This is a genomic window from Chryseobacterium phosphatilyticum (assembly GCF_002899825.2).
Classification (GTDB): Bacteria; Bacteroidota; Bacteroidia; order Flavobacteriales; family Weeksellaceae; genus Chryseobacterium; species Chryseobacterium phosphatilyticum.
This window is the reverse complement of record NZ_PPED02000003.1, coordinates 612,290-727,632: the sequence shown is the minus strand read 5'-3', so window position 1 is coordinate 727,632 and position 115,343 is coordinate 612,290. Positions and strand designations below refer to the sequence as shown.

General features: G+C 36.3%; 108 protein-coding genes and 1 pseudogene (2 of these 109 running past the window's edge). 45 read left to right on the top strand and 64 right to left on the bottom strand.

Annotated features, from left to right (window positions below; all coding sequences use genetic code 11):
- Positions 1–262 carry the start of a DNA polymerase III subunit delta gene (gene holA / locus C1631_RS15205; protein WP_109713151.1) on the bottom strand. 776 nt of this gene lie to the left of the window's left edge, so 262 of the gene's 1,038 nt are visible here — the first part of the coding sequence; its start codon is at positions 260–262; its stop codon lies off the left edge, out of view.
- Between the two features lie 7 nt (positions 263–269).
- Between holA and C1631_RS15200 the strand changes: the two genes are divergently transcribed.
- The 4 genes from C1631_RS15200 (at position 270) to C1631_RS15185 (ending at position 3,726) form a co-directional block, all read left to right on the top strand.
- Positions 270–701: a type I restriction enzyme HsdR N-terminal domain-containing protein gene (locus C1631_RS15200; protein WP_109713149.1), complete on the top strand. Its 432-nt coding sequence runs from the start codon at positions 270–272 to the stop codon at positions 699–701.
- A 35-nt stretch (positions 702–736) separates the two neighbouring features.
- Complete coding sequence (locus tag C1631_RS15195) at positions 737–1,348, top strand: HAD family hydrolase (protein WP_109713147.1); 612 nt, start codon at positions 737–739, stop codon at positions 1,346–1,348.
- Between the two features lie 160 nt (positions 1,349–1,508).
- On the top strand, positions 1,509–2,252 hold the full coding sequence (locus tag C1631_RS15190) for a dienelactone hydrolase family protein (RefSeq protein ID WP_109713145.1): 744 nt from the start codon (positions 1,509–1,511) through the stop codon (positions 2,250–2,252).
- 133 nt (positions 2,253–2,385) lie between these two features.
- The gene (locus tag C1631_RS15185) at positions 2,386–3,726 is read left to right on the top strand and encodes an alpha-L-fucosidase (protein ID WP_103249647.1); all 1,341 of its coding nucleotides are present in this window, start codon (positions 2,386–2,388) and stop codon (positions 3,724–3,726) included.
- Between the two features lie 38 nt (positions 3,727–3,764).
- On the opposite strand, the gene C1631_RS15180 is transcribed toward C1631_RS15185, so the two are convergent.
- The 8 genes from C1631_RS15180 to C1631_RS15145 all read right to left on the bottom strand — a co-directional run bounded on the left by C1631_RS15180 (position 3,765) and on the right by C1631_RS15145 (position 9,060).
- A complete protein-coding gene (locus C1631_RS15180; RefSeq protein ID WP_103249648.1) occupies positions 3,765–4,124 on the bottom strand; it encodes a cupin domain-containing protein in 360 nt (119 codons plus the stop codon).
- Positions 4,121–4,648, bottom strand: a complete 528-nt coding sequence (locus tag C1631_RS15175; RefSeq protein ID WP_103249649.1) for a GNAT family N-acetyltransferase — start codon at positions 4,646–4,648, stop codon at positions 4,121–4,123. Before C1631_RS15175 ends, C1631_RS15180 begins: the two co-directional genes overlap by 4 nt.
- A 3-nt stretch (positions 4,649–4,651) precedes the next feature.
- Entirely contained in the window at positions 4,652–5,254 is a 603-nt protein-coding gene (locus C1631_RS15170; protein ID WP_109713143.1) for a DUF2911 domain-containing protein, read from the bottom strand.
- A gap of 175 nt (positions 5,255–5,429) precedes the next feature.
- Complete coding sequence (locus C1631_RS24535; RefSeq protein ID WP_109713141.1) at positions 5,430–6,473, bottom strand: bifunctional transcriptional activator/DNA repair enzyme AdaA; 1,044 nt, start codon at positions 6,471–6,473, stop codon at positions 5,430–5,432.
- A 2-nt stretch (positions 6,474–6,475) separates the two neighbouring features.
- Positions 6,476–7,240, bottom strand: coding sequence for an isocitrate lyase/PEP mutase family protein (locus C1631_RS15160; RefSeq protein WP_109713139.1), 765 nt, complete (start codon positions 7,238–7,240; stop codon positions 6,476–6,478).
- Positions 7,241–7,385: 145 nt separating this feature from the next.
- Positions 7,386–7,898: a methylated-DNA--[protein]-cysteine S-methyltransferase gene (locus C1631_RS15155; protein WP_109713137.1), complete on the bottom strand. Its 513-nt coding sequence runs from the start codon at positions 7,896–7,898 to the stop codon at positions 7,386–7,388.
- Positions 7,899–7,939: 41 nt separating this feature from the next.
- Positions 7,940–8,488, bottom strand: coding sequence for a DinB family protein (locus C1631_RS15150; protein ID WP_103248343.1), 549 nt, complete (start codon positions 8,486–8,488; stop codon positions 7,940–7,942).
- 53 nt (positions 8,489–8,541) lie between these two features.
- Entirely contained in the window at positions 8,542–9,060 is a 519-nt protein-coding gene (locus tag C1631_RS15145) for a Crp/Fnr family transcriptional regulator (protein WP_103248344.1), read from the bottom strand.
- 69 nt (positions 9,061–9,129) lie between these two features.
- Here C1631_RS15145 and C1631_RS15140 point away from each other — a divergent pair, with 69 nt between their 5' ends.
- Positions 9,130–9,984, top strand: a complete 855-nt coding sequence (locus C1631_RS15140; protein ID WP_109713135.1) for a hypothetical protein — start codon at positions 9,130–9,132, stop codon at positions 9,982–9,984.
- Between the two features lie 14 nt (positions 9,985–9,998).
- Positions 9,999–11,021: a hypothetical protein gene (locus tag C1631_RS15135; protein WP_109713133.1), complete on the top strand. Its 1,023-nt coding sequence runs from the start codon at positions 9,999–10,001 to the stop codon at positions 11,019–11,021.
- A 242-nt stretch (positions 11,022–11,263) separates the two neighbouring features.
- On the opposite strand, the gene C1631_RS15130 is transcribed toward C1631_RS15135, so the two are convergent.
- The 3 genes from C1631_RS15130 to C1631_RS15120 form a co-directional block, all read right to left on the bottom strand.
- Complete coding sequence (locus C1631_RS15130; RefSeq protein WP_109713131.1) at positions 11,264–12,319, bottom strand: alpha/beta hydrolase; 1,056 nt, start codon at positions 12,317–12,319, stop codon at positions 11,264–11,266.
- Complete coding sequence (locus C1631_RS15125) at positions 12,303–13,577, bottom strand: PepSY-associated TM helix domain-containing protein (protein ID WP_109713129.1); 1,275 nt, start codon at positions 13,575–13,577, stop codon at positions 12,303–12,305. Before C1631_RS15125 ends, C1631_RS15130 begins: the two co-directional genes overlap by 17 nt.
- A 182-nt stretch (positions 13,578–13,759) precedes the next feature.
- The gene (locus tag C1631_RS15120) at positions 13,760–15,946 is read right to left on the bottom strand and encodes a TonB-dependent siderophore receptor (RefSeq protein WP_109713127.1); all 2,187 of its coding nucleotides are present in this window, start codon (positions 15,944–15,946) and stop codon (positions 13,760–13,762) included.
- A 324-nt stretch (positions 15,947–16,270) separates the two neighbouring features.
- Between C1631_RS15120 and C1631_RS24110 the strand changes: the two genes are divergently transcribed.
- The gene (locus C1631_RS24110; protein WP_165828309.1) at positions 16,271–16,411 is read left to right on the top strand and encodes a nuclear transport factor 2-like protein; all 141 of its coding nucleotides are present in this window, start codon (positions 16,271–16,273) and stop codon (positions 16,409–16,411) included.
- Positions 16,412–16,726: 315 nt separating this feature from the next.
- On the opposite strand, the gene C1631_RS15115 is transcribed toward C1631_RS24110, so the two are convergent.
- A complete protein-coding gene (locus tag C1631_RS15115; RefSeq protein ID WP_109713125.1) occupies positions 16,727–17,227 on the bottom strand; it encodes a hypothetical protein in 501 nt (166 codons plus the stop codon).
- 410 nt (positions 17,228–17,637) lie between these two features.
- Between C1631_RS15115 and C1631_RS15110 the strand changes: the two genes are divergently transcribed.
- The 3 genes from C1631_RS15110 (at position 17,638) to C1631_RS15100 (ending at position 20,274) form a co-directional block, all read left to right on the top strand.
- Positions 17,638–18,432 (top strand): alpha/beta hydrolase, encoded by a 795-nt coding sequence (locus tag C1631_RS15110; protein WP_109713123.1) that lies wholly within the window; start codon positions 17,638–17,640, stop codon positions 18,430–18,432.
- An 8-nt stretch (positions 18,433–18,440) separates the two neighbouring features.
- Positions 18,441–19,010, top strand: coding sequence for a hypothetical protein (locus C1631_RS15105; RefSeq protein WP_109713121.1), 570 nt, complete (start codon positions 18,441–18,443; stop codon positions 19,008–19,010).
- Positions 19,011–19,119: 109 nt separating this feature from the next.
- The gene (locus C1631_RS15100) at positions 19,120–20,274 is read left to right on the top strand and encodes an AraC family transcriptional regulator (protein WP_103249805.1); all 1,155 of its coding nucleotides are present in this window, start codon (positions 19,120–19,122) and stop codon (positions 20,272–20,274) included.
- A gap of 25 nt (positions 20,275–20,299) precedes the next feature.
- Here C1631_RS15100 and C1631_RS15095 read toward each other — a convergent pair whose 3' ends face one another.
- From C1631_RS15095 to C1631_RS15060, 8 genes are all read right to left on the bottom strand, one after another.
- Complete coding sequence (locus tag C1631_RS15095; RefSeq protein ID WP_109713119.1) at positions 20,300–20,725, bottom strand: DUF1801 domain-containing protein; 426 nt, start codon at positions 20,723–20,725, stop codon at positions 20,300–20,302.
- Between the two features lie 23 nt (positions 20,726–20,748).
- Complete coding sequence (locus tag C1631_RS15090; protein WP_109713117.1) at positions 20,749–21,579, bottom strand: carboxylesterase family protein; 831 nt, start codon at positions 21,577–21,579, stop codon at positions 20,749–20,751.
- A 57-nt stretch (positions 21,580–21,636) separates the two neighbouring features.
- Positions 21,637–22,473 (bottom strand): hypothetical protein, encoded by an 837-nt coding sequence (locus C1631_RS15085; RefSeq protein WP_109713115.1) that lies wholly within the window; start codon positions 22,471–22,473, stop codon positions 21,637–21,639.
- 423 nt (positions 22,474–22,896) lie between these two features.
- Positions 22,897–23,340: a hypothetical protein gene (locus tag C1631_RS15080; protein ID WP_109713113.1), complete on the bottom strand. Its 444-nt coding sequence runs from the start codon at positions 23,338–23,340 to the stop codon at positions 22,897–22,899.
- A 114-nt stretch (positions 23,341–23,454) separates the two neighbouring features.
- On the bottom strand, positions 23,455–26,637 hold the full coding sequence (gene carB, locus C1631_RS15075) for a carbamoyl-phosphate synthase large subunit (RefSeq protein WP_109713111.1): 3,183 nt from the start codon (positions 26,635–26,637) through the stop codon (positions 23,455–23,457).
- A 59-nt stretch (positions 26,638–26,696) separates the two neighbouring features.
- Complete coding sequence (locus C1631_RS15070; protein ID WP_109713109.1) at positions 26,697–27,050, bottom strand: four helix bundle protein; 354 nt, start codon at positions 27,048–27,050, stop codon at positions 26,697–26,699.
- Positions 27,051–27,091: 41 nt separating this feature from the next.
- Positions 27,092–28,165, bottom strand: a complete 1,074-nt coding sequence (locus C1631_RS15065; protein WP_109713107.1) for a carbamoyl phosphate synthase small subunit — start codon at positions 28,163–28,165, stop codon at positions 27,092–27,094.
- 144 nt (positions 28,166–28,309) lie between these two features.
- Positions 28,310–29,200: an aspartate carbamoyltransferase catalytic subunit gene (locus C1631_RS15060; RefSeq protein ID WP_103248618.1), complete on the bottom strand. Its 891-nt coding sequence runs from the start codon at positions 29,198–29,200 to the stop codon at positions 28,310–28,312.
- A 242-nt stretch (positions 29,201–29,442) separates the two neighbouring features.
- Between C1631_RS15060 and C1631_RS15055 the strand changes: the two genes are divergently transcribed.
- Positions 29,443–29,904, top strand: coding sequence for an Lrp/AsnC family transcriptional regulator (locus tag C1631_RS15055; protein ID WP_109713105.1), 462 nt, complete (start codon positions 29,443–29,445; stop codon positions 29,902–29,904).
- 430 nt (positions 29,905–30,334) lie between these two features.
- On the opposite strand, the gene argH is transcribed toward C1631_RS15055, so the two are convergent.
- From argH to C1631_RS15015, 8 genes are all read right to left on the bottom strand, one after another.
- Entirely contained in the window at positions 30,335–31,639 is a 1,305-nt protein-coding gene (gene argH / locus C1631_RS15050; protein WP_109713339.1) for an argininosuccinate lyase, read from the bottom strand.
- Between the two features lie 239 nt (positions 31,640–31,878).
- Positions 31,879–32,961: a M20 family metallo-hydrolase gene (locus tag C1631_RS15045; RefSeq protein WP_061084298.1), complete on the bottom strand. Its 1,083-nt coding sequence runs from the start codon at positions 32,959–32,961 to the stop codon at positions 31,879–31,881.
- On the bottom strand, positions 32,936–33,730 hold the full coding sequence (gene argB / locus C1631_RS15040; protein WP_103249013.1) for an acetylglutamate kinase: 795 nt from the start codon (positions 33,728–33,730) through the stop codon (positions 32,936–32,938). The genes C1631_RS15045 and argB overlap by 26 nt, the downstream gene beginning before the upstream one ends.
- A 68-nt stretch (positions 33,731–33,798) precedes the next feature.
- Positions 33,799–34,749 (bottom strand): N-acetylornithine carbamoyltransferase, encoded by a 951-nt coding sequence (locus C1631_RS15035; protein WP_109713103.1) that lies wholly within the window; start codon positions 34,747–34,749, stop codon positions 33,799–33,801.
- 201 nt (positions 34,750–34,950) lie between these two features.
- Positions 34,951–36,090, bottom strand: a complete 1,140-nt coding sequence (locus C1631_RS15030; RefSeq protein WP_109713101.1) for an aspartate aminotransferase family protein — start codon at positions 36,088–36,090, stop codon at positions 34,951–34,953.
- 121 nt (positions 36,091–36,211) lie between these two features.
- Positions 36,212–37,177: an N-acetyl-gamma-glutamyl-phosphate reductase gene (gene argC / locus C1631_RS15025; RefSeq protein WP_109713099.1), complete on the bottom strand. Its 966-nt coding sequence runs from the start codon at positions 37,175–37,177 to the stop codon at positions 36,212–36,214.
- A gap of 53 nt (positions 37,178–37,230) precedes the next feature.
- Positions 37,231–38,427, bottom strand: a complete 1,197-nt coding sequence (locus tag C1631_RS15020; RefSeq protein WP_109713097.1) for an argininosuccinate synthase — start codon at positions 38,425–38,427, stop codon at positions 37,231–37,233.
- Positions 38,399–38,998, bottom strand: coding sequence for a GNAT family N-acetyltransferase (locus tag C1631_RS15015; protein WP_228441250.1), 600 nt, complete (start codon positions 38,996–38,998; stop codon positions 38,399–38,401). Before C1631_RS15015 ends, C1631_RS15020 begins: the two co-directional genes overlap by 29 nt.
- A gap of 160 nt (positions 38,999–39,158) precedes the next feature.
- Here C1631_RS15015 and C1631_RS15010 point away from each other — a divergent pair, with 160 nt between their 5' ends.
- From C1631_RS15010 to nhaA, 12 genes and pseudogenes are all read left to right on the top strand, one after another.
- A complete protein-coding gene (locus C1631_RS15010) occupies positions 39,159–39,575 on the top strand; it encodes an IS1/IS1595 family N-terminal zinc-binding domain-containing protein (RefSeq protein WP_109713095.1) in 417 nt (138 codons plus the stop codon).
- A 261-nt stretch (positions 39,576–39,836) separates the two neighbouring features.
- On the top strand, positions 39,837–41,216 hold the full coding sequence (locus C1631_RS15005) for a porin (protein ID WP_109713093.1): 1,380 nt from the start codon (positions 39,837–39,839) through the stop codon (positions 41,214–41,216).
- 194 nt (positions 41,217–41,410) lie between these two features.
- Positions 41,411–42,991, top strand: coding sequence for an MFS transporter (locus tag C1631_RS15000; RefSeq protein ID WP_103249201.1), 1,581 nt, complete (start codon positions 41,411–41,413; stop codon positions 42,989–42,991).
- Between the two features lie 43 nt (positions 42,992–43,034).
- Positions 43,035–43,262, top strand: coding sequence for a DUF6814 family protein (locus tag C1631_RS14995; protein WP_027372730.1), 228 nt, complete (start codon positions 43,035–43,037; stop codon positions 43,260–43,262).
- A gap of 76 nt (positions 43,263–43,338) precedes the next feature.
- Complete coding sequence (locus tag C1631_RS14990; protein WP_103249202.1) at positions 43,339–43,533, top strand: hypothetical protein; 195 nt, start codon at positions 43,339–43,341, stop codon at positions 43,531–43,533.
- Entirely contained in the window at positions 43,526–46,228 is a 2,703-nt protein-coding gene (locus C1631_RS14985) for an ATP-binding protein (RefSeq protein WP_165828315.1), read from the top strand. The genes C1631_RS14990 and C1631_RS14985 overlap by 8 nt, the downstream gene beginning before the upstream one ends.
- A gap of 9 nt (positions 46,229–46,237) precedes the next feature.
- Positions 46,238–46,597: a response regulator transcription factor gene (locus C1631_RS14980; protein ID WP_109713088.1), complete on the top strand. Its 360-nt coding sequence runs from the start codon at positions 46,238–46,240 to the stop codon at positions 46,595–46,597.
- A 114-nt stretch (positions 46,598–46,711) separates the two neighbouring features.
- Positions 46,712–48,610: an AMP-binding protein gene (locus C1631_RS14975; RefSeq protein WP_109713337.1), complete on the top strand. Its 1,899-nt coding sequence runs from the start codon at positions 46,712–46,714 to the stop codon at positions 48,608–48,610.
- Positions 48,611–48,653: 43 nt separating this feature from the next.
- Positions 48,654–50,567, top strand: a pseudogene (gene acs / locus C1631_RS14970) (acetate--CoA ligase); the annotation flags it as partial.
- A gap of 344 nt (positions 50,568–50,911) precedes the next feature.
- Entirely contained in the window at positions 50,912–51,277 is a 366-nt protein-coding gene (locus C1631_RS14965) for a hypothetical protein (RefSeq protein WP_103249433.1), read from the top strand.
- 113 nt (positions 51,278–51,390) lie between these two features.
- Positions 51,391–53,601, top strand: a complete 2,211-nt coding sequence (locus tag C1631_RS14960) for a RelA/SpoT family protein (protein WP_109713084.1) — start codon at positions 51,391–51,393, stop codon at positions 53,599–53,601.
- A gap of 2 nt (positions 53,602–53,603) precedes the next feature.
- The gene (gene nhaA / locus C1631_RS14955; protein ID WP_103249869.1) at positions 53,604–54,782 is read left to right on the top strand and encodes a Na+/H+ antiporter NhaA; all 1,179 of its coding nucleotides are present in this window, start codon (positions 53,604–53,606) and stop codon (positions 54,780–54,782) included.
- Here nhaA and C1631_RS14950 read toward each other — a convergent pair.
- Together C1631_RS14950 and C1631_RS14945 are read right to left on the bottom strand one after the other, a co-directional pair.
- Positions 54,779–55,792: a YihY/virulence factor BrkB family protein gene (locus C1631_RS14950; RefSeq protein ID WP_109713082.1), complete on the bottom strand. Its 1,014-nt coding sequence runs from the start codon at positions 55,790–55,792 to the stop codon at positions 54,779–54,781. The two genes, nhaA and C1631_RS14950, sit on opposite strands and share 4 nt — an antisense overlap.
- Positions 55,793–56,049: 257 nt before the next feature.
- On the bottom strand, positions 56,050–56,499 hold the full coding sequence (locus C1631_RS14945; protein ID WP_109713080.1) for a DUF1569 domain-containing protein: 450 nt from the start codon (positions 56,497–56,499) through the stop codon (positions 56,050–56,052).
- A 121-nt stretch (positions 56,500–56,620) separates the two neighbouring features.
- Here C1631_RS14945 and C1631_RS14940 point away from each other — a divergent pair, with 121 nt between their 5' ends.
- Together C1631_RS14940 and C1631_RS14935 are read left to right on the top strand one after the other, a co-directional pair.
- Positions 56,621–57,607 (top strand): GlxA family transcriptional regulator, encoded by a 987-nt coding sequence (locus C1631_RS14940; protein WP_109713078.1) that lies wholly within the window; start codon positions 56,621–56,623, stop codon positions 57,605–57,607.
- A gap of 119 nt (positions 57,608–57,726) precedes the next feature.
- Entirely contained in the window at positions 57,727–58,200 is a 474-nt protein-coding gene (locus tag C1631_RS14935; protein WP_103249507.1) for a 23S rRNA (pseudouridine(1915)-N(3))-methyltransferase RlmH, read from the top strand.
- Between the two features lie 76 nt (positions 58,201–58,276).
- On the opposite strand, the gene C1631_RS14930 is transcribed toward C1631_RS14935, so the two are convergent.
- From C1631_RS14930 to C1631_RS14915, 4 genes are all read right to left on the bottom strand, one after another.
- Entirely contained in the window at positions 58,277–58,738 is a 462-nt protein-coding gene (locus C1631_RS14930; RefSeq protein WP_103249506.1) for a tRNA (cytidine(34)-2'-O)-methyltransferase, read from the bottom strand.
- Between the two features lie 121 nt (positions 58,739–58,859).
- On the bottom strand, positions 58,860–59,672 hold the full coding sequence (locus tag C1631_RS14925) for a tetratricopeptide repeat protein (protein ID WP_109713076.1): 813 nt from the start codon (positions 59,670–59,672) through the stop codon (positions 58,860–58,862).
- Positions 59,669–60,235, bottom strand: coding sequence for a phosphatase PAP2 family protein (locus C1631_RS14920; RefSeq protein ID WP_103249504.1), 567 nt, complete (start codon positions 60,233–60,235; stop codon positions 59,669–59,671). The genes C1631_RS14925 and C1631_RS14920 overlap by 4 nt, the downstream gene beginning before the upstream one ends.
- A gap of 3 nt (positions 60,236–60,238) precedes the next feature.
- Positions 60,239–60,574, bottom strand: a complete 336-nt coding sequence (locus tag C1631_RS14915; protein ID WP_109713074.1) for a Sec-independent protein translocase subunit TatA/TatB — start codon at positions 60,572–60,574, stop codon at positions 60,239–60,241.
- A gap of 324 nt (positions 60,575–60,898) precedes the next feature.
- On the opposite strand from C1631_RS14915, the gene C1631_RS14910 reads away from it, so the two are divergent.
- Positions 60,899–61,849, top strand: a complete 951-nt coding sequence (locus C1631_RS14910; RefSeq protein WP_109713071.1) for a hypothetical protein — start codon at positions 60,899–60,901, stop codon at positions 61,847–61,849.
- Positions 61,850–61,937: 88 nt separating this feature from the next.
- Here the strand turns inward: C1631_RS14910 and C1631_RS14905 are convergent, their stop codons facing one another.
- From C1631_RS14905 to secD, 8 genes are all read right to left on the bottom strand, one after another.
- On the bottom strand, positions 61,938–62,738 hold the full coding sequence (locus tag C1631_RS14905) for an arylamine N-acetyltransferase family protein (protein WP_103249841.1): 801 nt from the start codon (positions 62,736–62,738) through the stop codon (positions 61,938–61,940).
- An 18-nt stretch (positions 62,739–62,756) separates the two neighbouring features.
- On the bottom strand, positions 62,757–63,218 hold the full coding sequence (locus C1631_RS14900) for a DoxX family protein (protein WP_109713069.1): 462 nt from the start codon (positions 63,216–63,218) through the stop codon (positions 62,757–62,759).
- 25 nt (positions 63,219–63,243) lie between these two features.
- Positions 63,244–63,891, bottom strand: coding sequence for a hypothetical protein (locus tag C1631_RS14895; protein ID WP_228441247.1), 648 nt, complete (start codon positions 63,889–63,891; stop codon positions 63,244–63,246).
- Between the two features lie 84 nt (positions 63,892–63,975).
- The gene (locus C1631_RS14890; protein WP_109713067.1) at positions 63,976–64,875 is read right to left on the bottom strand and encodes a helix-turn-helix domain-containing protein; all 900 of its coding nucleotides are present in this window, start codon (positions 64,873–64,875) and stop codon (positions 63,976–63,978) included.
- A 121-nt stretch (positions 64,876–64,996) separates the two neighbouring features.
- Entirely contained in the window at positions 64,997–66,229 is a 1,233-nt protein-coding gene (locus tag C1631_RS14885) for a TCR/Tet family MFS transporter (protein WP_109713065.1), read from the bottom strand.
- Between the two features lie 227 nt (positions 66,230–66,456).
- Positions 66,457–67,731, bottom strand: coding sequence for a DUF8696 domain-containing protein (locus C1631_RS14880; protein WP_123966697.1), 1,275 nt, complete (start codon positions 67,729–67,731; stop codon positions 66,457–66,459).
- Between the two features lie 87 nt (positions 67,732–67,818).
- Entirely contained in the window at positions 67,819–68,391 is a 573-nt protein-coding gene (locus tag C1631_RS14875; protein ID WP_109713061.1) for a phage tail-like protein, read from the bottom strand.
- Between the two features lie 360 nt (positions 68,392–68,751).
- Positions 68,752–71,646 carry a protein translocase subunit SecD gene (gene secD, locus C1631_RS14870; RefSeq protein ID WP_103249175.1) on the bottom strand — a complete coding sequence of 965 codons (2,895 nt, stop codon included), beginning with the start codon at positions 71,644–71,646 and terminating at the stop codon, positions 68,752–68,754.
- 216 nt (positions 71,647–71,862) lie between these two features.
- Between secD and C1631_RS14865 the strand changes: the two genes are divergently transcribed.
- Entirely contained in the window at positions 71,863–73,227 is a 1,365-nt protein-coding gene (locus C1631_RS14865; RefSeq protein WP_109713059.1) for a PQQ-dependent sugar dehydrogenase, read from the top strand.
- A gap of 65 nt (positions 73,228–73,292) precedes the next feature.
- On the opposite strand, the gene hemN is transcribed toward C1631_RS14865, so the two are convergent.
- The 3 genes from hemN to C1631_RS14850 form a co-directional block, all read right to left on the bottom strand.
- The gene (hemN, locus tag C1631_RS14860) at positions 73,293–74,651 is read right to left on the bottom strand and encodes an oxygen-independent coproporphyrinogen III oxidase (protein ID WP_109713057.1); all 1,359 of its coding nucleotides are present in this window, start codon (positions 74,649–74,651) and stop codon (positions 73,293–73,295) included.
- A gap of 178 nt (positions 74,652–74,829) precedes the next feature.
- On the bottom strand, positions 74,830–75,843 hold the full coding sequence (locus tag C1631_RS14855) for a WD40/YVTN/BNR-like repeat-containing protein (protein ID WP_109713055.1): 1,014 nt from the start codon (positions 75,841–75,843) through the stop codon (positions 74,830–74,832).
- A gap of 42 nt (positions 75,844–75,885) precedes the next feature.
- Positions 75,886–77,403 (bottom strand): amino acid permease, encoded by a 1,518-nt coding sequence (locus C1631_RS14850; RefSeq protein WP_109713053.1) that lies wholly within the window; start codon positions 77,401–77,403, stop codon positions 75,886–75,888.
- A 166-nt stretch (positions 77,404–77,569) separates the two neighbouring features.
- Between C1631_RS14850 and pnuC the strand changes: the two genes are divergently transcribed.
- From pnuC to C1631_RS14825, 5 genes are all read left to right on the top strand, one after another.
- Positions 77,570–78,232 carry a nicotinamide riboside transporter PnuC gene (pnuC, locus tag C1631_RS14845; protein ID WP_103248702.1) on the top strand — a complete coding sequence of 221 codons (663 nt, stop codon included), beginning with the start codon at positions 77,570–77,572 and terminating at the stop codon, positions 78,230–78,232.
- A gap of 4 nt (positions 78,233–78,236) precedes the next feature.
- Positions 78,237–78,938: a hypothetical protein gene (locus tag C1631_RS14840; RefSeq protein ID WP_109713051.1), complete on the top strand. Its 702-nt coding sequence runs from the start codon at positions 78,237–78,239 to the stop codon at positions 78,936–78,938.
- 93 nt (positions 78,939–79,031) lie between these two features.
- Positions 79,032–79,799, top strand: coding sequence for a diaminopimelate epimerase (gene dapF, locus C1631_RS14835; RefSeq protein WP_109713049.1), 768 nt, complete (start codon positions 79,032–79,034; stop codon positions 79,797–79,799).
- A 30-nt stretch (positions 79,800–79,829) separates the two neighbouring features.
- Positions 79,830–80,855 carry an endolytic transglycosylase MltG gene (gene mltG, locus C1631_RS14830; protein WP_109713047.1) on the top strand — a complete coding sequence of 342 codons (1,026 nt, stop codon included), beginning with the start codon at positions 79,830–79,832 and terminating at the stop codon, positions 80,853–80,855.
- Between the two features lie 128 nt (positions 80,856–80,983).
- Positions 80,984–83,593, top strand: a complete 2,610-nt coding sequence (locus C1631_RS14825; RefSeq protein WP_109713045.1) for a TonB-dependent receptor domain-containing protein — start codon at positions 80,984–80,986, stop codon at positions 83,591–83,593.
- 48 nt (positions 83,594–83,641) lie between these two features.
- On the opposite strand, the gene C1631_RS14820 is transcribed toward C1631_RS14825, so the two are convergent.
- The 5 genes from C1631_RS14820 to C1631_RS14800 are packed head-to-tail and all read right to left on the bottom strand — an operon-like array spanning position 83,642 to position 87,503.
- The gene (locus tag C1631_RS14820) at positions 83,642–84,109 is read right to left on the bottom strand and encodes an adenylyltransferase/cytidyltransferase family protein (protein WP_109713043.1); all 468 of its coding nucleotides are present in this window, start codon (positions 84,107–84,109) and stop codon (positions 83,642–83,644) included.
- A 12-nt stretch (positions 84,110–84,121) separates the two neighbouring features.
- A complete protein-coding gene (locus C1631_RS14815; protein WP_109713041.1) occupies positions 84,122–84,886 on the bottom strand; it encodes a methyltransferase domain-containing protein in 765 nt (254 codons plus the stop codon).
- Between the two features lie 10 nt (positions 84,887–84,896).
- Entirely contained in the window at positions 84,897–85,916 is a 1,020-nt protein-coding gene (gene galE / locus C1631_RS14810) for a UDP-glucose 4-epimerase GalE (RefSeq protein WP_109713039.1), read from the bottom strand.
- A gap of 6 nt (positions 85,917–85,922) precedes the next feature.
- Entirely contained in the window at positions 85,923–86,375 is a 453-nt protein-coding gene (locus tag C1631_RS14805; protein ID WP_123966695.1) for a hypothetical protein, read from the bottom strand.
- Between the two features lie 3 nt (positions 86,376–86,378).
- Positions 86,379–87,503 carry a DegT/DnrJ/EryC1/StrS family aminotransferase gene (locus tag C1631_RS14800; RefSeq protein ID WP_109713037.1) on the bottom strand — a complete coding sequence of 375 codons (1,125 nt, stop codon included), beginning with the start codon at positions 87,501–87,503 and terminating at the stop codon, positions 86,379–86,381.
- Positions 87,504–87,591: 88 nt separating this feature from the next.
- Between C1631_RS14800 and C1631_RS14795 the strand changes: the two genes are divergently transcribed.
- Positions 87,592–89,196: a S8/S53 family peptidase gene (locus tag C1631_RS14795; RefSeq protein ID WP_109713035.1), complete on the top strand. Its 1,605-nt coding sequence runs from the start codon at positions 87,592–87,594 to the stop codon at positions 89,194–89,196.
- A 147-nt stretch (positions 89,197–89,343) separates the two neighbouring features.
- On the opposite strand, the gene C1631_RS14790 is transcribed toward C1631_RS14795, so the two are convergent.
- Entirely contained in the window at positions 89,344–91,878 is a 2,535-nt protein-coding gene (locus C1631_RS14790; RefSeq protein ID WP_109713033.1) for a phosphoenolpyruvate carboxylase, read from the bottom strand.
- A gap of 181 nt (positions 91,879–92,059) precedes the next feature.
- On the opposite strand from C1631_RS14790, the gene C1631_RS14785 reads away from it, so the two are divergent.
- Genes C1631_RS14785 through C1631_RS14765 form a run of 5 tightly spaced genes read left to right on the top strand, consistent with a single transcriptional unit; the run spans position 92,060 to position 95,074 of the window.
- Complete coding sequence (locus tag C1631_RS14785; protein ID WP_109713031.1) at positions 92,060–92,626, top strand: Crp/Fnr family transcriptional regulator; 567 nt, start codon at positions 92,060–92,062, stop codon at positions 92,624–92,626.
- Between the two features lie 56 nt (positions 92,627–92,682).
- On the top strand, positions 92,683–93,261 hold the full coding sequence (gene def / locus C1631_RS14780) for a peptide deformylase (protein ID WP_109713029.1): 579 nt from the start codon (positions 92,683–92,685) through the stop codon (positions 93,259–93,261).
- A gap of 56 nt (positions 93,262–93,317) precedes the next feature.
- The gene (locus C1631_RS14775) at positions 93,318–93,623 is read left to right on the top strand and encodes a hypothetical protein (RefSeq protein ID WP_109713027.1); all 306 of its coding nucleotides are present in this window, start codon (positions 93,318–93,320) and stop codon (positions 93,621–93,623) included.
- Complete coding sequence (locus tag C1631_RS14770; RefSeq protein WP_103249653.1) at positions 93,620–94,465, top strand: hypothetical protein; 846 nt, start codon at positions 93,620–93,622, stop codon at positions 94,463–94,465. Before C1631_RS14775 ends, C1631_RS14770 begins: the two co-directional genes overlap by 4 nt.
- Positions 94,466–94,468: 3 nt before the next feature.
- Positions 94,469–95,074, top strand: coding sequence for a hypothetical protein (locus C1631_RS14765; protein WP_109713025.1), 606 nt, complete (start codon positions 94,469–94,471; stop codon positions 95,072–95,074).
- Between the two features lie 157 nt (positions 95,075–95,231).
- Here the strand turns inward: C1631_RS14765 and lpdA are convergent, their stop codons facing one another.
- Complete coding sequence (gene lpdA, locus C1631_RS14760) at positions 95,232–96,632, bottom strand: dihydrolipoyl dehydrogenase (RefSeq protein ID WP_109713023.1); 1,401 nt, start codon at positions 96,630–96,632, stop codon at positions 95,232–95,234.
- Between the two features lie 99 nt (positions 96,633–96,731).
- Between lpdA and C1631_RS14755 the strand changes: the two genes are divergently transcribed.
- The 4 genes from C1631_RS14755 (at position 96,732) to C1631_RS14740 (ending at position 99,879) form a co-directional block, all read left to right on the top strand.
- Positions 96,732–97,136 carry a winged helix-turn-helix transcriptional regulator gene (locus C1631_RS14755; protein WP_103249717.1) on the top strand — a complete coding sequence of 135 codons (405 nt, stop codon included), beginning with the start codon at positions 96,732–96,734 and terminating at the stop codon, positions 97,134–97,136.
- 139 nt (positions 97,137–97,275) lie between these two features.
- Positions 97,276–98,439, top strand: a complete 1,164-nt coding sequence (locus C1631_RS14750) for an iron-containing alcohol dehydrogenase (protein WP_109713021.1) — start codon at positions 97,276–97,278, stop codon at positions 98,437–98,439.
- 256 nt (positions 98,440–98,695) lie between these two features.
- Entirely contained in the window at positions 98,696–99,157 is a 462-nt protein-coding gene (locus C1631_RS14745) for a lipocalin-like domain-containing protein (RefSeq protein WP_103250233.1), read from the top strand.
- Positions 99,158–99,222: 65 nt separating this feature from the next.
- Positions 99,223–99,879, top strand: a complete 657-nt coding sequence (locus C1631_RS14740) for a GDSL-type esterase/lipase family protein (protein WP_109713019.1) — start codon at positions 99,223–99,225, stop codon at positions 99,877–99,879.
- Positions 99,880–99,946: 67 nt separating this feature from the next.
- Here the strand turns inward: C1631_RS14740 and C1631_RS14735 are convergent, their stop codons facing one another.
- The 4 genes from C1631_RS14735 to C1631_RS14720 all read right to left on the bottom strand — a co-directional run bounded on the left by C1631_RS14735 (position 99,947) and on the right by C1631_RS14720 (position 104,648).
- A complete protein-coding gene (locus C1631_RS14735) occupies positions 99,947–100,792 on the bottom strand; it encodes a DUF5829 family protein (RefSeq protein WP_103250237.1) in 846 nt (281 codons plus the stop codon).
- A gap of 90 nt (positions 100,793–100,882) precedes the next feature.
- Complete coding sequence (locus C1631_RS14730; RefSeq protein WP_109713017.1) at positions 100,883–102,235, bottom strand: DEAD/DEAH box helicase; 1,353 nt, start codon at positions 102,233–102,235, stop codon at positions 100,883–100,885.
- Between the two features lie 152 nt (positions 102,236–102,387).
- Positions 102,388–102,897 carry a hypothetical protein gene (locus tag C1631_RS14725; RefSeq protein ID WP_109713015.1) on the bottom strand — a complete coding sequence of 170 codons (510 nt, stop codon included), beginning with the start codon at positions 102,895–102,897 and terminating at the stop codon, positions 102,388–102,390.
- A gap of 101 nt (positions 102,898–102,998) precedes the next feature.
- Complete coding sequence (locus C1631_RS14720; RefSeq protein WP_109713013.1) at positions 102,999–104,648, bottom strand: ABC1 kinase family protein; 1,650 nt, start codon at positions 104,646–104,648, stop codon at positions 102,999–103,001.
- A 267-nt stretch (positions 104,649–104,915) separates the two neighbouring features.
- Here C1631_RS14720 and C1631_RS24105 point away from each other — a divergent pair, with 267 nt between their 5' ends.
- Both C1631_RS24105 and C1631_RS14715 read left to right on the top strand, forming a co-directional pair.
- A complete protein-coding gene (locus C1631_RS24105; RefSeq protein WP_165828308.1) occupies positions 104,916–105,077 on the top strand; it encodes a hypothetical protein in 162 nt (53 codons plus the stop codon).
- A gap of 182 nt (positions 105,078–105,259) precedes the next feature.
- Positions 105,260–105,913 (top strand): DUF4890 domain-containing protein, encoded by a 654-nt coding sequence (locus tag C1631_RS14715; protein ID WP_109713011.1) that lies wholly within the window; start codon positions 105,260–105,262, stop codon positions 105,911–105,913.
- A gap of 162 nt (positions 105,914–106,075) precedes the next feature.
- On the opposite strand, the gene C1631_RS14710 is transcribed toward C1631_RS14715, so the two are convergent.
- Complete coding sequence (locus tag C1631_RS14710; RefSeq protein WP_109713008.1) at positions 106,076–107,578, bottom strand: bifunctional GNAT family N-acetyltransferase/carbon-nitrogen hydrolase family protein; 1,503 nt, start codon at positions 107,576–107,578, stop codon at positions 106,076–106,078.
- Between the two features lie 400 nt (positions 107,579–107,978).
- Here C1631_RS14710 and C1631_RS14705 point away from each other — a divergent pair, with 400 nt between their 5' ends.
- Entirely contained in the window at positions 107,979–108,281 is a 303-nt protein-coding gene (locus C1631_RS14705; RefSeq protein WP_103250028.1) for a hypothetical protein, read from the top strand.
- Between the two features lie 57 nt (positions 108,282–108,338).
- On the opposite strand, the gene guaA is transcribed toward C1631_RS14705, so the two are convergent.
- The 6 genes from guaA to C1631_RS14670 all read right to left on the bottom strand — a co-directional run.
- A complete protein-coding gene (guaA, locus tag C1631_RS14700) occupies positions 108,339–109,868 on the bottom strand; it encodes a glutamine-hydrolyzing GMP synthase (RefSeq protein ID WP_109713006.1) in 1,530 nt (509 codons plus the stop codon).
- Between the two features lie 161 nt (positions 109,869–110,029).
- Complete coding sequence (gene purD / locus C1631_RS14695; RefSeq protein WP_109713004.1) at positions 110,030–111,268, bottom strand: phosphoribosylamine--glycine ligase; 1,239 nt, start codon at positions 111,266–111,268, stop codon at positions 110,030–110,032.
- Positions 111,269–111,356: 88 nt separating this feature from the next.
- Positions 111,357–112,874: a bifunctional phosphoribosylaminoimidazolecarboxamide formyltransferase/IMP cyclohydrolase gene (gene purH, locus C1631_RS14690; RefSeq protein ID WP_109713002.1), complete on the bottom strand. Its 1,518-nt coding sequence runs from the start codon at positions 112,872–112,874 to the stop codon at positions 111,357–111,359.
- Between the two features lie 167 nt (positions 112,875–113,041).
- On the bottom strand, positions 113,042–113,608 hold the full coding sequence (gene purN, locus C1631_RS14685) for a phosphoribosylglycinamide formyltransferase (RefSeq protein ID WP_109713000.1): 567 nt from the start codon (positions 113,606–113,608) through the stop codon (positions 113,042–113,044).
- Between the two features lie 61 nt (positions 113,609–113,669).
- Positions 113,670–114,662 (bottom strand): phosphoribosylformylglycinamidine cyclo-ligase, encoded by a 993-nt coding sequence (purM, locus tag C1631_RS14680; RefSeq protein ID WP_109712998.1) that lies wholly within the window; start codon positions 114,660–114,662, stop codon positions 113,670–113,672.
- 272 nt (positions 114,663–114,934) lie between these two features.
- On the bottom strand, positions 114,935–115,343 hold the 3' portion of the coding sequence (locus C1631_RS14670; protein WP_109712994.1) for an NADPH-dependent FMN reductase. 143 nt of this gene lie beyond the right edge of the window; only the last 409 of its 552 coding nucleotides appear in the window; its start codon lies beyond the right edge, outside the window; its stop codon occupies positions 114,935–114,937.

The following is a 115,343-nucleotide window of genomic DNA, read 5'->3' as shown; positions in this document are numbered from 1 at the left end:
GATCCTGAGCCTCTTTCACAATAATTACCTGCTTATCACCCATCATTGGAAACTGTCTTGCCAGAGAAAGAACTTCCTGGTATGAAGTGTCTTTTCCATAGGTAACTGTTTGGTTGAAGGCTTTTTCATCTTCTTCCAAAAAGTTATGTTCAAGAGCTTTTACAGCGAGATCAATAAAGTAAGGTTCTTCTCCGTGAAAAAAATAAATAGGTAAAACTTCTTTATTTTTAATATTTTTGAGGATTAAATCTAATTCTTTCATCTTATTAATGGAACTTCCAAAACTGAATTTTCAGGAAACTTTTGATTTTAAATTCAAGAAAGACAAAGATAAGTTTTTTATTTATGATTTGGTTCGTAAAACTTATCTTCTGCTCACTCCTGAGGAATGGGTCAGACAACACTGGGTACATTATTATCTCACAGTAAAATCCTATTCTACATCGGCTCTGATCACTGAAAAAAAGATCGTTTTAAACGGATTAACAAAGAGAATTGATCTGTTGATTACAGAAAAAACTGAACCGGTTATCCTGATTGAATGCAAGGCGCCTCACATCAAATTAACGGAAAAAACATTTGAACAAACGGCCAGATACAACTCAATTATCGGAGCTAAGGAAATTATTCTTACTAATGGTCTGCAGCATATCAATGCTTACTATGAAAATGAGCAGTATGTGTTCTATAAACCTACGTAAAAAATCAAAATACACCAATTAACAATAATATGAACATGAATATAAAAAATATAATTTTCGATTTCGGAGGCGTACTCATGGACTGGAATCCGAGATATTTTTTCAAAGATTACTTCAATGATGATGAAAAAATGGAATATTTCCTGGAAAACATTGCTCAGGATGAATGGAACATTGAGCAGGACAAGGGTCGTCCTTTGGCAGAAGGGACCGAAATTCAGGTAAAGAAATTTCCGGAATGGGAAAAAGAAATAAGAGCCTTTTATGATAACTGGACGATCATGCTAAAAAGTGATATTCCTCAAAATGTTGAAGTCCTCAGGAAGCTTAAAAATACAGATTATCATTTATTTGGATTAACCAACTGGTCTGCAGAGACCTTTCCTTATGCATTGGAAAACTATGATTTCTTCCAGCTTTTTGATGGTAAAATTGTGGTTTCCGGGACTGAAAAGCTTATTAAACCTGATCCGAAAATCTGGCATCTGCTCTTAGAGAGATACAACATCAGGGCTGAAGAATCTATCTTCATTGATGACAATCAAAAGAATATAGAAATGGCTCAGTCATTAGGATTTAACACGATCCATGTTTTGCCCGATACGGATTTGAAACAGAAACTGGAAAGTTTTGGTGTAAAAATTTAAATCATTCTTTTACAAAATATTAAAATCCTCAATTCAGTTAATTTTTATTAATTTAGTTGAGGATTTTTCTTTCTCATTAAGAAAATATGACAATGAAAATACCTCATATTTCCAGGTGAAATCCCTATGTCCAATTTTTGCAACCACAAAATAACAAAATATGATACGCTCCATTTTATTAACCACCGTTCTTATGGCTTCAGGAACTCTATTCAGTCAAAAACTTAAACCCGTTTCTTATCAGGACGGTGCACAAAAACTTAATGGTCTGATCACCTCCAACGCAGGAAAAAAACTTCCCGGGGTTTTAATTCTCCCAGCCTGGAAAGGGATTGACGAAGAAGCGAAAACGGCAGCTATTGAGCTTGAAAAACAGGGATATATTGCCTTTATAGCTGATATTTATGGCGATGGAAAAATCCCGGCAGATAATGATACTGCGGCTAAAATTTCAGGGTATTACAAGCAAAATTATCAGGAATATCAGAAAAGAATCTCCCTGGCATTGGAGCAGCTAAAGAAAAACGGAGCTATTTCTGATAAGACAGCTGTTATCGGGTATTGCTTTGGAGGTACAGGAGCATTGGAATCAGCCAGAGGAGGCCTTCCGGTTGCAGGAGTGGTTTCCATACACGGAAGTCTGGCTAAAGATCAGATGAGAAAAAACGAACAGCTGACCGCTAAGATTTTAGTAGAAAATCCGGCTGATGACAAGGGTGTTTCACAGCAGGATTATGACAACCTGATTAAAGAAATGAATGAGGGCAATGCCGACTGGCAAATCATAACGTATGCCCATTCAAAACATACTTTTACCGACCCAAAATCTCCGGATTATAACGAAGTAATGGCAAAAAGAGCCTGGAATCATACTTTATTGTTCTTAAAAGAAATTCTTAAATAATTTTTCAACAGATATCTACCTGTACCTGCTTCTGCATAAGAGAAGCAGAGGATATTTGTATTTCTTTAATACTATCGTAAAATTTCAAGACACTAATAATCTGTTATTTATCGTTTGTAATATAAAAACCAATATGAAAAAATCATTATGTCTTCTGCTGCTATTTTTAGCATATTCTTCTTTTATTTTTGCACAATCCGCCAATTATACTCCAAGTCCACAAAACTTGCAAACGCGTGAATGGTTTACCAATGCCAAGTTTGGAATGTTTATTCATTGGGGAATATTCAGCATTCCCGGAAGTGGCGAATGGGTAATGAATAACAGAAATATCACGGTAAATAATTATTCAAGGCTGGAAAAGTTCTTCAATCCCATTGACTTTAATGCTCACGATTGGGTAAGTCTTGCCAAGGCTTCCGGAATGAAGTACATTACTCTAATCACGCGTCATCACGACGGGTTTAGCCTATGGGACACTCAATATTCCGATTTTAACATCATGAATACGCCTTACAAAAAGGACATCGTCAAAATGATCGCTGATGAATGCCACAAACAGGGAATTCAATTGTTTTTGTATTATTCATTACTCGATTGGCGAAGAAATGATTACTCATATTGGACAGGAAGAACCGGGCAAGGAACAGGCCGTACTGAACGGGGGAACTGGAATGATTATATCCAGTTTATGAAAAACCAACTGACGGAACTTCTTACCAACTACGGAAAAATTGACGGAATCTGGTTCGATGGATATTGGGATCAAATGGATGAAGAAAATAAAGACAGAAAGGACAATGAGGTACGGATAGACTGGCATACCCGTGAACTCTATGACCTGATTCATAAATTACAACCCCAATGCATGGTAGGAAACAATCACCATATGGCTCCCCTGCCTGGTGAGGATTTTCAAATGTTTGAGCAGGATGTTCCGGGTGAAAATACCTCGGGTCTGAGTTTTCAGAAAATATCAGAGCTGCCTTTGGAAACCTGTGCTACGCTTAACAACAGCTGGGGATTTAATTTAACGGATTCTGCATATAAAACACCTGCACAAATGGTAAAACTTCTTGTAGCCTCGGCCGGTAATGGTGGCAACCTGCTACTCAACATCGGCCCTATGCCTAATGGTGAAATACAACCTGAATTTATCAATCAGCTCAACTGGATCGGAAAATGGTTAAAGGTATATGGAGAAAGTGTATATGGAACAAAAGGAGGCTATCTGAAACCTCAGAAATGGGGTGCACTTACCGAATCCGGAAATAAGGTATATGTTCATGTATTGCAAAAAGATGCTGGTAACATACGACTTGAAAAAGCCCCATATAAAAAAGTAAAAAAAGCGTATTTGTTAAAGAATAACGCTTCGGTAAAAGCCGTTTTGAAAAATGGAACGATAGAAATTCCTGAACAAGCAGTCACTCCCGAAGATCCTGATCAGGTTATTGTCCTGGAAGTTGCTTAGAGATAAAAAAAGGGCAGATTGCCCTTTTTTATTTATATCTACTCTTCTCTATTCACCAGTTCCATGGAAAATGCAGGAAGACAAATGGCAAGATATTCACAAGGTTCAGAAAACGGATTACTGTAACGGATTCTGGCCCCTTTTTCAATTAATATACTCTGTCCTTTTTCCAGTATCACAATTTCTCCTTCTATTTCAAACTGCTTTTTCCCTGAAATAATATACGTAAACTCATCAAATTCGGGAGTCTGATGGGGCTCGCTCCAATCCGGAGGGGCCACCATATGAGCAATAGATACATTGGAGTTTCCTGTAGAGTTTCCCCAATGCTCCTCAATAAGCTTTCCATCTGTGGTGGGAACTACAAATGGAGATTTCTGAATTTTATATTTTTTCATGCCCAATCTTCTTTCTGGATTTCATAGACAAAATTCGTTCTTGTAGGCTCTGCAAAATAAGCCACCTCTTCTTCAGCGATTTTCTGACCCCCTAGTCTTTCTAATGCTGTTTGTGAGCGGAAATTTTCTTTTCCGATATGAAAATGAACTTTATTTACATATTGGAAAATGTAATCCAGCATCAATTTTTTGACTTGTGGATTGATCCCTTTTCCCCAGGACTTTGTACCATAAAAAGTATACCCTACAAAAATATGACTGTCATTTTCATCAAAATTATAGTAACGGCTGCTTCCCAGCACATCTCCGGTAGCTTTATCAATAATTTTAAAAGCTCCCTTACTTTCCATCGCTCCTTGAAAAAAGTTCTCAAAGACTTCTCTTTTATATCGGTCTTTATTGGGATGCTGCTCCCAGACTTTCGGATCTGATGCTACTTCATATAAAGATTCAAAATCCCCTTGCTGTAAGGGGATTAATTGAAATTGATCATTCTCTAAAATAGGTTGAATAGAAAAATTCATTGTTTAACTTTTTTTCGTAGAGTCTGATTCTATTTTCTTGATTTCTTTCAATTTATCAGAAATCTTAATTACTGTATCCAGTTTATTTGGCTTTAACGGAACCTCTGCTTGTGCCATATCCCATTTAATCACTAAGTTTCCTGAATTTTCGTCTGTAGGGTTCAGTGTAATTTCAAACCATTCCTGCTTGTCAGCTAATTTGCTTACAGGTACAGTAACATCTACGACATCCTGTTTAGGATCATACGTATACGCTCCCCACTGTTGGAAATCTTTATTCAAGATAACTTTCCATTCTTTTTCTGTAGGAACAATGAATAATCCATACGTTCCTGCCTGAACTGTCTTTCCTCCAAAATTAACGGCCTGGCCAAATGTAATTTTTGTAGAAGAGTTGGCTCCCGCTCTCCAAACCTGTCCGTAAGGAACAAGATCACCAAAGATCTTACGTCCTTTCACTCCAGGTCTACCATAGTCGATAGAGATTTTAGACATAGAAAACTGCTGTTCAACCTTCTGACGCGGACTTGCTGCAGGTACTGAATAGTCCTGTGCAAAGCTGAATGCTGAAACTGATATGCAAATTGCTGCTAATAAATTTTTCACGTGTAAATTTTTGCTTAAAATTACAAAAATCAAAATAAAATAGCTTTCTCCCGGTTCAATAATTTTTCATTTTCAGATTGAGCGTATATCAGATTCCAGTAGTTTTTGTTTATTAATCAATCAGCGTAAATTTATTGAAGGACAAAAGCAGGCATAAAATCTTGCTGAAAGGGTTTTAAAACAAGATGGCCTTTTCCAGCTCCAGTAATTTTTGCTTTCTCCAGATTCCGCCTCCGTAACCAGTTAACTGTCCATCACTTCCAATAACGCGGTGACACGGTATCAAAATAGATATTTTATTACATCCATTAGCATTAGCCACTGCCCTTACTGCTTTGGGGTTTCCGAGAATATCAGACTGTTCCTGATAGCTTCTTGTTGTACCATAAGGTATTTCCTTTAAATTATCCCAGACCTGTTTCTGAAACGCAGTTCCCACCGGAGAAAGAGGAACTGTAAACTGAGTTCTTTTTCCTTCAAAATATTCGTAAAGTTGTGTTTCCAACGTAATAAAATGGGGATTCTCTCCTTGTATGATATTGGCATTAGACTGTTTTGAAATATCTTTTAATTCTGTAGGAAGTGCTTTTCTGTCTGAAAATTCCAGCAGACAAATACCATTCTCATCAGCACAGGCAATCATGGTTCCAAGCGTTGTCTCTATTCTTTTAAGATCGATAATTTTTTCCATCGTATTATTTTTTGGTGATACCCCGAAAATGTTTTTAAAACTTTCGTTGAAACCGCTGAGACTTTCATATCCCAAATCAAAAGCTACCTCTGTTACCTTTTCTCCCTGTTGCAATTTTTTAAATGCTGTATTCAGTTTAAACATCCTCTGAAAAGCATGAAAGGTAATCCCGTGATGCTTCAGAAACCATCTCCGGATAGTGGCAGGTTCCAGTCCTCTTTTTACCAGATCATAATCTTTAAGTTTCAATGACGGATCTCTGGAAATTTCCTGCAGTAAATCATTAATATATGTGGGAGTAATGTCAGGATTTTCCAGAGGTTTGCATACTTTACAGGGACGATACCCCTTCAGTAAGGCATCTTTTGTATTGGAAAAAAACTCTACATTCTGAAATTTGGGTTTACGGGCTGTGCACGTCGGCCGACAGAATATTCCTGTGGTTTTTACTCCCATCCAGAAAATCCCTTCAAATGAAGAATCTTTATTAAAAGAGGCTTCATACATTATTTTTTCTGTAAGTTCCATGACTAAGTAAATAGGACAGCAAAGCTATGATTATCTGTTATATTTTTAATTGTGTCTTCCAGCTCTCTGTAAATATGTCTGTTTAGAAAGCCTCCGGAAGTAATTCTTTTTACACCTAGTCGCTGAAGGGTTTTAAAATCCGGAAGATCAGGAAGCCCCATTACATTGACAGGAAGAGATGTTGCGCTCACTGCTGTTTTGATATCATCTTCAGCAGTTATTCCCGGAATAAAAATACCGTCAACCTGAAGTTCTTCAAACAATCTGATTCTTTGTAAGGTTTCCTCCAGTGCATTTTCCATTCTCAATAAAAAAGGATCTGTTCTTATATTCATAAAAATTTCGCTCCTCCTTTCTTTCAGTTTTGAGAGAATATCTTTTAGTCTTTCAAAGAAAATCTCTTGATCCAAGAGCATTCTTACTCCCTCTTTCACGTAGGAATCTTCCAGATTAACTCCCACCACTCCTATGTCCATAAGTCCTATGATATTGGATACAATCCTCTCATTCGTATCGCCATAGCCGGATTCCAGATCAACAGAAAGAGGTATGGAAACGGACATTTTGATTCTTTTAATGATATAAAAGTATTCTTCAAAAGCCATCTGTTCTCCGTCGTCATATCCCAAACTCAGAGCCACTGCTGAACTTGAAGTAGCCAATGCTTTATATCCAAGCTTTTCATAAGCTTTTGCACTTTGAACATTCCATACATTACCTAACAATAAGGGATCTTCACTATGATGTAAATTTTTAAAAGGGATCATTATTTTTTTATTCAAATGTAGGGATACTGCAAAGTCACATACAACCGAAAAATAAACAACCATTTTTTAATTGAAAGTCAACCATGAAAAATAGAAAATGAACAGAATTCTTGTGCTGATCTTGAAAACTATCAGAATCTGTATATTAAAACAGAATTGCTTTTTCCAGTTCCAGTAGCTTTTGTTTTCTCCATATCCCTCCGGCGTACCCGATCAATTCGCCATTGGAGCCTATCACGCGATGACATGGGATCAAAATAGCAATTTTATTAATACCATTGGCTGTTCCCACAGCCCGGATTGCTTTGGGGTTTCCTAAAAACTCAGATTGTTGTTTATAGGTTCTTATTTCTCCCATAGGAATCTCCCGGAGGAGTTGCCATACTTTTTCCTGAAATTCGGTTCCGGTAGTATATAAGGGAACCTCAAAGCGGGTTCGCTTTCCCTCGAAATACTCGCTCAGTTCATGTTCTAATAGTTTAAAATGAGGATGATCTTTTTCTACAATTTCAGCATTCAAGGATTTTGACAAGGATTTAAACTGCTTATCAATATTTTTTCTGTCCGTAAATTCAAGCAGACAAATGCCCTGTTCTACAGCACACGCCACCATATCTCCCAATGGAGTTTTTATGATTTTTTGATGTATGATTTCCATTCATTTAAAAGTAATAATTTTCTGAAAATCATTCTTAATTTTTAAGTTGTTTTTAAAACTCTTTTGGCTTGTGCAATATGTCTTGCATTATGAAAGATCACAAAACGGAAAGTATCTCCTAACTTCAGTTTGATCCATCTGGAAATACTTACCCCTGTTTTTACCTTTTCGAGATCAACATTCCTTGCTGTCCATAACAATTCAAGCAATTCTTCTTGTTGTTTCACGAATTTCTCAATAACCTTTTTATCCAATTGGGTGTGAACAGGATTCATTTCTTTAATGGTTTTCATGCTATTCAGCTTTTCTTTTGGCTGTATCATCTTAACAAAATAGTTACCAAGAAATCCGGGTCTAAAAGTAAGTTGAGGATCTTTTCCAGTTGCAGAGATATGGCGGTTGATTTCTGGAATATAAAAATCACCATATCGATTAAGGTGCTCCAGGCATTCCAGAGTACTCCAGCTGTCAGCAGACATTCTATTGTTTAATTCTTTCTCCGGTCTTATCAATAATGTTTCAGCAAAATGCAAGTGCTGTTGGGTCATCTCGATGAGCTCATCTAATAATTGTGAAGTTGAAATTGTCATTATCTTTTTTATGCAAATATCTATATCCCTTTCTTGTTAAATCTTGATTGAGCTCAAGATTTTTTAAGTCTGGATAAAGTCTCGGCTGACATCCTGAGATAATTGGCAATATACTTATTCGGAATTTCCTGGAACAGCTGCGGACTCCTTTTCAACACCCTTTGGAAACGTTCCCGGGGTGAATTGATCAGTAAATCTTTCTCTCTTTCCAATTGCTGTAAAACCAGATCTTCAAGAACTTTAATCCAAAAATTCATATTTTCCTGATCCGATCTGATAAATTCATAAAAATCGTTTTTCGAAGCAATCTGCACCGTTGTTTTTTTTATCGCCTGAATGAAAAGGTCAGAAGGCTTTCCCGATAGGAAAGAATCCAGTGAAACAACAATATTCCCCTTATATCCGAAACGGATAATTCTCTCTTCCTTTTCATCGTTCATAAAAATGATGACACTTCCCTTCTCGATATAATAAATCTGATGGTCTGTGCTTCCTGAAATTTTCAGAAATTCATTTCTTTTGAATTCTCTTTTTTCCCAGTGAATTCCACCTTGAAGTATTTTTTCAACCATTTTGCCTTATTATTTGGAGTTTCAAAGATAATGGGTAATTTTAAGGTTTTAAAACACTAATCACCCATAATGCTCAAAAAAACAAGTTTTTTACTCTTGCTTTCTCTCGGCTTTCTTACAGTAAGAGCTCAGCAAACGATCCCTTTCCGGATCACAAAGGACAATACAATCATTCTGAAAACACGGGTCAACAAAAAAGATTCATTAGATCTGATGTTTCAGATTGCCATGAAAGATGCTGCTATTTCTCCTGAACGCAAGCGGAAAGCTGATCATATTGTTTTCAATAAAGATGAAACCAGTGATGACAATACGGTTGAAACCGGAGCTTTATCTCTGCAAAACATCCGCTTTACAGACAATCAGTTGGCGGGAAGAGAAGCAGATGGAAAGATTGGAACGGTACTTTTCGAAAAAAAAGCTTTTAAAATTGATTATGACAACAATCAATTTGTGATTTATGATCAACTACCGGATTTAAAAGGATATCAACCGGTTACTGTTTTATATGATCAGGATGCTTTTTATATTGCAGCCGATAATGTGATTGACGGCAAAAAACAACAGGAAGCTTATTTTGTATTACAATCAGGATATTCGGGAGGGATATTGTACAGCAATGATTTTTCAGAAGAAAAAGAGCTGGACAAAAAACTCAAAATTACCGGAGAAAAAACATTAAAAAATTCTGCAGGAAAAAGCCTGGTTACCAAGCAAGGTATCCTTCCGTTTTTTAAACTTGAAAGTTTTGTATTTAAAAATGTACCTGTAGGATTCTTCTCCGGAGAACTTAAGACACAAAATGTAAGTTATTTTGGTACTGATATGCTGCGAAGATTCGTCTGGATCTTTGATGCAGACAGAAAAACCGCTTATATTAAGCCCAGCAAATATTTTTCAGAACCTTATTACAAAATCAATTAAAAAGGATATTATTTATGAAGAAGAAAATTACAATCGCTTTATCCCTTATATTTTTCCAACTGGCAGTGATCAGCTGTAAAAAAGAAGAAAAAAAGCCCATTGAAACAGTTATTAATACTCCTAATGATTCTGTAAAAACAATAAAAGCAGCGGAAGAAAAAATAGATTATAAAGATTTTACGATCTATAATGTCACTGTAATTTCCTCAGGACAGAAAGATATCTTTTCAGATGTCTTTATTTCTGTCTCAGATATCTACAAGGATCCGATGCCTATACAAGAAGAGGTCTTTAAAAACCAGAAAAATGTTTCTCCTGATGAAGTACGGTATATTGAACTTGATTCCAAGCACAGAAGAAAAATGCTGGACGGTCTCCACCTCACGGAGAGTGATTCACTGTATGTTTACAACTATCAATTTAACAAACTTCAGAAGATCCCGCTAAATAAACTAAAAGCAGTCGCTTATTTAGACTTCTATTCTATGGAAAGCGAGGAAGCGGATCCTGGCTCATACATGGTAGGGTTCCAGGTTAAAGCTCATCAGCCTCAGGGTATTAATAGCCAATATGAGAATGCTGTCGCTTATTTTGGAAATAAAAACCCTTTTGTGGAAGGCAAAATGCAAGCTATTGAATGGAAAAAAACAGGTGCTGATATTTCAAAAAAATACTTTACTCATTCAAAACTGAAACCGGGGAATACATTCCAGGCTCAATATGAAAATCTCAATTATTATCTGCAGGATTATGTGGAGAATGAAGCTGTAACAGAGCGAAAACTGGTTGTCATCAATGAAAAAAATGAAAAGATATTTGAAAAAACAATTAGCAATGCGGGTATGGATGCTGAATTGGCTCCGCTTAACGGAATAGATACTGATGCAGCCAATACGATTCAATGGACGGGTTATCTTTTCAAAGGAAAACCACCTGTGTTTTTTGGGTTTATTGCTCCCTACGCCGGTTGTCCTTCTATTAGTTTTATAGATAAGACTGAGAAGGATTTCATCATTAATTGCGATAACAGACATTAGTGTAAAAAAGTAAATAGGAATGAGATGGCGGAAAAGTCTTGCAAATAGACCAGCTATATTCGTCATACAATAACATCAATTGGAACGGGCTAAATCCCGTTCTTTATTTTATCAATCATCTGCTGGCTTTAGCCAAAACTTATTGCTAAGCATCTCCAAAAAAACAAAACCACAAACTGTATATAGCTCATGGTTTTGATTAAAATCTAATTATTTACATTTAAACTCTGACGTTGTCTGATCTATTTCATTGTAGGATATAATTTATTTTTAAGATTGATAAAATAGGTTTCAGATTCTTTAAAATCATTACTTTTCATAAACTTAATGATGGTATTCAGATAGGCTTCTGAAGGGGTAAATTCTGCTCCTGTTTTTTCTGAAAGTCTTTTATAATCCTCTTCGAGCAATTCCGGATTTTTGGCAAACTGTTTAATATTGGTTCTGAAGCCATTAAATATAAACTTTAACGCCTCATAATTTCCGGGATATGAAACTGTTCCGTGAGTTTCTCCTTTAAAAAAGCCGTGTTTATAGTTTAATGAACCATTTTTCTCAACAATTTCTTTAAATTCTTCGATTGCCTGTGTCATATCGGAATTCCAGTTTTTTTGCTGTTCTTCATTATCTGCCTGAGAAACGTAAAGAGATTTCCCTGCAGGAAATTTTTTATTCTTTTCAAGATAATCTTTCGTTTTAGTAATCATGATTTTATGATCCCACCACAAACTTGGGTCATTGGCTACATAAGCATTAAAATAATCGGGATGTGTAAGGAGGGTATTTACGGCAAACAGGCCTCCAAAAGAATGTCCTACCAAAACAGAATATTCCTGAGTTCTGTAATTTTTCCGGATAAACGGTTTCAATTCATCCTGAAGAAATTTCACAAAGTTTTCGCTTTCTCCACTATCAGCAAAAAGAGTAACCGCAGGGTTTACGGGACTTTTCTTTTGAGATTTTGTAGGAGTGAGATCTCTTGTTCTCTCAGTATTTTTTATGCCTACAACAATACATTCAGGAATATCTGCATAGGGAGTTCTGGCAATAAAATCAGTCAGTCCTGTATAATATTCAAAATTGATTTCTCCGTCAAGCAGATAGATAACAGGATAATTTGCTGGATTAATGGTGGCGTCATGATACGTTTTCGGAAGATGAACCCAGACTTCTCTGTTTTCATTTAAAACTTTAGAGAATAGGTTCTGCTTTTCTCCTATTGTCAGCTTTTCCTGGGCTTTACCCAATGTAAAAACCAGAAATACAGGCAGATATAAAAACTTAAGCCATTTGTTCATGTTGCGTATCTTTTCTATGTTGATGAATATTCTTAATTTCTTTTGTCTTTTTGGGTGATTTATTTCTTCTTCCCCACCAGATCAGGAAACCGGTAACCGGAAGACTGGTACAGATAACTCCAATGACGAAGGTGAAGATTTTTCCGAACATTCCACCCCAATACCCTACATGCAAGTCAAAATTCATGTGTTCTATCACTTCGTGCATCAGGACTTCTTTCGGGTATTTGATTTCATCTCCGGTATATTTATTTACTTCCCTGCTTTTTCCTTTTGTAATGCTTTTCAATCCGATAAACTTAGCAGCAACAACATTATAAACTGTAGATGAATCATTTCTCGGAATACTCATTCTAATCTGTTTTGCGTCGGGGATTTCTTTGAAATTTCTGTCTATAAACTCAGTAAATGACAAGGCTTTTTTATCAGGATCAAATTCAGGTTCGTATTTTTCAGCAATTGTATGGGCATCAGCAACTCCTCCAAAAGCCTGTTGGGTAAGATCGGTTAAAACCTTATAGGCCATAATCAATCCGGTAATGGTAATGAATACTGCCGGCAACAATGAATAAAATCCAAAAACATTATGAAAATCATAGTTCTTTCTCCTCCATTTTGTACCTGATTTTATTTTAAAGGCAGTCGTTCTCGTTGTTTTGTTCCATTTTTTGGGCCACCACAGAATAAGTCCCCCGATTAATTGTATAAAAAAGATGATAGATGCTACTCCTACCACAGTTTTTCCAAATTTTCCGGCTAGGAGCTGAGCGTGAATATGAGCTATTACATAGAAAAATTCGTAGCTTTTTGTAGAACCTATCACTTTTCCTGTATAAGGATCAAGGTAATGATAGGCAAATGTTCCTCTGGGACCACGCCCCTTCCCTTTTGGCTTAGCCTCTTTTTCTTTATTTTTATCTTTTGGAGGTTTGGTAGCAGAAGCGATCCTAAAACTTCTGTCAGCTTCTTTATAAGTATCAAAATAAAACGCTCTTCTATCCGGAACCTGCTTCTGGAACTGAATCAATAATTCTTCAGGACTCATTTTCTTTGTGTTGACGGGAGCCTGAACGTATTTGGCACTTCCGCCACACCAATCTATAATTTCGTCACAAAAGACAAAGACTGTTCCTGATAGGGTAACAGTCAGTACAATAATTCCGGAAACAAGCCCGAGCCAGAGATGCAGCCATCCTGTAATCCTCTTGGTCAGGGACTTTCCTTGTTTTTTCTTTGGGTTAGTTTTTTTGTTCTCCATATCTCAAGTATATTATAATGGTTGGAAAACACAAAGACGCAAAGGTTTTTCCAGCATATTTGTTTTTAAGGTGTGAGAAAATCAAATATTTTCAGCAAGAACATATCAAGTTCTTCTATCACAGTCTTAAAAAGAGCGTCTTTGCAGTCTTCCAACGGGCTATAATCTCATTTGTTTTTCAATTAAAATTTAAAGGCAAAATTGGCAAGGATCTCTCTTGGTTTCTGTGGCTGGCCATAGAAGTTCCAGTACATCTGATTCAAAGCATTATTCATTTTCAGACCAATTCTGTACTTCTTTTTATCATAGAAAACAGTAGCTCCTACTGTTGTGTAAGAAGGGGCAAGAAAATGATTAGTGATATTAATATATGTTTTGTCAACAAAATTAAATCCTGCTCCAAATCCTAACCCTTCATAGGCTCCATCCATGATTTTATAACTGGTCCAGAAATTAGCAACATGTTTGGGAGACCACGCACTTCTTTTTCCCGCATCTTTACTTCTGTCATCAAATTTATTATCATTGAAACCGTATCCGGCAACGATATTCCAACCTTTAACCGGATTGGCGACAAGGTCTACCTCAAATCCCTGGTTTTTAATATTTCCATCCTGAATATAAAGCCCCGTGATTCCTGAAGGATCCGCCATCAGTCGATTTTTAATCTTCATATTGTAATAACTTATGGTGGTCAGTAACTTCTTACCTAATAAGTCTAATTTAAAACCTGCTTCAAACTGATTTCCCTGCTCCGGTTTATATTCAATATAAGTATTTCTACTGGTGTCTCTTGGATCTACTGTTGGAGCCACATTTTTAAATCCATTGACATAATTGGCAAAGAATGAAATCTCGTTTTTAATGATCTCATATACTAATCCAAACTTAGGGGCAAATTGAGTCTGTGTATACTTTCCCTTTCCTTCTACCCCGTTTGAAATAATATTATCATTTTTATAGTTATCCATTCTCAAACTTGCCATCACCAATAGATTATCAGTAATATTAAGGACATCAGATGCATATACACTGAATGTGGTTACTTTATTGATATCATACATTGTTCCGCTTCTTGGAAGTCTTTTCACAACATCTCTTGAGATGGAACTCCATGGAGCGCTTTCATCCAACATAACGATGTCATTGCCTTTAGGTGTCCCATAGTCGTCGGTAAATACACCGTTTAACGGATATGGGGCAAAAACTGATGAATTGCTTCCCACCTTAAACATGGGATACTGATTTTTACTGGTCTGCTGGAAATAATCTATTCCTACAACCAAACGGTTTCTCAGTTTCCCAATTTTAAAATCTCCGATAAAGTTCTGTTGAATATTATCAGTGGTTATTTTATAACTATCAAAAGGGCGGATGCTCCTGCTCACAGAATTATTATTCAAATAGTTCAAAACTAAAAAGATAGATTCATTTTCATTTGCTTCCCCTCTTTGATAAGAAGTTCTGGATGTCCATTGATCATTGAATTTATGAGTTAGTTCAGCCATGGTTACAAAATTGGTCCTTTTTGACCCTATGTCATTGCTGGTAAAAGACCTGTCGTGAGCTCCGGCAAGATCTTTCATTGAGTGAAGGGTTAATTTTTCAGATTGCCTTACATAAGCATTCAGTGTCTTTTCCGGAGCATGAAATTCAGTGTCTAACGTTACTGTCGTTTTATCACTTACTTTATATAAAATGCTTCCTGAGAAAAAGACTCCTTTATTGTATCCTGCATCCTGAAAAGAATCCTGGGAATAAGCAGCTACATTAAATCTGGCAAGTGCTGTTTTTTCCTTGTTCAGAGGAGTATTCACATCAGCTGTAATTCTGTTCATTCCCCAGCTTCCTGTGGTGTAGTTGATAATTCCACCAAAGTTTTCCTGCGGCTTTTTAGTAATTACATTCACTACGCCTCCGTAATTTGCCAGAGTTCCTCCAAATAAGGTTCCGGAAGGTCCTTTAATTACTTCTACCCTTTCAATATTGGCGATTTCTGATTGTACTCTTGGATTTTGTGTTAAGCCGTTTCTAAAACTTGCATTGGAGCTGAAACCTCTCAAAAAAATATCATTTCCACTATCATTCACACTATTGTTTACTACAACACCCGGAGCAGAGGCCATCGCCGTATTAAAATCTATTGCTCCCATTTCGCTGATGATTTCTTTTGGGACAAGGTTATAAACGGTGGGATTCTCAAGGTTTTCTAAGGGTAGTCTGGCTACTGATTCGGATTTTTTAGTTCGGTAGTTGTGCGTTCCCTGTAGGGATACTGACTGGATTTCAGAAACTTTAAGAGTGTCACTTTCCTGTGCACATAGCATGGTAACTGCTAATAAAGATGCAGAAATAATAGTTTTTTTCATTTTTATAATTAAGCTTAGTAGCACAAAAGTACTTATTTTTATTAATTCTAAATAAAAACATGATGCAAATCATAAATTAATCCCATTGCAAACCCCATTAATAAAGGGTTTATCAGAATCAAAAAAATGATGCCCTTCTTAATTATAAATAACACTTCAGATCATCAGAGATTTAATTTTTTTCATGTATCTTGGGTATTATGTATGTTTGATAATAGATTCTAAGTACTATCGGAGAACATGAGTCTTTTTAAAACAGACTGGTATGAGAAAGCTTATACATGGTTTAAACACAGTAAAATTGTATAGAAAATATAACAGAACATGAATAACAACATTCAAGTGATCATTCAACAATTTCTTCAGTCTCTTTCGGAAAGAAATCTGACAGAATTAATCCATCTGTTTTCTGAAAACGTAGATTGGTACATACCCGGAGATGAGCAAAAAGCACCATGGCTATGAGTAAGAAACAACAAACAGGAAGTATCTGAATTTTTTGAATTATTATGGAAAAATACAGAACCAGTTTCAGCAAAAATTGATAACATTTTCACTGACGAACAGAACGCAGTTATTACAGGAGAATTTGTGACAAAGATGCTTGAAACCGGTAATATCGTAGAATCTTTGTTTTGTATACAGATGGGTATCCATAACCATAAAATTATACGTTACAGACTGTTGGAAGATAGCTGGGCTGTTTCAAGATCTTTATCCAGGTAATTCAAGCTATTTGTACTATTAAAATGTAAAAGCGAAAAATTTTTCTTTCGCTTTTTATATTCCTGTAGATGCCATCATCGACATATAATAGTTGGCACAATGCAAGGCGTTAATTAAGACAATTTCTTTATCCGGAAAAGTTTCAAAGGCATCCGATGTAGTGAAATGATATTCATAATTCATCAGGTTCCATTTGAGATGGGGCTTGATGACCATCAATTCAATTCCTGCCTGATCGGTAAGCACAAATGAATCTTTAAAAATTCCCCGATGTTTGAAAAGATACCCTTGTTTTACTCCGTTAAAATAGGTCTGCACCACAATTTCTCCGTTCCAGTTCATCCTGAATTTTAAGAGTACTTTTTCATTGTCTTTCAATTCAATTGTAGTTCCCCAAAAACCTTTTGGCTCAATCTGGTAGTGTTGATGATCTGCAGTTTCAATTTCAGCATTAAATGTAAACCAACTTTTGTAAGTGAGTTTTCCTGTCAATTGATTGTCTTTTATGATTTCAAAAGATAAAGAACTGTTTGATTTTGCAAAATATTCTGCCATGGTTTTATTGTATGTTTGGTGGAAATTTTATTAGTTTTTAAATCGCATTAACAGCTTGAATTTTAACGCTCTAATTTATAAATAAATTGGCAAAAAAGGAATCTAAATTTAAAACCCGTTTTTTCGCGCATGTTTTAAAGAAATACAATAAGATTCAGAAAACTTCTGATGACTCCCGGTTCATTTTCTGATTCTCTTTTATCAAAATTTCAATGAAGAAAAAAGAAAAGATTGTTGTTCAGACATTTCTATAAGCCAATTCAGTAACAAAAATCACATCTATCTGATTTACAATAATTTAAAATAGAGACCACCTTATAAGATGGAGCGACAAGGTCAAATATCCCCTGTATTTTTGTCTCATTAATCTTGAAGAATTAACACATCAAAACAATTGAAAACTAAAACACATGAACAGATATTATATTGTTTATTTCAGTCTGTTATTATTTTTATTAACGGCTTGTCGGGAAGACGAATTTGATAAGGCACTTGTCAGAGAATTTACGCTCAGCTCAGCGATTAACGGAAGTAATTATCATATAAAAGTTGCATTACCCAAAAACTATCCTTCTGCTACAGAATATAAAACCATTTATGTTTTGGATTCAAAATGGGATTTTGATCTTGTGGCAAGTGAAGTACAAAAGCAATCACAGAATTTTCACCATGATGATATTCTGGTTGTAGGAGTCGGATGGGGAAATGACCGTTTGGATGATTACCTTCCTGTTCCCTTTAAAAGTGGAAACGGTCGTGCAAATGAATTCGTAAAGGTTATTAATGATGAATTGATCCCAAAACTAGAAAAAGAATTTCATGCGGCTGATTCAAGAGAAGACCGCGTAATTCTGGGACATTCTGCAGGAGGATTGTTCGGTGTATATTGTTTTACCAATTACCCTGATATTTTTGGTAACTATCTTTGCTTAAGCCCGTCACTTTGGATAGGAGATCAGATTGTTCTCGCTAATGAAAAAAAAAACAGAATTGCGAACCAAACCAGAAATGGTAGATTCTTTTTAGCGGCAGGTGAACTTGAAGAAAGCGGAATGCAACCTCCCATAGAAGCACTCCGACAAATCCTTGGCCAGTATTATAAAGGCTTTGCCCAGGAATATAATAGGGCTAAGGGATTGGATCATCTGGGTTCTAAAAAACCTAATATCAAAAAGGCTATCTCTTTTTATTTTCAACAACTTTAATACTTTTTATGCGTTTGCCATTTATTCTTTTTTTGAGCATTATCTCCTATGCGCAGGCACAGGATTCTATCAAACCAAAAGCACTTCTTGAAATAAAACCTGCCATCGGGGCAACGGGTACCCCGTTAAAATCTACCGTATCGATAATGATTCTCCATTCGCTTGATCATAGATTTTCAATTGCGTCACACTCCATGCTTAGTTTTTTGTTATTCAAAAATACTCCAGACTATATTAAAACCAATTATAATTACTCATTATCACAAAAATTAGGTATAGGGTATTCTCTCTATGGAAAAAAAGGGAAAACAAGACATACTTTACTTGCTCTGGGAGGTATCAGACATATTGCCTTTAAAGAAACGATGGAAAATCCTGATCTGGATAAAATAATAGTGAGTACCCACAGTACTATAGCAGATTATGGCCTGATGTATGAGTTTTCAATGGGAAAAAAAAGATATACATTCGATACAAGACTTTATTGTCCATTGAGCCCAATCCGATATTACCCTCAGGGAACTTTATCAAACTTGGTGTATCTTGAAATGGGGATAGGCATTAAATTATACCGATAAAGAACAGATCAATGACAATCCCCGGAGAGAAAATCCAATTAATCGTTTATCAAAAAAAGATCATTACAGCCTTTTATTTGCTATTTTTACTTTTTGATTTGTTATAATAATGGCAACAGGCTGGCAACTTATTTACGTAGCTGGGATTTCAATATCGCTTTTTCTTTTCATTATGTTGATCAGTAAGCGGCAAAAAACCGGTGCCGACAAGATTTTGAGCATCTGGTTATTTTTTGCTCTGGTGCATTTGATCTTTATCGCATGGTATGCTTCAGGACTGGCCTATAAAACTCCTGATCTTGTGGGATGGGAATTACCGTTACCATTCCTTCATGGTCCTTTTTTATACCTGTATATTTTGTTTCTGAGCTGCCAGCACCACCACAAATGGCTGTATTTACTTCATTTTATTCCAGCTATATTGGTGGCCATCATATTGGCATTTGTTCTCCCGGAAGTACACTCAAGTACTTATGCATTATCGGCTTTTACACCTCTATTTCATGGAATGGTTACCGCTATTATGATTTCAGGTGTAGTGTATGTGATCCTATCACTTATACTCCTTAGCAGGCATCAGCGGAATATTGCAGGACAATTCTCCAATACAGATAAGATTACCCTTAGCTGGATGCGATACCTTATTTCGGGAATGGGTGTGATCTGGATTGTTGTGATTTTTATACAGTCGGCACAAGCTCTGTATATTGCTGTTGCATTATTCATCTTTTTTATCGGGTATTTTGGCATCCGTCAGACAGGTATTTTTTCAAATACATCCTTACCGCATGAAGTACTTCTTCCGGCAGTGCTTGAAACGGCTGCTCAGCCAAAAAAAGCTGATCATATTACAGAAACGGCTGACCGCATAAAGTATGAAAAAACAAAAGTGGACGAAAACAAAGCATCTGAAATTCAGGCTGAATTGCTGGTTTTAATGAAAGAACAGGAATGTTATAAAGACCCGGAACTTACTTTAGGAGATCTTGCCGGAATACTGAATATTACACCAGGCATTCTTTCCCAGGTTATCAATTCAAGGGAAGGGAAAAACTTTTATGATTACATCAATACTCTCAGGATAGAAGCTTTCAAACAATTGCTTCTACAGCCCGAAAGCCGGCAATATACCCTGTTGTCACTGGCTTTTGAATGTGGGTTTAATTCCAAAACCAGTTTTAACCGGAATTTTAAAAAAATTACGGGGATGTCTCCCAGTGTTTATGCCAGGAATCAGAAGATCGATATACCATCCGAAAATTAGCCAGATCGTTTAACCTTTAAAAAAATCAAAACCTCGGTTTAGCACCGTCCTTTATTGCTTGTTCAAGAACGTCCCTATTAATATCTTTCAAAGCTTTGAACTTAATGCAATATCCTGTTACCGTTGCTTTGCCTATTCTTTTACCATACATTTGAGGGAGATGGTTTTTATCGTCGATTCCCATGATGTAGACTGAAATCCCGGTTGTATTGGCACTGATGCCGATACGATAGAATTCTTTGGTTGTACCGTCGGCATATTTCATAAGGTAGGATCCGTAACCGATATTAGGGTTGGAAACCAATTTACCCTGTTCATTTTTACCATCCAAAAACCATAATTTACATGAAGGTAAATTTTGTAATATGCGTTCATGAAGTTCCAGCATATCATTACGTTTGGATTCCGGCTGAAGTTTGATATAGTTTTCTATTTCGTGTGGGATGCTCATACTACAAAAGATGTACTTTTTCTCTATTTTCTTTTTCCAAACAACCATTTGGGTATTTCTTCCGTCAATAAAAAAGGAATCGTAATATTATTATGATTGAGGTGGGTGAAGGTAGTGAAAGTTAAGTTCGGATTTGAAGCCATTTTCTTAAATAATTCAACACTTCCACTATACGGGTTTTCGTTGTCTTTTTGCCCATGAATCAGCCAGATGTTTTTCCTGTTTATTTCTGATAAGTTTGAAAAGTCAGGAACAGCAGCGATAGATACCATAGCAGCAAACAGATCAGGTTGAAGATTTAAAAGATTCTGTGCTGTAGAAGCACCCATAGAATAGCCCATCAGATAAATTCTGTTCTTGTCTATATTGGGGTATTCTTTTTCAATATTTCTGATCAATTCAAGCACAGCAATAGCTTCATCTGACGGTTTTGCCGTTTGAATATCGCCTGCTATATTTTCATAATTGGAAGAACGTTTGCTGAATTGTGGTGCTATGACATAGCATGGATATTTGCTGTAAACATCATCTCTCAACCAGATTCTTGCCAACGGTTCCAGTTGGCTTTCATTATCTGTTCCGATTCTTGTTGAATTATGAAAAGTAAGAATCAAAGGATATTTTTTCGTACCGATATTATTTTTCGGAGTTAAAAGCCTGTAAGGGATTTGTAAATTATCTTTTGAAAATATCTTTTTTCGAAAAGGCTCAGCATTAAGACTATTTACTATTTTCCGGTTGCTGACAAACATCAGGGTATCAACTTTGTCATCCCGGAACTCTTTTCTTTGAGCAAAGATTAAATTTGCACTAAAAACTAAAATAAGAATTGACTGTAGAACTTGTTTTTGCATGGTATATTTAAATAATTTACATTGGCATTGGCTTATGTTCATTTTCACTTCACTATATTAAGTATTTCCAAACCAATATTTCCATTTTTCCTGATCAATTCCAAACTTTCCCTGCCACCATCTGGCCGGATAACCCACATCATCATTTCTAATAGGCCTATGCTCTCTTTCGGGATAGGTAACGAATTTTTCATCGTATCCAAAGTGCATATCATCATGTAAAATGCCAATTACCCCTAAAATTTCCAATACGTCTTGTCGCTCCCCATCATTGGACTTAAGTATTTTGGAAATTTTCTTTTTGAGTTGTGATATTCTGTCATTGGGATCAGCAGTTTCAATTATTTTTCTCAGCTCGTCTAATATCTTATAATCACTGTCAGCCGGTTTCACAACCGGGAGTTTCGGGAATTGCTCTACATCAAATAAGACCTGAATTAAATTATCAAAGCAAGGTCCATCATTATATTTAAAATAATTGATGGTATTGAATTCAACAGGGTCTTCAAATTCATATGTATGAAGTTCACAAATTTCGCAAATTCCCTCGTTAGGTTCAGGACTTGGCGTAAAGTTATGTTGTATTAAAGATTTCCCTATACAATAACTCGATAAAAACGAACGGTACTCCAACTGTCTTGTACTTAAACTGTAAAGAAAGGCGTTTATCACGTCTTGTTTTTTAATTTTAGCAACAGCTGTTTTAATTCGTCTGCAAATTTCGTCGTGACTGATGTTTTCCTGATCAAACATTACCGAAAACTTTTTTGCATACTCAAAATCTTCTTCCGTGATGTATTGCATATAGGTATCCCATTCAAACCAGTCACGCAAGCTTTCTTTCTGGGCTTTTTTTATGGTTTCTAGTAAAATTTGTATTGCTCTTTTATCCATTCTTCATTGCTTGTTAAGGATTGTAAATAATATGAATCTTGTTCCACAAGTACTATTGTAGTTTTTCATAATAATGATTTGAATCAGCGTTCAGCATAATCTTGGGGTTTTGAAATATTTTATTTAAAAAATAAGTATGGTAAATTGCTAATTGATCAATGTCTTTATAATGAAGCTCTATTTCCGGATTTATTCCATCGTATAATTTATATGTTCCTTTCCCGTAAAAATGACTTTTAGATGTTTTATTTTCATATAAAACTAAAGTATCCTTCTTGTGAGGAGCTTCTACACAACAAACGGAAGGATAGTAATATAAAAATTTGAAGGACTATTTTCATACCGGATTCAAACCTAACAGGTTTTTGAAACCTGTTAGGTTTATTTTCAACCATTAATAAGAAGTTATATCTCACAAAATATTTATTCAATTTTATAAACATAATCATTACGGATATATCTGGTTCTATCTTTCAATTCTGCAGGAGAAAATATTGTTCCATCAATCTCAACACTTTTAATCCTATATCTCCAGCTTCCATTATGGCTTTTGTAAATTTTTGTTGTTGAATTCGGATAAAGTTCAATAACAATGGAAGAATCTCTCACTTTTATTTTATCAAGAGACTTTGGATTTTTGATTTTATAAAAAGAACGGGGTGACAGTATTCCATTCTCATAATTAAATCCAAAGTTTCCGGATTCACTGTCAATTGCTTTTGAGACCGGATAATTATAATTGATCTTTATTACTTTTTTAGTTCCCGTAAGATTTTGAATATAAAAATCAGTTATCCAGGAACACCCCGAAAATATAAGGATACAAATGCAGCTTAACAATCCCGTGATCATTACCTTTATGCTCATTATTGTTTAGATGGTTTTTGTAAAAATAAACAGAATACTTTTAACTTATCCATTTATCCAAAAAAAACGCACCTTTTTTCTAAGATGCGTTTTTTTAAATATTTTAATCCAAAATTACATGGTCTCCATTTTGAAGCTCATGCTTTCGATTACTTTTAGAATTGCTTCTACCGTATCCATTGAAGTTAAACAAGGAACACCATTTTCCACACTCATTCTTCGGATCTGGAATCCGTCTCTTTCAGCTTGTTTACCTTTTGTCGTAGTATTCACAACATACTGAACTTTTCCTTTCTGGATCAGGTCGATAAGGTTTACACTTTCTTCTCCGATTTTATATCCTATTTTGCAAGGAATACCTTTTTCTTCGAAGAACTTTGCGGTACCTTCTGTTGCCCAGATTCTGAATCCTACTTCATGGAATCTTGCTGCCAGATCAGCCGCTTCTTCTTTATGCTTGTCTGCTACGGTGAACAAGATCGATCCGTGCATCGGAACTTTTCTTCCGGCTGCAACCAATCCTTTGTAAAGAGCCTTTTCCAGCGTGGTATCTTTTCCCATAACCTCTCCTGTAGACTTCATTTCAGGGCCTAAAGAGATGTCAACTTTCGTTAGTTTAGAGAAAGAGAACACAGGAACTTTCACAAATACGCCTTCTTTGTTTGGAACCAAGCCGTGCTTGTATCCGAGATCTTTCAGTTTTTGTCCTAAGATTGCCTTTGTAGCAAGGTTAGCCATTGGAACCTCAGTGATTTTAGATAAGAAAGGAACTGTTCTTGAAGAACGTGGATTAACCTCGATTACATATACATTTCCTTCGAAAAGAACATACTGGATATTCATCAATCCGATTACATTCAATCCTTTTGCTAATCTTTGGGTATAATCAACTAAGGTGTCGATTTCGCTTTGAGAAATATTCTGTGGAGGATATACCGCGATGGAGTCTCCGGAGTGAACTCCCGCTCTTTCAATATGTTCCATAATTCCCGGAATCACCACTGTCTCACCGTCGCAGATTGCATCTACTTCGATCTCTTTTCCTACCATGTATTTGTCAACCAAAACAGGGTGTTCAGGGCTTGCTTCTACCGCATGCTCCATATAATAAGCCAACTCAGCTTCTCCATATACAATCTCCATTGCTCTACCTCCAAGAACGTAGCTTGGACGTACCAATACCGGATAACCAATTTCATTGGCAATTTTGATTGCTTCTTCTTTTGAAGTCGATGTTCTTCCTTTTGGTTGAGGAATTCCCATCTCCTGAAGAGCTTTTTCAAATTTATCTCTGTTTTCAGCTCTGTCAAGATCTTCCAGTGAAGTTCCCAGGATCTGTACTCCGTGAGAGGCTAATTTATCTGCAAGGTTGATCGCAGTCTGTCCTCCAAACTGTACGACTACTCCTTTTGGTTTTTCAAGCTCAATGATGTTCATTACATCTTCTTCCGTAAGTGGCTCGAAGTATAGTTTATCTGAAATGGAGAAGTCTGTAGAAACTGTTTCAGGGTTATTGTTGATGATAATCGCTTCGTAACCCATTTCTTTGATCGCCCATACTGAATGAACAGTAGCGTAGTCAAACTCAACCCCCTGTCCGATTCTGATAGGACCGGAACCTAATACAATGATCTTTTCTTTATCAGAAACTACACTTTCGTTCTCTTCTTCGTAAGTCCCGTAGAAGTAAGGTGTTTCACTTTCAAATTCAGCAGCGCAAGTGTCTACCATTTTATAAACCGGCATCACTCCGTTTTCTTTTCTGAAGTTGAAAACCTCACGTTCTTTTACATCCCAAAGAACTGCGATATTGATGTCTGCGAAACCTAATCTCTTCGCTTCAATTAATGTTTCTTTATCAAATTTATTTTCAGCGATAACTTTTTCGAAATCAACCAGTTTTTTAAGCTTCCAGATGAAGAATTTATCTATTTTACTCCATTCTACAATTTGTTCCCAGTCGTATCCTCTTCTTAAAGCATCTCCGATAATAAATAATCTTTCATCATCACATACTCTGATTCTTCTTTCAATTTCCTCAGCAGTAAGTGCTTCAGCCTGTTTGGTTTTTAATCCTAAATGTTTAATTCCTGTTTCTAATGAACGGATTGCTTTTTGTAAAGATTCTTCAAGGTTTCTTCCGATCGCCATTACTTCCCCTGTCGCTTTCATCTGAGTAGAAAGTCTTCTGTCTGCCGTTTCGAATTTATCGAATGGGAATCTCGGGAATTTTGTTACTACGTAATCAAGAGCCGGCTCAAAACATGCGTATGTTTTTCCTGTTACCGGGTTCATGATTTCATCAAGCGTTAATCCTACCGCAATTTTTGCAGCAATTTTTGCAATCGGGTACCCTGTTGCCTTACTTGCCAGAGCTGATGAACGGGATACCCTTGGGTTTACCTCGATGATATAGTAATCAAATGAATGTGGATCTAAAGCTAACTGTACGTTACATCCTCCTTCAATTCCTAGGGCTCTGATGATTTTTAAAGAAGCATTTCTCAATAACTGGTACTCTCTGTCTGAAAGGGTCTGAGAAGGTGCCACCACGATAGAGTCCCCAGTGTGAACTCCTACGGGATCAATATTTTCCATGTTACAAACTACAATGGCGTTGTCGTTTGCATCACGCATTACTTCGTATTCAATTTCTTTGAAACCTGCAATTGATTTTTCGATAAGACACTGGGTCACCGGGCTGTGCTTAAGACCCAATTCTGCAATCTCCTTCAATTCAGCTTCAGTAGAGGCGATACCTCCTCCTGTACCTCCCATTGTAAAGGCAGGACGAACAATTACAGGATATCCGATGTTATCTGCAAAGGCAAGAGCTCCTTCTACTGTGTTTACGATGTCAGATTCAGGAACCGGTTCGTTCAGTTCTCTCATCAACTCACGGAAAAGATCTCTATCTTCCGCTCTGTTGATGGCAGAAAGCTTAGTTCCTAATACTTCTACCTTACATTCTTCAAGAATTCCTGATTTTTCCAATTCAACCGCCATATTCAAACCAGTCTGTCCTCCAAGCGTTGGTAGTAACGCATCCGGACGTTCCTTTCTGATGATGTGGCTTACAAATTGTAATGAAATCGGCTCGATATATACTTTATCAGCGATTTCCACATCTGTCATGATTGTTGCAGGGTTTGAGTTGATCAAAATTACCTTGTAGCCTTCTTCTTTCAAAGACAGACAAGCCTGCGTTCCTGCGTAATCAAATTCAGCTGCCTGACCGATGATGATAGGTCCTGAACCGATTACTAAAATTGTTTTTATATCTGTACGTTTTGCCATTTTTCTTTTTTTAGATACAAGATGTTAGATGTCAGATTTCAGACTTCCAACAGGATGTTTTACATTTTTAAATTAGATTTGAATGTATAAATCATTCTTTGAATTTCATTCAGATTTGATATTAAGCCATTGACTTTTTCTGCTTCAAGTAAATTTAATTCTCTGGTTAAAATTAATTGTGTCTGTAACTCAAAAGAGGATGCATTTGCTATTCCAAGAAAATGATAAAATTCTCTATCATTATTTCTTCCTGCTCCTTCGGCTATATTTGAAGGAATAGAGATTACAGACCTTTTAATTTGAGAAATCAAACCAAACTTTTCATCTTTAGGTAACTCCGCACAAATGATATAAACCTGTTTTGCAAGTTCTATAGATTTCTGCCAAAAAACCAATTTTTCAAAATTATGCATGATAAAGTCTGTTATCTGATGTCTACTATCTGAAGTCTTTCTTACTTTTTAAAGTCCTCCATCATTTCGATGAATTCATCAAATAAGTAGTTTGCATCTTCAGGACCAGGACTCGCTTCAGGATGATACTGAACAGAGAAACAAGGATGGATTTTATGTTTTAATCCTTCGTTGGTTCTGTCGTTCAAAGCGATGTGCGTTTCGATAAGGTCTGTTCCTTTTAAACTTTCCTGATCTACTGCATATCCATGGTTCTGAGAAGTGATGGCTACTGTATTTTTTTCTAAATCCAATACAGGGTGGTTTCCTCCTCTGTGTCCGAATTTCAGTTTAAACGTTTTTGCTCCACAAGCAAGACCGATTAACTGGTGCCCTAAACAGATTCCAAAGATGGGAACTTTTCCTAATAATCCTCTGATCATTTCTAAAGCGTGCGGTACATCTTCCGGGTCACCAGGACCGTTTGAAAGCATGATTCCATCAGGGTTCATCAATAAGATCTCTTCTGCTGTAGTATCCTGAGAAACCACAATAATATCACAGTTTCTTTGAGATAACTCTCTGATAATTCCAAGTTTTGCTCCGAAATCTACCAGCACCACTTTGAAACCTCTGTTTGGATTAGCATATGGTGTTTTTGTAGAAACTTCTTCCACCTGATTGGTTGGGAAATTGGTTTCTTTCAATTCTGTTGCTACAGCATTTTCATCAGCATCAGCATTCACAATTTTCCCTTTTACTACTCCTGAATTACGAAGAATTCTTGTCAGTCTTCTTGTATCAATTCCTGAAATTCCTGAAAGGTTTTTCTTTTTAAATAATTCATCTAAAGTGATCTGAGTACGGAAATTGGAAGGAAGATCGCAAAGTTCTTTTACGATAAGCCCTTTGATTGCCGGCTCGATACTTTCATAATCATCACGGTTAATACCATAATTTCCGATCAGCGGATAGGTCATACAAACTATCTGACCACAGTAAGACGGGTCAGAAATCAATTCCTGATACCCTGTCATTCCGGTATTGAAAACTACCTCTCCTGCAGTTTCCAATTCTGCTCCGAAACCTTCTCCATGAAACACTTCACCGGACTCCAGTATTAATTTTTTCTTCATTTTTTCTATTTAGATTTTCTATTTTTTATTAACAGGTCGCTCCTACGGAGCTCACTAATTGTTTGTTTTTACCAATTCATCAATAAGACTCACTGGCTATTAACAGGTCGCCTCTACGAGGCTCTTTGGTCTTTTCTTTTGCTCTTATTTAAAAGTATATCCTTTGCTTTCTAACGCTTCCTTTAAAATGGCCATTCTTGCGAAGACACCGTTTTGCATTTGTTTGAAGACTCTTGATCTTTCGCATTCCACAAGATCAGAATCAATTTCTACTCCTCTGTTGATGGGGGCAGGGTGCATGATGATCGCATCTTTTTTCATCGCTTGTTCCCTTTCTTTAGTCAGGCCATATCTTTTATGATAATCTGAAGCAGTAAAGCTCATGGCAGCATCATGTCTTTCATGCTGAATTCTTAATAACATCAGAACATCTACTTCACCGATCAACTCATCTACTGACATATAAGTTCCGTTGATTAAGGCTCCTTCGTCAAACCATTGTTCCGGCCCTGAGAAGTATACTTTAGCACCTAACCTTCTTAAAGCTTCAGCATTTGAGTTGGCTACACGACTATGCTTTACATCTCCTACAATTCCAACTTTTAATCCTTCAAATGTTCCGAATTCCTGATAAATGGTCAACAAATCAAGCATACATTGTGAAGGATGATTTCCTGTTCCGTCTCCTCCATTAATTACCGGAATATTGATATTTTTTAATTCTTCAAAATATCGGTCTTTCTTATCACGGATCACGACTAAGTTGACTCCTATGCTTTCAATCGTCTTCACCGTGTCGTAAAGACTCTCTCCTTTGTTTACCGAACTGTGAGAAGCATCAAAAGGAACAACCTGCAGTCCCAGTTTTCTTTCTGCAACATCAAAACTTGTTTTCGTTCGTGTACTGTCTTCGAAGAAAAGGTTTGAGCAAAAAACTTCTCCTTCAATTTTTGCAGTTTTACCGTTTGCAAAAGCCAGCGCTTCTGTTAGTATACTGTTGATTCTCTCGGTACTTAGTTCTGTAATCGTAAACATAATTCTTATTTTTGGGCATAAAAAAAGCGAAGACAACAATCTTCGCTTAATAACAATAAATATCGTAAAGGGCGCTTTCGCCCGGTAAATCTAATGATATAAATGCTTTTTTATTCATTAGGTGCAAAGATATAACAATTTTATGAACCTACAAAAATTAAGTTTAAAATAAATTTAAAAACCAGAGTCCTTCCTTATTCTCATTTAAAATTAATATTTTTGTTACAACTCAAATCAGTTCTATGGATTTAAAAGACAAAATGATTCTCAGCATTATTCAGGAAGACTCTACATTATCTGTTAAGGAAATCTCCGAAAAGATTGGTCTTACCTTTACTCCTACGTATGAAAGAATCAAACAATTGGAGAAACAGGGAATTATTCAGAAATATGTGGGTCTTTTAAACCGTGAAAAGCTGGGTCTGAATATTGTCGTCTACTGTAATGTGCGACTAAAAGAACAATCCAAGAAAGTATTGGAAACCTTTGAGAAAAACATTTCCAAATATGATGAGGTTCAGGAAATCATCAGTCTCTCTGGCGAATACGATTATATGCTGAAAATTATCGCAAAAGATATCAATTCCTATAATGAATTTGCAGTGAGTGTTATTTCAAACCTCCCTAATATTGGACAATACCACAGCTCTATTGTACTTCACGAAGTAAAGAAATCGACCAAATTCAAAATTGACCTGGAATAATCTTTTAGAATTCGAAAGCACGTTACAAAAAGCACTTTCTTTACATAACGTATTTTTTTGACTTGCTGAAAATCTTTGATTTTCTTGCACCTTAAAAATAATCCAGATAATTATTCCTTGCATCTTTTTGCTTCCCAACATTTTATAATCTTTATTTTGCTATAAACGCCAAGGCACAAGAGATTTTACATGTTTTATGTTATAAGATACAAAGATTTTCTCCGATAAAATTTATGCCTGCGTAGCTTTCAAAAATCAACCATTGAATTCAAAGAGCGGAATAAAATCCAACCATTAAGATACCTTAAGCTGTTAAGATGTATAAGATTAAGATTTATTTCACAACGAAAAGGCAGCGGGCTAAAAAAGATATTTTTTTAGTTTCTACTGATTTGGCTTAAGTATTTCTATAATCTCAATGGTTCAGATTCTAACCCAATAATTTATTTTTCAGTTTATTAAACTGATATTCTATTTTATCCAGGCAAAGGTTTCCTAAACTTCCCTGATGGGTATGATCAAGATCTCCGGGTTCAAACTCAAACTCATTGTTTTCGATCTCCTGCCCTACTTTCACATAGGCATCACGGAAGGAACTTCCACTCTTTACCTCTTCATTGATTTTCTCTACACTGAAAAGATATTTATATTTTTCATCCTCAAGAATTCCATCTTTAACCTGGATATTCGGTAAAGTATAGCTTAAAATTTCCAGGCATTCTTTTAAAGAGTCGATTGCCGGGAAAAGGATTTCTTTCGTTAACTGTACGTCTCTGTGATATCCTGAAGGAAGATTATTTGTCAACAAAATAAGCTCATTCGGTAAAGACTGGATTCTGTTGCATCGCGCACGAACCAACTCAAAAATATCAGGATTCTTCTTATGTGGCATGATGCTGCTTCCTGTGGTAAATTCTTTCGGAAAGCTGATGAAATTAAAATTCTGACTTAAATACAGACAAACATCATATGCAAATTTACCCAGCGTTCCTGCCAAAGTCGCCATTGCCATCGAAAGGAGTTTCTCCGATTTCCCACGCGTCATCTGAGCATACACCGAATTATAATTCATCGACCGGAAACCTAGGTTATATGTCGTACTTTCACGATTGATCGGGAAAGAGGAACCGTAACCTGCCGCCGAACCTAATGGGTTTTTGTTGATGATATTCTTCGTTGAAAACAACATTTCAACATCGTCTAACAAAGCTTCTGCATAGGCTCCAAACCACAATCCGAAAGACGAAGGCATGGCAATCTGCAGATGGGTATACCCGGGAAGCAGAACATTTTTATGCTGATCTGCCAATTTGATTAAAATCTGGAAAAACTCATCTGTCAATGCTGTTATTTCACGGATTTCATCCAGAAGATACAATTTAATATCCAATAAAACCTGGTCATTTCTTGATCTTGCCGTGTGAATCTTCTTTCCTGTGTCTCCCAATTCTTCAATGAGAATTGCTTCTACCTGAGAATGGATATCCTCAGCTTCTTTATCAATTTCAAAACTACCATCTTCAATTTTATCAAGGATTGTATTTAAGACATATAACATTTGCCCGGATTCTTCCTGAGAAATAATCCCTGTTTCTGCCAACATTTTACAATGGGCCATTGAACCTTTAACATCATATTTGGCTAAACGTTCGTCGAAGTCAAGATCTTTTCCTACGGTAAAGTTATTGACTAATATATTGGTGGCAAGGTCATCCTTCTGCCATATTTTTTTCATAACATATGATTTATTAATTGGTTTTGACATGCCCAGCAAGGCATCCTTATTATTAACTATAAAAAAACATTTCCTTATTCAAAGTCTCATTTCTAATGGTAATTTTTGCATAAATCTTTATTAAAAATGTCAACTTTTCTGCCTGCTGAGCGTAGTCAAAACATATATTGTTGATTCTAGAATTCAGATATCAGACATCAGAACCTTTATTTTCATCTGATATCTGGTTTCTGACATCTCTATAAAACTTTTTCCAAAATCCGGATATAGATTTCTATCCCTTCCTCTATTTCATTGATATAGATGAATTCATCCGCCGTGTGAGAGCGCCTACTGTCTCCAGGTCCTATTTTCACCGATGTACATGGAATAATGGCCTGATCCGAGGATGTTGGCGAACCATAGGTTGTCCTTCCGATTTCAAGACCTGCTTTTACAAATGGGTGATCCATTTCAATTTTTGAGGAATTCAACCTGAAAGACCTCGCCGTAAGGGTAGATTTCATTTGAGACTGAATGATTTCAAAAGCTTCCTGATTGGAATACTCATCCGTTACCCTTACATCCAATGTGAAATTACATGACTCGGGAACAACGTTATGCTGGACTCCTGCATGAATTCCTGATAAAGTAATTTTAACTTCACCCAGATATTCCGAAACTTTTGGAAATTTAAAGTTTAAAATATTCTGCAAATCCTGCATACATTTCACAATTGAATTGTCATCGTTAGGATGAGCAGCATGAGAAGGAGTACCTTTCATTTCTCCATCAATCACCAAAAGACCTTTTTCTGCAATCGCCAGATTCATCTGCGTGGGTTCTCCTACAATAGCAAGTTCTACATTGGGTAGCTGCGGAAATAAAGCTTCGATGCCATCAAATCCTGAGATCTCCTCCTCTGCCGTCAAAGCAATAACTAAATTATATTGTAAATCTTCTTTGTGATAAAAATGTAAAAAAACCTGCGCCATAGAAACCAGAGAAGCTCCTGCATCATTACTCCCCAGCCCATACAACTTTCCATCCTTTTCTACTGGTACAAACGGATCAAGTGTGTACGCTTTATTAGGTTTTACCGTATCATGATGGGTGTTTAATAAAACAGACGGTTTGAATACGTCAAAGTTTTTATTCACTGCCCAGATATTATTTTTAAAACGCTTGGTCGGAATCTGATGTTTTTTAAAAAAGTTCTCAATTTCTACCGACGTATTGAATTCATCTTTACTGAATGAAGGAATCTCAATCAAATTTTTAAGCAATCCGACCGCATTATTCAATAATTCTTCTTTATTATAAACAGATTTCAGTTCCTGCATGATGATTCTCTATATGGTTTTTTAATTCTGTTTCTTTAATCAGAAACACTTTATTTACATTATTTTTTATCGCTCCAAGAGCGTTTTCAAGTTTGGGTAAAATCCCTTTGTGCAGCTTTCCTTCTTCCTTCAATACGGTAAATTCTTCTTCAGAAACCGTTTTGATTAACGATTCGGGGTCATTTACATCTTCCAGCACCCCTTCTTTATCAAAGCAATACAATAGCTCAACTTCATATTTTTCAGATAATGCCTGTGCCATTACAGAAGCAATAGTATCTGCATTGGTATTGAAAAGATTACCCTTTTTATCGTGTGTAATTGCTGAAAATACAGGAATAAGATCCAGTTTAATCAGTTTTGAAAGCAGCTTTCTATTCACACTTTTCTTATTGATATCTCCAACAAATCCGAAATCAATTTCCGGGTGTTCTCTTTTCTTCGCTTTGATCAGATTTCCGTCTGCACCAGAAAAGCCGATGGCATTGCATTTTTTCTGTTGAAGCTTTTCTACAATATTTTTATTGATTCCCCCGGCATAAACCATTGTTACAATATCCAATGTTTCCTTATCGGTAATTCTCCTTCCATTGATCATCTTCTGCTCAATTCCCAGCTTATCAGCTAAAGTCGTCGCTAACTTTCCTCCGCCGTGCACAAGGATCTTTTTTTCTTTGATATCGGAAAACTGATCTAAAAACTGATCCAGTAATCGTTCATCATCAATGAGCGCTCCGCCAATTTTTATGATGTATATTTTCTGTTTCATTTTTATTTTACATTAGAACTAATTAGGAATGGATTCCTATCTTGGGGTTAAATCGTCCCTTCGGGACTTTATATACTGTCTAAAATTTCACTGAAAACGGCTTGCGCTGAGAAAATACGATTCTTTGCCTGTTGGTAAATAATTGAATTTTCTCCATCCATTACTTCATCGCTTAATTCAACATTACGACGAACCGGCAGGCAGTGCATTACTTTTGCGTTGTTTGTATTGGCCAGTTTTTCTTTAGTCAGCATCCAGTCTCCTTTAACTTCAGGCATTGCGGCATAGTCGTCAAAGGATGACCAGTTTTTAACATAAATAAAATCCGCATCTTTTAAGGCTTCATCCTGATCATGAATTACTTTTGTATCTTTTGTAAAAGCCGGATCCAGATCATATCCTTCCGGATTGGTAATCACCAGCTCAACATCCATTTCCTGCATCCACTCTGCAAAAGAGTTTCCTACGGCATGAGCAATCGGTTTGATGTGCGGCGCCCAGGTAAGAACTACTTTTGGTTTATCCTCTTTTTTCCAGTTTTCAGTAATGGTAATACAATCTGCCAAACTTTGAAGCGGGTGACGTGTTGCAGATTCCAAAGAAATAACAGGCACTTTTGCATGTTTTTCAAACTGGCTCAGAATGCTTTCATTGACATCGTCTTCTTTACTCTTCATTCCCGCGAAACAACGTACAGCAATGATATCACAATATTGATTCAAAACTTCAATAGCATCTTTGATGTGTTCTACGGTATCCCCGTTCATTACTGCTCCGTCAGCAAATTCAAGATTCCAGGCTTCCTGGGCTGCATTTAACGTCAAAACATTTAATCCTAAGTTTTGGGCCGCAATCTGACTGCTTAAACGGGTTCTTAAACTTGAATTTAAAAATACAAGTCCAATGGTTTTTCCCTTTCCTTTTTCTGTTTCAGAAAGTGGATTTGCTTTGATTTCTAAAGCTTTTTTTATGATTTCCTGTAAGTTTTCTATATCACTTACAGCTGTGAATTTTTTCATTTTGAATTGATTTTAAAGATTTCCGCGTTCATAATTCTTGTTGAGATTTTACTTAGCAATTGGAAAGAGTTGTCATTCTGATGAAAGGGGGAATATTATTTTGTACAGTTTTTATATCCTTCATTTCAGCTTGCTTTTTCAGAATGACAAACAAACATTTTCATTATATCCTCTTCTCTTTTGCAACTTTACTCTTTCGCATTACCTATTTTTTAATATCTCTCTCAACGCGTTGATAAAAAGATCCGTCTGCTCTTTTTTGATATTCAATGCCGGAAGAATCCTTAAAACACTTTTATCATTTGAGTTTCCGGTGAAAATATGATGATCAAACAGTAAGCTTTTCCTTACTTCTGAACAGTCACTGTCCAGCTCTATTCCGATCATTAATCCTTTCCTTCGGATCGATTTAATATGGGGTAAATCTTTAATTTCGTTTTCAATATACTCGCCCATTTGTTGAGCATTTTCAATGAGGTTTTCTTCTTTCATCACATCCAATACCGCAATTGAAGCGACACATGCCAGGTGATTTCCCCCGAATGTAGTACCTAGCAAACCATTGCTTGCCTCAAATTTCGGATGAATTAAAACCCCACCAACAGGGAACCCATTCCCCATTCCTTTTGCGGTTGTAATGATATCCGGTTCAATTCCGAATTCCTGATGTGCAAAGAAATATCCGCTTCTTCCGTATCCCGATTGCACCTCATCCAGAATCAATACCGTGTTATATTTCTCACACAAGTCTTTGATTTTCGATAAGAACTCCGGTGTTGGAATCATAATTCCGCCTACTCCCTGAATTCCTTCGATGATTACGGAAGAAATTTCATTTCCATGAAGCTCGAAAGTCTTTTCAAGCTGCTCAATATCATTCCATTCTGATTTGATAAATCTTTCAGAGAAGTTGACAGGTGCAACAATTTTTGGATTATCTGTTACCGAAACCGCCGCAGAAGTTCTTCCGTGAAATGAACCTGAGAAATACAAGACTTTATTCTTTCCGTTATGGAAAGAGGCCAGTTTTAGTGCATTTTCATTAGCTTCAGCTCCTGAATTACACAAGAAAAGATTGTAATCTTCATATCCTGATAGTTTTCCAAGCTTTTCTGCCAGTTCCGTCTGCAATTCATTCTGAACGGAATTGGAATAGAAAGAAATTTTTTCCAATTGTTCCTTCAACTTAGTCTGATAATGCGGATGGTTATGTCCGATAGAGATTACCGCATGACCTCCGTAAAAGTCAAGATATTGTTCTCCTTTATCATCCCAAAGGAAAGATCCCTGAGCTTTAACCGGGTTTATATTGAATAATGGATATACGTTGAATAAATTCATGTCTTTTTAGTTGAAAATTGAAAGTTGAAAGTTGATCATTAATAGATAATCATTTCTCTTAATACCTGTAATCTATGATCCGCAACCTCCGACTTTATTAATACTTTTTACATTAACAGGTTTAAAATGCTATTGGTTTTAAATTTAATCCCGCATTTTCTTCCCAGCCCATTGCGATATTCATATTCTGTACCGCCTGTCCTGAAGCACCTTTTAACAAATTGTCAATCGCTGAATGAATAACGGCAACATTTCCACTCTTTTCGATCTGAATCACACAGCGATTCGTATTGACAACCTGCTTTAAATCAACCGCCCTCTGACTTACCGTCACGAAAGGCTCCCCTGCATAAAAATCCTGATACAATTGTTCTATTTCCTCCAATTCCATATCCGTCTTCATGGTGGAACTTGTAAAAATCCCTCTTGCAAAATCTCCCCGCCATGGAACAAAATTCAGGTTTACTTCTTTATTATTATATGAAATCAACTGTTGTAAAATCTCATCCACATGCTGGTGGGTTAAGGTTTTATACGCTGATATATTATCATTTCTCCAGGTAAAATGGGTCGTAGCCTGTAAAGACTGGCCAGCACCTGTAGAGCCTGTAATTCCTGTGGTAAAAACCTCATTTAATAACCCTTTTTCCGCTAATGGCAATAATGCCATTTGAATTGCCGTCGCAAAACATCCCGGATTGGCGATACTTTTTGCCCCCACCAGTTGTTTTCTATGTATTTCCGGCAATCCATAGATAAAATTTCTGTTTTCAAAATTTCCATCCAGACGGAAATCATTTCCAAGGTCAATAACCAAAGTTTCATCGTTAACGGGATTTTGAGTTAACCAGTTTTGACTTTCCTTATGGGGAAGACATAGGAAAAGAATATCAACCTCTTCTGTCTGATTGGTTAATACCTGATCACAAACCGTCGTTAAATCCGGGTACAAATCTGATATTCTTGTTCCCGAATTCGAACGACTATATAAAAAACTCAATGTCACATAAGGATGGAAAGCCAGTATACGAATCAACTCGCTTCCTGTATAACCGTTAGCACCAACTATTCCTATTGTTTTCTTCATATTTTAATCTGATAGGACTGCATCCTATCTTGTATTAAATCGTTCCTTCGGAACTAATTGATATTTTGGTTAATCTGGTGATATATATTTAAAGAATTACTTACAATCTTGGTATATCCTTTTACATCTTCTCCTGTCCATGCTCTGTTTGCTTCTCCATAGCTTCCGAATTGATCAGACATCAAATCGTGATCAGACTCAATTCCATTTAAAATAAATCGATATGGATGAAGGGTTACAAATACTTTTCCGCTTACGGTTTTCTGAGAATCCGTTAAGAAAGACTCAATATTTCTCATTACAGGATCCAGGAAAAGTGCTTCATGCAGCCAGTTTCCATACCAGTCGGACAACTGGGATTTCATCATTTGCTGATATTTTGAAAGCGTGTGCTTTTCCAATAAATGATGCGCCTTGATAATGACCGAAGCTGCAGCAGCTTCAAACCCTACTCTTCCTTTAATTCCCACAATCGTATCTCCCACATGAATATCACGCCCGATTCCGTAAGCAGAAGCTAACTCTTCAATTTTTTGAATAGCATATACAGAGTGTTCAAAACGTTCACCGTTCACAGCAATCACTTCTCCGTTTTTAAATTCAACTTCAAGCTCTGAAGGCTGAGTTTCTTTTATCTGAGAAGGAAAAGCTTCTTCCGGAAGATAATTTCTTGAGGTTAAAGTTTCCTTTCCTCCTACAGAAGTTCCCCAAAGACCTTTATTTACTGAATATTGAGCTTTATGGAATTCCATTTCATAGCCATGGCTTTTCAAAAACTCAATCTCCTCTTCACGGGACAAAGCCATGTCACGGATTGGCGTAATAATCTCTACATCAGGACACATCACCTGAAAAATCAGATCAAAACGAACCTGGTCATTTCCGGCACCTGTACTTCCGTGGGCAATAGCATCCGCATTCACCTCCATGGCATATTTTGCAATTTCCTGAGCCTGAATCGTACGTTCAGCACTTACAGAAAGAGGATAGGTATTATTTTTCAATACATTTCCGAAAATTAAATACTTCACACATGAATTATAATAATCCTCCTGAGCGTCCACGCACCTGTACTCCTTTACCCCAAGGTTTAAAGCTTTTCTTTCCAATTCTTTTTCCTCTTCTTTCGAAAAACCTCCGGTATTTACAGTAACTGCGTACACATCATACCCTAGTGTTTCACTAAGATATTTAGCACAATAGGAAGTATCCAAACCTCCGCTAAACGCTAAGATGACTTTCTTGTTCATTGTTATATTTAATTTCTGGTTGCTTATAGGCAACACCGTTTACTTTATTATTGTCAGGAACGAAAAGCATTGCTGTACAAAGACAGTTTTTACGTTCCTTCATCATTAAAATTTCATAATTCACACAGTTCTTACAACCGTTCCAAAACTCTTCATCCTGAGTCAGCTCAGAATAAATAACCGGCTTATACCCTAAATCACTGTTGATTTTCATTACCGCAAGACCTGTTGTCAACCCAAATACTTTTGCTTCCGGGTATTTTTCTCTAGATAACTGGAAAACTTTATGCTTGATCTGAGTAGCTACCCCCCCGTTCCTGAATTTCGGTGATACAATGAGTCCCGAATTGGCTACAAACTTTCCATGTGACCAGGTCTCTATATAACAGAAACCTACCCACTCTCCGTTTTCAGTGGCCACCACAGCATTACCCTCTGAAATCTTCTTACTCAAATATTCGATAGAACGTTTTGCGATCCCCGTTCCTCTACGCTGTGCAGAATCATACATTTCCTGCTGTATTTCACTCACATACATTAGATGTTCGCATGAGGAAATTTCTATTTCCATTTATTTATCTAAATTTTTTGGCAAATTTAAAATATATTTTCTTTTAAATGCAAATAAAAAAGATATTTTTTTTGTTTTAAAAAATTACGCAGGTAAAATTATCTTTACACAAAAATAAATATTTGCTAATTTATTATATATTTGCTAAAATACTATAGTTATGGAAAACACATGTCCGAAATGCAACAGCAGCAAAGTGGTAAAAAGCGGGATCATTAATGAAAAACAACGCTTTCGCTGCAAGAATTGCAACTATTATTTTACGGTAAAAAAACTGGGAAAACAGATTGATGACTACTACGTCACTAAAGCCCTACAGCTTTACCTGGAAGGCTTAAGCTACCGTGAAATTGAAAGGATCATTGGTGTTTCTCATGTCACTATCAGTTCGTGGATCAAAAAATACAACATCACAAGACCCCCTCATTCTGAATTTCATCCTGTCTATAAAATTCTCAAGCAAAATGAGCTTATTGAGTATATTGCACAGGAAGAAAACATTAAAAACTCAGGGATTATTATCACTCAATTTGCAGATAAATATATGCTAATCAAATGGGAAAGGTTTAAAAAATAGATATGAGTTCCGGAATGCGGGGTGCGCGTTGCGGGATATAAAACACAGAGTAATACACTAAATATCAACAATCCTTGAATCCCAAGCTTTGAATCTTATACCTCGTAACCTGGGTCGCAAAACCCGGATCCCGGAACCCGAAACTCATAATCAAACAAATCATAACTATAGCATTACCACTAATATATATTAAATTTTCGTAAATAAATTATTAATTACAATTTGGCATTCACAAAAAACAACGCCAAAAATTGATAATTTATGAAGAAATTACTTACATTCATTGGAATAGCTCTAATCAGCGGATCCTTGTATTCGCAGGGTTCTCCTGATTATGGCAGCGGATTAAAAGTTAACCTTAATCCTGCCGGAGATAAATTTATCAGATTTATTCTCTGGGATCAGCTTTGGTTACGAAACACCTCTATGAATCCCGGAAGTATGGTTGGAGGTGAACCCACAGACAACTCCTGGAGCATCGGAAACAGACGATTACGCGCTCTGACTTACGCCCAGATCTCCAAAAGATATATGATTCTCCTTCATTTTGGAATCAACAACCAAACCTTTATCAATGGCGGAGCAACAGGAACCACAGGCACCGGAGGATACGGAAACGGAAAGAAAACCCAATTGTTCTTTCATGATGCCTGGAATGAGTATGCAGTTATTTTACCTGGAGAAGCCGGAAAATTCAGTTTATCTTTAGGAGCAGGACTTCATTATTACATGGGACTTTCCCGTATGACCATGGCTTCAACACTAAACTTCCTTACCATCGACTCGCCTGTTTTCTCATGGCCCCTTATCGATAATTCCGACCAGTTTGCCAGACAGCTTGGAATGTTTGCCAAAGGAAAATACGGAAAACTGGAATATCGTTTTAGCTTAAACAAGCCATTTGCTACAGATCTTACCCCTGTGAATGTCACCGATCCTTCAAAAGCTGTTGCGGTAGACAACAACGGAAACCCAAGCTTTTCAAAGGCAGGATATGTTGAATATCAATTTCTTGACGAAGAATCCAACACCCTTCCCTTCAAAGTTGGCTCTTATCTGGGAACTAAAAAAGTGTTCAATGTAGGTGCCGGGTTCTATCATCAGGCAGACGGTACAAGAACATCCGTGAATTCAACTATCGAAAAACATGACATCACCCTTTTCGCTGTAGATGCTTTTGCCGACATTCCACTGGGGGAAGCAAAAAATAAAATGGCCGTTTCTGCATATGCCGGATATTACAACTACAATTTCGGCCCAAAGTACGTCAGAAATCTTGGAACCATGAATATTGCAGCTTCAGATCCTAATTTTATCGGCAATAAAGCCATTGCAGGACCGGGAAATCTGCAACCTACCATCGGAACAGGAAATGTTATCTACGCACAGGCCGGTTTACTATTGCCAAGTCAGGCTGAAAAGCCAAAAATCAGAATACAGCCCTTTGCAGCGTATACCCATAAGAGCTTCGAAGCTTTTGACAAATCATCTTCCCAATTCGATGTAGGTGCCAACTGGTTTATTGATGGGCATCATGCAAAAATTACGACCCAATATTCAACAAGGCCGGTTTACACAAGCCCTACAGAGAGCCCTTCTTCAAAAGGAGAATTTATTGTACAATTTCAAATCTATTTATAAAATAATTTGAACCATTAAGAAAAGTTCAGCTTCATCAAAGATGAAAAATAAGCATGCAGCTTAAAAAACGTAAGCGATCATCTTAATTATCCTTAATCCCTTAAAAAGTCTTAATGGTTTAAAATAAATTTCAAACCTCTTACAATTTCGCATGCATTAAATATCATTTTTTATTAACATCAAAATCAATCCATATGAGCGAAAATCACCACGAAAGCTACGAAAATATGACCGACCGGCAGAAAAACCGCACCATCTGGGGCGTTATTACCGCCTCATCACTCGGCACCCTTATTGAATGGTACGACTTCTATATTTTTGGAAGTCTGGCAGTTGTTCTGGCCACCAAGTTTTTCCCTGCAGATAATCCCACAGCAGCATTTTTATCAACATTAGCCACTTTTGCCGCAGGATTCGTGGTAAGACCATTCGGGGCTTTATTTTTTGGAAGACTCGGAGATATTATCGGCAGAAAATACACCTTTCTGGTTACTTTATTAATTATGGGATTTTCTACATTCCTGATCGGATGCATTCCCAGCTATGAAACCATAGGCTTTATGGCTCCGGTTTTAGTTCTTATTTTAAGACTTTTACAAGGATTAGCACTTGGAGGAGAATATGGAGGTGCGGCCACTTATGTTGCTGAGTATGCACAACCTCATCGAAGAGGATACTGGACGTCATGGATTCAGACCACAGCAACTGCAGGGCTTTTCATTTCGCTGATCGTTATTTTAATTACCAAAACCACCCTCTCTGCTGAAGAATTTGATACCTGGGGATGGAGAGTTCCATTCTGGATTTCCATTTTAATGGTTGCCGTTTCTTACATCATCAGAAAAAACATGAAAGAATCTCCTCTTTTTGCGAAAGCTAAAAGTGAGGGAAAAACTTCAAAAAACCCTTTAAAAGAGAGTTTTGGAAATAAATATAACTTTAAATTCGTTCTACTGGCTCTCTTTGGAGCAGCGATGGGACAAGGAGTTATATGGTACACAGGACAGTTCTATGCAATGAGCTTCCTTCAGAAAGTAATGAATGTAGAATCTGCACAGGTAGACTCATTAATGGCCACTGCCTTATTTTTAGGAACACCATTCTTCGTATTTTTCGGTTGGCTTTCTGATAAAATTGGTAGAAAAGCAGTGATGATGACCGGTATGCTGGTCGCCATCCTGGCCTACAGGCCTATTTACGACAGCATGTTTAAAAGCGTTAGTCTTGAAAGTAAAACCATAGCTGCTAACGGAATTACCGAAAAAAGAACAGCAAAAATTCATAAAGATATTGCGACTGACAGCCTGATTACCTTCCATAAAGAAACATTGTACACCGACGGAACACTGATCAAGAAAGACAGCATCACCCATTGGTCTTCTACCGGACCGGTTATGAAAGATGGAAAAGCTGAAGAGCCAAAGGTTTCGCAAAGCTTAAAATTAAGTGACGACACCAAATGGTATCTCATCTTTTTAGTATTTATTCAGGTGATTTTTGTAACCATGGTATATGGACCTATTGCAGCATTCCTTGTAGAAATGTTCCCGGTGAGAATCCGTTACACATCAATGTCTTTACCGTATCACATTGGAAACGGGGTGTTTGGAGGACTTCTCCCGGCAGTAGCCACTTATCTGGTGACCACAGGAAAAGACGCGGGCCATGCCACCTGGTATCTTGAGGGACTCTGGTATCCGATCGGAGTTGCTACGGTGTGTTTGATCATCGGATTGTTTTATCTTAAAAATAAGAACAATAATCTTCACGATTAAACACTGAATCATTCAAATTTTTATTAATTTTAAAACTACTAAAATGAACGGACTAAAAAAAATATTAGGTATTCTCTGGATTGCTATCGCTGTGGTGGTAGGGTATTTCGGAATTACAGTACTGGGTATCCCGAAGATTTCTTCAGGAAAGCAGGAAGACCTGGTTTTCGGGATCATCATCCTGTTTGTACTGATGCCGATTATCTCGGGCGGGCTGGCTGTTTTTGGTTATTATGCATTAACCGGAGAATATTCTGACGACAAAATATAATTAACAAAAGCGAATGATAATTGATGAACGACACAACCCTCAGTTCATCAATTATCTTTTTATCCATCATCAAAGTATGAAAAAGAGACACGAACAAAAACTGATTATCCTGAGCATCGGATTAATGATTGCTTTCAGTATACCCATTTCCCTTCTTTTCAACAGCGAAAAGGAAGTTTTCGGGTATCCGATGATTTTAATCTATTTGTTTGCCGTCTGGATGATTTCTATTCTCATTTCATTTACCATCGTAAAAAAGCATGATGAATAGTTTCGCATTATTTTTTGTGGTTCTTTTTTATCTGGCTCTTCTGTTCTTAGTGGCTCATCTGGCTGAGAAGAAAAGAAGTAAGCTTTGGATTAATAACCCGTACATCTATGCTCTATCACTAGCTGTGTACTGCACCGCATGGACATATTACGGGAGTATCGGTGTAGCCGCAACAAGCGGACTCAATTACCTTCCTATTTACATTGGCCCCATCATGATTATCCCGGCATGGATTTATATTAATACAAGAATTGTGAGAATTTCCAGGGTCAATAAAATCAGCAGTCTGGCAGATTTTATCTCTTTACGGTATGGCAACAGCAGAAGTCTCAGCGCCATCATTACCATTGTTTGCCTGCTGGCTATTGTTCCCTATATCGGACTGCAAATCAAAGCAATTTCGGAAACATTTCACCTGGTGACAGAAACTGCTATGTCTAAAGATATTCTTACTGACAATGCAACATTTGTAGTGGTGTTGATTGCCTTATTTTCGTCCTATTACGGAACACGGTATGTAGATGCTTCGGAAAAACGTTTGGGAATTATTTCAGCAATTGCTCTGGAAAGTTTTTTAAAGCTCTTCTTCATTATCATCCTTGGCTTTTTTGTAATTTATTACGTATTCGACGGGTTTTCGGATATTTATCAAAAGGCCAGCCAGTTTGAAGATTTTAAAGAAAAAAATACTTTCAACGGAATTGAAGGTGCCATGAACTGGATGGTTTTATGCATGATTTCCGCAACGGCAATCTGCATCCTTCCAAGACAGTTTCACACAGCAATCGTTGAAAACAGACAGGAGAAACACATCAGAACAGCCATCTGGTTTTTCCCTCTTTATCTGTTGATATTTACCGTATTTATTTTTCCAATTGCATGGGGCGGAAGATTAATTTTTGACGGACAAAAGGTCAATCCGGAATTCTACTCTATTTTAATTCCACAACATTTTGACAACACTTTAATTACCGTTTTTGTTTTCCTTGGAGGATTAAGCTCCTGTATTTCGATGATTATTATTTCAGCCATCACTTTATCTATTATGCTTTCCAACAACCTGATTATTCCTTATGGTTTACTTGGAAAGTTTAAATCTGAAAGTGAGGAACAAAATACAAGAAACATTACCAATATCCGGAAGTTCAGCATTTTTGCCCTGATCATTATGGCTTTTGTTTTCTATAAATATTTTATTTTAAAAACATCATTGGATTCTGTAGGCCTCATTTCTTTTGTCATTATCGGACAGCTGGCTCCTGCATTTTTCGGAGCTTTATTCTGGAGAAGAGGAAGCTACAAAGGAGCTGTCACCGGACTTGCTGCCGGATTGGTCATTTGTTATTTCGGATTGATTATTCCGCAATATTACTTTTCTTACAACCAGGAACTCAAGGGGATCTTAAGAGAGATGTACGATGGTTTTGGGTTTTTCGCCATTCCTTTTCTGGGAAGGATTCCTCAAATTTTCTTTTGGTCTATTTTAGTGAATACAGGTTTATTTACCATTGTTTCGGTAAGCACAAAAGGAAATTACAGGGAACGGAATTTTGCAGAACTCTATGTAGACATTGACAAATATATTCAAAATCATGAAAATGCTTTTATTTGGCGTGGAACCGCCTATGTTTCGGATATTAAAAATATTCTTGAACGATTTTTGGGTAAAAATAAAACAGAACAAGCTCTCCGGATTTTCAATTTAAAATATAATATTGATTCCCAAACTGAAACTGCAGATTCCCGGTTTATTAAGTTTTCAGAAAACCTTCTGGCAGGACGCATCGGTACAGCATCAGCCAAAATATTAATTGAAGGTGTAACTAAGGAAGACAAAATATCTTTAAAAGAAGTATTAAATATTCTTGAAGAATCTCAGGAAAACATCAGCTTAAATAAAAAGCTCACTGAACAATCTGAGGAATTACAAAAACTTTCAGACGATCTGCGAACCGCCAACGAAAGCCTTATCATTAAAGACCGCCAGAAAGATGACTTCCTGGATTCTGTAGCTCATGAATTAAGAACTCCGATCACCGCCATTCGCTCTGCCGGAGAAATTTTAGCAGATGATGACGATATCCCTTTTGAAATCAAACAAGAGTTTTTAAATAATATTATTACAGAGTCTGACCGGTTAAGTGAAATCATCAATGACATCCTTTATCTGGATAAGCTGCAACACGGAGAAATTTCTTTACATATTCAACAAGACAATATTATTGAAACGTATAAAAAGGCATTAAATCCACTTCTTCATCTGATACAGCAGAAAAATATTCATTTAAGTGAAGTTAATCTTTTAAATCAGTTTATATTTGAATATGATGAAGCCAGAATGATTCAGTTGTTTCAAAATATTTTGGGAAATGCCTTAAAATTTACAGATGAACAAGGGACCATTCAAACCAAATTATTTGAAAAAGACGAAAAATTAATCATTAGCTTCTTCAATACCGGGAAGCATATTCCTGAAGAAGATCTGGAAATGATTTTTGACAAGTTTTATCAATCCAAAAATCAAAATATTTTAAAACCTACAGGAAGCGGACTGGGACTTGCCATTTCTAAAAAAATTGTACAGGCTCACGGAGGAAACATCAAAGCTGAAAACAGCGGTTTAGGTGTTACTTTCACAATATGCATTCCGGGAAAAATAATAAAAGAGATAAAAGATGAAGTTGAACACCATTAAAACCCATTTATGAGAAAGATAATCATTGCCGATGATGAACACAAAATATTAATGTCCCTCGAATACAGTTTTAAAAAAAATGGCTATGACGTTTATATTGCACGGGACGGAACAGAAGTCCTTGATTTTTTAAAAACAATGGTTCCGGATGTTATTCTTCTTGATATCATGATGCCTAATCTTGATGGATACAGTACTCTGGATATTATCAAGCAGGATGAAAGATTGAAAGACACAAAAGTAATTTTCCTGAGCGCAAAAAACAATCCGAGAGATATTGAAAAAGGAATAGAAATGGGAGCCGACGCTTATGTAACGAAGCCCTACTCGATTAAAAAGCTGATGCAGCAGATTGAGGAGATGTTCTAGCTCCTCCGGCCCTCACCATGTCAAGGTTTAAAACCTTGACATGGTGGGCTGATAGATTGCTTCGTTGCTTTGCAACTTGCAATGACAAAAACCATCAAACACACGACAATTGATATGAATACCGATATTTTATTTAAACAAAGTATAGAAGATAAGGAAGCTTTCTGGAAGGAACAAGCTGAAGCAATACAATGGTTTCAGTTTCCGCAACAGATTCTTTCGACAGATCAAAACAATTACCCTGAATGGTTTACTGACGGGCAGCTTAATATGTGCTATTTATGCATTGATAAACATATTGAAGATGGCTTTGGTGACCAGACAGCTATTGTTTACGACTCACCCGTAACCCATCAGAAGAAAACATATTCCTTCAAACAAGCTCAGGAAGAAATTTCAAAACTTGCAGGAGGTCTTTCTTCACTGGGATTACAAAAAGGAGACACTGCTGTTATCTACATGCCGATGATTCCGCAAACCCTTTTTGCCATGCTGGCCTGTGCAAGGATTGGTGTGATTCACAATGTCGTTTTCGGAGGCTTTGCTCCCCACGAACTGGTCGTAAGAATTGATGACTGCAAACCCAAAGTTCTGATTACCGCTACCGCAGGAATAGAGATTGCCAAAAGAATACCCTACCTTCCCCTGGTAGAGAAAGCCATAGAACTTGCACAAGACAAAGTAGATCATATTGTGGTATACAACAGAAAACTGGTCGATAACCAGGATGAAATGTTTGATGGCCTGATTGATTATGAAGAGCTGGTTCAAAAATCAGAACAGGTTGATTGTGTCTCGGTTGAATCTACCCATCCTTTATATTTACTTTACACTTCAGGAACAACAGGGAAACCTAAAGGAATTGTTCGGGATACCGGAGGCTACGCCACAGCCCTGAGATTTTCTATGAAATATGTCTACGGCGTTGAACCTGGAGAAACATATTGGGCAGCATCTGATTTTGGCTGGGCGGTGGGACATAGTTTTTCGGTCTACGGACCATTAATTAACAGAAATACAACGATTATTTTCGAAGGAAAACCAATCATGACTCCTGACGCAGGAACTTTCTGGAGAATTATTTCAGAATATAAAGTTTCTGTGATGTTTACTGCACCTACAGCTATCAGAGCCATTAAAAAAGAAGATCCGAACGGAGAACTGGTTAAAAAATATGATTTAACCTATTTCAGAAAGCAATTTCTTGCAGGCGAAAGATGTGATGTAGCTACTTTAGACTGGTTTGCAGAACATCTCGGAGTTCCCGCCATTGACCATTGGTGGCAGACCGAATCAGGTTGGCCCATGCTGGGCTTACTGACTTCCGGTGAAGATTATCATATTAAGAGAGCTTCTGCAGGAAAACCTGTTCCCGGATATGATATTAAAATTTTTGATGAAAACGGACTAGAGCTGGATCCTCACCATGAGGGATACCTTGTCATCAAACTTCCGCTTCCTCCAGGAGCCATGCTGGGAATCTGGAAAGACTATGAGCGTTTCCAAAGCAGCTACCTTTCTCAGTATGCAGGATATTATTTCTCAGGAGACGGTGCCATACAGGACGAAGACGGCTATATTTTCATTACAGGAAGAGTGGATGATGTGATCAACGTAGCAGGACACCGACTCTCCACTTCCGAAATGGAAGAGATTGTTTCATCACACCCTGATGTGGCAGAATGTGCAGTAGTGGGGATTGATGATGATTTAAAAGGTCAGATTCCTTTTGCTACAGTAGTTCTCAAAAACGGTTCATCTATTTCTGAGGAGGAAGTTGAAAAAAATATCATCCTGATGGTTCGTGAAAAGATTGGCGCTGTTGCATTTTTAAAAAATGCTATGGTTGTCAAACGTTTACCCAAAACCCGCTCGGGAAAGATTTTAAGAAAGCTGATCAGAACCTTACTGGATGGAAAAGATTTCCAGATTCCATCGACGATTGACGACGAAAAAATCATTGAAGAAATCCAGGAAAAAATCCGGGATTATAGGGGTCAAACCAGAAATTAAACATAAATTTAAAATATAATACAATTCAAATTTCAAAAACGAAAGGGATATGAGAAATTACTTAATAGAAGACTTACCACATTATTTTGAAGAATATAAAAAGTCTATCAAAAATCCTAAAAAATTCTGGGATAAGGTAGCTGACCAAAACTTTGTGTGGTATCAGAGATGGAGCAAGGTTGTTAAGTACGATATGAATGAAGCCAAAATTACATGGTTTAAAAATGCTAAGCTTAATATCACAAAAAACTGTATAGACAGACACCTTTCTGTAAGAGGAGATAAAGCGGCTATCATTTGGGAACCCAATGATCCAAAAGAGGAAGCACAGCACATTTCTTACAACGAATTATATACCCGTGTCAACAAAACGGCTAATGTTTTAAGTGATATGGGAATTAAAAAGGGAGACAGAGTTTGCATCTACCTTCCGATGATTCCCGAACTAGCTATCACAATGCTGGCTTGTGCCAAATTGGGTGCTGTTCATTCTGTTATTTTTGCAGGATTTTCAGCTGCCGCTGTTGCTTCACGAGTAAATGACTGCGAAGCTAAAATGGTCATTACCTCAGACGGCAGTTACAGAGGAAATAAAGTGCTGGATTTAAAAACTATTGTAGACGAAGCACTGGAAAAGACTCCTACCGTTGAAAAGGTATTGGTCGTTAAAAGAACGCACAATGAGATCAAAATGAAGGAAGGCAGAGATTACTGGATGGCCGATCTTTATGAAAAAGCTTCACCGGATTTCGTCACGGTTATTATGGATTCTGAAGACCCTCTTTTCATCCTGTATACTTCAGGTTCTACAGGAAAGCCCAAAGGAATGCTTCATACTTGCGCCGGATATATGGTATATACTGCTTATACATTCAAAAACGTCTTTAACTATAAAGAAAATGACATTTACTGGTGTACTGCGGACATCGGCTGGATCACAGGACATTCGTACATTTTGTACGGACCGCTATTAAATGGAGCTACGACCGTTATTTTTGAAGGCGTTCCTACCTATCCGGAGCCGGATCGTTTCTGGGAAGTCATTGAGAAACATAAGATCACTCAATTCTATACCGCTCCCACTGCTATTCGTTCATTAGCAAAAGAAAGTACGGAATGGGTAGACAAGCATGATTTAAGCACATTAAAAGTAATAGGATCTGTAGGGGAACCTATCAATGATGAAGCATGGCACTGGTTTAATGACCATGTCGGAAAGAAAAAATGCCCGATTGTAGATACATGGTGGCAGACAGAAACAGGAGGAATCATGATTTCACCGCTGCCTTTTGTTACCCCTACAAAACCAACCTATGCTACCCTGCCTTTACCGGGAATTCAACCTGTCTTAATGGATGACAAACGAAATGAAATTACGGGTAATCAGGTAACAGGAAACCTTTGTATTCGTTTTCCGTGGCCCGGAATTGCAAGAACGATATGGGGTGATCATCAACGATATAAAGAAACTTATTTTACCGCTTTCCCCGGAAAATATTTTACCGGCGACGGAGCTTTAAGAGACGAAGTGGGGTATTACAGAATTACAGGACGTGTTGACGACGTCATTATTGTTTCCGGACACAATTTAGGAACTGCCCCAATCGAAGACAGCATCAACCAACACCCTGCCGTAGCAGAATCTGCAATTGTAGGCTATCCTCATGACATTAAAGGAAATGCTTTATATGGTTATGTAACCCTTAAAGAAACAGGAGAAGGTCGTGATAAGGAAAACCTTAAAAAAGAAATTAACCAGTTGATAGCTGACCAAATCGGACCTATTGCCAAGCTGGATAAAATACAATTTGTCTCCGGCCTTCCTAAAACACGATCAGGGAAGATCATGCGTAGAATCCTGAGAAAAATTGCAGAGGGTGACTTCAGTAATTTTGGAGATATTTCCACTCTTTTAAATCCTGAAATCGTAGAGGAAATCAAGAATGAAAGAATTTAATTCATTTTTAAATTAGAAATAAAGCCTTGGAATTTATATTTCCAGGGCTTTTTTATTCTCACACCACAAAGAAAGCTCTTCTCATTAAACTATAAATTGATTTCATGCTTGCCCTGGAAAAATACATTAAAGACAAGCAAAGCAAAGTAAGATCACCCATACTCCAATAAAATCCACAAACCTGAATGTCATAACAGTGATAAATCAAACGTTTGTTTAATATTATTGTAAATAATTCCCATTTATCTTATGAATAGAATGTTAATTAATAAATTTTATTAGCTTAAACGCAATAATTAAGAAAATAATCATTAACTTTAATCATAACTTTAAACCAATTAACTATGTCAAATATACTAGCGGGGCTATTTGCGCACCACAGCGATTACAAGAAGCTTGAGAGTGATCTGGAGAATTCAGGATTTGAAGATTCAGATTATATTGTATATCTTAATAAAGATTCTGATAATTCCCAATATCTGGCAAGTGTTACCGTAAAAGATAGTAGCCAGATTGAAAGTGCCCGGAATATTTTCACTCAGAATACGGCTGTAAAAACCTATTTATTTGAGGGAATGAGTATGGAAGAAACGAATTATGAAACGATCAAGAAATACATTGATGCGAGGAACAGGGCCGATATCCATAATAGCCCGGATATTAAAATAAAAACGTCAAGCGACGGCATGAACTCGGAAGTAAAATTTTAAACAATATAAAAACCTAATAACCGCAAAAGATCCGTGGACCCGTCTACGGATCTTTTATGTTTGAAAGAAGCAAAAATTTTCGTATTTTCGTCTAAATATAGGCTGTTGCACAAATGAGTTACGACTTAGAACAAGAGAACAAAGAGATCCTCGCAAGATATAAGGATCTGATTTCGAACACATACAGAACTTTGGATGAGGAAAATAATAAACTTATCCGAAAGGCATTTGATATTGCATTGGATGCCCACAAGGATCAAAGGAGAAAATCCGGAGAACCTTACATCTACCACCCTATTGCTGTTGCCAAAATTGTAGCGACAGAAATCGGTCTTGGAGCAACCTCTATTGCATGTGCACTTTTGCATGATGTCATTGAGGATTCCGATTACACCTACGAAGATTTGAAAAAAATATTCGGGGAAAAGATTGCTGCTATTGTCAATGGATTGACGAAGATATCGATCATGAACCATCAGAATATTTCGGTACAGTCTGAAAACTACAGAAAACTTCTGTTGACGCTATCGGAAGATTTCAGAGTAATTCTGATTAAAATTGCCGACCGTCTTCATAACATGAGAACTCTGGAAAGCATGGCTCCTGATAAGCAAAAAAAGATTGCCTCAGAAACCGTTTACATTTATGCTCCGATGGCGCACCGTCTGGGATTGTACAACATCAAATCTGAACTTGAAGACCTTTCATTAAAATATAATAATCCTGAAGTTTATAATGAAATCACGGAAAAATTGGAATTGGCCAAAGAAAGCCGTGAAAGATATATTCAGGAATTTACAAAAGAAGTTTCCGAACGTCTTCACGATGAAGGATTAAATTTTAAAATCAAAGGTCGTGCAAAGGCTATCTCTTCTATTTACAGAAAAATGTTGAAGCAGGGAGTTTCTTTTGAAGAAGTTTTTGATAACTATGCGATAAGAATTATTTATAAGTCTGATGCTAAGAACGAAAAGTTCCTTGCCTGGAAAATCTATTCTATTGTTACCGACGTTTATCACAGTAATCCTTCCAGGATGAGGGATTGGATTACACAACCCCGCTCCACAGGATATGAAAGTTTGCACTTAACTGTTCTTGGGCCAGATAAAAAATGGATTGAAGTCCAGATTCGTTCAGAACGAATGGACGAAATTGCAGAAAAAGGTGTTGCTGCTCATTATAAATACAAAGAAGGATACAAACAAAGCACTGATGACCGTAATTTTGAAAAATGGGTAACAGAAATCCGAGAAGTCCTGGAGCAACAGCAGAATCTGTCTACTTCTGAGCTTTTGGATAATATCAAACTTAATTTGTATTCAAAAGAGGTTTTTGTATTTACCCCGAAAGGAGAAATTAAAATCCTTCCGACTAATGCAACCGCTCTTGATTTTGCGTTTTCGGTTCACTCCGATTTGGGAATGAAATGTTTAGGTGCAAAAATCAATGGAAAACTGGTTCCGATTTCTTATATTCTTCAGAACGGAGATCAGGTAGATATTCTTTCTTCTCAAAATCAGAAACCAAAGTCCGACTGGCTGGAATTTGTAGTTACTTCAAAAGCCAAGTCAAAAATTAAAAGTTATCTGAATTCACAGAAAAATCAATTGGTAGAAGAAGGAAAAGAAATTCTTCAGAGAAAACTTCGCCATGCAAAAATAAATTTCAATGATGAAGAGATTAATAAGCTTCAAAAGTTCTTTAATCTAAAATCTTCTCAGGAGCTATTCCTTAAATTCCAAAGTAATGAACTTGATGTAAGCAGCTTAAGAAAGTATATTGAAAGTAAAAATGTATTCAATAACTTACTTTCAAGATTCAGAAAATCTCCAGCAAAAAATCAACATTTTGAGGAGCCGAAAGAGGAAAACCTTGACATGATTGTTTTTGGAAAGGATGAAGAAAAGCTGAATTACACCTATGCCAAGTGTTGCACTGTAATTCCCGGCGATAAAATTTTCGGATTCATTACCATTTCCGACGGAATCAAGGTGCATAGCGACAACTGCCCGAATGCCATCAACTTAAGAGCACAATACGATTATCGTGTCATTCCTGCAAAATGGGTGAATGCAGAAAGTTTCAAAAACAGAGTTAAGATCGAAATTGAAGGGCTCGACAGAATGGGAATGATCAATGATATAACCACGGTGATCAGTGGAAGCATGGGAATGGACATGAAAAGCATGTCCATTGAGTCTAATAACGGAGTTTTCACAGGAAACATTACGCTTGAGGTTAAAAATAAAGGTCAGTTGGAAGAAACCTTTAAAAAACTAAAAAGCATTAATGGTATTTCAAGAGTGAGACGACTACAATCATAAATATGAATTTATCTCTTTATTTTAAAAATTTTTTCAACAACAGTCAGGCATCAGGAATTATTCTTATTTTTTGTGTGCTTGTTTCATTACTTATCGCCAATTCCTTTGCAGCAGAGGCTTTTCAACATTTTCTGGATAAAGAGGTGGGCACTCATCTGTTTGGTCTGGAATACCCCGTGAGCATCTGGATCAACGATGGACTAATGGCCGTTTTCTTTCTTTTGGTAGGTCTCGAAATTAAAAGAGAACTTGTAGAGGGAGAGCTTTCCTCATTTAAAAATGCTTCGTTACCGATTTTTGCGGCTGTGGGTGGAATGCTTGTTCCGGCTGTGATCTACAGCATTTTCAACTCCGGAACAGAATACAGCAATGGTTGGGGAATACCAATGGCTACCGATATTGCTTTTTCACTGGCTATTATTTCGATGTTGGGAAAGAAAATTCCCAATTCGATTAAAATATTTCTTGCAGCTCTAGCTATTGTAGATGATCTGGGGGCTATTCTTGTGATCGCAATCTTTTATACAGAGCAAATCCATTGGACTTACTTATTACTTTCTTTTGGAGTAACTGCTTTATTATTTTTGTTGAACTTTTTAAAGGTTACCCGTATTATATTTTATATTATTCCGGGGGTATTTTTATGGTATTTCCTTCATCATTCAGGGATCCATGCTACAATTGCAGGAGTTTTACTGGCCTTCTCCATTCCTACCAATGCTTCGAATGTAGAAATTTCCCCTTTAGAAAAACTTGAACATACACTTCATATTCCTGTAAGTTTCCTGATCATGCCTATATTCGCTTTAACCAATACCAATATTACATTTACCACTCACATGGTTTCCGGTGTTACAAGTACATTAGGAATGGGGATCATTGGAGGATTAGTGCTTGGCAAACTGATAGGAATCAATCTATTCTCCATTATTGCCATTAAATTAAAACTCAGCACATTACCTCAAAACAGCAACTGGACCCAAATGATAGGAGTTGGTTTATTGGCAGGAATTGGATTTACCATGTCTATTTTTATCGCACTTCTATCTTTTAAAGGAGAGATTGAAATCCAGGATGAAGCTAAATTTGCTATTTTAATTGCATCTTTTATAGCTGCTGTTTTAGGATTTACCATCTTAAGCATAAGTTCAAAAGAAAATCCGGAGCTGGAAGAAGATTAATTCTTTTTCCGGTTTTCCAGCTTTCTTCTATGTTCCAAATTGCTTTCAAAATCGGGTTCAGTAATACCTGCACGATATTGAATTGCTTCTTTCTGAATTTCGTCAGACAATAGTTTTTCTATCCTTAATTTTCTGATGGCCATATTCAGCTCGTTTCCGAATAAAAGAAGATATACATTCACATTCACCCATACCATGAGCAGGATCATACTTCCGATAGAACCGTAAAGAACATTATAACGAGCTATATCCTTTACATAAATAGCAAAGATATAGGTCGTCAGAACAAATAATATAGTGGTAAGGATAGAACCTGGAATCGCCTGTCTGAATCTGGCAATTTTTACCGTTCCAAGCCAATAAAATAAAGTCAGAAGAATGAAATAAAACAATGGGAAAGAAACAAATCCGATAATGCTCGATAAGTTATCTACCAGCCATGGTATATCGTATGCCGGTGCGAAAAGCTTCATAACAACTTCTACATAATACACTCCGAAAAGGGCCAAAAAAACGATGGTAATAAAGCCTATTGTAATAAAGAAAGACAGGATAAACTCTTTTACATCACTGAGTTTTTCGTCTGAATTTTCATTAAAACCGTTGATCAGAGAAAAAGTACCATTGGTTGCAAAAATGAGGGCCAGCACGATGGTCAGATTACTGATTCCTTTCATATTAGGGATAATACTGCGTTCTATATAGTCTCTTACGTCACTTTCCATATTGGAAGGAAAGACATTATGCATCAATACTTCAAAAATATAGAATTGCAGTTTATCGTAATGCGGCATATAAGGCAGGACCGAAAGCAGGAACAGAATAAACGGAAATAAGCTTATGGTAAAACTCCAGGAAATAGCAGCTGCTTTCCGCCCTATTTTACCCTTAAAAATTCCCGAAATATAAATCTGAAACATTTGCCAAAGCGATATCCCTAAAACAGGAATATGTATGTCATCAAAAAATTCCTGTATCTTCAGGATAAATCTGGGAACTTTTATACTCATCTATTGTTGTAATTTGATAATACACAGAGGCTAAAAAATCTTCAAAAATGATAACTGCCACACCAGTTTTAAGGATACTTTTATGTCTCTGTCTACAAATATAAACAATTTCCGTCTCCTCTTCTCAAGAGTAAATTATATATAATTAAGAACTACAGACAAGAAGGGTTGTAAGTTCCAGGCTTTTTCTTATTTATAGACAGATCAGATTTAATTGAATCGTCAAATCATTTATAATATCTGAATCAGCACGATTTTTAGGCATTAAACTGACGCAAGTGATGATCCATATGCTTATACACAAAAATACCAATCTCTTCTGTTTTCATCTTTCCAAAAAAATCATGGATAAAATCCGGGTTTGAGAAACTTCCGTACGCAGCAATCTGCTCAAGCCATACTTTTTTTTGCAATTCTCCATCACCACTGATTTCCTTAATTGTAAAAATACCGGCAGGAGAATTCTTTCCCAAAGGCTTTTCATTCTTTACAATGCTTTTTAAAACCATTTTTCCAAAAACCTTTCCCAGAAAGTCCTGTTTGTATTGTTGTCTTCCATTTCCCAACACCCAATCATTCCATGTAGTGCAGTGTTTTATCATCTGATATACGTTCATTTTCCCCCATTGTGCCGTACTTTTCAAGCTTAAAGCATTTATTCTTCTCATCAGTTCTTCTCTTGTCTCTTTGTCAAATATTGTTTTCATAATAAATCTTTTGGTAAAATTATCTCACTACTTGAAAAGCTTCACCACGTAAAAATGACATCTGAGAGTGTATTTTGTGCCAAATTTTATTTATATTTAGGTACCAAAACATCAATTACATATGAAACATATTTCGATCATATTGTATGAAGGAATATTATCCACTGCAGTTTCCAACACCACAGCCCTGCTTATGAGTGCCAATGAAACGGCCATCAAAAAAGGGATGCAACTTCCCTTTCAAATTGATTTAATCGGCGTTCAAAAAAAATCAATACAATCGGGCTTACCTATATTATTTCAATGCAACAGAATGATCTCCGATGACTTTAATACGGATGTTGTTATTATTCCTCCAATGAATACAGAATCCCAACCAGTCAATACCCTATTGGCTCAAAATAAAGAGCTGATGGATTGGATAAAGAAAAAATACGATCAAAAAACTGAAATAATCAGTCTTTGTACCGGTGCTTACTTTCTGGCTGAATGTGGTCTTTTGGACGGAATGCCTGCTACTTCACATTGGGGCGCGATAAATGATCTGCAAAAAAAATATCCTCAAATAGATTTCAAACCAGACCATGTGGTCACCCATTCCAAAGCAATTATTACCGGTGGAGGTGGTTTTTCCTCTTTAAATGCTTTGTTATATTTTATAGAAAAGAATTCAAGTAAAGAAGTTGCCGTTGAGCTTAGTAAATATTATGCATTAGATTACGGTCGGACTTCACAAAATATTTTTAGTATTTTTTCCGGGCAACGGCTTCATGATGATCATGAAATTCACAAAGCACAGAGCTATATTGAGGAAAAATTTAAAAATGATATTTCAGTAGAACAGGTTGCTGGTGAGGTCAATATGAGTAAAAGAAATTTTATCCGCAGATTTAAAAATGCAACCACCCTGAATCCGATTGAATACATTCAACGAATAAAAGTAGAAGCTGCTAAAAAAGCACTGGAAACCGGTGAAACCAATATCGCTGACGTTACTTATAGTATTGGTTATAATGATTTAAAAACATTCAGAACATTATTCAAAAGAATCACAGGGTTAACACCGGTTGACTACAGAAACAAATACAGAAACAATTTTGCTGAATAAAAAACAAAGGAACATGTATCGAAAGATGTGTCGCAGTTATCAACACCTCTACGTCACAAACTCGTTCCTTTCCAGTTTCCACTTTAAAGCACTATCTTTGCCGCCTGAAACTTCTTATAATGCGAATCAGTTTACTTTGTATCGGCAAAACAGACGATAAGGAAATTACCTCTTTAATTAACTATTATCTCAATCGTCTTCCTAAACACTGGAATTTTGAGATTACAGAAATTCCGGATGTAAAAAATGCTAAAAATCTTTCTTCCGACCTTCTGAAAAAAGAAGAAGCCAAACTGTTTTTAAACCACATTGACAAGAATGATCTGGTTGTGATTCTTGACGAGAAAGGAAAGCAGTTTACCAGCCGTGAATTTTCTCAAAAAATTGATACCTGGATGAATTCTTCTGTTAAGAAAGTACATATTCTCATTGGAGGTGCATATGGATTTTCAGAAGAGATGTACAGCAGAGCCAATGAAAAAATGTCCCTTTCAAAAATGACATTTACCCATCAGATGATTCGTCTTTTTATTGTAGAACAGCTTTACAGAGCTGACCAGATTTTGCAGGGAAAACCTTATCATAATGACTAGAAATCTTTCTTATAAAATAAAAAAAACAGTCTCAAAATAATAGAGACTGTTTTTTATTCTTTAATAAAGTAATGTTCTAAACTCCGGCTTTTACATGGATTTGTCTCTTGGCTTCTCCTACCACAAAAGCAACAGAATTGGCAATATTAAAGCTACGGATTAATCTGGACATGGGAATGGTCAGATGGTTTTCAAAAAGACCTAAAACATCCTGACTCAGGCCTACACTTTCTTTCCCAAATACCAACCAATCACCATCCTGAAAATCATTTTCCAGATAGGATTTTTCAGCATGAGAACTCATTAAGAAAACCCTTGATAAATCCGGGATATTCTTCATCCATTCTTCAACATTGGCATACTCGGTAACATCCAGGTGCACCCAATAATCCAAGCCGGAACGTTTAAGATTTTTATCATTAATGATAAATCCAAAAGGGTGAATTAAGTGTAACTTACTTTCCGTTCCTACGCATAATCTTCCGATATTACCCGTATTATTGGGTATTTCAGGTTCTACAAGAACAATATTCAACATCAGTACAATTCTCTTTATTGTTTATATAAACACATGATCTGTTTGATAAAACAGGATTTTTTATCTATTATAAATGATAATGATTTCCATCCTTTACTTATAGATAGCAAGCAGATTCATCCTATTTTTTGACACATTGAGCATAATATTCAGCCAAAATAGCCTTTTCATAGCCTAATGCCACTGCTTTATCAAGGTTTCCACAAGCTTCTTTAGTTTTAGCCGTATCAAATAATATCAATGCTTTGGTCACATAAGATTGTGCAAACTTCGGGTCAATAGAAACGGCTTTATTAGCATCCGTAAGGGCTTCTTTGTATTTTTTCATTTTTAAATATACATCTGCCCGTCCATTGTATAATAGTGATTCCGGTTTTTCAGCAATAAGCTGGTTGTAATCTTTCAAAGCGCCTTCAAGATCCCCGCTGTTCTTTTTCAGATTAGCCAATCCTGTTTTTGCAAAAATATTATCCGGAGCAAAAGTCAGAATCTGATTAAGATCTTTGATCGCCAGATCTTTTTTCCCCTGGGTGTCATAGATTTTGGAACGGGTAAGGTAGAATTCAGGGTTTTTATCATCTACCTGCAGCCCTTTGTCAATATACTCCAGAGCCTTTACTTTATTGCCTTTCTGGCTGTGTAATGAGGCAAGATTGGCATATACTGAAGCAGAAAGAGGATTAGCCTTTAACGCCGACTCGTAAGATTTAAAAGCTAGCGTAGCCTTTCCCAGCCTTCTTTGAGCTGTTCCCAGATTATTATAATATTCTGATTGAAATCTTGGGATTTGTTCTTTTTCTACCAGCTTTACATATTGTTCTTCAGCACATTTATAATCTGCCTTTTTAAAGCAGTCTTCAGCCAGGTTTTTATCCTGAGCAGAGAAGTTAAATGAAAGTCCTGTAAAAGCTAAGAGTAAAAAAGTTCTTTTCATGGTGTTATGTTTTGTTTGTTGATCACTTTTTGCGCGAGTGCACCAAATATCACTCCCACTAAAGAACCAGCAAACGCTCCCACCAACACATCAATAGGGAAATGCACTCCTAAATAAATCCGGCTGTAAGAAACAACTATAGCCCATATTAAAATAGCATATGGAAACCATTTCACCTTCTTTCTTAATAAAATCCCTAAAAAAGCTGCCAGAAAAAAAGTATTGGAAGCATGTGCAGAATAAAATCCGTACTGTCCGCCACATTTTACGATTCTCATAAAAGGTTCTAAAGAAGGATCATGGCATGGCCTTAATCTTGCCACACCATATTTGAAAACATTGGCCAACTGATCAGAAACCGTTGCACCCAGTGCTAAAAATATAAGGATAAAAACTAAAGATCTTAGTTTAAAATTTTTGTATAAAAAGTACAGAAATATAATATAAAGAGGAACCCAGATCCATGTACTGGAGATCAACATCCATAGTTGATCAAAGGCAGGATCTCCTAAATTATTAAGGTATAAGAATACCTTTTTATCTTCCAGAATAATTTCCTCCATACCTTATCTGCTTACAGGCCCTTCATAAGTCTCATCTTCCGAAGGTTTCGGTTTTGGAGGTTCGTTGGATGCAGTAGGTTCTGTTAATATATCTTTCTTGATATCATTGATCGGGTTGAAATCTTTAGCTGCATCTTTTACCTTTTCGATTTCACGTTTGATTTCTGAAACAGGGTTATCCGTTTCTTTCATGATTTCCGTTTTGATATCTTCTACGGCTCCACGCATTTTTCTAACGCCTGCACCTAGGTCACGCGCAATCTGAGGCAGTTTATCCGGTCCGAATAATACAACGATTGCAATGGCAATGAGTGCCATTTCTCCAATGCTTAATTCCATGCTGTAAAATTACGAAAGATTATACATTTATTTGACGTAAACTAAAAATTTTAAACAAATTTTAAGATTTACTCAATGGAAAGCTGAAAGTTTAAAATGAAAGCAACATATACAATAGGTGTTGGCTGCTGATTTTTATTGTTTCCAATTTTCACCTGTACTTTTCTTATCTCTAAATTTCATGGTGTAAGTTTTATCTTTCTCATTGTCTCCTACTTATCATTTTGAAACAATCATCAATTATTAACAAACAATTAATTCAAAACTTTGAGAATAATATAACATTTCATTATATTTACTACACACAACAAAACAAAATTTACTATGAAAAAATTAGTTACTACTTTCAAAGTTTTAGCCATATTTTCAGTATTGGTGCTTAACAGTTGCCGTGATGAAAATAACGAAACGGCCCAACAGGAAACTGTTCAGGCTAAAGTATCTACTGCTGACCTAAAGAAAGAAACAACTTCCGCTTCACCTATTGTTCCTGAAACCGTACAGACCCAGCTGAATGAATCACAAAAAAATATTGAGAAGTATTTGAAAAGTGATTTACAGATCGCCGGAGTGAATGTAATCGGTAAAATTTCTACGCTAAAAGGTATTGAGATTTCTCAAAATCTTGTAGCCGATAAAGATCAGTTTATCGCGATGGGAAATATTATGGATCAATCTTCTGTAAAAATTGGTAAAATCAGTGATTTATACACAGGAGATGATTTAATTCTTGCTCAAAAAGGATTGAAGGAAACCGTGATGGAAGAAATCAAACCCGGTACCAATGTCATGGAAGTAACCTGGAATGGCAAAGCTGGAAAATTCACAACATTATGTTTTTATAATGACTCAGGGATTATCTGGGATAATGTTTTTGGCGGACTAGTAATGATGGATACCCGAGGAAACTCGGAAACATCTGATATGGGACAAGCCGCTGCTAAAGTAACTTCTAAATGGTACAAGGAATGGTGGACTGCCAACTGGCTTTGGGGATCTAAAAGAGGGGAAGCCGGATATCAGATCACCATTTATTATACGGGTTCAAGCGTTTCCAATGCGGACGTGAATGACTGGGGAAATATTAGTTTAGGAAAAGCAAAAAGCGAAAGTAAAATTCTTAGAAGAACGGGAGCTTACGGGCAGTGTCAATATGCACTGGGACTGTGTACGCCGACCGGTTCTTTAAGCTTTAATGCAAGTAAGTTCTCAGTATCATTTTCAGGGCTGGGAAGCAATATTGTAGCGAATGGCACAAAATCACTTTACCCATAATTTTCAATAGAATTCAAATTATTAAAAAACCAAAGGAAGCCAGCAGGCTTCCTTTGGTTTTTGTTGTTTTGAAAAATGCCTGGAAATATCATTTCTCTATTTTCTGTTTTAATTGCTCAACTGCATTTTCTTTCAGTCCAAAAGTCTCTCTCAACATTTGGTATAATTGCTCGTTGTTTTCTATCATAACCGTTTCTTTTTCTCCGGTTCCCCATCGTATATTTAATGTATTACCCGTAAAGGTGTAACGTGCTTTCTCATCTACTTTTGAGAGAACAAGATTCTTTTTAAAATTAGATTCAGGATAGGTAGAAAGATACCAATTGGAAATCTCCAGATCAACAGGTTCTACCTTCTCCAGAGCAAACCGATAAACCGGCAGCCATTTTTCTTTCCATGCCCATAATACATATATTCCATTCTTATGTGAAATCTTAAACAAGCCATTGGGTGTTTGCTGGGGTTCTTCGTCATTTAAAACTAAGGGAGTGGTCAACGTTACTGTTCCAAAACCACAGTCTACAAGATATTTCTGTCCATCCTTATCACAAATCAGCAATAGATGACTTTTTGCAGCAATACTGTCTTCTTCCCTTTTCCAAACGACCCTCCCTAATTGTAGTTCTACTTTAAATCCTAAGAATTTCAGGACTTCACTCAAAAGCAGATTTTGTTCATAGCAATATCCCCCTCTGGAGGCTATAATTAATTTACTAAAAATATCATCAGGATGCAGAGACGGAACTACTCCGGTATAAGAATCTATGTTTTCAAAAGAGATATATTTAGGATGTAACTGATGAATTTTCTTTAATACAGACAGATCATTACCTACCTCTCCTGAGTAATGAATTCTCTCCAAATATTTTTCCAGTTTTGACTGATTCATAATTGTAAATTTATAGTATTAATCTTTATTTATATTATTTCTTTCTGACATCCATCGGTCAACCGACAGCTTCCCTCCTCCTTCAATACACAAAGTTATAACAATCCCAATAGCAAGAATATCAAATTGACAACCTTCTCCTTTCTGATTTCCAAACCAATTCATAAAAAAGCCGTTTTCGAGGTGAGAGGTAAACATAATTCCCGTTAACAATCCGATAAATGCTAAAGCCCAGAATCTGGTTCCCCAACCCAACAGCAGAAAGATTGAGCCTAGAAACTCTACCAGAATTACAGTAAAGGCAATCACAAATGGAAGATGCAGATTTTCCGTGAAAAGCCCCATCGTTTTGTTCAACCCCATTCCGCCAAACCAACCAAAAGTTTTTTGCAGTCCATGTGGCATAAAAACCATACCCATAGTCCATCGGAGCAGAGTTCCTGTCCATGTGTTATTTGTTTTAAAAATAAAATTTTTCATAATGATTATTTTTTTTAATGTGTTCCTAACGGAATAGCCTGCAAGCAACAAATACCCCAAAGTTTTCTTTACTTTCTTTAAGAGGGCCATAACGATCCCAGTTTGCTCCTATTCCAAAGGTGACTAGCTTATAGCTTGCCCCTACTCTTAACATCAGATAGCTTCGGGCATGTCCCCCATCTTTTATGGTCTCGGAATATAATATCTGGACACGGGAATACCCCTGCCAGTTTGCGTTGATCCTGGGCTTATATTCCAATAAGATAAAACCTTCAGCAATACTGTTTTTAGAAAAACCTATAAACCTTGGATTAACGGTCAACAGAAGATCTTTATAACTGATTGAATATAAAAACCCGGCTGTGGGTCTCAATCCGGTTGTAGGAGTATAGTGCGTTCCCCCAACAAAACGGATGTTTTTAATCAATTCAAAAGTTAAATTGGCCTGAATCATCGCATCTTTTGATTGATCTTCTGACCATTTCGAAGAAATATTGGCAACACTGAAAAACCCGAGTCGTTTACTATCCTGAAACCTTTTATTGACCGTCATCTGCGAGGCAAATCCACGGTTTCCCGTTAAAGCTTCAAATATAACAGGAGGATTATCTATAGCAATATTATTTTGAGAAAAGCAGAGTATGGACCCTAATCCAGATATAAAAAACAGCATTGATTTCATAGTTTTAACCTTCGATATGTATCTTCAAAATTCTGAAATACAACAAAGCAAAGGTTAGAACTTATACACCCATTACTAGGACAAATCAATCCCTTTTCGATAGTCTGATGGACTAATGCCTGTATGCTTTTTGAAAAATCTGGAAAAATATGACATATCCTCAACTCCTAAGGTAAAAGCAACTTCTGAAACGGTATAATGAGGTAAGGAAAGTAATGCTTTAGCTTCCATCAGGAGAGCTTCATTTATAATTTCAGAAGCTGTCTTTCCGGTAACTTTTTTGATTGATTTGTTCAGGTGGTTAGGTGAAATATGAAGTAAATCTGCATATTCTTTTACAGAATGTGTATTTTGAATGTGTGAAGTTATCAGTTTTCGAAAACGAAGCGTAACGGTTTCATTGACTGATAGGTTTTGTTTAGGAAGTTTTTCAATAAAATACCGGATTTCGCCCAATAAAGTAAAGAGGTAAAGCCTGAGCAATTCCAGATTCCCATCTGTCTCATAAAAGTGCTCCATCTGGCTAAGGACAAGGTTGATCCTTTTCTGAGATCCATTGTCAAGATAAAGTGTCGGATTATTCCTTATCTCCATATGATTCAAAATATCCTGAAGGTATTTCAAACCCGGGCCTTCAGCAATAAAATCATTGGAAAAATGGCAATAAAACCCCTCAATATCAGGCTCATTATTAAGAAATGTTCTGATTTTATAAGGTGGCAGAAGAATAATCATATTCTTTTCTACGGCAAATACATCTGAACATACCATTTTTTCAAGAGATCCTTTTGTTATAAACACGAAATCATTGACGGTTTTCCGATGGGGTTGAGATGGGGTCTTTGCATCTTTGAGTATCTGAAGAGGTTCTATAAAGAAATCATTTAAACCTTTTTTTGCCATGCTTTTTCCTGCCCAGTTCAGATTAAGAATTGGATTAAATTCATCCGGTTTATATTGAGGAATACGATTCATAGCAATGGATCTCGCGAAAATATTATCAGCAATTTACACAAATATCTAACATCATGTATCAAGAAAAAATAAGGTTAAGATATTCCCTATCTTAACCTTATCTATTTCTCTTTTCTGTTTTCTACAGTTGTTTGATATTATCTTTTTTTCTATTAAATGCAGAATAAGTAACAATTACACTCACCGCCATTAAAATAAATGCCAGAAAGAACGGCGCTCCCGAAAACTTGAACGGTGCTTCGTCGTGCGTGAAAAAGTAAAACAAATTCGTCATCATCGGAGGACCAATAATTGAAGTTGCACTCATTAAACTCGTTAATGCTCCCTGAAGCTCTCCCTGTTCATTGGAAGGAACACTTTTCGTAATTACAGACTGCAATGCCGGTCCGCAAATTCCTCCTAAACAGTATGGAATTAAAAAGACAAACATCATCCATCCTTCGGAGGCAAAAGCAAACAGCAACATCCCAACAGCATAAAAAGCCAATCCATAATAAATACTTTTTTGCTCTCCTAATCTTGGAGTCGTCCATCTGATAAGGCCACCTTGTACCAATCCTACCAATAAGCCCACTACTCCCAGTGAAATCCCTACCATTCTTTCCGTCCAGTTGAATTTGTACATGGTAAAGAAGCTCCAGTTACTCTGAACGGCATGACCTGCGATATAGATTAAAATGAGTGAAACAATTAATCCTGAAATCTCCGGATGCTTTCCTAAAAACTTGAATGATCCGATAGGGTTTGCGCGCTTCCAGTCAAATTCTCTTCTTTTATCTTTATCCAAACTTTCAGGAAGAATGAAATACCCATAAAGAAAATTAAGTAAGCATAGTCCTGCTGCTGCATAGAAAGGAACCCGGGCACCATAATGCCCCAATACTCCTCCAAGTACCGGACCAATAATAAATCCAAGCCCAAAAGCAGCTCCTATCAATCCAAAGTTTTTTGCCCTGTCCTCATCCGTGGAGATATCTGCAATATAGGCACTGGCCGTCGTCACACTCGCTCCTGTAATCCCAGCAATAATCCTCCCCAAAAACAACCACCAGATCGTAGGTGCCAACGCCAGGAAAATATAATCTACTGCAAACCCGAAAAGGGAAATCAAAATAACAGGTCTTCGTCCGTACTTATCACTCAGGTTTCCTACCAGAGGAGAAAATATAAATTGTGTAAATGCATAAGCAAACCCAAGCCAGCCTCCATATTTGGCAGCTTCACTGATATCAGCATGAATTAATTCTTCAATTAATTTAGGAACAACAGGAATGATGATTCCCCATCCCGTAATATCAATCAGTAAAGTGATAAATATAAAGCCAATGGCTGCTTTTTTCTTTGAATTTTCCATGATGGTGCAAAAATAATGAAATAGGAAAAAATAATGATTCTAAATTGCATTATTTTTAAGAAGTACACCAATGAGTAAAAGAATTATATTAAAAAATTCTCTGTTTTTATATTATTTCAAACACTCAAAAAAAAGAAAATTTAAAGATTACCTACTCATAAAATAAAAAGACCTGATTTCAAACAAATATGAAGCAGGTCTTTTTTAGTATTAAAATTTAAATACATCTAATTACTGTAAAGTTTTGTAGTGATCATCCGGTTGGTTATGATACATTTGATGAGACAACTCTTCTTCAATGTAACTTTCACCCCATTACTATACTGATAAGCTGTAATATTACCATTAAGGGTCGATCTCACCCCACGACGATAATAAGTTGTTTGTGTTATTGATGGGGCATCATAAGTAGACGAAGTCGCATTGGCAATATCTGTAAATGTTATATTATCAACAGAGCTCTGCCACTGATAGCCTGCCACTCCCGTCACCTGGGCAGCAGCAGTTTCTGTAAAAGCTGCAGGATCACTGTTGATATCCAAACAAACAGTTTGATCAGCAGCAATGGTTCCGGGATTATTGACGGAATTTACAAAAAGTCGCCCTATAGTAGATGTTGCCTGAAATGAACATGTATAGAAACTGGATTTAGCGACCACTCTATACTGGTTATTATTAAAGCCTACAGGAATGTTGTTGATATTGAGTGTTGAGCTGGTTACATTGCTATAATTAGCATTATTTGATAGATCTGTCCATGTACTACCATTCAGCACCTGCCACTGATACGTAATATTTTCCGGAGTTTCATCCGTAGGAGTATTATTAATAACAGCTGTCATCGTTGTAGCTCCTCCTACAGAAACGGTTCTGTCAGATGGTTGAGACAAATAAGTCATAGGATCAATATAATACTCTGAAAGAATATTATAAATTCTTGAATCATTAAACGTAAAACCTATTCCAATATCTGAATAGCTCAAACGAACTTCATCCCATGCTGCTGTAGGAATCACTTTTATGATTTTTCGAGGCTCACTGGTTCCGAAATCGAAGAAAAAATGTCCTCCTACAGGAGTTGTGTAGACCTGTACTCCATTATTATAAAAAACAAAGTTTGTAGAGTTAATGCTTGCATTGAAATTAAATCCTTCAGAAGCAAAATCAAAATAGACCGGTTTGTTGGCGGGAAAATCAGTCCCTGTTGTTCCTACTCCGATGTATGTGGCACCACAAAAACCAATTCCTGTACCTGGCCTCATCAATCCATATGAATTCACATCTGTATCAGTCATATTCTGAGGATTGGATGCTGTAACACCAAGCCTCGCGCAAGGTGGAAATAGTACAAAAGCGGTAGCATTCTGTGATGAAGTGTTTGTATCCAGCAATCTACCACATCCTCCCATTGGCAGAGAAACCATTTCCTGAGATATCATCTTGTTTGATATAAAAAGACACAATGCTATAAGTATATAGCCTGATATTGCATTTGTTTTCATCATTGATAATTTTAAGCAGTTAATTATGTATGAACTAATATTCATCCTTAGAGAAGGATGATGGTCATGGCGTTATGTCACCTAAAATTATTTAATCACAAATACAATATTAACAAAAGAACATGCTGTAGCCGTTCCCACCACATCATAGCGAAGTATCCCATTGGCATCAATACTCATATTCCTCAACACATTTGCATCAAAATCTGTTACATAATAGTACAAATCAGAAGCATTTACAAAAAAAGGAATAGCATTCGGTGCGCCTGTACTTGAAACTTTTGGAGCGGAAAATTGCGCCTTATACATTTGATATAAATCAAGAGTTCTTCCTGTACCCGTAGTTGAAGTATCAATGCTGATAGAAGGCATATAGAAAAACTTCACAATGTTTCCACTGATCGGAATCCAATTGGGGCTGCCCGGTGTTCCTATATTCTGAGTTAATGCCTGTCTTTTAAGATCATACACCAGCAATCCATTTGCAGGAGTAGGGATTGTTGACAGATCAGAAATTCTGGGAATCAATACACCTTTATTGGTGCCGGTTACATCTAATGCAGAACTTTTATCAGGATTAGGAGTAGCAATCCCTATCTGCGCACTCATAGAGCTAACGACACAGAATGCCGCAGCAGCGAATAATTTTTTAAATTTCATTTTTGTATTGTTTTTTATAAATGTAAAATAATTTATCACATAACTGCTGTTTTTTTTGTTTTTTTTTAACCAAAAACAGACATTCACAAACAATTAAAGAAAAAGCTTTATTATAGTACAATTCCATGAAATTTTTAATCTCTTACAATTGACTTATTAAAGGAAAATCCTCCTATATATAAAAAATAGTCAGTTAGCTCCTCCTAAATATCGCTACTAAACGTTCAAAATGACAGTTCTTCATTTATTTTATTAAGAAAAAAGAATCAATCTGGAAGGAATTGAAATAAGCTTAGAAAAAATCCTAAAAACAAAAAAGCCTTTCTTTCGAAAGGCTTTACTAATTTATTGTAGTTTGTCTTACTTTGAAGAAATTACTTCTTTGTTAGAAGTAGTCTTTCCGTGTACCTCTTCTTCTTTTCCTTTTCTAAGAAAGTCATAAGCAATTGCCGATGCAATAAAGATAGATGAGTATGTACCGAATCCGATACCAATTAACATAGCAAACATAAATCCTCTAAGGTTATCACCACCAAAGATGAAAATCGCAAGGATCACCAGGATTGTGGTAAATGAGGTGTTGAATGTTCTACCCAGCGTGCTTGAAATAGAGTCATCAAATAATCCAGCTAATGTTAATGATTTTTTCTCTCTCAGGTATTCTCTGATTCTGTCAAAGATAATTACCGTATCATTAATAGAGTATCCTAATACAGTCAGGATTGCTGCAATGAAATCCTGATTGATTTCCATATTGAACGGCATATACTTGTGAAGTAATGAATACGTTCCCAAAATAATAACCGCATCATGGAACAATGCTGCTACAGCACCTAAAGAGAACTGCCATTTTCTAAATCTGAATAAGATGTATAAGAAAATACCTCCTAAAGCAGCAACTACAGCAAGAATACCGTGTGTCTGAATATCGTCGGCAACTGTAGGACCTACTTTTTCAGAAGAGATAATTCCCGCGTGATCCTTATCTGCAGATTTGAAATCATTTAAGGTAATGTTAGCCGGAAGATCTCCTTTTAATCCTTCATATAATTTTTGTTCAATAGTCTGGTCAGCTTTTAAAGACTCATCTTCAATAAGATAATCCGTAGAAATTTTCAGCTGATTTGCATTTCCAAATGTCTTAGCTTCTACAGAAGAGTTTTTACCATCCTCAGTTTTGAATAATTTTACTAATTTTTCTTCAACATCATTAGCATTTACCGGTTTATCAAATCTTACAACATAGTTTCTACCTCCTGTAAAGTCGATTCCATATTTGAAACCGTGTGTAACCATAGAGAAGATACAGATCACTGTTAAAACAGCTGAAATAATGTATGCATATTTTCTCTTCCCGATGAAGTCGATCCAGGTATTTCTGAATAAGTTTTTCGTAGGTGGAGTCCATACAGAAAGGTGCTTACCTTTGTTAAGTCTGCTGAAAATCATTACTCTTGAAAGCAATACAGACGTAAACAATGTCATGATAATACCAATCATCAATGTTAGAGCAAATCCTTTGATAGGTCCTGTTCCGAAGAAGAACAATACTACTGCAGTCAATAACGTCGTTGAGTGACCATCGATAATCGCACTTAATGCATGTTTGAAACCGTCTTTATAGGCTTCTAAGATACTTTTACCTGCAAATAATTCCTCTTTCGTTCTTTCATAAATAATTACGTTCGTATCTACCGCCATTGCCATCGTTAATACGATACCCGCAATACCAGGAAGTGTAAGCGTAAAGTCTCCGGAATCCATAATTCCGAAAATATAGAATAAGTTAATAATCATTGCAATTACAGCGTATACACCGGCACCACCGTAATAGAAAATGATATAAACAATGATAATCAGGAAAGCAATAGCAAATGAAATCATACCAGCATTGATAGACTCCTGTCCTAATGACGGCCCAACCTGAGTAGCCTGAACCACTTTTGCACCTGCAGGTAATTTACCAGCACCTAAAACGTCAACCAATTCTTTAGCTTCTTCCTGAGAGAAGTTACCTGAAATTTGCGTTCTCCCATTTGGAATAGCATTTACAACATTTGGTGCAGTATATACTCTACCGTCAAGAGTTACCGCAACCGGCTTCCCTACATTTTTCTCAGTTAAAGTTTTCCATTCTTTAGCACCTTTAGAATCCATTTGCATGTCTACTACTACTCTTCCAAGTTCGTCATAGCTAATGTTTGCAGATTCTACAGCACCGTCTACCGGAGCTTTTTGATTGATGTTACTTCTAATTGCATACAGTACCAAAGCATCAGGGCTTGTAGCCTCTGGCTTGTACCCCCACATGAACTGTGTATATTTAATGTTTGCCGGACGTAGTGCCTGACCTACCTTGCTGTTTAAAATTTTATTAACCGCTGCTGTGTCGGATAATTTCACATTAGCAACACCATTACTTCTTAATTTGTCAAGTTGTAAAAGGTTCATGAAGTTTACATTCTTTGTAACCCCCATAGAGTCTCCTTTTGCAGCAACCATAGTTGTCAAAGTCTGGAAATAAGGCCCAACTTCAGGAACCTGCTGTACTTCCCAGAATTGAAGTTTTGCAGAAGTCTGAAGCATCTTCTTTACTTTATCAATATCTTTCATACCAGGCATCTCTACCGAGATTCTAGCTGTACCAGGTACTCTTTGAACGTTGGGCTGGATTGCTCCCAGCTTATCAATTCTCGTTCTGATTACCTCGAAAGCTGTTCCCACAGAAAGATCAATTCTTCTTTTAACAATACTTTTAACTTGTTCGTCAGTAGTATTGTACTTGATTTCAGATAAATTGGTGTTCCCGAAAAGTTCCGGATCTGCAAGCTTAAGGTTTGTTCCTTTTGCTTTGTTTATTACATCGAACTGCTCAAAGAAGTTGTCGATATAAGATTTTGTTGAGTTTTTCTGAGCTTCATCAGTTTTGTTTAAAGCCTCAATAAGAATAGGATTGGTAGAATAATTTGTTAAATCATTTACCAGGTCTCTTTGGTTGATTTCCAAAAGAACGTTGATCCCGCCTTTTAAGTCAAGACCCAATTTCATCTCCTTGTCTTTAGCTTTTGAATAATAAAGCTTTGTATACCCAAGATTAAGAGTATCTTCCTTGATCCGTTTGATCTCTTTCTCGTTTCCTTTCGCAGCTTCGATCTGCGATTCAATTTTGCTGGCGTACCAGGTTGGTAATAGCTCGTTTAAGCAAATCAACCCGAGGACAATAGCAACAATTGTAATAAGTCCTTTTCCTTGCATTTTGTTATAACTACGTTAAATTAAGTCGGCAAATATAATGATTTTCTTGTATTTTATGAATTTTTAACAACAGAAATGGTTTATTTTCAGAGATATTGACATCCTGACCTCTATTTAAGATTTAACAATTTTTTCATGGTATCTTAATAAATTTTTCAATTTTTGATTGGTATAAAATTTTCATTCTTATATCAACGCACTAAATATCAAAATATTATGAAAAATCTATTTTTTACATTAAGTATTTTTTCTTCCCTAATCGTTAATGCACAGAGCATTAATTTGGAAGAATTTGCCTCGGGATTAACCAGTCCCGTTGAGATCACGAACGCCAACGACAGCCGATTATTTGTCGTACAACAGAATGGAATTATAAAAATTATACAACCTAATGGAAGCATCAACAGTACAAATTTTCTTAACATTAGCTCAAAGATCGTTTTTGGAGGTGAAAGAGGTCTTTTAGGATTGGCATTCCACCCTCAATACTCAACCAATGGGTATTTTTTTGTGTATTATAACAACCCGGCAGGGAATGTGATCGTGGCAAGGTATACCGTAAGTTCTACAGATTCAAACGTTGCGGATGCTAATTCTGAAAAGATTCTTTTGAACATTCCCAAACCCTTTGATAATCACAACGGAGGCAGCATTCATTTTGCTCCGGATGGAAAATTATGGATTATTACCGGAGACGGAGGCAGTGGTGGAGATCCCAATAATAACGCTCAAAACAAAAATGCTTTTCTCGGTAAAATGCTGAGAATTGATGTAGATGCTACTGGCCCTTATAACATTCCTTCTGATAATCCTTTTGCAGGAGCCGGTGTTGATGGACTGGACGAAATCTGGGCTTATGGTCTGAGAAATGCATGGAAATTTTCATTTGACCTTACTACCGGAAATGCATGGATTGCAGATGTAGGACAAGGTGCTATTGAAGAAATTAATAAAATGCCTATCACACAGGCCGGCCTTAACTATGGGTGGCGCTGCTATGAAGGAAACACGGCTTACAATACTGCAGGATGCCCTGCACAGGCTACAATGACATTTCCGGTTGCTGTTTATGACCATTCCGGCAATAAATGCTCTATTACAGGAGGGTATGTATATCGGGGCTCTCTGTATCCTTCACTTCAGGGAAAATATTTCTTTGCAGACTACTGCTCTACTCAAATAGGAATATTAGATTCCAATAATGCCATCACATGGACTTCCCCTTATAGTGGAAACAATTTTTCAACGTTTGGGCAGGATTATCAAAAAGAGCTGTACGTGGCAGCTGTCAATAGCGGAAAGATTTTTAAAATTACTACAGGAACTTTAAGCACTCAGGAAAATAATACTTTAGGAAAAATAAGCATTTATCCTAATCCTGCAAGTAAAGAAATTTTTATTAAAGGAATAAAAGATAAAAATACAACTGTTGAAATCATCAGCGCAGAGGGTCGTAAAGTAATGGAAACAAAAGGCAGTATGAAAAGTATTGATATTTCACAGATTCCTGCCGGGGTTTATTTCATTAATTTGAAATCGGGAGATCTCAAATCATACAGTCAAAAATTGATTATAAAATAATCTGTTTGAAGCTGATAATTTTAGATTAAAATAAAAGCGGATCAAATGATGATCCGCTTTTATTTTTATATTGTCATAGAGAAAATCCTCGTTTCCGGTTTATTTCTCATCATTCTCAGGTCAAAAACCATTGCTACATTTCTTGTAAAGGCTCTTCCTGCTTCTGTAATTTTAATTTCATGACCATTGATTTCTACCAATCCGTCATTTTCCATCTCTTCCAACATCTCAAGAGCATTCTGAAGCTCAGGGAAAGAGGTATTGCTGGTAAAGGTCGTCTCAAGTTGACACATCAGATTCAGAATATGTCTTCTGACAATAAGATCTTCAGTATTTAAAACATGTCCTTTAACCACAGGAATTTCACCTTCTTCAACCATTTTCTGATAATCTTCCACCGTCTTCACATTCTGGGCAAAAGCATACCATGAGTCTGAAATTGCAGACATTCCCAGCCCTACCATCAACTGTGTATTACTGGAGGTATATCCCATGAAGTTTCTATGTAACTTTTTATGCATTAAAGATTGATACAGGTCATCATGTTCAAGAGAAAAGTGATCCATTCCTACTTCGATATATCCCAGATCCTGAAGAAGCTTTTTACCATCTTCATATAAACGACGTTTTTCTTCTCCACTTGGCAAATCATTTTCATCAAAACCTCTTTGCCCAACACCCTTCACCCATGGAACGTGAGCATAAGAATAGAATGCAAGCCTATCCGGCTTCAATTCCATTGTTTTTCTGATCGTATGTTCCATCGCCTCCCAATTCTGGTGAGGTAAACCAAAAACCAAATCATGACTGATTCCTCTGTACCCTATTTCCTTAGCCCATTCCGTCACATTTTTCACATTCTCAAAAGGCTGGATTCGGTTGATCGCTTTCTGTACTTTAGGGTCATAATCCTGAACGCCAAAGCTTACTCTCCTAAAACCCAAATCATATAATGTCTGAAGATGCTCTTTAGTTGTATTATTCGGATGTCCCTCGAAAGAAAACTCGGGGTGCTCAGCAATATCTACGGTTGAGAAAATACCTTCAAGCAATGTTCTTAAATTCTCAGGAGAGAAGAAAGTGGGAGTTCCCCCTCCTAAGTGAAGTTCTTTTAGCTTCGGTCTTTCATTGAAAAGTTCCAGATACAGTTTCCATTCTTTCAAGACACTTTCCAGATAAGGAATTTCAACGCTATGCTGTTTTGTAATACGTTTATGACATGCACAGAACGTACACAATGCCTCACAAAAAGGTAAATGGATATAAATAGAAATCCCCTCTGCTGCATTCGTCTCATGAAAAGACCTGATTACACTTTCCTTCCATCCTTCCGGAGAAAATGTTGATTCATCCCAATATGGAACGGTAGGATAAGAGGTGTAACGTGGCCCTGGGATATTATATTTATCTATTAGAGAGTTCATTTGAAAAATTAAAGTTTTATCGACTGACGAAATGTAACATCATACGATTTCGTCCTGCAAAATTAACCATTAGTTATGAATTTCAGTCTATGAATTATATTAGGTTCTATTTTATAATGAATCTAAATACGCAGTATCAACACATTCAGCAAATAATGATAAATTCTATTCTTTATATTTAAAATTTTAATTTCAATACCACTACTCTATTATTTCCTGCTGCGACGATGCTGTTTTCATTCACCCATTGCGCAACGAAAAGTCCTTTTTCATCAGAAATCTTCTTCCAGGTTTTCCCAAAATCCGAAGAATAGCTGATATGGCGGTCTCCTACTGCAATCATTTCTTTTCCTTTAGACCCCGGCTTAATTTTCACACAGGTGCTATATCCTGCATTTTGTCCCGAAGCCTGAATCTGCCAGGTTTTTCCACCATCATGAGTTGTAGCAATATTATTAATATTGGCATCCTGCTTAGTATAATCTCCTCCTACAGCAACCCCAAACTGATCATTATAAAAATCTATAGAGTACATTCCCTGAGAAGATTCTCCCTGAACAAATGGAGTGGTAAAAACCTCAAATTCATTATTTTTGAAATTCAGCCTCAGAATCCTTGATGCTTTTCCTCCGGTAGCAATCCACATATAATTTTTAGTTGACGAAATATTCGTATTACTTGCAGCAAAAGCAGCTTCTCCGGGATTTAAGGTTATATTGTTTTTGAACATTTCCCATTTTCCACATTTGTATGTAGCCAACTTCAATATATTATCTTTATCAGCATCACTGAACGTATACGCAAGCTGACCATTCACAAAATGCAAAGCGTCATAAAATGCCGTTTTTGCTGTATCTGTAAAAACAATCTCTGATTTTAAATCTTTTTTATCAATTTTAAAAAAGCGAGCAGGGCTTTCAATATTGATGGCATAAAATGAGGTTTTATCCTGTCCTAAGGTTCTGAACTGAAGTTTCTCTTCTGACAATTTAATCTGTTTTTGATCCTTCGAATCTTTTAAATCAATAAATCCAAATTTGGAATCAGTACCACTATACCAGACTTTATGATCATACAGTTCCAATGCCCTGATGCTTATTTTATCACTCAAAATAGTTTCAACACTTTCTATCTGTTGAGAAAATGCATAAATCCCTGCAGCCAGGAATACAATAGAGAATATTTTTTTCATATGATTTTAAAATAAAAAAAACCGCCGAAGCGGTTTATATGATTAATTTTCATCCTGATATTTCTCAGGATTATTCAATTTACTATTTCTTTTTCCGTAAGCAAAATATACTACGCCGCCTAATAATAACCATGCCCCTGAAAGTTCTTTTGCATGATCACTTAAGTTATATATTAAGTATAGATTGATAATCACACCCAATGCCACTACTAATTTATAGGCAGGCACTTTAAAAGGTCTGATCAAAGTAGGTTCTTTCTTTCTCATTACCCAAACGGCAATACAAACCAATGTAAACGCAAACAAAGTTCCAAAGCTCGTCATATCTGCCAATGTTGAGATTGGGGTTAATGCTGCAATAAGAGCCACAACGATTCCTAAAAGAATGATTCCTTTATATGGAGTTCTCGTTTTCGGATGAAGTTCTCCGAAAAATTTAGGAATTAACCCATCTTTTGCCATGCCGATAAAAATTCTGGATTGTCCCATCATCATTACCATAACCACAGATATCAATCCTACGGTAGCTGCAATAGTCACCACATTACTTGCCCAATGTTTACCTGCAATTTCAAAAGCATAGGCTACAGGAGCTTTAATCGCATCAGGATATTTTCCTTCCGGATTAAAGTCTGTATAATGCATCATCCCCGTCAATACAAGAGATACACAAATGTATAAAGCGGTACAGATTAATAACGAAGCAATGATCGCAAAAGGCACATCCTTTTTAGGATTGATGGCCTCACCAGCCTGTGTAGAAACAGCATCAAAACCAATATAAGCAAAGAAAATTGCTGCTGCACCGGAAATAATTCCCTGAATACCATAAGCAGAAACCATATCTCCTTCAGAATTTTTAATTTTTACCTGATCAGGAATAAAAGGTTTCCAGTTCTTAACTCCGTCAACTGCATTATAAAGATCTGTATTAGAGAATATAATATAAACACCTGCTATAATTACAAAAATAACCGCAGAAGTTTTCATTAAAACAATCAGGTTATTAGCACCAGCCGCTTCTTTCGTTCCCTTTACCAATAACGCTGTAATTAATAAAACAAGAATAAATGCAGGAAGGTTCATTGAAAAACCTGTTCCCGTATAACTTGCGGGATCTGAAGTAAGATACGCAGGTAAATGAATATTAAAAATTTTCAAAAACTTGTTAAAATATCCGGACCAACTCACCGAAACAGCCATACTCGCCATGGCATACTCCAGAATGAGACACCATCCCATAGCCCAGGCAAAAATTTCTCCTACCGTACCATAGGCATAAGCATATGCAGAGCCTTCAACAGGTATGATGGAAGCAAATTCCGCATAACACAATGCTGCAAAAACACAGGCAATACCTGCTATAATAAAAGAGATTGCCAATGCCGGCCCGGCATGATAATAGGCTCCGGTTCCCGTAAGAACAAAGATTCCACCACCAATGATAGCACCTACTCCAATTGCTGTTAAACTCCATTTTCCAAGGACTTTTTTCAGCTCACTTTTCTTCATATCTGCCTCATAGGCACTTAGCGGCTTCTTAACCCAAATTTTCGACATGTTTTTTTAATTTATTAAGGATTCACGAAAATATAAAAAATTTAGGAACTCCCACGTTTATCGTTAAACTTTCATCATTTATTTTACATTAAAGCCTTCAAAAGCGCAAACAACTCATTATAAAATTCATTTTAAAAAGTCCTATTTTTTACTTATTTTTGATCGCATGAATTTATATGATCTTTTTGTAAAGCCTTATGAAAGCTACAATTTTTTCCAAATTATGCTTGAAGCTTCTGGTGCTATTTTCGGAACTTTGAGCGTATATTTTTCCATTAAGAAAAATATATGGGTCTATCCTACCGGTATTATTTCAACCCTCATCTATGTATATATCCTTTTCAACTTTGGATTACTGGGAGATTGCTTAATCAATGTATACTATACAATAATGAGTGTCTATGGCTGGATCTTATGGTCCAAAAATTCTAAAGATCATGTGCACGTTGATGTTACCTGGGCCACCAGAAAAGAATGGATATATGCAAGTATTCTTTTCATTGTTAGTCTGGGATTGGTAACTTTTATTTATTATTGCAAACCTTATATTGATAATTTGGAAGGCGCCTATCTTGGATTGTATCATCTTGATTGGGCAAATTGGCTGGATATTTTCACTACTTCAATATTTTTAGTGGGAATGTGGTTTATGGCCAAACAACGCATTGAGAACTGGATTTTCTGGATCATTGGCGATTTAATTTGCATCCCTATGATGATTTTTAAGGGACTTGGAATCACTTCGGTTCAATATTTGGTATTCACTATAATGGCTATCTTAGGATATCTAAATTGGAAAAAAAGTTTTAAAGAAAAAAAAGTACAATAAAGTCATGAAAAATTTATTAAAAATAGCGTTCAGTATTTTAGCTATTAGTAGTTTAACATCTTGTTTGGCCTATTCAGACGGATACGGATATAATGGAGGTTATGGTGATCCATACTATAACAACGGATATTATTACGCTCCTTCCGGATATTATGGAAGTGGCGGATACTGGGGTAATGACGGCTATTATTATAGAAACAATATGAATTATTATTATGATAACGGAGCTCCTTATTATTACTATAATTACAATAACTCCAGAAGAAAGGTATATGTAGAAAGAAGGTCAGGATCAGGAAACTCAAGACCTGATGGTTTCAGAGGTCAGACCAATAGTGGAAGTGGCTTCTATAACAATGGAGGTAGTAATAATGGAAGCGGCTTCTATAATAAAAACAATAGCAATAACAGCAGTAACAACAGCGGTGGTTTCAGAAACCAAAGCAATGGCAATAGCGGTTATCAGAACAACCAGGGAAATCAAAATAACGGAGGTTTCAGACAAGGTAGTGGTTTTCAAAACAATCAAAGAAGCACCAACTCAAACAGCGGAGGATTCAGAAATGAAAGTAATAGCAATAGCAACAATAACAGCAATTACAGATCAGAATCTTCCAGTGGTAGTGGGTTCAGGAGTGGCTCAAGCGGCTCAACGGGTTCAGGTAACTCAAGTGGTTCAGACAGAAACACTGGCGGCTTTAGATAAAACGATTATAAATAAGGAAACGAACAGTTAACACTGTTCGTTTTTCATTTTAAATATATTAATTTTGCGTCTTCATGTAAGACAAAAGACAATATGGAATTTTATAAATATCAGGGAACGGGGAATGATTTTGTAATGGTAGATAACCGTGACCTCCAGTTTCCTAAAGACAAAAAAATCATTGAAAAATTGTGTGACAGACGTTTTGGAATAGGTGCAGACGGACTTATTCTATTAGAAAACGATCAGAATTATGACTTTAAGATGGTGTATTATAATTCTGATGGTGGTGAAAGTACCATGTGTGGAAATGGAGGAAGATGTCTGGTAGCATTTGCTTTTTTCCTGGACATCTTTGAAGATAAATGTAAGTTCATTGCCACAGACGGAGAACATGAGGCAGAGATCCACAACGGAATCATTAAGCTTAAAATGATTGATGTGAAAACCGTTTCTCATGATGGAGATGACTTTGTACTTAATACCGGTTCTCCACATTATGTAAAATATGTAGAAGAGCTGGCTGATTATAACGTATATGATCAAGGATACGGAATCAGAAATTCAGAAAATTATAAAGAAAAAGGCATTAATGTCAACTTTGTAGAGAAAATTTCTGAAAATGAAATTTTTGTAAGAACCTATGAACGAGGCGTTGAGGATGAAACTTACAGCTGCGGCACAGGAGTTACAGCTTCTGCTTTAACTTTTCTACAAAAAGACAATCTAACCTCTGTAAAAGTTAAAACTTTGGGAGGGAACCTTAAAGTTTATGCAGAAAAAAACGGGGAATCTTTCCGGAACATTTGGCTGGAAGGCCCTGCGAAGCAAGTTTTTAGAGGTAAAGTAGATCTTCTTTAAAAACAAAAACTTTTAATCAACATTGTAAGAATGAAAAAAGCTATTCTCATTGTTATTCTGCTTGTCTTTATCGTCGCAGGATTTTTTGGTTTGAGATTTTATAATACATATTATGGGAACAACGTAGAAAAAGAAGGCTACGTTCTGATTCCCCATAGAGCCGGGTTCAATCAGATTTTAGATTCTATTGCTCCTTATATTAAGGACAGAGAGTCTTTTGAGGCGGTGGCTAAAGATAAAGGTCTTAATACTCATTTTAAAGCAGGTCGATATCATATCGAAAGTGGCAAAGGAAATACCGATCTTGTAAATATGATCAAGGCTGGAAATCAAACTCCAAATTCGTTCAGAATCGGAGATTTTGGAGACATGTATCAAATGATTGGTAAGGTCACCAAAAAAACAGAACTGGATTCTTTACATTTTGTAAAAGATCTTGATGGAATCGCACAAGAGAAAGGTTATAAAAATGTTGAAGATTTAAAAAAATATTTTTTCATTGATACCTATAATTTCTTCTGGACGGTAAGCCCAAGAGAATTTTTCGCAAAATTTGACGATCAGTATAATGAATTCTGGACGAGTGAAAGAAAAAGTAAGGAGCAACAATCCGGATTGACCCGAGAGCAGATTTATGCGCTTGCTTCTATTGTCTATAAGGAATCCGGAGGAAAAAAAGATGAAATGAGAACCATTGCAGGATTATATTTAAACCGATACAGAAAAGGAATGAAGCTCCAATCTGATCCTACCGTAATCTATGCAATCAATAAAGCAACTAATTTTAAAGAACCTATTAAAAGGGTATTATATAAGCATCTGTCTACCCCATCTCCATATAACACCTACGCCAATGCAGGGATTCCCCCGGGGCCTATATGTGTAGTGGATAAGAATTCGGTAGATGCTGTTTTAAATGCAGAAAGTAATAATTATATATTTATGTGTGCTGATCCTGCAAGATTTGGATATCACAAATTTACAGCGAGTGCAGAAGAACATGCTGTGAATGCAAAAGCTTATCAGGACTGGCTCAACTCAAAAAATATAAAATAAGCTCAGCAACCACTTAAATTTTATACAGCTAAAAAATAAATAAATCATAATATTTTAAAAATCAACGCAGTAATGATTTCTAAAATATTAGGGTCATCCCTTCACGATTTTATACAAAAAAATAACCTATGAAGAATAAGACAGAAATTGTCAATGTTTTCACCAGAAAAACTTTAGGACTTACTTTAGTGCTTTCAGCCGCAGCAATGGCTTTTGCCCAGGAAAAAGCAGGCGTTACAGGCAGTATTGTCAACAAGAAAAACCAACCTGTACCCTATGCTTCTGTGACCTTTAGTCATAAAGCAAACAAATCATTAAGTGACGCGGTGCTCACCGATGAAAAAGGACAGTACAAACTTCAACTTGCTCCGGGAGAGTATGAGATTACTGTAGAGGCTATTGATTACAAAAAAAGTGTGGTTAGTAAAACTATTGCGACCAGCGGAAATATCGGAGCGCTATCTATAGAACCAGAAGCCACTACGACAATGGATGGCAAAACTCAGGAATTGCAGGGGGTCGTTATTACCGCTTCTGCCAGTAAACCTTTTAAGGTAGAGTTGGATAAAAAAACATATGACCCTTCACAGGATATTGTAAGTAAGGGAGGTAGTCTTCAGGATGTGTTAACCAATGTACCTTCTGTTTCCGTAGATACTGACGGAACCGTTTCGATGAGAGGGAGTACCAATGTGAAGTTTTTGATCAACGGGAAACCTTCTGCCTTGCTGGGGATTGATGACGGGGCCAATGCATTACAGAGTATTCCGGCTGATCAGATTGAAAGAATTGAAGTGATTACCAACCCTTCTTCAAAATTTGAGGCAAGCGGGACTTCAGGTATTTTGAATATTATCCTTAAAAAGAATAAAAAAATTGGTTTTAATGGTAGTGTAGTGGGAACGTTGGGATATTTTCCAAGAACCGCTCTCAATACCAATTTAAGCTGGAGAAAAAACAACTGGACCTGGTTCCTCAACGGAGGTGGAGGTTACACCGAAAACAGAACTAAAAATAATTCGGAAACGACTTACCACAATATTGCTTATCCTGATATTGTAAAAGGAGAACAACCAAGTGACGTCCCTGTACATCAGCTTCAAAATTCAACAAATAAAACTTACAACAAGAACTATAACGTAAGTGCAGGATTTGTGTATGATCTATCCGAAAAAACATCCATCAATCTGACAGGATTGGTAAGAACATTTGAAGGGGATGGAAATGAACTTCTGGATACTTATGACAGTTTTTACAGATTTTACAGAGATAATCCGGGAGACCTTCAGACTACAGCAGGAAAATGGAATCTTTTAAATCCTCACGGATTACGAGACTCTAAAAGCGTGTTCAATAATCTTGCATTTCAGGGAGATATTGGATTGGATCATAAGTTTGATGATAAGGGTCAGAATCTATCCGTTTCATTAAGTTTACAGAGAAACAGAAGCAACAACAATGCAAATATTCTTGAGACCAATGATCTTCGTCCGGATGTTCAGGATATCACCAGAAGACATTCTGTAAGCAAAACTATTATTGGAAAAGCCGATTATGAATTACCAATTGGAGAAAACTCCAAGCTTGAAGCGGGATACCGATTGGACGTTAATGATAATACTTATGATAATTTCGTAAGCAGTACTTCTAACAATAAATATATTCCTGATTATAACAACAATACGGATTACAGAGAGATATTCAATGCTTTTTATCTTCAGTTCAGAAGTAAAATCGGGAACTTTGGTTATCAATTGGGGTTAAGAGATGAACTTTCCAACGTTAAGATTAACTATGCCAATCAAAACCCGAATACACCAGTGATAGATAAAACTAAAAATTACAACAATCTATTTCCAAGTGTATTTTTAAGCTATGACGTTTCTAAAAATAACCAGATCTTAGTTAACTATTCACGTAGAATTGACAGACCAAGATCATTCTTCATGGTTCCTTTCCCGAATTATAGCAACAGTCAGAATATCTTTGAAGGAAATATTGATCTGAACCCGTCATATGTAGATTCTTATGAAGTAGGATATAGTATTACAAGAAAGAAATTTACCATCAACCCTACTTTGTATTACAGACATGCAACAGACGATACCAAAATGCTGGTGTACAGACCTGATGAAAGCATGAGCGTATTTTATACCAAACCTATTAACCTTGGAAATGATGATCGTTATGGTTTAGACCTTAACTTTACTTACGACCCTTTCGCATGGTTAAAAATAATGGGTAGCTTAGACATGTTTGGATATAAAACAACCGGAATTGCCTATTATAATGCAAAAGATGTAAATGGTATTGATAAAACAGGATCTATGGACTTCACCGGAAGTGGTTTCTCAACAAGAGCACGTCTTAATACGACATTCAAGCTTGATAAAACTTTAAGTGTACAGTTACAAGGGTTTTACAGAGGAGCTCAAAAATCGGCAAACCAGAATACCCAGGATATGTATGCTCTGAATTTCGGAGCGTCAAAAACAATCTGGAAAGGTGACGGTACCCTTTCTTTTAATATTCAGGATATCTTCAATACAAGAAGCAGAGAAGTATTTAGTTTCAATAGTGATTATACAAGAAGAAATTACATGCAATGGCAACCCAGACAATTTTCTATTTCTTTAACCTATAGATTTAAACAGGGCGAAAAAGTAGAACAGCCTAAAAAGAAAAAGGACATTAACTCTAATGAAAGCGGCGACGACCAGCAAGGTGGCCCGATGTAATAACAATAAAAATCCCGAAAAGTAATTTTTCGGGATTTTTTTATTTTTTTATTTTACAGGTTCTGCTTTCACAGGTTCTGTTTTCATATATTTATCCTTTTCTGCTTCATAAATTCTTCTTCTCAGGTCACTGGTAGAAAACCGGTGATCTCTTTTGTTATAAAAGATTTCGATGCCTTTTTCTTCACAGTACTGCTTTCCTGTAAAGTCTCTGTCCATATAATCATCTCCGATGATTCTTATATCGATGACAAAAGATTTTAAAATATCCAGTAAGTCTTCTTCTGTGTAGTAAGGAATAATCTCGTCTACAGCATTCACAGCTTTCAACTGGATATAACGTTCAACAATAGTCTGGCTCGGTTTATTTTTGTTTGGACGATCATGGGAAGGATCAATCTGAAGTCCTACGATCAGATAATCGCAAACTGTCTTAGCCTCTTCAAGCATTTTAATATGCCCGGCGTGTAATAAATCAAATGAGGAAAATGTAATACCTATTCTTTGTGTCTTCATATTAATATTAAATTAAAATTTCGCTGAAATAAATGTTCTTTTAAAAGGATAAAAGACCGGTGATTCAGGAAAGGTGTTTTGTAATTGTTGTTTATAATCGTTTTTAAATTGTTCTTTTAACTCATCGCCAAGGTTTTCGATATAAGGTATCATCGCTGTTCCCGAAGCCCAGGTATAAACAGCCTCAGCATTTTCAAGAACATGAGGGAATACCTTTTCATATACGGTGATCTCCTCTCCCTTATTTTCAAATAATATCCGGGCGTAGTCTTCTATATTTAAAACTGTATACTCTCTTTCCCAGGAGTGATAGGCCGTTTTATAAGGTTCAGTTCCTGCAATTTTTCTTAGCAACTGATGTACTATATATTCATGGTTGGATGGAATTTGTACTGCCAATTGACCACCTGGCTTAATTTTTTTGATCATCCTTGGAAAAAGTTCTTTATGGTTATTACACCATTGAATTGCCGCGTTAGAAATAATCAAGTCATACATATCTCCAAGATGAAGTTGTTCTTCAATACTTCGTTTTTCAAAATGCAATCTGTTGGTGACAAAGTGAGCTGCTTTCTGAAGCATTTCTTCAGAAGAGTCGATTCCCAGCACTTTAGAATCTTCAAGATAATCCAAAAGCCTAGAGGTCAGTTCTCCGGTTCCACATCCTAAATCAATAACAGATAACCCGGTTTTTGATTCTACAAGCTTCAGTAAATCAAAGAATGGAGCGGAACGCTCTTCTTTAAACTGGTCATATACTTCAGGACTCCAGGCCATAATATTGTATTTAGTTTCTAGAATTCAGGTACTTCTGCCATTCCCAAACAGTTCTTAAAGACTCTTCAAGAGACGTTTCCGACTTCCATCCAAGCTCATTTTCTGCTTTTGCAGGGTTTGCGTAGGCTATAATAACATCTCCTTCTCTTCTCGGGCAAATCTGGTAAGGCACTTCTACATGATTTGCCTTCTCAAAGGCTTTTACTACTTCCAAAACAGAAGATCCCTTCCCTGTTCCCAGATTATAGATATCAATTACTGTTTCAGCTGATTGATCCTCTATCAGTTTTTTCAAAGCAGCTACGTGAGCTTTTGCCAGATCTACCACATAGATATAATCACGAACAGCTGTTCCGTCTTCAGTTGGATAATCATCTCCCCAAATGTTTAATTTCTCGCGAATTCCGGCAGCTGTTTGCATCACGTAAGGTACTAAATTATCGGGAACTCCAATCGGTAATTCTCCAATTTTTCCTGATGGATGTGCTCCTATCGGATTAAAATATCTTAATAATGAAATTTTACGGTGATATGCCTTTGCAAAATCGATTAAGATTTCCTCACCCATCTGCTTGGTTTTACCGTAAACGCTTTCCGGCATTTTCAAAGGAGTATTTTCATCAATTGGCATCGTATCTGCCTGGCCATATACTGTACAAGATGAACTGAAAATGAAATTAGAAATTTCTCTTGCTTTAAACTCCTGAAGAATATTGATCAGAGAGAACAAATTATTTTCATAGTAGTCTACCGGAATCATCTGGCTCTCGCCCACTGCTTTGGAAGCAGCAAAATTAATGCATCCATCAATCTTATGGGCTTCAAAAACCTGAGTAAGGAGCTCCCTTCTTCTTAAATCAAAAGGATAAAAAACAGGTTTCTTTCCTGTAATTTCCTCAATATTATTTAGAATAAACCTTTCTGTGTGAGACAAATCGTCTACAATCACAACTTCAAAGCCGCTATTAAGGAGTTCTACTACGGTGTGGGAACCAATATATCCAAGTCCTCCGGTAACAAGTATTGCCATTTTATTTTAATCTTCGTGTTTTCCTATATTTTCTATTCCGTCTCCTATCGGGCTATGCTTAAAAAAATTTATTATTACAACCGGCCCAACAACAAACAATACATTTAATAATATAAAAGAAAATAAATATTTAGTTGTATGATTTTGTATTTTTTGATATTTACCATTAAAAATCACTGTATGAAAAATAAGCATTAAGAATAAAGAAATATTCAGATACAAAAACATTCTTCTTGATTCTTTAAAAATACAAATAAATGTAGCCGTTAATAACGGAAGTATTAAAAAGTATAATACATAAATAAGAATTTTAAATGTATTATACTCTTCTTTTAATCCATAACCTCTTAAAAAAATATTAAACATGTTATATGCAAAAAATATTATCCAGCAAAGGACAAAAATAATTGCAAAAAAATATGCAAACTTATGCTTTAATATTCTTTCTTCGTGGAGCATCAATTATCCCATAAACTCAAGCACTGCATCCGTAATATACTTCAGCTGCTCTTCGTCAAGTTCCGTATGCATTGGTAAAGAAATTACCTGATCTAAAAGCTTGTCTGTATTCACAAAATCAGCATCATTACTTTCCTGGAAATAAGCTTTTTGCTTTCTTAATGCTACCGGATAATAAATCATTGCAGGAATTTCTTTCTCAGTCAGGAATTTCTGAAGATCATTACGTTTTCCGTTCAGAATTCTTAACGTATACTGGTGGAATACGTGGGTAGAGTTTTCAGATCTTTTTGGAGTAAGGATATTAGGATTACCTTCAAACGCTTCATCATAAAAATCAGCGGCTCTTCTTCTTGCTTCATTATAAGAATCCAGGTGAGGAAGTTTTTTTCTTAAAACTGCAGCCTGAATACTATCTAAACGAGAGTTTACCCCTACCTCATCATGGTAATATCTTTCATACATTCCATGGTTTACAATTCCTCTCAAACGGTGTGCTAATTCGTCATTATTGGTAAAAATAGCACCTCCATCGCCGTAGCATCCTAAGTTTTTTGAAGGGAAGAAAGAAGTTGTTCCCACTGTAGACATCGTTCCGGCCTGTTTTACTGTTCCGTCAGAAAACGTATATTCAGAACCAATCGCCTGTGCATTGTCTTCAATAACATATAAATTATGTTCTTCAGCAATCTTTAATATTTCTTCCATATTGGCACATTGTCCGAATATATGTACCGGGATAATCGCTTTTGTTCTTGGAGTGATTGCTTTTTTTATCTGTTCTGTTGAAATAGTAAATGTATCATAGTCAACATCCACTAAAACAGATTTCAACTTAAGCAGGTGAATTACTTCTACCGTTGCTGCAAAAGTAAAATCAGCCGTAATGATTTCATCCCCTTCTTTCAGATCCAATGCCATCAGGGCAATCTGTAAAGCGTCTGTTCCATTCGCACATGGAATCACGTGTTTCACGTCTAAATAAGACTCCAATTCATTCTGGAAAGACTTTACTTCAGGGCCGTTAATGAAAGCCGCTGAATCCATTACATTTAAAACTGCATTGTCTACATCATTCTTTATTTTGTAATACTGACTTTGCAAGTCAACCATCTGAATCTTTTTCATATAATAAATATTTCTGTAAAAATAAGGAATTTAAAATCCTATCAAAAATTTTATTGATTTTGTTTTTATCTTTATACAAAATAGTACTATGAAAAAACTTTTACTCTTTTGTATTTTAACAGGTTACTCGAGTGTTTTTGCTCAAACGGAACTGGTTTTTGTTTATTTCACAGATAAGCCGAACAAAGCAGCTTTCTTTGCCAATCCTCTTTCAGAACTGACACAAAAATCACTCAACAGACGATCAACACTGGGAATTCCATTAAACGATCAGGACGCTCCCATTGAACAGGCTTATCTTCAAAACCTGCAAAATTTAGGATTTATAGTTACAGATTATTCAAAATGGCTCAATGGAGCTGCAGTAAATGCAACTCCTGCTCAAATTATAGCATTACAGGCTCAGCCCTTCGTTTTATCCGTAGAGAGTTTTGCCAAAAACACCTCAACCACTACAAAGCAGACTCCTCCCAAGAAAGGAAACGATCAGATAAGTACGAATAAAATACTGACAAACTTCAATTATGGATCAGGTTCAGCTCAGATTGACCAGGTTAATATCAGGCCTCTCCATCTGGCTGGTTTTACAGGAACGGGAATTTCCATTGCTGTTATAGATTCCGGGTTTCCAACAGTAAATACCGGAGCTGCGTTTTCAAAAATATGGAATAACAATCAGATAAAAGGGGGCTATGATTTTGTAACAAAAACCAATGACATCTATAATACCTCTCTAAACCCTCATGGAAGTGCCGTTTTAGGGGCTATCGGAGGCTATATTGAAAATACGTTTGTAGGAGCCGCCCCGGATGCTGATTTTTATCTTTACCGAACGGAAAACTCTTCTGTAGAAATCCCTGAGGAAGAATTGTATTGGATTGAGGCGGCTGAAGAGGCTGACCGAAAAGGCGTTGAGATCATCACCTCATCATTGGGCTATAATGTTTTTGATGACCCGAAATATAATTATACCTATACAGATATGAACGGAAGCACTTCTTTTATTGCCAGAGCCGCCGGGATCGCAGCTGAAAAAGGAATTTTTGTGCTGGCAGCAGCAGGCAATTCAGGAGATAAACCATGGCACTACCTTTTGACTCCTTCTGATAATGTCAATGTATTTTCTATTGGCGGAGTTGATTCTGCAGGAACTTCTTCTCTGTTTTCTTCTTTTGGTCCCAATTCTCTGGGAATTGTAAAACCTGATGGAAGTGCCCAGGGGACCAATACAACAACAGTACTAGACAATGCCACAATAACAGTGAACGGAACATCAATAGCAGCACCCATCGCTGCAGGAGGAGTGGCGTGTTTCATCCAGGCTTTTCCGAATATGAACAGAGAGCAGATCAGATTAAAATTAAGACAAACAGCCTCTCTTTTCCCCAACCACACAGATCAGATAGGATATGGCATTCTTAATTTCGGCAGTATTTATACTGCTGCTTTAAATACATCAGAAATCTCAAAAAAAGAACAGATGAGTATTTATCCCAACCCTGTTAAAAATATTTTAAATATAGCTTCAGAACATGATTTACAATGGTTGGAAATCTACGATAGTCTGGGAAGGTTGATCAGAAAAAGTGGCCATCAGAAAACTTTACATGTGGAGGATCTTACAAAAGGAACTTATTATTTGAAAATTCAGATTAAAAATCAGTCTTATTACGAGAAATTTATCAAGGGTTAACTTTTTCAAAGTGCCATTGATGCCAGTTTTTTCACCGATTTTATAAAAACAGAACGTAATATGTTTTGGCTAAAGCCAATGGAAATGGTTGATAATAAAAAACGGGCTTTAGCCCGTTTCTATTGATATTTCTATTCGTATTTTATATTACGCTGAATTTCTGCTCGCGTTAATATTTCCAAACAACGATCTTGTCACCAATTTTTCGTATGCTTCCTTATTTCCTTCTCCTTTCTGGATTTTCATCAGGGCATATTGCTGGATACTCAAAAGTGGCAATACAATTTTTTCACGGATTTTCACAGATTTTCTTGATAACGGATCTTCTTCCTGAAGCATGGCAAAACCAGTTAATTCCAGCATGATTTCTCTTGAAAGTTCATATTCATTAAACAACACATTCCAAAAGGCACCGAATTTCGGATTGTTTTTAATATAATAAGTCAGAGGAAAATATGATTTATTCATACTCATCATTGAGTTCAACACCAATGTTTTAAAGAAATCTGAACCTTTGTAAAGCTCTCTTACTTCGTCAAACCTTCCTTGTTCTTTCAATTGCTGCATGGCATATCCAAAACCAAAGAATCCCGGAACATTTTGTTTGAGCTGCGACCATGATCCCACAAACGGAATTGCTCTTAAATCTTCAAATTTCAGTTCATTACCACTTCCTCTTTTGGACGGGCGGCTTCCGATATTGGTTTTTCCGTAATATTCCAGCGTACTCATTTCCTGTAAATATGGGACAAACATCGGATGGGCCTTAAGGTCTGAATATTTTTTATAACTGATTTCAGCCAGTTCAATGATCAATTCTCGTTCTTTTTCCGTGAGATCTTTCTTCGCATTTTTGAACACGTCATTTTCCACTCCGGCCGTCAGCAATTGTTCAAAATTGTATTTTGCCTGTTCTTTATTCCCAAAAATACTGGTAATGGTCTGCCCCTGAATGGTCAGTTCAATTTTATTATTAGCGATTGTTTTTCCCTGAGAGGCATAGAAGTCATGGGTCTTCCCTCCACCTCTTGCAGGTGGTCCTCCCCTGCCATCAAAGAAAACAACTTTAATATTACTTTGTTCAGAAAGCTTTGTCAAAAGCTCTTTGGCCTTGTAAATTTCCCAGTTGGCTTTCAGATATCCTCCATCTTTCGTTCCGTCAGAGAAGCCAAGCATGATTGTCTGTTGATTTCCTCTTCTTTCAAGATGTTTTTTGTATACAGGATTCTGATAGAGCTCATTCATCACATTCTCTGCATTGGCAAGACCTTCCATCGTTTCAAAAAGCGGAACAATGTCCATATTGATCTCCTCATCCTTATATCCACAGATTTTGAAGAATGCATACACATTCATTACATCTTTTACAGCATCAGAATTGGAAATAATATATCGGTTCATTCCCCGCAGTCCATTCAAATTCTGAATTTCCGATACCTGAGAAACTGTTAATAATGTATCTTTTACAATATCTTCAAAATCATTGGCATTGACTGTTTCAGCATGTTGAATCAATTGAGAAAACTTCTCCTGAGCATCAGTATTTTCATTTCCATATAATTTTGCATAGACCTCATCAATGACCTGTTGATGGATTCTGCTGTCCTGACGAACATCCAATGTGGCAAAGTGAGTTCCGAAAATCTTCACACGATCCCTGAAATTGGCCAAAAGATCTAAAAACAAAGAATTGTGTTCATTAATTAATATTTTCTCCGCTTCCTCCGCTTTCTGTAAAATATCTTCGGCTGTAATACTTTTTCCATCAAAAATAGCCGCGTAAAGTTCTTCACTGAGTTGGGTTAACGCTTCAGAAACTCCTCTGAAACTCAATCTTCTTCTGATAAATTTCAGGTGGCTGTAATACGATTTCAGAATAGCTGAACGAAGTTCTTCTGCAACTCTTTTAGTAACATCGGCTGTCACAAAAGGATTTCCATCTCTGTCTCCTCCAGGCCAGAACCCTAATTGAATAATATCTTCGTGCAGGTGAAAATGCCCGTTTCCAAAAGTCTTTTTAATCTTGGTAAAGAGCTCCCCAATGGTATCATAATACACATATCTCAGGTATGAAATGATACTCAATGCCTCATCTATCGGGGTAGGTTTTTCTTTATTCACAAAAGGCGTCTTTCCCAATTGTTGCAAAAGCATATCAATTTGTGTGACAGAATCATTGGTAATAGCCCCTCTTAAATCCTGAATGATTCTCTGTACCGAGCTTGGATAAAATTGTGTAGGGTGTGCGGTGAACACCACTTTAACACTGAAATCTTTTAATTTATCACGTACTTTTTCAATCTTATGATCCTGAAAAGAACGCTCAAAAAGGTTGGTTACAGTTCCGTTATCACTTTCGGAGTGAAGATTCGGAAACGCAGCATCTTCAATGCTGTCAAACAAGACCACTTGTCTTTCTATATACTGAATGATCTTAAAAAGCAATTCAAGCTTTTGCTCTTCATTTTGAAGATCGGTATGGTTTTTAAAAAATTCTTCGACTATTTCTTCAGGGTTTTTTCCTGCATCATAACCGGTTCTGCTTTCTTCGTAAAGGAATGGGAGCAGCATCCCGATATTTGTCATTTTATCATAAGGCAGGCTCATAAATAATGAATTGTAGATCTGGAACTTATTTTCCACAATCTGCCTGAATTTTTCTGCGCGTTGGTCGTGTATCATAATAACAAATGTAAGTGATTTTGGAATTAACTGAATTGACAAATGACAAAAAGAGCTCCTGTAAAATTTATCGAATTCCCGATAAACATTTCGTAACTTTGAACTCTAATTAATTTTTAAATATAGTTAATATTAGTAGTAATATTATTGATGTTATATTAAAAAATATTCAAAAACTGTTATGGGGTACATCAGAGCATACTACGAACAAATTGTCAAACTTCAGGAATCGGAATGGGCATTTATTGCAGGACATTTCCATAGAAGAGTGTATGCTAAAAATGAAATCATTACCCGGCAGGGAAATACAGAAAATTTCTTATCCTTTGTGGAATCCGGGTTGGTAAGATCATACATTCCGGATGATGACTACGGGTATACTTTCAATTTTGGATTTGAAAAAGAGTTTACCTGTGCTTATGATTCTTTCCTTACGCAAACGCCATCTGAATATGCAATGCAGGCTCTGGCGGAGACCGTAGTCTGGCAGATTTCCTACAATGATCTGCAACAGGTGTATAACAAAACCAGTGTAGGAAATCATCTGGGACGCTTTGCCTCTGAAAAATTGTTTCTGGCAAAAAATAAAAGAGAACTTTCATTGTTAAAGCTTACCGCCAGAGAACGGTATTTAAAACTTTTTACCGAACAACCGGAAATGCTGAAGCTGGTTCCTTTAAAATACATTGCTTCTTATATTGGAATCACACCACAAGCCTTAAGCAGAATCCGCCGACAGATTAATTAACATAGGTTCATTGTATATTTTTGTTCTTCTCTTGAACTTTGCAGAAAAATACGACAATGAATTTATCTATTCTTGCTTACGGAAATCAGATTTTAAAACAAAAATGCTCAAAGATCAGGGCAAACACTTCAGAAATCCAAAAACTGATCACCAATATGCGGGATACCATGGAAAACGCCAATGGTTGCGGCCTCTCCGCTCCCCAGATCGGAAAATCCTTACAACTCTTTGTTATTGATAGTGAAATCACTTATAAACATCTGGATTCGGAAGATCAGATTTTATATTTTGAAAAGAATGATAAAGGGATTAGAGAAACCTTTATTAATGCGAAAATAATCTACAGCTCTGAAGAAACCTGGGAAGATTATGAAGGTTGTCTTAGTATTCCGGGACTTTCTCAAAAAGTAAAAAGACCCTGGGAAATTACCATTGAATATCAGGATCACGATTTTATAAAGCATACTAAAGTCTTTACCGGTTTAACCGCCAGAATCATCCAGCATGAATATGATCATACGTTGGGAATTTTGTACACCGACCACCTTAAGCCTCTGACCAAAAAAATGATGGAATCTAAACTTAAAAAAATTACCAATGGAAATATTTTGACACGGTATCCTATGAAACTTTGATTATTATATAAATGATGATAAATCTTTTTATATATTTGATTTCATAGTAATAACTTATGAATAACCGTGGAAGATTTCAAGCTCAAGGAAAGAAATTAGAAGAATCTGAGTCTTGGGCTCAAGAAAAAGGGATAGAACTTGATGAATCGTTAAAACTTATCGAAAAATTAAAGACAAAGATCCCCCGGAGAGAATTAAACATTAGAAAAAAAGTATTTGAGAAAACTAAAAAAATGATCACAGTAGCTAATTCTAATGGAGGTATAAAAGTTGATGGAGATAAAATATTTTCTAAAAGCTATATTGTATTTGGAAAGGAAAGAGTTGATACAGAAGTTTTTAAAGGTGAAGCATTTATATGAAATTATCAGAGCATAAAAATTTTTTAAAATCTAAAGAAGATTATAATCTTGCTAAATCTTTTTGGAATGATGTTCTTTGGAACATTAATTCAGACTTTAAAGAGTATGTAATTAATCAATATAGAAACAATGAAGAAATAATAGATGGAAATCCTATTTTTTCAGCTTTATATGGTAATCATAAGGCAATTCGAATTATTCAAAATCCTACCACTATTCAAGAACCGATTTTTACAAGCTGGATAAACAAAACAGCCATTGGGCAAAATAATGTTATTGAATTAGTAATCATGTTACAACCTAACGATTATCTTATTAATGATACTATATATTTAATTGACATTTTTTTAAAAAACAGAAGTAGAATTCATCTAAATCAAAAAATAGATTCTCTAAATAAAAAATACCAAATTAAATGGGATCTATTACGTTCGAAAAAAATTATTAAAAAATTTAATGATTTATCAATAATAGATTTAAACAATATTGATAGTATTCAATCTCTTGAGATTAGTACGCCAGTTCTCAAGGATTTTGTACAAATAGTTGCAATAGAAAATAACTACATAAATGTTCCTGCCATGGTGATAAAGACCCCTATGTCTGCTGCTTTGCAAAAAGTAGGAAATAGTGTGAGAAATTTGGCAGGTGTTGTAACTGTAAAAGGGGACTATGCTTTAGCAAAAACTCCATCAGTTGAAGGGTATACAAGAAGAGTTAAAAAAGGATATAATAATACAGCTAATTTTAAAAGAAGTATAAAAAGTAATTTATTAAAACTTAATAAACAAATTGACCATTTGAAAAGAGAAACAAGAGAAGTAAGAAAAAAAGAAAATTAATTTATGAAAATCATCATTGCATTTTCTCTAGTCATCTCTAATCTGTTTTTTTCCCAGATCAAGGTTCCCGATGATTACAAAAAGATCCCGGATATTATGGATACTGTTGATTATTTGTATCCCTTTATTGTTCCGGATAAAGATTATTCGTACTGGCGGGTACTGAGCAATGATACTGATTATGAAAAAGCTGTGATCTACGAAAGTCAGGCACCGGATTTCATGACGATTAATGAACCTACTCCTGAAAAAGGGTTTTTCCAGAAATGTATCGGTAATAATTGCTTTTCATACATTCTTGCCTGTAAAAAAGAGAGGTCTGTTTATTTTTCTGATGAGCAGCAGTTAAGAAATTTTATCGGAACCGTGGACAATCTTCCGGAAGCTCTTTTGATTGCGAAAACTTATGGGTATTCAATAGATACAAAAAATAGATTTACCGGAGCATACAAAATTGATGACCGCCATATCTATTTATACGCTTTGCAATCTAAAGGCTGCCCTGTAATCAAAGAAGCTTTTCTGATTACTATCAATAGAAAAACAGGAAAACTCGAAGCCAAAAGCAAAGGAATATACTCAAAAAATGAGGATTGTTCTACTTTATAGCAAGCTAACAAAACATTTGTTTTTGGAAATACACTTATTTTCCATCTAAGACAGAGCCTGCCTATCCTTATCATTATATTTTTAATTGCCACGAATTCATTAATAAAATTATTCATGCATGCGTGGCAATTAAAAAAATCTCCAGGTTCTTCTTTGTTTATATGTTTATAGCTCCCTGGCCGGAGGCAATCAAATATGCTTCTTTCAATGTTTCTGAGTAAGTTGGGTGCGCGTATGAGATCCGGAACATATCTTCAGCAGTCACTTCATATTCCTGAGCAATCACACCTTGTGCAATAAGGTCAGCAGCTCTCGCACCAATGATATGGACCCCCAGCACTTCTCCATATTTCGGATCTACCAGGACTTTTGCAAAACCTTCCATATCCATTGAAGCCCGGGCCCTTGCGCTGGCAGAAAACGGGAATTTCCCAATATTGTACGTAATGTTATTTTTCTTGAGATATTCTTCTGTGTACCCTACTGAAGCTACTTCAGGCCACGTATACACTACAGAAGGAATTCTGTTGTAATGAATGTGCCGTTTTTGCCCGTTAATGGTTTCTGCTACAAAGACACCTTCTTCTTCAGCTTTATGAGCCAGCATTGCCCCACCGATAACATCGCCAATCGCATAGATATGGGAAGCTGATGTCCGTCTATTTTCATCCACTTTAATAAATCCTCTCTCGTCAAGCTGTACGTCTGTATTTTCAAGACCGAGACCTTTTACATAAGGGCTTCTTCCTACTGCTACCAAAATATACTCTGCATCTAACTCTCCTTCTGCTCCGTTTTTATCTTTAAAAAACACCTTAGCTCCAGAGTCCACATTCTCAGTTCTATAAACAGCTTGATTAAGACGGATATCAATTCCTTCTTTTTTCAAGATTTTCTGAAGATTTTTTCCCAGTTCATGGTCCATTGTGGCAATAAGATGATCAGCATATTCAAGAATGGTCACTTTTGTTCCAATACGGTTGAAAATGGATGCCATTTCTACACCAATTACTCCACCACCAATAATCACCATTGATTCCGGTTTTTCTTGTAAAGACAATGCTTCCGTAGAAGTAATGATTCTTTTCTTATCAATTTCCACTCCTGGAATACTTGAAGGTTTTGATCCTGTCGCGATGATATAATACTTCGCTGTAAGTTGTTTTGTTTCAGACTCGTTTACAATTTTCAAAGTAGAATTATTAACGAAACCTGCTGTTCCTTTCAGCCGGGTAATATTATTTTTATTCATTAAAAAATTGAGACCTCCGGTATTTTTGGAGACTACCTCTGCTTTTCTCCTGTACATTTGTGAGAAGTCAAGTTCAATCTTGTCCAACTTTATCCCATGCTCGTTGAATTGATGTTCTGCTTCTGCATAATGATGGGTACTGTCCAGTAGAGCTTTGGTTGGAATACATCCTACATTGGTACATGTTCCTCCCAGTGTATCATACTTTTCTATAATTACAGTTTTATAACCCAGCTGTGCACTTCTTATAGCAGCTACATATCCTCCTGGTCCAGAGCCAATTACGGCTATATCATAATGTTCCATTTGATTTATTAATTTTTTATGATTAATTTTACTTGCAAAATAAAAGCAAATTTAAAACAAACACTTTCGATTTGCAAGTATTTTAAAAATATTAACATCATGAGTAAAAAAAGATCAGACTGTCCTATCAGTTGCTCTCTGGAAATCTGGGGGGATAAATGGTCATTATTAATTATACGGGATCTGATGATCAAAAGAGAGTGTACGTACGGAGAACTTCAAAAAGCTGATGAAAAGATTGCCTCCAATATTCTGGCAGCAAGACTTCAGCATCTTCTGGAAAACGGCATTATTGACAAAAAAAATCATCCGGAAAATAAACTTAAGGTAATTTATTTTCTTACTGAAAAAGGGATTGATCTTATTCCTCTGATTGTTGAAATTAACTTGTGGGGAGATAAATATCTGACCATTCCTGATGAAAGGAAAGAACTGGTAGAAAATATCAAAAGGGACAAAGATGATTTTATAAAAAGAGCAAAATCTTATCTTTCCGGAAGTTAAATATCAATGTACACCCGGCTTGGTACGGCAGAAATTATTCAATAGCTTTCATGAAATTAAGCTATAGTAATTTTAAAATTTCATTAACTCAGATTTTCTTTTTCATTCCGTACATTTGAAGTAAATAAATAAAAGTACAATGCTTAATTTCGAGTTTAAAAATCCTACAAAAATACTTTTTGGGAAAGGCGAGATCGCTAAAATTTCCAAAGAAATTCCCAAAGATGCAACGATATTAATGATCTACGGTGGTGGAAGCATCAAAAACAATGGTGTTTACGATCAGGTAAAAGATGCTTTGAAAGATCATAAACTCTATGAATTTGGTGGTGTTCCGGCTAATCCTGAGTATGAAGTTCTAATCAACGCACTAGACTTTATTAAGGAAAAAAATATCACTTATCTTCTTGCTGTAGGTGGTGGATCTGTAATTGATGGTACAAAATTTATCTCTGCAGCTGCCAACTATGAGGGTGAACCATGGGATATCCTGAGAAACCAGGTGCGAACATTCGAAGGACAAGGAATGCCATTCGGAAGTATTCTGACCCTTCCTGCTACCGGTTCGGAAATGAACTCGGGATATGTTATTTCAAGAAGAGAAACGAATGAAAAGCTTTCTTCAGGAGGTCCCGGTCTATTCCCTCAGTTTTCCGTTCTGGATCCCGAAGTCATCAGATCTATTCCTAAAAATCAAATTGTAAATGGTATTACCGATGCGTATACCCATGTTCTGGAACAATATATGACGGCTCCATCTTCTGCTGATCTTCAGGAAAGAATTGCGGAAAGTATCCTGATCAGTCTTCAGGAAACGGCTCCAAAAGTATTGGCTGATGATTTCGATTATGATGCTGCCGGAAACTTTATGTGGTGTTGTACCATGGCATTGAACGGGCTTATCCAGAAGGGAGTAATCACGGACTGGGCAGTACACGCAATGGGACATGAGTTAACAGCTTATTTTGGAATCGATCATGCCAGAACATTGGCAATCATTGCTCCTTCTCACTATCGTTACAATTTTGAAGATAAAAAAGGAAAACTCGCTCAGTATGCTGAAAGAGTTTGGGGAATTAAAGAGGGAACACTAGAAGAAAAAGCAGAATCAGGAATTAAAAAGATGGAAGAATTCTTCCACAGTCTGCATATTAAAACTAAACTTTCTGAGTATACAGAAGATTATACAGGTACTGCCGAAAGGGTTGAAAAAGCTTTTACAGACAGAAAATGGCTTGGTCTTGGGGAATATAAAAAACTGACTCCTCAGGATGCTTATAAGATTGTGGAAATGAGTTATTAGAAATAAGAAACTGAGTGTTTAAAATTTGAGACTTAAAATATTGACTCAAGATAATTTATGGGAAAGCGGGCTAAAGCCCGCTTTTCTTGATAGATAAGATGAACCTTTTATCTTAATAATTTCCTAAACGTCCTTGCTCAAAACATTTTTCTCTTTCAAAATTATTTAATTTATAAACATTCGTTTAGAAAATACGTATTTCATTACGGATATTTCAAATTTATTTATATTTTAGCATATTCTTAAATTTGTGAAAATGAAAAAACAGCTACTTTTATTTACCTTTTCTGCTTTAGCACTTACTTCTTGTAAAGATGACGATCTTCAGGCTTACGAAATGGATATGATGAAAGGAGATTGGAAAGAGGTTAAGACAGAAGTTATTTCCGGAAAAGATAATAAAACAGTGCTTTCTTCTTCTACTCCAACGGGATGTTCAACAAAAAATACACTTTTTTTCAGAACTGATTTTTATGTAAGCTATACAGCGTACACGGGAACCGGGGCAGATTGCAAAATGTCTGAAAAAAATGAGGGGAAGTACACCTATGATCCGGATGTCAAAATTCTGGGTGTTAAATTTAATAATGATGATAACAGAAACTTCAAAGTTGATATCCTTACCAGTCGTGACCTGAGATTGGCACAGCAATTTGGAAACTATGACCAGGATGGTGATAAAATCCCTGATATAACTTATATTACTTACAAAAGATAAATACTAAACTCCCGTCAATCGGGAGTTTTTTATTACTTTTACTTTCAATTTTAAATCTGAAAATAATGAAGAAGATTCTGTCAGCATTTCTGGTGCTGTGTTTTACTATTGCCTTTTCACAAGAGAAAAAGCCGATGTTCTGGGAAGACATCCAGAATTTCAAAAAAGAAGACCAACAAAATCCACCACCCAAAAATGCGATTCTACTGCTTGGAAGTTCATCTTTTACCAAATGGACGGACGTAGCCAGTTATTTCCCGGATAAAACTATTATCAACAGAGGTTTTGGAGGTTCACGGCTTACTGATCTTAATGATTTTGCTGATGATCTTTTAACGCCTTATCAACCTAAGCAGATTATTATTTACTGTGGAGACAATGATTTTGCTGATGATCATGAATTAAAGGCAAACGAAGTTGTACAGCGTTATATAACTTTCTATAAAAAAGTGCGTGAAAAATTCCCTACCATTGAGGTGGATTACATTTCGATAAAATTTTCTCCGAGCAGAGAGGTACTTTGGCCTCAAATGAAAGAAGCTAATAAAAAGATTGCTGCTTTTATGAAAAAACAGCCGAATTCAAAGTTTATTGATATTACCAAGGCAATGGAAGATTCCAAAGGAAATGTAAGAAGAGATATTTTCCTTCAAGATATGCTCCACTTAACTCCGGAGGGCTACAAAATCTGGACTAAGGTGATTTACCCTTATTTGAAATAACCTATAGAGCCCTCACCTGGAGGGCTCTATTTTTACAAGCTATTTAAAAGGTTTTTGATGAATAAACTCAATTGAATGTCATTATCAACTCTTTGCCATCATTCCTGAAGTTTACTTTTCCCAATTTGAAGCTTTTATTCAATTTATTTTTTGTTTTTAGCCTCAGCTCTTTTATGCCAGATGTTTTATTTGGGGTCAGAATAATCGTAATCCGGACTGAATATATCTGAAAAACAACAGAATCTTTATGTTTGGTGGCGGGTTTGATTCCAAAGCTATCCAGTTCTTTCGTCAGCTTATCGTAATCTTCAGTATTACAGTTAAGAACGATGGCTGAGAGATCGGTAATTTCTCTTTTCTGATCAAATATTCTTTCCAAAAAAGCTTCCCTTGTAAAAAACTGATATTTTTTATGGTATAACCGGGTTAAAAATTCCTGGTTATAGAAAGCATACCATGTGGCAATACTTCCCTGTAAAGCTGTAGAGTAAGCAGAATACCATAGTACTTCTTTCCCCGCAAAATTCCACATTGCATGATTTTTGCTGAATACAAGGTCATTGTTTTTTAATTTTTTTCCAATATCATCAGAAAATGTTCCCGACGTATCCCAGGAAAAGCCAATTCCTACAGAACCTACTTTTTCCCCGAATCTGTTATCAGGTCCCATTACTTCAATATATGTTGATTTTCCACGCAAATATAATGTGGTACTTTGCTGGTTTATCGGCAGAAAATCAGGAAGTCCTTTATCCAGGCTGCTCCATTTTGCTAATTGTTCACTTCCCCTGATTTCGTTAAACGAAACAGAATCCAGTACAAAATAAATATGATTCACTTTTAAAGCTTCGTTCTGTCCAAAGACTTTGTTTCCGAATGCAATAAGAAAAATGATAAAAAAATATCTGCCCATCTCACAATCAGCTATAAATTGTTATTTTCAAACACGTACACTAAAACAAAAAAAGCAGAAATAATTTCCTGCTTTAAGAGCCACTAACGACTATTTCTTTCTCTTGGATTTAGATATTGCTTTCTGTTGAGCTCTGTTGGCTCCAAACTTCTTAGGTGCCTTTCTTTTGGATGGACCACCCCAGTTTTCTTTTGTATTCTTGGCCTTTTTCTCATGGAAAGCTCCCCCACCTTCATTCAGTTTTACCTGTGCCGGGTTTTTCATCACCACTTCATCTTTTTCAGAAGCGATTTTATTAGGATTTATTTTTACCTCTTCAGGGAAATCATTGAATTTTAATTCTTTATCCATTAACAATTCAATATCAAGAATGGAAGGCTCTTCTTTTTTGGTAACAAATGTAAGTGCTTTCCCTTCTTTATCAGCTCTACCTGTTCTCCCAATTCTGTGAATATATTGCTCAGGAATATCCGGTGTCTCGAAGTTGATGACATGAGTAACGTTTGAAATATCAAGACCTCTCGCCATTACGTCAGTAGTAATCAATCCTCTGATCTCTTCATTTTCAAAACTCTTCATCGCTTTAAGTCTGTAATTCTGAGATTTATTGGAGTGAATCACATCAAACTGCCCAGGGAAAAGCTCATCAATTTTGGTAAAAAGAAGGTCAGCATGTCTTTTATTATTATTAAAAATCAAAACCTTAGACATATCTGCATCATTCTTCAACAAATGCTCAAGAAGGTTGATTTTAGTATTAAAGTTTTCAACTTTATAACCTGTCTGCTCAATCTTTGCGAGTGGCGTTCCTGACTTCGCCAATGAAATTTCTACCGGATTGGCAAAATAAACGTCCAGCATTTCATCTACCGCTTCTGTCATGGTTGCAGAGAACAAAATATTTTGTCTCTTTTCCTTCATCATTTCAAAAATATGGCTTAGTTGTGGTCTGAAACCTAAATTAAGCATTTCATCAAATTCATCAATGATTAATTTCTGAACTTCTTTCAGGGAAATTGCATTATCAATCGCAAGATCCATTACTCTACCAGGTGTTCCCACTAAAATATCACAACCGTCATTGAATAACAATTTCTGAGTATTGATATTTTTTCCTCCGTATATTCCGATTACTCTTGCAGTAATGTTTTCTGTCAGTTTCTCAAGGATTTCAGCTACCTGCACCACCAATTCTCTTGTAGGAACAAGCACTAAAACAGTTGGATTTCCAGTTTTACTGTATTTCCATGTTTTAAGAACGGGTAAAAGGTAAGCTAATGTTTTCCCGGTTCCGGTTTGTGCAATCCCCATTACATCTCTTCCGGAAAGAATAGGCTTTAAGCTTTTCTCCTGAATAGGTGTAGGTTCAAATAATTCCAGATCCGCTAAAACATCGAGAATTTTAACCGGCAGGTCAAAATCTGCAAAAGTGAGTTTTTCCATTTTGCAAAGATAGGTATTAATCTGTATAATGGAAAATGGAAGTGAAAAGGTGGCAGATTTCAAAGATTTTATGCACCTGAGGTTCGTATCTGCATACCCACTTTAAAGATACATCCCTAAATTTTCAACTTTCAATTCTCCTTTTTCAATTTTTAGTTTACCTTAACACTCTTGCTTGTAATTTTAATATCATCATCTTTCCATTCACTTGAGGTAATGATTACATTTCCCTTTATTTTAGGATCTTTTTTGATGGGAAACTGATCTTCTTCCCACTGATTGCAGTGTGTAGAAATAGAAGGTACCAATAGTTTCCATCCTGTTTTACCTGATGTGTAAGCAAGGAAACCACGCCAGCAACTTGTGCACCATCCCGGATAAATACCAATTTCATCTTTTCCGTCTCCGTTAAGGTCTCCCAGATTATACAACTTCCCGTCATAAGCTGGAGAAACAGTAAATGGCTTTATCGTTTTATCACTAAAATAAACGGTGGTTTCACATTTTCCGTCACATTCATCTGTACAGTCACTGACTTTAGTATAGGCATATTCCTTTGTTCCGTTACCATCAAAGTCTCCTGAGATATTTCCTTCATTTTTTTCCTGTGCAATTACAAATGGACTACAGCAGATCAGCGCTGCGATAATAAGTGTTTTCATTGTTATTTTGTTTTTTTGATTTACAATATAAATTCAGGGGTCGAAATGTAAAATTAAAATTACCTATCTGAAGACCTGAAAAAAAACAACTGGTTACTTCTTTACTTTCTCGTAACTCTGAGCAACAGTATTAAAACCAGAATGATTGAAAAAACAAACCCTAAAACGGCAACCAATGACAACTCTCCTATCCTTGGTCCGGATTCGGATGTAAAAACAATGGATGTCGCAATGATATTGGCTCCAAGAATCATAGCCAGAATCAAATTGATTACGCTTGACTTGATCAGTTGGTTGGTCTTTTCTATATTTTTGATTTCACTTGAAACAGTGAACTTATTTTCATCTAATTTTTGTAAAACAGAACGCAGTTCTCTTGGTATTTCATCTACGTTATCTGTAAAATTCATCATCCTGTCCATCCCTGTCTTTAAAAGATTTTTAGGGCTGATTTTCCTGGTGAAAATCTTTTTAGTGTATGGATGAAGACTTTTGACAATATCAAGATCAGGATTAATATTTCGACCGACCCCTTCTATCAGGCTTATTCCTTTGAATAAAAGATAGAAATAATCAGGCATATATAACCTGTTTTCCTTCAGAATATCCTTCATTTTATTGATAATGACCTGAACATTGATATCTTGCAAAGATGAGCTATGGACAAAGTTTAAAATATCCTCTACCTCATTTTCAAATCTTCTTTCATCAGGAATTTCATAGCTTATAGCCATCTTCTTTAAATAACGTACAATCTTATGTGGATTTTTGGCAACAAAGCTTACAATAAGGCTTTCGAGAATTTCTTTATCATTGGGCTGAATCTTTCCTACCGCTCCAAAATCAATAAAAACTACTTTTCCATCTCTTTTTACCAGAATATTTCCTGCGTGTGGATCTGCATGAAAAAAACCGTAATCTAAAATTTGAGACACGAACAGCCTTAGCCCTCCTTCAGAAACTTTTACAGGATCAATATCATTAGCCAAAAGAACAGATTTATCTGTAACCTTGATCCCATCAATGAATTCCATACAAAGAATATTGTTGTTGGAAAGCTCTTCATATACTTTTGGAACGTAAGTTTCTTTATTATTTTTAAAATTAAGACGAAATTGTTGGATATTATTTTTTTCGTTGATCAATGAAACTTCTTCCAATAATGATCTTTCAAAAGTGGAAATAGCCTGCTTCAGATTCAACTTCTCTCCTATCTCGGAATAAGCAGATATGAGTTTTTCAAGATCCTTTATTAAAAGTAAATCATCTTCAATGACAGATTGTACATCTGGTTTTCTCAATTTTAGAATCACCGGACTTCCATCATTCAAAACAGCCTTATATACTTGAGCAATGGAAGCTGTAGCTAAAGGTTCTTTTTGAATTTCCAGGAAATAGTCTTTTACGGAAATATTGAACTCATTCTCCAGAGCTTCTTCAACATCCATGTCTACTGCATCCACTTTATCCTGAAGTTTCTGCAATTCCTGAATCAATTCCGGTGGTAACAGATCTTCCCTGTTACTGAATGACTGTCCCAGTTTTACGAAGGTAGGTCCCAATTCTTCAAGAACCAGTCTGATCCTTTCATAAACTGTACCTTTCGAAACGACTTCATCAGAATTTCCGGGGACTTCCTCTTGCTTATTTCCTCCGTTCATTCTCGCCAACAGATCTTTAAACCCATATTTACTTAGTACGGAAATCAATCTGGCAGATCTTTTCAGTTTTCTTTGCTGCTTGTCAAACATAATGTATCAATAGTAAGTGCAATTTACTCCAAAAACTATTCCCAATACTATTTTTATTCTGTATGAAAGGATCATTAAACCTAATTTTATCAGAAAAAAATGCCAACAACACCCTATTTAATTAAGAATATAATAACAAAAAACATCTTCTCAGCACTATTTAAAATAAACATAATAATAAAAAACATCACTTATCTTAACCTATAATATATTTTTCTATATTTACACTGTACAAACATTAAAACAAACCAATAAAAGTATTACAACATGAAAAATTTACGTAACAACAAACTATCAAGAGAGCAATTAAAAGGAATTTCAGGAAACGGTATCATTATCGGTTGCTCGAATGAATGCTGCCCAACTGATGGAAGGCCAAGATGTCCCAGACTTATTTGTCCGGCCGTTGTGTGCCCACAGTATATGTAATATCGAAATTATATTTCTGCCTGAAAGGGCTATATTAATCCGAAGAACTGTTCTTCGGATTTTTTTATGCTCATTATTTGGAGAGTACAGGACCATAAAAAAAGATTTTCAGATAATATAGATTTTTTCAAGGCACCTTACTTTTGAAACAGAAACAGTAGTATAATAAAACATCACAAATCATGCTAAGAAAAATTATTTCAGCCGGCTCCATTATAGTATTTTCTATGATCACCGGTTCATCTTTAAGAGCACAGGTTGCTTCCGTAAGCACAGTTGCAGAATCTATGACCGCTAATTTGGATTACTTAGGTCTTACTGATAATCAAAAAAATAAAGTATTATACTTTAACCAAGCTGCCGCTAATTCACTTGATGCACTTGATAAAAAAGTAGGTGACAATTCTAATATTTTAAATAATAAAGCGATTACCAGCGAGCTCATAGAAATTATGGTTCAGCGTGACAAAGCTCTTAGAGAGATCCTTACTCCAGAGCAGGAAAGTCAATTTGAGAAAAACAGAGTAAAAGCGCTTGCCAACTTCAGAACTTTGGTCATGGTTCCTTTGTTGGATCTTACTGACAAACAAGTCCCTCAAGTATATGACATCAATCTTAAAAGTGTTCAGGCCATGCAGAATGATTTGGATAAACGCAACAAAAGCAAAAGAAAAACAAGCGATCAAGAGGCTCGTCGTATCATTACCAACCAGTTTAAAAATGTAGATAAGGATTTTGAAGCGATTTTAAGCCCATCTCAGATATCCATATATAAAAACAATGAACAATTGTTGATTGATGCGGTAAGACACAATAAAAAGGTGCAATCCAAATAAATATATTTTTCATTCATCATGACACTTATTCCCCAAACTAAGTCTTTCTTGACGAGGCTGCCTTTCTCAGGTAGCCTTGTTTTTTTGTGAAGGTCTATTCTCCCTGAAAAAGATGGGTTCAGAAATAATTCTGAACCCATCTGTATCTTGTTTGTTGTGTTCTTATTTAAGATAAGTTTCATATAAGTCTTTCCTTCTGTCTTTCATCACCTGCACTGAACCGTTATGGTGGAGATCTTTTAACAGGTTTAAATCCACATCTACAATCAATGTCATTTCTGTGTTCGGAGTGGCCTCTCCTTTTACGGCATTAGACGGAAACGCAAAATCTGACGGAGTAAATACGGCAGCCTGGCCAAACTGAATGTCCATATTATTTACTTTCGGAAGGTTTCCGACACAGCCTGCAATTGCGACATAGCACTCATTTTCTATAGCTCTTGCCGCAGCACAGTGACGTACTCTCATATAGGCATTCTGAGTGTCTGTAAGGTAGGGAACAAATAATATTTTCATGCCCTGATCGGCAAGAATTCTTGGTAATTCCGGAAATTCTACATCGTAGCAGATCACCAGCCCTATTTTACCACAGTCGGTATCAAAAACTTTAATTTCATTCCCGCCTTTCATTCCATAATACCTCTTTTCATTCGGAGTAATGTGGATTTTTCTGTACTCATCCATTCGCCCATCACGATGGAGAAGATAACTCACATTGTATAATTCATTATTTTCAAAAACAGGCATACTTCCGGAAATAATATTGACATTATAGCTGATAGCCAATTCAGAAATTTTTGCTTTAATCTGATCGGTAAGCTTGGCCAGTTCTATCATACTATCTCTTTCTGAAAGGTTGTTGAAAGGTGCCAGCAAAGGAGTATTAAACAGTTCAGGGAAGAGGACAAAATCAGATTTATAATCTCCCATCACATTCACAAAAAACTCTACCTGTTCATAAAAGGCTTCAATATCTTTAAAGGTTCTCATCTGCCACTGGACAAGCCCTAAACGGATAATGCTATCCTGCATGGTATTCGGGCTTTTGCTGTAATATATATTGTTCCATTGCAGGAGAACAGCGTTTTCCCTTGAAGCTTCATCTTCAGGAAGATATTTCTTCAGGATTTTGATGGGAAGAAAATTATTGGAAAGCTGAAACGACAATACCGGATCATAGATCTCTTTATCTCTTACTTTCCGGATATAATTTCTTGCAGAAAGTTCGTGGCTGTATTTATGATAATTTGGAATTCTACCACCAAGGATGATGGATTTCAGGTTCAATAATTCGCAAAGTTCTTTTCGGGCATCATAAAGCCTTCTTCCAAGGCGCAGTTCGCGGTATTCAGGATCTACAAAAACTTCTATTCCATACAAAACGTTTCCTTTTGATGAATGGGTATTGAATGTATAATTTCCTGTAATATCAACATAGGTATGATCATCCCCGAATTCGTCATAATTCACGATAATAGAGAGTGCTACCGCAGCTAGTTTTCCGTCTACGGTAATACAAATCTGCCCATCAGGAAAGATTCTCGTTAGTTTTTCAATACTTTTCTTTGACCATATTGATTCTGACATCTGTGGATATGCCCTTTTCATTGTTTCCGCCAACTCATCATAATCCTGAACAGTCAGAGGTCTTGTTTCTATTTGCATTTGATGTAATTTTACTTAAATTTAGGGAAAAATTGTACAAATACAGTTTAAAAACAACCAGTTTATTTCTATTTTTTTTTACATGAAGCCTTACGCAGTAACCTTAATTATAAGCATTACCATTATATTTGTTATAAGAATCTTTTATCCAGCCTCAATAATCAATCTTTCACACAATTTAAACTTGTTTTCAGTATCTGAATTAAATGTTCAGGAAGTTAAAACCCTTGTTTATTTATATTTAGCTGGAATAATATTTATAAACTATCTTATTTTCCATAAGCATATATTATTCAAGCTAACTTATTGTTTGTTAATTATAATCAATATTATAATTGTCATTTCTTCATTGAAACAATTTTAATAGAAAATATCTAAGGACAGGATTATATTATAAATTATGGAAGAGTTGATTTACCAAAAAATTCAGGAATACGATTCAAAAATGGAAAATTTTAAAATTTCATTTACTGATCATACCTTATCAATAGATGATTTAATTAGTTTGTATAGATTTAGAAATGAGATAGCAAGAACTGAAGATGTAAAGAAACTAACACAAAAAATTCATGATGACTTCTGCCTGATAAAACAACAATGTCATGAAAACATTAAGTTTGTCATTGCAAGATATGACGGAATAGCTAGAATGTTCTTCTTTAGCGAAGATTATTCTAAAATTTTTTCGGATCATCAATTTTAACAAAAAAATCCCACCCAAAACGGGCAGGATTTATATCTATAAAATTCAAGTCAAAAATTATTCCCACTCAATGGTTGCTGGTGGTTTGCTTGAAATATCATAAGCTACTCTGTTGATTCCTCTTACTTCGTTGATAATTCTGCTGGAAACAGTATCTAAGAACTCGTAAGGAAGTCTGCTCCATGTTGCTGTCATAAAGTCGATCGTATTAGCAGAACGAACTACCGCTGTGTATTCGTACGTTCTTTCGTCTCCCATTACTCCTACAGATTTTACAGGAAGTAATACTACGAAAGCCTGAGATACTTTTTCGTAAAGATCATTTTTATACAATTCTTCAATAAAGATATCATCAGCCTCCTGAAGGATTCTTACTTTCTCAGCATCTACCGCTCCCAATACTCTGATTCCTAATCCAGGACCTGGGAAGGGGTGTCTGTATACCAGGTGGTGAGGAATTCCTAGTTCTTCTCCTACTCTTCTTACTTCGTCCTTGAAAAGCTCTCTTAATGGCTCTAATAATTCGAATTCCATATCTTCAGGAAGTCCGCCAACGTTGTGGTGAGACTTGATCACAGCAGAGGGTCCGTTGACAGACTGACTTTCAATAACGTCAGGGTAAATGGTTCCCTGAGCCAAGAATTTAGCGCCTTCTATTTTGTGAGATTCTTCGTCAAAAACATGGATAAACTCATTTCCGATGATTTTTCTCTTCGCTTCAGGGTCGTCTACTCCAGCTAATTTTGTAAGGAATCTTTCCTGAGCATCCACCATCTTAATGTTCATGTGGAAATGCTCTCCATACTGATCCATTACTTTCTTGCCTTCGTCCTTTCTCAATAATCCCGTATCTACAAAAATACAAGTCAACTGATCACCTATGGCTTTGTGGATCAAAACAGCGGCTACAGAAGAGTCTACACCTCCTGAAAGTCCAAGGATTACTTTGTTGTCTCCCACTTTCTCACGGATCTCCTCAACTGTTTTTTCGATATAGTTGGTCAGTTTCCAGTTTTTCTCTGAATTACAGATGCCGAAAACGAAATTTTCAAGCATTTTCCCTCCTTCTTCTGTATGAGAAACTTCCGGGTGAAACTGAACGCAGAATATTTTCTTATCTTCATTAGAGATAGAAGCAATTACCCCTGATTTTGCATTTAATTCAAAGCCTGCCGGTAAATCTCCTACTTCGTCGAAGTGGCTCATCCAAACCACAGAATTTTGAGTAACTCCTTTTAATAAAGAGCTTTCTTTAACGATTTCAAGATTGGCTTTACCATACTCTCCTTTTTCTCCCTTATTTACTTTTCCACCTAAAAGGTGAGCTGTCATCTGCATTCCGTAGCAAATTCCCAAAACAGGAACTCCCTGTTCGTATAATTCTTTTTCTACAAGGTGGGCATTTTCTGCGTTCACAGAGCTTGGTCCTCCGGAAAGAATGATTCCTTTCGGTTGTTTTGCTAAGATATCTTGTAAAGGTGTATTGTAAGGTAAGATTTCAGAGTATACCCCCATCTCACGGATTCTTCTTCCGATAAGCTGGTTGTACTGGGATCCGAAATCTAAAATAATAATACCGTTGTTCATTTTTGATAATTGATTTGTTTGAAAGATATCAGATTTCAGACATCAGATTTCAGATTTTAGGTCTGAAGTCCGAAATCTAGAATCTGAACTCTTATTTCTAATATTAACTGTTTTACAAAAAAAGACTTGGAATTTTTCCAAATCTTTTTTCGTGATTTTTATTAAAACTTTCCGATGTCTTCTCTGTAGAAGCCGTAATCGAAATGTACATGTCCTGCATCTTCGTAAACATTCTTGCGGGCTTCCTCATAAGTAGCTCCGGTAGCCACAATGTTCAGTACCCGACCTCCATTGGAAACTACTTTGTCTGCTTTTCTGGCAGCTCCTGCATATAATAATTTGCTGTGCTTTAATTTGTCTTCGCCTACAATTTCATAGCCTGTTTCAAAGTTTCTTGGATATCCTCCTGAGCACATTACAAGACAAACTGCTTTCTCATTTTTAAACTTAAGCTCGATTTCTTTTCCTTCCATACAATCCTGGATAACATCTAAAAGATTGTTTTCCATAAGAGCCATCAATACCTGAGTTTCAGGATCTCCGAATCTCATGTTGTATTCAAGAAGGTAAGCACCGTTTTTGGTGACCATTAGTCCAAAGAAAATGATTCCTTTAAATCCAAATCCTTCAGCCTTAAGACCTTTCAATGTTGGTTCAAGGATATTTTTCTCAAAATCAGCGTAATGCTCCTGAGTGAATTCCGGACTTGGTGCCACTGACCCCATACCTCCAGTATTAGGTCCTGTATCACCGTTTCCTGCTTTTTTATAATCTTTGGCAGCAATACAAGGGAAAAGCTTTTCCCCATTCGAGAACGCTATGATTGAAGCTTCAAAACCTTGTAAATATTCCTCGATAACTAAACGAATACCAGCATCTCCATAGATTCTTCTGATCATGAAATCATGGATGGTCGCTTCAGCTTCTTCAAGGTTATCACAAATAACAACTCCTTTTCCACCTGCTAAACCACTTGCTTTGATTACTAAAGGATATGGTTGTTTTTGCACATATTCTTTAGCTTCGTTATATGAATCAAATACGACCGCTTTAGCTGTTTTGATATCATAGGTTTGCATAAACTTCTTAGAGAAAGCTTTACTTCCTTCAAGGCTGGCTACTTTCTGATTCGGACCGAAAACTTTAAGATCGTGTTTTTTGAATTCATCCTTGATACCAGCTACCAATGGAGCTTCAGGGCCTACAATCGTAAGATCAATCTTTTCTTTAATAGCGAAATCTCTAAGTTCTTTGATTTCTGATAAATGAACATTTTTTCCTATTACATCGGTAGTCGCATTCCCGTTAGCAAAAAACATTTTGGAAATCCTTGGGTCATTCTGAAGCTTTGCTGCTAAAGCAGATTCTCTACCGCCTTCACCTATGATTAATATTCTCATACTTTATTTATTATCTAGTCTAATTTACAAATATATAATTTTGAATGCTATAAATACAATCACAAATTATTTTTTAATTCTATTTTAATTAGTGGAAAAAGTGTCTAACACCGGTAAACATCATAGGAATACCGTGTTCATTAGCAGCTTCTATACTGTCCTGATCTTTTACACTTCCACCAGGTTGGATAATTGCCTTGATACCTTCCTGAGCGCAGAAATCTACGACATCACGGAAAGGGAAAAATGCGTCAGAAGCCAATACTAAATCTCCTGCGAATTTTTCTTTAGCTCTTTCAATCGCCTGCTGAGTAGCCCAGATTCTGTTGACCTGTCCGCCTCCGATTCCAAAAGCCTGGATTCCGTTGGACACTACAATAGCATTTGACTTTACATATTTTACCACTCTCTGAGAGAAAAGTAAAGCTTTCTTCTGCTCTTCCGTAGGTTGAGTTTCAGTAACTACTTTAATATCGTCAGAGAAATGCAGGTCATTATCCTGAACCAAAATACCACCATCAACTTTCACCCATGTCTTCTTATCAGAAACAGGGTTTACGATTTTAATGATTCTAAGGTTTTTCTTTTTTCTTAAAACTTCAAGAGCTTCTTCATCAAAGTCCGGAGCCATTACGATCTCCAGGAATGTTTTGTTTAATTCTTCAGCTGTTGCTGCATCAATTTTATAATTCATAGCAACAATTCCGCCAAAGATAGAAACCGGATCACATTCGAAAGTTTTTTGATAGGTTTCTAATGCAGAAGTTCCGATAGCTACCCCACAAGGAGTAGAGTGTTTTACAGCACAACAGGCCATTTCCTCCTTGAACTCTGTTACCACTTTCCAGCAAAGATCCATATCACGAAGATTATTGAAAGAAAGTTCTTTACCTCCCAGTTGCTCAAAGTCTTTCATGGCACCGTTTTCAAAAGTAGAAACGTAGTAAGCAGCTGTCTGGTGAGGGTTTTCTCCATATCTTAAATCGGATACTTTCTTGTAAGACGCATTCAGATAGGTAGGATACTCTTCATCTAAAAGCATTCTTGAGATAGCAGCATCATAAGCAGAGGTAAGGTTGAATACCTTTCCTGCAAGTTTTTTACGAGTTTCAATATAAGTGTCACCATTCTGCTCCATCTCCAGCTTTACTGTAGTATAGTCTTCTACATCCGTAATTACTGTCACGGAGTCAAAATTTTTCGCTGCAGAACGAAGCATAGAAGGACCTCCGATATCGATAAATTCTACTTTCTCATGTAAAGAAATGTCTTTGTTTACATTTTCGAAGAAAGGGTAAAGGTTTACGATAACCATGTCTATCAAACCAATTCCATGTTCCTGAACGGTCTTCATATGCTCTTCGTTATTACGAACAGCTAAAAGACCACCGTGAACTTTAGGGTGTAAAGTTTTCACTCTTCCGTCCAGCATTTCAGGGAAATTGGTTACCTCATCAATCTGAATGGGATTTAAACCAGCGTCTTTCAAATGTTTGAACGTTCCTCCTGTAGAGATCAACTCATAATTTTGAGCTTCCAAAAACTGCGCGAATTCAATTAATCCACTCTTGTCAGAAACACTGATTAAAACTCTCTTTTTACTCATTACTTTCAATTTTTACTTTTCACAGTTATTTCAAACTGTATCCGGGTCTTTCACTTCCGGATTACTTTTATTTTACTTAGATTTTTTTATTAATGTAATAATGCATCAATCTAGCCATTCAGTAATACCTTCAACATAGGTAAACTGTTACATTGCTTATCAGTACATTATTTATTTCCCAGGACCTTATTGATCGCTATTGGAAATATTTCATATTCAATCTGATGAACCTTCTGGGCTAATGTTTCTGGAGTGTCATCGGCTGTTATTTCAAATGATTTTTGAAGAATAGCTTCTCCCTCATCAATCCCAGGAGTCACAAAGTGTACCGTTGCCCCACTCTCTGTTTCTTTAGCTTCAATAACGGCATTATGAACATTCATTCCCCACATTCCTTTTCCTCCGAATTTCGGAAGCAAAGCGGGATGAATATTGATTATTTTACCATTCCAGTTTTCACAGAATTCAGATTTTAAGATGGATAAAAATCCTGCCAATACGATAAGATCAGTATTTTCAGGGATTAGTTTAGCCAGTTCACTGCTGAAATTCTTTCCTCTTGGAATGAGTATGTTTTCTATATTATGATTCTTTGCTCTTTCCAGTCCGAAACATTCTCTGTCAGCTACTACCAAAGATACTTTTGCATTCTGGATTTCCCCAGCTTCAATGGTATCAATGATTCTCTGCAGATTAGTTCCTGAACCGGATACAAGTACAACGATGTTCTTCATTATTCAGATGTTAGATATCAGATTTCAGACTTAAAGTCTGATGTCTGGTGTCTGATGTCATTTAAAATTTCAAATCGATTTTTTCTGCTCCTTCAGTGATTTCTCCAATTTCGTAAGCATCATCTAAAAGGTGCAATATTTTTTCAGCATGTTCAGCATCTACAACGATTACCATTCCTACCCCCATATTGAATGTTCCGTGCATTTCTTGACGTGTGACTCCACCTCTCTTTTCAAGTTCAAGCATGACACTAGGGATTCTGATTTTTGATTCGTCAATAGAAGCACAAAGTCCTTCAGGAATGATTCTCGGAACGTTTTCATAAAGCCCGCCTCCGGTAATATGAGCAATTCCGCTTACTTTTACTTCTTCCAGTACTTTATGGATATCTTTATAGTATAGTCTTGTAGGAACTAGAAGAGTTTCATATAATGGTTTTCCTTCAAACTCTTCTTCAAAGTTTGGGAATACCTTTCTTACTAAAGAGAATCCGTTTGAGTGGAATCCTGAGCTCGGTAATGCAATAATTTTATTACCTGCTTTAATCGCAGATCCGTCAATGATCTGATCTTTTTCTACGATTCCTACACAAAATCCTGCAACATCATAATCTCCCGGCTGGTACATTCCCGGCATTTCGGCAGTTTCGCCACCAATTAACGCACAGTTGTTATCCTTACAAGCACTTACCATTCCTAAAACGATTTCTGCTGCAATTTCAGAATCAAGCTTTCCACAAGCTAAATAATCTAAGAAAAATAAAGGTTTTGCACCATGGCAAAGGATATCATTGGCACACATTGCGAAACAGTCGATACCGATAGAGTCATATTTTTTGGTATCCAAAGCTACTTTCAGCTTTGTTCCTACTCCATCTGTTCCTGAAACAAGAACAGGATTTTTATATCCTCCGATTTCATAAAAAGCGCCAAAACTACCCAAATGATTCAATACATTTGAATTGTGGGTTTCCCCGACTGCTTTTTTGATCTTGTCAACCGTTTTGTACCCTTCTTCTTTGTCTACTCCTGCTGATTTGTAAGTGTTGCTCATGTCTGCTTAGGTTTTTAGATATTGGATTTCAGATTTCTGATGATTAGCGTCTGGTATCTGATGTCTTCTTATCTTTTATATTTTTACTTTTTATATTCAAATTTGGAAAACAAAAAAGCCGACAATCTTTTCAGATTATCGGCCGTTATTTTATCTCAGAATTTCAGAGCCCACAATTTTCCCTTTATGAGAAAAACATTGTTTATAGGAGGTCTGAATTTTCATCTCTTTTCTTTTTGCAAAAATAGTAATTTTAAATGAATATTCAAATTCTATTTTTCAAGGATAGATTCAATGGCTGCAATCTTCTTGATTTTTTCTTTTAATTCGTTGTTTTTCTCTTCATTAGAAATTTTCTGACCTGCTTTATCGAAGTTGTCATTGAAGAAAGGAAGTGAAAAAGTTTCTACCACATTTCCACCATGGAAAGGGAAACGCTTTGATGCAGCTTCTAAAACTCCTGCTCCACCTCTTCCTCCGGGAGATGTAGACATCAATAACATAGGTACTTCATTCCATACTGTTCTGTCTTTGATTCTTGACACCCAGTCGAACACATTTTTGAATGCTGTAGAATAGGTTCCGTTATGTTCTCCTAAAGAAACCAACAATAAGTCTGCTCCATCAATTTTTCCGGCAAAATCATGTGCTTCCTGAGGAACGCCGCCTGCTAATTCTCTT

Excerpts from the sequence above, each read along its gene's own strand:
- C1631_RS15200 (WP_109713149.1), top strand. The coding sequence starts at position 270 with ATGGAACTTCCAAAACTGAATTTTCAGGAAACTTTTGATTTTAAATTC.
- C1631_RS15195 (WP_109713147.1), top strand. The coding sequence starts at position 737 with ATGAATATAAAAAATATAATTTTCGATTTCGGAGGCGTACTCATGGAC.
- C1631_RS15190 (WP_109713145.1), top strand. The coding sequence starts at position 1,509 with ATGATACGCTCCATTTTATTAACCACCGTTCTTATGGCTTCAGGAACT.
- C1631_RS15185 (WP_103249647.1), top strand. The coding sequence starts at position 2,386 with ATGAAAAAATCATTATGTCTTCTGCTGCTATTTTTAGCATATTCTTCT.
- C1631_RS15180 (WP_103249648.1), bottom strand. The coding sequence starts at position 4,124 with ATGAAAAAATATAAAATTCAGAAATCTCCATTTGTAGTTCCCACCACA.
- C1631_RS15175 (WP_103249649.1), bottom strand. The coding sequence starts at position 4,648 with ATGAATTTTTCTATTCAACCTATTTTAGAGAATGATCAATTTCAATTA.
- C1631_RS24535 (WP_109713141.1), bottom strand. The coding sequence starts at position 6,473 with ATGGAACTTACAGAAAAAATAATGTATGAAGCCTCTTTTAATAAAGAT.
- C1631_RS15160 (WP_109713139.1), bottom strand. The coding sequence starts at position 7,240 with ATGATCCCTTTTAAAAATTTACATCATAGTGAAGATCCCTTATTGTTA.
- C1631_RS15155 (WP_109713137.1), bottom strand. The coding sequence starts at position 7,898 with ATGGAAATCATACATCAAAAAATCATAAAAACTCCATTGGGAGATATG.
- C1631_RS15150 (WP_103248343.1), bottom strand. The coding sequence starts at position 8,488 with ATGACAATTTCAACTTCACAATTATTAGATGAGCTCATCGAGATGACC.
- C1631_RS15145 (WP_103248344.1), bottom strand. The coding sequence starts at position 9,060 with ATGGTTGAAAAAATACTTCAAGGTGGAATTCACTGGGAAAAAAGAGAA.
- C1631_RS15140 (WP_109713135.1), top strand. The coding sequence starts at position 9,130 with ATGCTCAAAAAAACAAGTTTTTTACTCTTGCTTTCTCTCGGCTTTCTT.
- C1631_RS15135 (WP_109713133.1), top strand. The coding sequence starts at position 9,999 with ATGAAGAAGAAAATTACAATCGCTTTATCCCTTATATTTTTCCAACTG.
- C1631_RS15130 (WP_109713131.1), bottom strand. The coding sequence starts at position 12,319 with ATGAACAAATGGCTTAAGTTTTTATATCTGCCTGTATTTCTGGTTTTT.
- C1631_RS15125 (WP_109713129.1), bottom strand. The coding sequence starts at position 13,577 with ATGGAGAACAAAAAAACTAACCCAAAGAAAAAACAAGGAAAGTCCCTG.
- C1631_RS15120 (WP_109713127.1), bottom strand. The coding sequence starts at position 15,946 with ATGAAAAAAACTATTATTTCTGCATCTTTATTAGCAGTTACCATGCTA.
- C1631_RS24110 (WP_165828309.1), top strand. The coding sequence starts at position 16,271 with ATGAATAACAACATTCAAGTGATCATTCAACAATTTCTTCAGTCTCTT.
- C1631_RS15115 (WP_109713125.1), bottom strand. The coding sequence starts at position 17,227 with ATGGCAGAATATTTTGCAAAATCAAACAGTTCTTTATCTTTTGAAATC.
- C1631_RS15110 (WP_109713123.1), top strand. The coding sequence starts at position 17,638 with ATGAACAGATATTATATTGTTTATTTCAGTCTGTTATTATTTTTATTA.
- C1631_RS15105 (WP_109713121.1), top strand. The coding sequence starts at position 18,441 with ATGCGTTTGCCATTTATTCTTTTTTTGAGCATTATCTCCTATGCGCAG.
- C1631_RS15100 (WP_103249805.1), top strand. The coding sequence starts at position 19,120 with ATGGCAACAGGCTGGCAACTTATTTACGTAGCTGGGATTTCAATATCG.
- C1631_RS15095 (WP_109713119.1), bottom strand. The coding sequence starts at position 20,725 with ATGAGCATCCCACACGAAATAGAAAACTATATCAAACTTCAGCCGGAA.
- C1631_RS15090 (WP_109713117.1), bottom strand. The coding sequence starts at position 21,579 with ATGCAAAAACAAGTTCTACAGTCAATTCTTATTTTAGTTTTTAGTGCA.
- C1631_RS15085 (WP_109713115.1), bottom strand. The coding sequence starts at position 22,473 with ATGGATAAAAGAGCAATACAAATTTTACTAGAAACCATAAAAAAAGCC.
- C1631_RS15080 (WP_109713113.1), bottom strand. The coding sequence starts at position 23,340 with ATGAGCATAAAGGTAATGATCACGGGATTGTTAAGCTGCATTTGTATC.
- carB (WP_109713111.1), bottom strand. The coding sequence starts at position 26,637 with ATGGCAAAACGTACAGATATAAAAACAATTTTAGTAATCGGTTCAGGA.
- C1631_RS15070 (WP_109713109.1), bottom strand. The coding sequence starts at position 27,050 with ATGCATAATTTTGAAAAATTGGTTTTTTGGCAGAAATCTATAGAACTT.
- C1631_RS15065 (WP_109713107.1), bottom strand. The coding sequence starts at position 28,165 with ATGAAGAAAAAATTAATACTGGAGTCCGGTGAAGTGTTTCATGGAGAA.
- C1631_RS15060 (WP_103248618.1), bottom strand. The coding sequence starts at position 29,200 with ATGTTTACGATTACAGAACTAAGTACCGAGAGAATCAACAGTATACTA.
- C1631_RS15055 (WP_109713105.1), top strand. The coding sequence starts at position 29,443 with ATGGATTTAAAAGACAAAATGATTCTCAGCATTATTCAGGAAGACTCT.
- argH (WP_109713339.1), bottom strand. The coding sequence starts at position 31,639 with ATGAAAAAAATATGGCAGAAGGATGACCTTGCCACCAATATATTAGTC.
- C1631_RS15045 (WP_061084298.1), bottom strand. The coding sequence starts at position 32,961 with ATGCAGGAACTGAAATCTGTTTATAATAAAGAAGAATTATTGAATAAT.
- argB (WP_103249013.1), bottom strand. The coding sequence starts at position 33,730 with ATGAAACAGAAAATATACATCATAAAAATTGGCGGAGCGCTCATTGAT.
- C1631_RS15035 (WP_109713103.1), bottom strand. The coding sequence starts at position 34,749 with ATGAAAAAATTCACAGCTGTAAGTGATATAGAAAACTTACAGGAAATC.
- C1631_RS15030 (WP_109713101.1), bottom strand. The coding sequence starts at position 36,090 with ATGAATTTATTCAACGTATATCCATTATTCAATATAAACCCGGTTAAA.
- argC (WP_109713099.1), bottom strand. The coding sequence starts at position 37,177 with ATGAAGAAAACAATAGGAATAGTTGGTGCTAACGGTTATACAGGAAGC.
- C1631_RS15020 (WP_109713097.1), bottom strand. The coding sequence starts at position 38,427 with ATGAACAAGAAAGTCATCTTAGCGTTTAGCGGAGGTTTGGATACTTCC.
- C1631_RS15015 (WP_228441250.1), bottom strand. The coding sequence starts at position 38,998 with ATGGAAATAGAAATTTCCTCATGCGAACATCTAATGTATGTGAGTGAA.
- C1631_RS15010 (WP_109713095.1), top strand. The coding sequence starts at position 39,159 with ATGGAAAACACATGTCCGAAATGCAACAGCAGCAAAGTGGTAAAAAGC.
- C1631_RS15005 (WP_109713093.1), top strand. The coding sequence starts at position 39,837 with ATGAAGAAATTACTTACATTCATTGGAATAGCTCTAATCAGCGGATCC.
- C1631_RS15000 (WP_103249201.1), top strand. The coding sequence starts at position 41,411 with ATGAGCGAAAATCACCACGAAAGCTACGAAAATATGACCGACCGGCAG.
- C1631_RS14995 (WP_027372730.1), top strand. The coding sequence starts at position 43,035 with ATGAACGGACTAAAAAAAATATTAGGTATTCTCTGGATTGCTATCGCT.
- C1631_RS14990 (WP_103249202.1), top strand. The coding sequence starts at position 43,339 with ATGAAAAAGAGACACGAACAAAAACTGATTATCCTGAGCATCGGATTA.
- C1631_RS14985 (WP_165828315.1), top strand. The coding sequence starts at position 43,526 with ATGAATAGTTTCGCATTATTTTTTGTGGTTCTTTTTTATCTGGCTCTT.
- C1631_RS14980 (WP_109713088.1), top strand. The coding sequence starts at position 46,238 with ATGAGAAAGATAATCATTGCCGATGATGAACACAAAATATTAATGTCC.
- C1631_RS14975 (WP_109713337.1), top strand. The coding sequence starts at position 46,712 with ATGAATACCGATATTTTATTTAAACAAAGTATAGAAGATAAGGAAGCT.
- C1631_RS14965 (WP_103249433.1), top strand. The coding sequence starts at position 50,912 with ATGTCAAATATACTAGCGGGGCTATTTGCGCACCACAGCGATTACAAG.
- C1631_RS14960 (WP_109713084.1), top strand. The coding sequence starts at position 51,391 with ATGAGTTACGACTTAGAACAAGAGAACAAAGAGATCCTCGCAAGATAT.
- nhaA (WP_103249869.1), top strand. The coding sequence starts at position 53,604 with ATGAATTTATCTCTTTATTTTAAAAATTTTTTCAACAACAGTCAGGCA.
- C1631_RS14950 (WP_109713082.1), bottom strand. The coding sequence starts at position 55,792 with ATGAGTATAAAAGTTCCCAGATTTATCCTGAAGATACAGGAATTTTTT.
- C1631_RS14945 (WP_109713080.1), bottom strand. The coding sequence starts at position 56,499 with ATGAAAACAATATTTGACAAAGAGACAAGAGAAGAACTGATGAGAAGA.
- C1631_RS14940 (WP_109713078.1), top strand. The coding sequence starts at position 56,621 with ATGAAACATATTTCGATCATATTGTATGAAGGAATATTATCCACTGCA.
- C1631_RS14935 (WP_103249507.1), top strand. The coding sequence starts at position 57,727 with ATGCGAATCAGTTTACTTTGTATCGGCAAAACAGACGATAAGGAAATT.
- C1631_RS14930 (WP_103249506.1), bottom strand. The coding sequence starts at position 58,738 with ATGTTGAATATTGTTCTTGTAGAACCTGAAATACCCAATAATACGGGT.
- C1631_RS14925 (WP_109713076.1), bottom strand. The coding sequence starts at position 59,672 with ATGAAAAGAACTTTTTTACTCTTAGCTTTTACAGGACTTTCATTTAAC.
- C1631_RS14920 (WP_103249504.1), bottom strand. The coding sequence starts at position 60,235 with ATGGAGGAAATTATTCTGGAAGATAAAAAGGTATTCTTATACCTTAAT.
- C1631_RS14915 (WP_109713074.1), bottom strand. The coding sequence starts at position 60,574 with ATGGAATTAAGCATTGGAGAAATGGCACTCATTGCCATTGCAATCGTT.
- C1631_RS14910 (WP_109713071.1), top strand. The coding sequence starts at position 60,899 with ATGAAAAAATTAGTTACTACTTTCAAAGTTTTAGCCATATTTTCAGTA.
- C1631_RS14905 (WP_103249841.1), bottom strand. The coding sequence starts at position 62,738 with ATGAATCAGTCAAAACTGGAAAAATATTTGGAGAGAATTCATTACTCA.
- C1631_RS14900 (WP_109713069.1), bottom strand. The coding sequence starts at position 63,218 with ATGAAAAATTTTATTTTTAAAACAAATAACACATGGACAGGAACTCTG.
- C1631_RS14895 (WP_228441247.1), bottom strand. The coding sequence starts at position 63,891 with ATGCTGTTTTTTATATCTGGATTAGGGTCCATACTCTGCTTTTCTCAA.
- C1631_RS14890 (WP_109713067.1), bottom strand. The coding sequence starts at position 64,875 with ATGAATCGTATTCCTCAATATAAACCGGATGAATTTAATCCAATTCTT.
- C1631_RS14885 (WP_109713065.1), bottom strand. The coding sequence starts at position 66,229 with ATGGAAAATTCAAAGAAAAAAGCAGCCATTGGCTTTATATTTATCACT.
- C1631_RS14880 (WP_123966697.1), bottom strand. The coding sequence starts at position 67,731 with ATGAAAACAAATGCAATATCAGGCTATATACTTATAGCATTGTGTCTT.
- C1631_RS14875 (WP_109713061.1), bottom strand. The coding sequence starts at position 68,391 with ATGAAATTTAAAAAATTATTCGCTGCTGCGGCATTCTGTGTCGTTAGC.
- secD (WP_103249175.1), bottom strand. The coding sequence starts at position 71,646 with ATGCAAGGAAAAGGACTTATTACAATTGTTGCTATTGTCCTCGGGTTG.
- C1631_RS14865 (WP_109713059.1), top strand. The coding sequence starts at position 71,863 with ATGAAAAATCTATTTTTTACATTAAGTATTTTTTCTTCCCTAATCGTT.
- hemN (WP_109713057.1), bottom strand. The coding sequence starts at position 74,651 with ATGAACTCTCTAATAGATAAATATAATATCCCAGGGCCACGTTACACC.
- C1631_RS14855 (WP_109713055.1), bottom strand. The coding sequence starts at position 75,843 with ATGAAAAAAATATTCTCTATTGTATTCCTGGCTGCAGGGATTTATGCA.
- C1631_RS14850 (WP_109713053.1), bottom strand. The coding sequence starts at position 77,403 with ATGTCGAAAATTTGGGTTAAGAAGCCGCTAAGTGCCTATGAGGCAGAT.
- pnuC (WP_103248702.1), top strand. The coding sequence starts at position 77,570 with ATGAATTTATATGATCTTTTTGTAAAGCCTTATGAAAGCTACAATTTT.
- C1631_RS14840 (WP_109713051.1), top strand. The coding sequence starts at position 78,237 with ATGAAAAATTTATTAAAAATAGCGTTCAGTATTTTAGCTATTAGTAGT.
- dapF (WP_109713049.1), top strand. The coding sequence starts at position 79,032 with ATGGAATTTTATAAATATCAGGGAACGGGGAATGATTTTGTAATGGTA.
- mltG (WP_109713047.1), top strand. The coding sequence starts at position 79,830 with ATGAAAAAAGCTATTCTCATTGTTATTCTGCTTGTCTTTATCGTCGCA.
- C1631_RS14825 (WP_109713045.1), top strand. The coding sequence starts at position 80,984 with ATGAAGAATAAGACAGAAATTGTCAATGTTTTCACCAGAAAAACTTTA.
- C1631_RS14820 (WP_109713043.1), bottom strand. The coding sequence starts at position 84,109 with ATGAAGACACAAAGAATAGGTATTACATTTTCCTCATTTGATTTATTA.
- C1631_RS14815 (WP_109713041.1), bottom strand. The coding sequence starts at position 84,886 with ATGGCCTGGAGTCCTGAAGTATATGACCAGTTTAAAGAAGAGCGTTCC.
- galE (WP_109713039.1), bottom strand. The coding sequence starts at position 85,916 with ATGGCAATACTTGTTACCGGAGGACTTGGATATATTGGTTCCCACACC.
- C1631_RS14805 (WP_123966695.1), bottom strand. The coding sequence starts at position 86,375 with ATGCTCCACGAAGAAAGAATATTAAAGCATAAGTTTGCATATTTTTTT.
- C1631_RS14800 (WP_109713037.1), bottom strand. The coding sequence starts at position 87,503 with ATGAAAAAGATTCAGATGGTTGACTTGCAAAGTCAGTATTACAAAATA.
- C1631_RS14795 (WP_109713035.1), top strand. The coding sequence starts at position 87,592 with ATGAAAAAACTTTTACTCTTTTGTATTTTAACAGGTTACTCGAGTGTT.
- C1631_RS14790 (WP_109713033.1), bottom strand. The coding sequence starts at position 91,878 with ATGATACACGACCAACGCGCAGAAAAATTCAGGCAGATTGTGGAAAAT.
- C1631_RS14785 (WP_109713031.1), top strand. The coding sequence starts at position 92,060 with ATGGGGTACATCAGAGCATACTACGAACAAATTGTCAAACTTCAGGAA.
- def (WP_109713029.1), top strand. The coding sequence starts at position 92,683 with ATGAATTTATCTATTCTTGCTTACGGAAATCAGATTTTAAAACAAAAA.
- C1631_RS14775 (WP_109713027.1), top strand. The coding sequence starts at position 93,318 with ATGAATAACCGTGGAAGATTTCAAGCTCAAGGAAAGAAATTAGAAGAA.
- C1631_RS14770 (WP_103249653.1), top strand. The coding sequence starts at position 93,620 with ATGAAATTATCAGAGCATAAAAATTTTTTAAAATCTAAAGAAGATTAT.
- C1631_RS14765 (WP_109713025.1), top strand. The coding sequence starts at position 94,469 with ATGAAAATCATCATTGCATTTTCTCTAGTCATCTCTAATCTGTTTTTT.
- lpdA (WP_109713023.1), bottom strand. The coding sequence starts at position 96,632 with ATGGAACATTATGATATAGCCGTAATTGGCTCTGGACCAGGAGGATAT.
- C1631_RS14755 (WP_103249717.1), top strand. The coding sequence starts at position 96,732 with ATGAGTAAAAAAAGATCAGACTGTCCTATCAGTTGCTCTCTGGAAATC.
- C1631_RS14750 (WP_109713021.1), top strand. The coding sequence starts at position 97,276 with ATGCTTAATTTCGAGTTTAAAAATCCTACAAAAATACTTTTTGGGAAA.
- C1631_RS14745 (WP_103250233.1), top strand. The coding sequence starts at position 98,696 with ATGAAAAAACAGCTACTTTTATTTACCTTTTCTGCTTTAGCACTTACT.
- C1631_RS14740 (WP_109713019.1), top strand. The coding sequence starts at position 99,223 with ATGAAGAAGATTCTGTCAGCATTTCTGGTGCTGTGTTTTACTATTGCC.
- C1631_RS14735 (WP_103250237.1), bottom strand. The coding sequence starts at position 100,792 with ATGGGCAGATATTTTTTTATCATTTTTCTTATTGCATTCGGAAACAAA.
- C1631_RS14730 (WP_109713017.1), bottom strand. The coding sequence starts at position 102,235 with ATGGAAAAACTCACTTTTGCAGATTTTGACCTGCCGGTTAAAATTCTC.
- C1631_RS14725 (WP_109713015.1), bottom strand. The coding sequence starts at position 102,897 with ATGAAAACACTTATTATCGCAGCGCTGATCTGCTGTAGTCCATTTGTA.
- C1631_RS14720 (WP_109713013.1), bottom strand. The coding sequence starts at position 104,648 with ATGTTTGACAAGCAGCAAAGAAAACTGAAAAGATCTGCCAGATTGATT.
- C1631_RS24105 (WP_165828308.1), top strand. The coding sequence starts at position 104,916 with ATGAAAAATTTACGTAACAACAAACTATCAAGAGAGCAATTAAAAGGA.
- C1631_RS14715 (WP_109713011.1), top strand. The coding sequence starts at position 105,260 with ATGCTAAGAAAAATTATTTCAGCCGGCTCCATTATAGTATTTTCTATG.
- C1631_RS14710 (WP_109713008.1), bottom strand. The coding sequence starts at position 107,578 with ATGCAAATAGAAACAAGACCTCTGACTGTTCAGGATTATGATGAGTTG.
- C1631_RS14705 (WP_103250028.1), top strand. The coding sequence starts at position 107,979 with ATGGAAGAGTTGATTTACCAAAAAATTCAGGAATACGATTCAAAAATG.
- guaA (WP_109713006.1), bottom strand. The coding sequence starts at position 109,868 with ATGAACAACGGTATTATTATTTTAGATTTCGGATCCCAGTACAACCAG.
- purD (WP_109713004.1), bottom strand. The coding sequence starts at position 111,268 with ATGAGAATATTAATCATAGGTGAAGGCGGTAGAGAATCTGCTTTAGCA.
- purH (WP_109713002.1), bottom strand. The coding sequence starts at position 112,874 with ATGAGTAAAAAGAGAGTTTTAATCAGTGTTTCTGACAAGAGTGGATTA.
- purN (WP_109713000.1), bottom strand. The coding sequence starts at position 113,608 with ATGAAGAACATCGTTGTACTTGTATCCGGTTCAGGAACTAATCTGCAG.
- purM (WP_109712998.1), bottom strand. The coding sequence starts at position 114,662 with ATGAGCAACACTTACAAATCAGCAGGAGTAGACAAAGAAGAAGGGTAC.